98 protein-coding genes and 4 tRNA genes (2 of these 102 cut by a window edge) are annotated in these 115,343 nt (G+C 39.0%); 44 read left to right on the top strand and 58 right to left on the bottom strand.

All coding sequences use genetic code 11. The annotated features are described in order from the left end of the window. Together eptA and ACY2A0_RS04165 are read right to left on the bottom strand one after the other, a co-directional pair. Positions 1-1,060: the 5' portion of a phosphoethanolamine--lipid A transferase EptA gene (eptA, locus tag ACY2A0_RS04170; RefSeq protein WP_461791270.1), read on the bottom strand. 479 nt of this gene lie to the left of the window's left edge; only the first 1,060 of its 1,539 coding nucleotides appear in the window; its start codon is at positions 1,058-1,060; its stop codon lies off the left edge, out of view. Next, positions 1,029-1,991, bottom strand: a complete 963-nt coding sequence (locus ACY2A0_RS04165) for a phosphatase PAP2 family protein (protein WP_461788307.1) — start codon at positions 1,989-1,991, stop codon at positions 1,029-1,031. Before ACY2A0_RS04165 ends, eptA begins: the two co-directional genes overlap by 32 nt. A 120-nt stretch (positions 1,992-2,111) precedes the next feature. Between ACY2A0_RS04165 and lpxK the strand changes: the two genes are divergently transcribed. From lpxK to ACY2A0_RS04150, 3 genes are read left to right on the top strand one after another with little or no spacing between them, the layout of a single operon-like run. Next, positions 2,112-3,155 carry a tetraacyldisaccharide 4'-kinase gene (lpxK, locus tag ACY2A0_RS04160; protein WP_461788306.1) on the top strand — a complete coding sequence of 348 codons (1,044 nt, stop codon included), beginning with the start codon at positions 2,112-2,114 and terminating at the stop codon, positions 3,153-3,155. After that, positions 3,136-3,951, top strand: coding sequence for a purine-nucleoside phosphorylase (locus tag ACY2A0_RS04155; protein WP_461788305.1), 816 nt, complete (start codon positions 3,136-3,138; stop codon positions 3,949-3,951). The genes lpxK and ACY2A0_RS04155 overlap by 20 nt, the downstream gene beginning before the upstream one ends. Then, complete coding sequence (locus ACY2A0_RS04150; RefSeq protein WP_461788304.1) at positions 3,951-5,957, top strand: putative porin; 2,007 nt, start codon at positions 3,951-3,953, stop codon at positions 5,955-5,957. Before ACY2A0_RS04155 ends, ACY2A0_RS04150 begins: the two co-directional genes overlap by 1 nt. A 51-nt stretch (positions 5,958-6,008) precedes the next feature. Here ACY2A0_RS04150 and ACY2A0_RS04145 read toward each other — a convergent pair whose 3' ends face one another. From ACY2A0_RS04145 to ACY2A0_RS04125, 5 genes are all read right to left on the bottom strand, one after another. Beyond that, the gene (locus tag ACY2A0_RS04145; protein ID WP_461788303.1) at positions 6,009-6,410 is read right to left on the bottom strand and encodes a hypothetical protein; all 402 of its coding nucleotides are present in this window, start codon (positions 6,408-6,410) and stop codon (positions 6,009-6,011) included. A 15-nt stretch (positions 6,411-6,425) separates the two neighbouring features. Beyond that, positions 6,426-6,776, bottom strand: coding sequence for a DUF4180 domain-containing protein (locus tag ACY2A0_RS04140; protein ID WP_461788302.1), 351 nt, complete (start codon positions 6,774-6,776; stop codon positions 6,426-6,428). Between the two features lie 87 nt (positions 6,777-6,863). Then, positions 6,864-7,550, bottom strand: coding sequence for a porin family protein (locus ACY2A0_RS04135; protein ID WP_461788301.1), 687 nt, complete (start codon positions 7,548-7,550; stop codon positions 6,864-6,866). A gap of 184 nt (positions 7,551-7,734) precedes the next feature. Next, positions 7,735-8,133, bottom strand: a complete 399-nt coding sequence (locus ACY2A0_RS04130) for a hypothetical protein (protein ID WP_461788300.1) — start codon at positions 8,131-8,133, stop codon at positions 7,735-7,737. A gap of 1 nt (position 8,134) precedes the next feature. Next, positions 8,135-9,319: an asparagine synthetase B gene (locus ACY2A0_RS04125; protein ID WP_461791033.1), complete on the bottom strand. Its 1,185-nt coding sequence runs from the start codon at positions 9,317-9,319 to the stop codon at positions 8,135-8,137. Positions 9,320-9,862: 543 nt separating this feature from the next. Between ACY2A0_RS04125 and ACY2A0_RS04120 the strand changes: the two genes are divergently transcribed. Both ACY2A0_RS04120 and ACY2A0_RS04115 read left to right on the top strand, forming a co-directional pair. Next, positions 9,863-10,321: a peptidylprolyl isomerase gene (locus tag ACY2A0_RS04120; protein WP_461788299.1), complete on the top strand. Its 459-nt coding sequence runs from the start codon at positions 9,863-9,865 to the stop codon at positions 10,319-10,321. 78 nt (positions 10,322-10,399) lie between these two features. Further along, positions 10,400-10,936, top strand: a complete 537-nt coding sequence (locus tag ACY2A0_RS04115) for a DUF5606 family protein (protein WP_427532701.1) — start codon at positions 10,400-10,402, stop codon at positions 10,934-10,936. Positions 10,937-10,987: 51 nt separating this feature from the next. Here ACY2A0_RS04115 and ACY2A0_RS04110 read toward each other — a convergent pair whose 3' ends face one another. Then, positions 10,988-11,146: a hypothetical protein gene (locus tag ACY2A0_RS04110; protein WP_461788298.1), complete on the bottom strand. Its 159-nt coding sequence runs from the start codon at positions 11,144-11,146 to the stop codon at positions 10,988-10,990. Positions 11,147-11,248: 102 nt separating this feature from the next. Continuing rightward, positions 11,249-11,722, bottom strand: a complete 474-nt coding sequence (rlmH, locus tag ACY2A0_RS04105; RefSeq protein WP_461788297.1) for a 23S rRNA (pseudouridine(1915)-N(3))-methyltransferase RlmH — start codon at positions 11,720-11,722, stop codon at positions 11,249-11,251. Between the two features lie 46 nt (positions 11,723-11,768). On the opposite strand from rlmH, the gene ACY2A0_RS04100 reads away from it, so the two are divergent. From ACY2A0_RS04100 to ACY2A0_RS04085, 4 genes are all read left to right on the top strand, one after another. Further along, a complete protein-coding gene (locus ACY2A0_RS04100) occupies positions 11,769-13,577 on the top strand; it encodes a MutS-related protein (RefSeq protein WP_461788296.1) in 1,809 nt (602 codons plus the stop codon). A 183-nt stretch (positions 13,578-13,760) separates the two neighbouring features. Then, the gene (locus ACY2A0_RS04095) at positions 13,761-15,095 is read left to right on the top strand and encodes a GH1 family beta-glucosidase (protein WP_461788295.1); all 1,335 of its coding nucleotides are present in this window, start codon (positions 13,761-13,763) and stop codon (positions 15,093-15,095) included. 17 nt (positions 15,096-15,112) lie between these two features. Then, positions 15,113-15,535, top strand: coding sequence for a putative signal transducing protein (locus tag ACY2A0_RS04090; protein ID WP_461788294.1), 423 nt, complete (start codon positions 15,113-15,115; stop codon positions 15,533-15,535). A 2-nt stretch (positions 15,536-15,537) separates the two neighbouring features. Next, the gene (locus tag ACY2A0_RS04085; protein ID WP_461788293.1) at positions 15,538-15,771 is read left to right on the top strand and encodes a putative signal transducing protein; all 234 of its coding nucleotides are present in this window, start codon (positions 15,538-15,540) and stop codon (positions 15,769-15,771) included. Positions 15,772-15,920: 149 nt separating this feature from the next. On the opposite strand, the gene ACY2A0_RS04080 is transcribed toward ACY2A0_RS04085, so the two are convergent. From ACY2A0_RS04080 to ACY2A0_RS04070, 3 genes are all read right to left on the bottom strand, one after another. Further along, complete coding sequence (locus ACY2A0_RS04080) at positions 15,921-16,445, bottom strand: DUF3575 domain-containing protein (RefSeq protein ID WP_461788292.1); 525 nt, start codon at positions 16,443-16,445, stop codon at positions 15,921-15,923. A 337-nt stretch (positions 16,446-16,782) separates the two neighbouring features. Then, positions 16,783-19,065: an aconitate hydratase gene (locus ACY2A0_RS04075; RefSeq protein WP_461788291.1), complete on the bottom strand. Its 2,283-nt coding sequence runs from the start codon at positions 19,063-19,065 to the stop codon at positions 16,783-16,785. Between the two features lie 231 nt (positions 19,066-19,296). Continuing rightward, entirely contained in the window at positions 19,297-20,220 is a 924-nt protein-coding gene (locus ACY2A0_RS04070; RefSeq protein WP_461788290.1) for a hypothetical protein, read from the bottom strand. A gap of 313 nt (positions 20,221-20,533) precedes the next feature. Here ACY2A0_RS04070 and ACY2A0_RS04065 point away from each other — a divergent pair, with 313 nt between their 5' ends. Beyond that, entirely contained in the window at positions 20,534-21,160 is a 627-nt protein-coding gene (locus tag ACY2A0_RS04065) for a ribonuclease HII (protein WP_461788289.1), read from the top strand. Continuing rightward, positions 21,135-22,358 carry a glycosyltransferase family 4 protein gene (locus tag ACY2A0_RS04060; protein WP_461788288.1) on the top strand — a complete coding sequence of 408 codons (1,224 nt, stop codon included), beginning with the start codon at positions 21,135-21,137 and terminating at the stop codon, positions 22,356-22,358. Before ACY2A0_RS04065 ends, ACY2A0_RS04060 begins: the two co-directional genes overlap by 26 nt. Positions 22,359-22,416: 58 nt before the next feature. Here the strand turns inward: ACY2A0_RS04060 and ACY2A0_RS04055 are convergent, their stop codons facing one another. Then, positions 22,417-22,725, bottom strand: coding sequence for a carboxymuconolactone decarboxylase family protein (locus tag ACY2A0_RS04055; RefSeq protein WP_461791032.1), 309 nt, complete (start codon positions 22,723-22,725; stop codon positions 22,417-22,419). 307 nt (positions 22,726-23,032) lie between these two features. Beyond that, positions 23,033-23,611 carry a Crp/Fnr family transcriptional regulator gene (locus ACY2A0_RS04050; RefSeq protein ID WP_461788287.1) on the bottom strand — a complete coding sequence of 193 codons (579 nt, stop codon included), beginning with the start codon at positions 23,609-23,611 and terminating at the stop codon, positions 23,033-23,035. Positions 23,612-23,760: 149 nt separating this feature from the next. Here ACY2A0_RS04050 and ACY2A0_RS04045 point away from each other — a divergent pair, with 149 nt between their 5' ends. The 5 genes from ACY2A0_RS04045 to ACY2A0_RS04025 all read left to right on the top strand — a co-directional run bounded on the left by ACY2A0_RS04045 (position 23,761) and on the right by ACY2A0_RS04025 (position 31,700). Further along, positions 23,761-25,047 carry a DASH family cryptochrome gene (locus tag ACY2A0_RS04045; protein WP_461788286.1) on the top strand — a complete coding sequence of 429 codons (1,287 nt, stop codon included), beginning with the start codon at positions 23,761-23,763 and terminating at the stop codon, positions 25,045-25,047. A 115-nt stretch (positions 25,048-25,162) separates the two neighbouring features. Beyond that, positions 25,163-27,967, top strand: coding sequence for a 2-oxoglutarate dehydrogenase E1 component (locus ACY2A0_RS04040; protein ID WP_461788285.1), 2,805 nt, complete (start codon positions 25,163-25,165; stop codon positions 27,965-27,967). 60 nt (positions 27,968-28,027) lie between these two features. Continuing rightward, positions 28,028-29,260 carry a 2-oxoglutarate dehydrogenase complex dihydrolipoyllysine-residue succinyltransferase gene (odhB, locus tag ACY2A0_RS04035; RefSeq protein WP_461788284.1) on the top strand — a complete coding sequence of 411 codons (1,233 nt, stop codon included), beginning with the start codon at positions 28,028-28,030 and terminating at the stop codon, positions 29,258-29,260. 723 nt (positions 29,261-29,983) lie between these two features. Beyond that, a complete protein-coding gene (locus tag ACY2A0_RS04030; RefSeq protein ID WP_461788283.1) occupies positions 29,984-30,700 on the top strand; it encodes a DUF2490 domain-containing protein in 717 nt (238 codons plus the stop codon). A 109-nt stretch (positions 30,701-30,809) separates the two neighbouring features. Beyond that, positions 30,810-31,700, top strand: coding sequence for a hypothetical protein (locus ACY2A0_RS04025; RefSeq protein WP_461788282.1), 891 nt, complete (start codon positions 30,810-30,812; stop codon positions 31,698-31,700). A 169-nt stretch (positions 31,701-31,869) separates the two neighbouring features. Here ACY2A0_RS04025 and ACY2A0_RS04020 read toward each other — a convergent pair whose 3' ends face one another. The 6 genes from ACY2A0_RS04020 to ACY2A0_RS03995 form a co-directional block, all read right to left on the bottom strand. Then, the gene (locus ACY2A0_RS04020) at positions 31,870-32,622 is read right to left on the bottom strand and encodes a head GIN domain-containing protein (RefSeq protein WP_461788281.1); all 753 of its coding nucleotides are present in this window, start codon (positions 32,620-32,622) and stop codon (positions 31,870-31,872) included. Between the two features lie 66 nt (positions 32,623-32,688). After that, positions 32,689-34,344 (bottom strand): M1 family metallopeptidase, encoded by a 1,656-nt coding sequence (locus ACY2A0_RS04015; RefSeq protein ID WP_461788280.1) that lies wholly within the window; start codon positions 34,342-34,344, stop codon positions 32,689-32,691. Between the two features lie 118 nt (positions 34,345-34,462). Continuing rightward, positions 34,463-36,340, bottom strand: coding sequence for a CocE/NonD family hydrolase (locus tag ACY2A0_RS04010; protein ID WP_461788279.1), 1,878 nt, complete (start codon positions 36,338-36,340; stop codon positions 34,463-34,465). Between the two features lie 17 nt (positions 36,341-36,357). Beyond that, positions 36,358-36,540: a hypothetical protein gene (locus tag ACY2A0_RS04005; protein WP_461788278.1), complete on the bottom strand. Its 183-nt coding sequence runs from the start codon at positions 36,538-36,540 to the stop codon at positions 36,358-36,360. Continuing rightward, positions 36,534-36,851 (bottom strand): hypothetical protein, encoded by a 318-nt coding sequence (locus ACY2A0_RS04000; protein WP_461788277.1) that lies wholly within the window; start codon positions 36,849-36,851, stop codon positions 36,534-36,536. Before ACY2A0_RS04000 ends, ACY2A0_RS04005 begins: the two co-directional genes overlap by 7 nt. A 166-nt stretch (positions 36,852-37,017) precedes the next feature. Further along, positions 37,018-37,191 carry a hypothetical protein gene (locus ACY2A0_RS03995; protein WP_157960865.1) on the bottom strand — a complete coding sequence of 58 codons (174 nt, stop codon included), beginning with the start codon at positions 37,189-37,191 and terminating at the stop codon, positions 37,018-37,020. Between the two features lie 680 nt (positions 37,192-37,871). Here ACY2A0_RS03995 and lpdA point away from each other — a divergent pair. After that, entirely contained in the window at positions 37,872-39,278 is a 1,407-nt protein-coding gene (gene lpdA, locus ACY2A0_RS03990) for a dihydrolipoyl dehydrogenase (protein ID WP_461788276.1), read from the top strand. A 113-nt stretch (positions 39,279-39,391) separates the two neighbouring features. On the opposite strand, the gene ACY2A0_RS03985 is transcribed toward lpdA, so the two are convergent. Then, the gene (locus ACY2A0_RS03985; RefSeq protein WP_461791269.1) at positions 39,392-39,619 is read right to left on the bottom strand and encodes a hypothetical protein; all 228 of its coding nucleotides are present in this window, start codon (positions 39,617-39,619) and stop codon (positions 39,392-39,394) included. 236 nt (positions 39,620-39,855) lie between these two features. Here ACY2A0_RS03985 and ACY2A0_RS03980 point away from each other — a divergent pair, with 236 nt between their 5' ends. Together ACY2A0_RS03980 and ACY2A0_RS03975 are read left to right on the top strand one after the other, a co-directional pair. After that, positions 39,856-41,055, top strand: a complete 1,200-nt coding sequence (locus tag ACY2A0_RS03980) for a serine hydrolase domain-containing protein (RefSeq protein ID WP_461791031.1) — start codon at positions 39,856-39,858, stop codon at positions 41,053-41,055. A 128-nt stretch (positions 41,056-41,183) separates the two neighbouring features. Continuing rightward, on the top strand, positions 41,184-42,368 hold the full coding sequence (locus ACY2A0_RS03975) for an MFS transporter (RefSeq protein WP_461788274.1): 1,185 nt from the start codon (positions 41,184-41,186) through the stop codon (positions 42,366-42,368). 66 nt (positions 42,369-42,434) lie between these two features. On the opposite strand, the gene ACY2A0_RS03970 is transcribed toward ACY2A0_RS03975, so the two are convergent. From ACY2A0_RS03970 to ACY2A0_RS03935, 8 genes are all read right to left on the bottom strand, one after another. Then, positions 42,435-42,989: a hypothetical protein gene (locus tag ACY2A0_RS03970; RefSeq protein ID WP_461788273.1), complete on the bottom strand. Its 555-nt coding sequence runs from the start codon at positions 42,987-42,989 to the stop codon at positions 42,435-42,437. Further along, positions 42,976-43,458 carry an RNA polymerase sigma factor gene (locus ACY2A0_RS03965; protein ID WP_461788272.1) on the bottom strand — a complete coding sequence of 161 codons (483 nt, stop codon included), beginning with the start codon at positions 43,456-43,458 and terminating at the stop codon, positions 42,976-42,978. The genes ACY2A0_RS03970 and ACY2A0_RS03965 overlap by 14 nt, the downstream gene beginning before the upstream one ends. A gap of 7 nt (positions 43,459-43,465) precedes the next feature. Continuing rightward, a complete protein-coding gene (locus ACY2A0_RS03960; protein WP_461788271.1) occupies positions 43,466-43,666 on the bottom strand; it encodes a hypothetical protein in 201 nt (66 codons plus the stop codon). Between the two features lie 384 nt (positions 43,667-44,050). Then, the gene (locus tag ACY2A0_RS03955; RefSeq protein ID WP_461788270.1) at positions 44,051-44,356 is read right to left on the bottom strand and encodes a GIY-YIG nuclease family protein; all 306 of its coding nucleotides are present in this window, start codon (positions 44,354-44,356) and stop codon (positions 44,051-44,053) included. A 1,554-nt stretch (positions 44,357-45,910) separates the two neighbouring features. Then, positions 45,911-49,081, bottom strand: coding sequence for an efflux RND transporter permease subunit (locus ACY2A0_RS03950; RefSeq protein ID WP_461788269.1), 3,171 nt, complete (start codon positions 49,079-49,081; stop codon positions 45,911-45,913). An 86-nt stretch (positions 49,082-49,167) separates the two neighbouring features. After that, on the bottom strand, positions 49,168-50,232 hold the full coding sequence (locus ACY2A0_RS03945; RefSeq protein ID WP_461788268.1) for an efflux RND transporter periplasmic adaptor subunit: 1,065 nt from the start codon (positions 50,230-50,232) through the stop codon (positions 49,168-49,170). 29 nt (positions 50,233-50,261) lie between these two features. Further along, positions 50,262-51,602, bottom strand: a complete 1,341-nt coding sequence (locus ACY2A0_RS03940) for a TolC family protein (protein WP_461788267.1) — start codon at positions 51,600-51,602, stop codon at positions 50,262-50,264. Between the two features lie 6 nt (positions 51,603-51,608). After that, complete coding sequence (locus ACY2A0_RS03935; protein WP_461788266.1) at positions 51,609-52,250, bottom strand: TetR/AcrR family transcriptional regulator; 642 nt, start codon at positions 52,248-52,250, stop codon at positions 51,609-51,611. Between the two features lie 177 nt (positions 52,251-52,427). On the opposite strand from ACY2A0_RS03935, the gene murB reads away from it, so the two are divergent. The 4 genes from murB to ACY2A0_RS03915 all read left to right on the top strand — a co-directional run bounded on the left by murB (position 52,428) and on the right by ACY2A0_RS03915 (position 55,165). Continuing rightward, positions 52,428-53,459, top strand: a complete 1,032-nt coding sequence (gene murB / locus ACY2A0_RS03930) for a UDP-N-acetylmuramate dehydrogenase (protein WP_461791268.1) — start codon at positions 52,428-52,430, stop codon at positions 53,457-53,459. Between the two features lie 155 nt (positions 53,460-53,614). Continuing rightward, a complete protein-coding gene (locus ACY2A0_RS03925) occupies positions 53,615-54,130 on the top strand; it encodes an RNA polymerase sigma factor (protein WP_461788265.1) in 516 nt (171 codons plus the stop codon). A gap of 121 nt (positions 54,131-54,251) precedes the next feature. Beyond that, positions 54,252-54,932, top strand: coding sequence for a lycopene cyclase domain-containing protein (locus ACY2A0_RS03920; RefSeq protein ID WP_461788264.1), 681 nt, complete (start codon positions 54,252-54,254; stop codon positions 54,930-54,932). Further along, entirely contained in the window at positions 54,932-55,165 is a 234-nt protein-coding gene (locus ACY2A0_RS03915) for a cytochrome b5 domain-containing protein (protein WP_461788263.1), read from the top strand. Before ACY2A0_RS03920 ends, ACY2A0_RS03915 begins: the two co-directional genes overlap by 1 nt. 28 nt (positions 55,166-55,193) lie before the next feature. On the opposite strand, the gene ACY2A0_RS03910 is transcribed toward ACY2A0_RS03915, so the two are convergent. Both ACY2A0_RS03910 and ACY2A0_RS03905 read right to left on the bottom strand, forming a co-directional pair. After that, complete coding sequence (locus tag ACY2A0_RS03910; RefSeq protein WP_461788262.1) at positions 55,194-55,940, bottom strand: AAA family ATPase; 747 nt, start codon at positions 55,938-55,940, stop codon at positions 55,194-55,196. Between the two features lie 170 nt (positions 55,941-56,110). Continuing rightward, the gene (locus tag ACY2A0_RS03905) at positions 56,111-57,031 is read right to left on the bottom strand and encodes a PfkB family carbohydrate kinase (protein WP_461788261.1); all 921 of its coding nucleotides are present in this window, start codon (positions 57,029-57,031) and stop codon (positions 56,111-56,113) included. Between the two features lie 258 nt (positions 57,032-57,289). On the opposite strand from ACY2A0_RS03905, the gene ACY2A0_RS03900 reads away from it, so the two are divergent. The 3 genes from ACY2A0_RS03900 (at position 57,290) to ACY2A0_RS03890 (ending at position 58,296) form a co-directional block, all read left to right on the top strand. Continuing rightward, positions 57,290-57,363, top strand: a tRNA-Asn gene (locus ACY2A0_RS03900). A gap of 519 nt (positions 57,364-57,882) precedes the next feature. After that, a tRNA-Asn gene (locus ACY2A0_RS03895) sits at positions 57,883-57,956 on the top strand. Between the two features lie 34 nt (positions 57,957-57,990). Then, the gene (locus ACY2A0_RS03890; RefSeq protein WP_461788260.1) at positions 57,991-58,296 is read left to right on the top strand and encodes a GIY-YIG nuclease family protein; all 306 of its coding nucleotides are present in this window, start codon (positions 57,991-57,993) and stop codon (positions 58,294-58,296) included. Between the two features lie 176 nt (positions 58,297-58,472). On the opposite strand, the gene ACY2A0_RS03885 is transcribed toward ACY2A0_RS03890, so the two are convergent. The 12 genes from ACY2A0_RS03885 to ACY2A0_RS03830 all read right to left on the bottom strand — a co-directional run bounded on the left by ACY2A0_RS03885 (position 58,473) and on the right by ACY2A0_RS03830 (position 76,388). Next, positions 58,473-60,689, bottom strand: coding sequence for a xanthine dehydrogenase family protein molybdopterin-binding subunit (locus tag ACY2A0_RS03885; protein ID WP_461788259.1), 2,217 nt, complete (start codon positions 60,687-60,689; stop codon positions 58,473-58,475). 10 nt (positions 60,690-60,699) lie between these two features. Next, positions 60,700-61,677 carry an FAD binding domain-containing protein gene (locus ACY2A0_RS03880; protein WP_461788258.1) on the bottom strand — a complete coding sequence of 326 codons (978 nt, stop codon included), beginning with the start codon at positions 61,675-61,677 and terminating at the stop codon, positions 60,700-60,702. Further along, positions 61,674-62,267 carry a (2Fe-2S)-binding protein gene (locus tag ACY2A0_RS03875; protein ID WP_461788257.1) on the bottom strand — a complete coding sequence of 198 codons (594 nt, stop codon included), beginning with the start codon at positions 62,265-62,267 and terminating at the stop codon, positions 61,674-61,676. The genes ACY2A0_RS03880 and ACY2A0_RS03875 overlap by 4 nt, the downstream gene beginning before the upstream one ends. 547 nt (positions 62,268-62,814) lie before the next feature. Beyond that, positions 62,815-63,876: an NAD(P)-dependent alcohol dehydrogenase gene (locus ACY2A0_RS03870; protein WP_461791267.1), complete on the bottom strand. Its 1,062-nt coding sequence runs from the start codon at positions 63,874-63,876 to the stop codon at positions 62,815-62,817. A 123-nt stretch (positions 63,877-63,999) separates the two neighbouring features. Then, the gene (locus tag ACY2A0_RS03865; protein ID WP_461788255.1) at positions 64,000-65,193 is read right to left on the bottom strand and encodes an AGE family epimerase/isomerase; all 1,194 of its coding nucleotides are present in this window, start codon (positions 65,191-65,193) and stop codon (positions 64,000-64,002) included. Position 65,194: 1 nt separating this feature from the next. Beyond that, positions 65,195-66,415, bottom strand: coding sequence for a glycoside hydrolase family 130 protein (locus ACY2A0_RS03860; protein WP_461788254.1), 1,221 nt, complete (start codon positions 66,413-66,415; stop codon positions 65,195-65,197). A gap of 3 nt (positions 66,416-66,418) precedes the next feature. Further along, complete coding sequence (locus ACY2A0_RS03855) at positions 66,419-68,245, bottom strand: sodium:solute symporter family protein (protein ID WP_461788253.1); 1,827 nt, start codon at positions 68,243-68,245, stop codon at positions 66,419-66,421. Beyond that, complete coding sequence (locus tag ACY2A0_RS03850) at positions 68,242-69,366, bottom strand: glycoside hydrolase family 26 protein (RefSeq protein WP_461788252.1); 1,125 nt, start codon at positions 69,364-69,366, stop codon at positions 68,242-68,244. Before ACY2A0_RS03850 ends, ACY2A0_RS03855 begins: the two co-directional genes overlap by 4 nt. 11 nt (positions 69,367-69,377) lie before the next feature. Further along, complete coding sequence (locus ACY2A0_RS03845) at positions 69,378-70,388, bottom strand: phosphoglyceromutase (RefSeq protein ID WP_461788251.1); 1,011 nt, start codon at positions 70,386-70,388, stop codon at positions 69,378-69,380. Between the two features lie 106 nt (positions 70,389-70,494). Next, entirely contained in the window at positions 70,495-71,517 is a 1,023-nt protein-coding gene (locus ACY2A0_RS03840; protein WP_461788250.1) for an IPT/TIG domain-containing protein, read from the bottom strand. A 29-nt stretch (positions 71,518-71,546) separates the two neighbouring features. After that, positions 71,547-73,196 (bottom strand): RagB/SusD family nutrient uptake outer membrane protein, encoded by a 1,650-nt coding sequence (locus ACY2A0_RS03835; protein ID WP_461788249.1) that lies wholly within the window; start codon positions 73,194-73,196, stop codon positions 71,547-71,549. A gap of 18 nt (positions 73,197-73,214) precedes the next feature. Continuing rightward, positions 73,215-76,388 (bottom strand): SusC/RagA family TonB-linked outer membrane protein, encoded by a 3,174-nt coding sequence (locus tag ACY2A0_RS03830; protein ID WP_461788248.1) that lies wholly within the window; start codon positions 76,386-76,388, stop codon positions 73,215-73,217. Between the two features lie 225 nt (positions 76,389-76,613). Between ACY2A0_RS03830 and ACY2A0_RS03825 the strand changes: the two genes are divergently transcribed. The 4 genes from ACY2A0_RS03825 to ACY2A0_RS03810 all read left to right on the top strand — a co-directional run bounded on the left by ACY2A0_RS03825 (position 76,614) and on the right by ACY2A0_RS03810 (position 80,310). Continuing rightward, complete coding sequence (locus ACY2A0_RS03825) at positions 76,614-77,489, top strand: AraC family transcriptional regulator (protein ID WP_461788247.1); 876 nt, start codon at positions 76,614-76,616, stop codon at positions 77,487-77,489. A gap of 17 nt (positions 77,490-77,506) precedes the next feature. Further along, a complete protein-coding gene (locus ACY2A0_RS03820) occupies positions 77,507-78,577 on the top strand; it encodes an SGNH/GDSL hydrolase family protein (protein WP_461788246.1) in 1,071 nt (356 codons plus the stop codon). 115 nt (positions 78,578-78,692) lie between these two features. Next, positions 78,693-80,096, top strand: coding sequence for an MFS transporter (locus ACY2A0_RS03815; protein ID WP_461788245.1), 1,404 nt, complete (start codon positions 78,693-78,695; stop codon positions 80,094-80,096). A gap of 140 nt (positions 80,097-80,236) precedes the next feature. Next, positions 80,237-80,310, top strand: a tRNA-Met gene (locus ACY2A0_RS03810). Between the two features lie 217 nt (positions 80,311-80,527). Here ACY2A0_RS03810 and ACY2A0_RS03805 read toward each other — a convergent pair. The 3 genes from ACY2A0_RS03805 to ACY2A0_RS03795 all read right to left on the bottom strand — a co-directional run bounded on the left by ACY2A0_RS03805 (position 80,528) and on the right by ACY2A0_RS03795 (position 84,589). Next, entirely contained in the window at positions 80,528-82,240 is a 1,713-nt protein-coding gene (locus ACY2A0_RS03805) for a metallophosphoesterase family protein (protein WP_461788244.1), read from the bottom strand. Positions 82,241-82,344: 104 nt separating this feature from the next. Further along, positions 82,345-83,346 (bottom strand): hypothetical protein, encoded by a 1,002-nt coding sequence (locus ACY2A0_RS03800; RefSeq protein ID WP_461788243.1) that lies wholly within the window; start codon positions 83,344-83,346, stop codon positions 82,345-82,347. Beyond that, positions 83,333-84,589: a hypothetical protein gene (locus tag ACY2A0_RS03795; protein WP_461788242.1), complete on the bottom strand. Its 1,257-nt coding sequence runs from the start codon at positions 84,587-84,589 to the stop codon at positions 83,333-83,335. Before ACY2A0_RS03795 ends, ACY2A0_RS03800 begins: the two co-directional genes overlap by 14 nt. 376 nt (positions 84,590-84,965) lie before the next feature. Here ACY2A0_RS03795 and ACY2A0_RS03790 point away from each other — a divergent pair, with 376 nt between their 5' ends. From ACY2A0_RS03790 to ACY2A0_RS03780, 3 genes are all read left to right on the top strand, one after another. Next, positions 84,966-85,346: an START-like domain-containing protein gene (locus tag ACY2A0_RS03790; protein ID WP_113638689.1), complete on the top strand. Its 381-nt coding sequence runs from the start codon at positions 84,966-84,968 to the stop codon at positions 85,344-85,346. 115 nt (positions 85,347-85,461) lie between these two features. After that, positions 85,462-86,895, top strand: coding sequence for an LptF/LptG family permease (locus ACY2A0_RS03785; protein WP_461788241.1), 1,434 nt, complete (start codon positions 85,462-85,464; stop codon positions 86,893-86,895). A 158-nt stretch (positions 86,896-87,053) separates the two neighbouring features. Next, positions 87,054-88,265 carry a bifunctional 3,4-dihydroxy-2-butanone-4-phosphate synthase/GTP cyclohydrolase II gene (locus ACY2A0_RS03780; protein ID WP_461788240.1) on the top strand — a complete coding sequence of 404 codons (1,212 nt, stop codon included), beginning with the start codon at positions 87,054-87,056 and terminating at the stop codon, positions 88,263-88,265. 86 nt (positions 88,266-88,351) lie between these two features. On the opposite strand, the gene ACY2A0_RS03775 is transcribed toward ACY2A0_RS03780, so the two are convergent. Further along, complete coding sequence (locus ACY2A0_RS03775; RefSeq protein WP_461788239.1) at positions 88,352-92,752, bottom strand: translocation/assembly module TamB domain-containing protein; 4,401 nt, start codon at positions 92,750-92,752, stop codon at positions 88,352-88,354. A 77-nt stretch (positions 92,753-92,829) separates the two neighbouring features. On the opposite strand from ACY2A0_RS03775, the gene tsaD reads away from it, so the two are divergent. Then, a complete protein-coding gene (gene tsaD / locus ACY2A0_RS03770; RefSeq protein ID WP_461788238.1) occupies positions 92,830-93,831 on the top strand; it encodes a tRNA (adenosine(37)-N6)-threonylcarbamoyltransferase complex transferase subunit TsaD in 1,002 nt (333 codons plus the stop codon). Positions 93,832-93,842: 11 nt separating this feature from the next. Further along, positions 93,843-94,058, top strand: coding sequence for a hypothetical protein (locus ACY2A0_RS03765; protein WP_461788237.1), 216 nt, complete (start codon positions 93,843-93,845; stop codon positions 94,056-94,058). A gap of 112 nt (positions 94,059-94,170) precedes the next feature. On the opposite strand, the gene recA is transcribed toward ACY2A0_RS03765, so the two are convergent. Together recA and nth are read right to left on the bottom strand one after the other, a co-directional pair. Next, positions 94,171-95,181 carry a recombinase RecA gene (gene recA / locus ACY2A0_RS03760; RefSeq protein WP_461788236.1) on the bottom strand — a complete coding sequence of 337 codons (1,011 nt, stop codon included), beginning with the start codon at positions 95,179-95,181 and terminating at the stop codon, positions 94,171-94,173. A gap of 126 nt (positions 95,182-95,307) precedes the next feature. Beyond that, positions 95,308-95,976, bottom strand: a complete 669-nt coding sequence (gene nth, locus ACY2A0_RS03755) for an endonuclease III (protein ID WP_461788235.1) — start codon at positions 95,974-95,976, stop codon at positions 95,308-95,310. 1,014 nt (positions 95,977-96,990) lie between these two features. On the opposite strand from nth, the gene mtgA reads away from it, so the two are divergent. Continuing rightward, positions 96,991-97,713, top strand: coding sequence for a monofunctional biosynthetic peptidoglycan transglycosylase (gene mtgA, locus ACY2A0_RS03750; RefSeq protein WP_461788234.1), 723 nt, complete (start codon positions 96,991-96,993; stop codon positions 97,711-97,713). Positions 97,714-98,227: 514 nt separating this feature from the next. Here the strand turns inward: mtgA and ACY2A0_RS03745 are convergent. Together ACY2A0_RS03745 and ACY2A0_RS03740 are read right to left on the bottom strand one after the other, a co-directional pair. Continuing rightward, a complete protein-coding gene (locus ACY2A0_RS03745) occupies positions 98,228-100,669 on the bottom strand; it encodes an AsmA family protein (protein WP_461788233.1) in 2,442 nt (813 codons plus the stop codon). Between the two features lie 213 nt (positions 100,670-100,882). Next, the gene (locus ACY2A0_RS03740) at positions 100,883-101,371 is read right to left on the bottom strand and encodes an ABC transporter ATPase (protein WP_461788232.1); all 489 of its coding nucleotides are present in this window, start codon (positions 101,369-101,371) and stop codon (positions 100,883-100,885) included. A gap of 51 nt (positions 101,372-101,422) precedes the next feature. Here ACY2A0_RS03740 and ACY2A0_RS03735 point away from each other — a divergent pair, with 51 nt between their 5' ends. Beyond that, a complete protein-coding gene (locus tag ACY2A0_RS03735; protein WP_461788231.1) occupies positions 101,423-101,905 on the top strand; it encodes a hypothetical protein in 483 nt (160 codons plus the stop codon). A 256-nt stretch (positions 101,906-102,161) separates the two neighbouring features. On the opposite strand, the gene ACY2A0_RS03730 is transcribed toward ACY2A0_RS03735, so the two are convergent. Further along, on the bottom strand, positions 102,162-102,950 hold the full coding sequence (locus ACY2A0_RS03730) for a (Fe-S)-binding protein (protein WP_461788230.1): 789 nt from the start codon (positions 102,948-102,950) through the stop codon (positions 102,162-102,164). 121 nt (positions 102,951-103,071) lie between these two features. Then, positions 103,072-104,367, bottom strand: a complete 1,296-nt coding sequence (locus ACY2A0_RS03725; RefSeq protein ID WP_461788229.1) for a 4Fe-4S dicluster domain-containing protein — start codon at positions 104,365-104,367, stop codon at positions 103,072-103,074. 233 nt (positions 104,368-104,600) lie between these two features. Between ACY2A0_RS03725 and ACY2A0_RS03720 the strand changes: the two genes are divergently transcribed. From ACY2A0_RS03720 to ACY2A0_RS03705, 4 genes are all read left to right on the top strand, one after another. Further along, positions 104,601-104,673: transfer RNA gene (locus ACY2A0_RS03720), tRNA-Phe, on the top strand. A gap of 183 nt (positions 104,674-104,856) precedes the next feature. Beyond that, complete coding sequence (locus ACY2A0_RS03715) at positions 104,857-106,173, top strand: phage integrase SAM-like domain-containing protein (protein ID WP_461791266.1); 1,317 nt, start codon at positions 104,857-104,859, stop codon at positions 106,171-106,173. An 841-nt stretch (positions 106,174-107,014) separates the two neighbouring features. Beyond that, the gene (locus tag ACY2A0_RS03710) at positions 107,015-107,242 is read left to right on the top strand and encodes a hypothetical protein (protein ID WP_461791265.1); all 228 of its coding nucleotides are present in this window, start codon (positions 107,015-107,017) and stop codon (positions 107,240-107,242) included. Between the two features lie 30 nt (positions 107,243-107,272). Further along, positions 107,273-107,626, top strand: coding sequence for a hypothetical protein (locus ACY2A0_RS03705; RefSeq protein ID WP_461791264.1), 354 nt, complete (start codon positions 107,273-107,275; stop codon positions 107,624-107,626). A 227-nt stretch (positions 107,627-107,853) separates the two neighbouring features. On the opposite strand, the gene ACY2A0_RS03700 is transcribed toward ACY2A0_RS03705, so the two are convergent. The 3 genes from ACY2A0_RS03700 to ACY2A0_RS03690 all read right to left on the bottom strand — a co-directional run bounded on the left by ACY2A0_RS03700 (position 107,854) and on the right by ACY2A0_RS03690 (position 111,343). Then, positions 107,854-108,156 (bottom strand): hypothetical protein, encoded by a 303-nt coding sequence (locus ACY2A0_RS03700; RefSeq protein ID WP_461791263.1) that lies wholly within the window; start codon positions 108,154-108,156, stop codon positions 107,854-107,856. A gap of 755 nt (positions 108,157-108,911) precedes the next feature. After that, a complete protein-coding gene (locus tag ACY2A0_RS03695) occupies positions 108,912-109,403 on the bottom strand; it encodes a phosphatase PAP2 family protein (protein ID WP_461791262.1) in 492 nt (163 codons plus the stop codon). Between the two features lie 257 nt (positions 109,404-109,660). Then, positions 109,661-111,343, bottom strand: a complete 1,683-nt coding sequence (locus ACY2A0_RS03690) for an LTA synthase family protein (RefSeq protein ID WP_461791261.1) — start codon at positions 111,341-111,343, stop codon at positions 109,661-109,663. 85 nt (positions 111,344-111,428) lie between these two features. Here ACY2A0_RS03690 and ACY2A0_RS03685 point away from each other — a divergent pair, with 85 nt between their 5' ends. Next, on the top strand, positions 111,429-111,599 hold the full coding sequence (locus ACY2A0_RS03685) for a hypothetical protein (protein WP_461791260.1): 171 nt from the start codon (positions 111,429-111,431) through the stop codon (positions 111,597-111,599). Positions 111,600-111,660: 61 nt separating this feature from the next. On the opposite strand, the gene ACY2A0_RS03680 is transcribed toward ACY2A0_RS03685, so the two are convergent. Both ACY2A0_RS03680 and ACY2A0_RS03675 read right to left on the bottom strand, forming a co-directional pair. Further along, positions 111,661-111,837, bottom strand: a complete 177-nt coding sequence (locus ACY2A0_RS03680; protein ID WP_461791259.1) for a DUF2188 domain-containing protein — start codon at positions 111,835-111,837, stop codon at positions 111,661-111,663. A gap of 161 nt (positions 111,838-111,998) precedes the next feature. Further along, a complete protein-coding gene (locus ACY2A0_RS03675) occupies positions 111,999-112,322 on the bottom strand; it encodes a hypothetical protein (RefSeq protein WP_113663873.1) in 324 nt (107 codons plus the stop codon). 156 nt (positions 112,323-112,478) lie between these two features. Here ACY2A0_RS03675 and ACY2A0_RS03670 point away from each other — a divergent pair, with 156 nt between their 5' ends. After that, positions 112,479-112,811 carry a DUF6660 family protein gene (locus ACY2A0_RS03670; protein WP_461791258.1) on the top strand — a complete coding sequence of 111 codons (333 nt, stop codon included), beginning with the start codon at positions 112,479-112,481 and terminating at the stop codon, positions 112,809-112,811. Positions 112,812-112,949: 138 nt separating this feature from the next. Continuing rightward, on the top strand, positions 112,950-115,343 hold the 5' portion of the coding sequence (locus ACY2A0_RS03665) for a CusA/CzcA family heavy metal efflux RND transporter (protein ID WP_461791257.1). The gene runs 1,923 nt beyond the window's last position; only the first 2,394 of its 4,317 coding nucleotides appear in the window; its start codon is at positions 112,950-112,952; the stop codon falls past the right edge of the window.

Below are 115,343 nucleotides of genomic sequence, written 5' to 3'. Positions count from 1 at the left end.
TCGCTAAAATTTGTTGCTTTAAGTTTGTTATAAGCACCTCATCATAATTACAGCCATCACCTTTACAATCTTTATCTAACATTTCTTTGGTTTGATAATTTTTGATGTGCACAGGTGGTTCGCCCCAATTGGTTGTACGCCAAATTACGTCAACATTATTTCTATATAAGTAGTTGGGTAAAATTTCATACAAATCGCCGCTTTCGGTATGTTCCAAAATACATTTCACACCAGCTGTAGTATAAGTAGCGCATGATGTTGCTTTGAACGTATGTAAATTTTCCGTTGTAGAAAGGTAAGGATTGGTGTTTTTCTTATATCCGTAAAGGGAGAAATTTTCGCTTCTAGCTGACTCGCCAATTACCAAAACCACTACTGATTTTTCGTTATTTGTAATGGTGGCATTCGGCAGCAGAATTTCTTCTTTGTTCTCCTGAGCCTTGTGGATATAGAACCGGCACAGGTTTACTGTGTAAGACCAAGGCATGGCCAAGCCGCCTAATTGCTTCGAATATTTATCAATCCAAAGCCAATTACTTGCGTTGGCAAAAATGAAAACTGCAATAAATAATAGAGTTAATGATGCTTTGGTAAGGAATTTTTTGAGCGTGTCCTTTACAATCTGTGCTTTAATCACAAAAACAGAGGGCAGAATGCCGAAAAATACAATATATAAAATCAGCTTAAAGGAGAAAAAACTACTTGATTCCGCGTAGTTTGTGTTAAGCACATTGCCCACCATGCTTTCATCAATAATAACATTGTAGCTATTCACGAAATATACTGCAACCGAATTGACAAGGAAAAAAAGTACAGTTAAAAACTTGCCTGCTATGGTTGAAGCCGAATAAATCAAATAAAACACAAAAGCATTTAACACTAGCATCAATATTACTAATGAGGTAATGATACTAATGCCAGTGAAGCTTTTATAATCGAGGTTATTGAAAACGAAGGTAAAAAATGGAAGATGAAATAAAATAAAATTAAGGCCACTGATAACTAATACGAAATGGATTAATTTGATTTTATCTTTTGATACAAGCTTTTGTAAAAACATAGGAGGAAAAAGCTAAACTTACGATGGATAGGTAAAAAATAAAAAGATTATTACTGGTGATTTTTGTGATAAGTACAAAACAGCAAATCAAAAATAAACCAATGAAAAATGGGTAGTACTTTCTTTCGCATATCCAACCCCAAATATTGTATTTCTGGCATACTAAAATTCCTGTTATGCCGCAAATATAGCCAACAATACTACCAATAAGCACATCAAGTGGATAATGTGCACCCACAGCAACTCTGCTCAATGCAATGAAGAAGCCAGCTGTTACAATGAAAACGCACCATAAAATTCTGTTTTTTAAAGCTTTAGGCATAAAGCCAAACATTAAAACAGTGAGCGTGGTAAATATCGTGATAGTGTGTCCGGATGGGAGGCTATTATTGCAGGTGAGTGTATCTCCAATAATGGTAAAGCTGCTATTGTTAAAAGTAGCGGCAGGCCTGGGAACCAAAAAAAAGGTTTTCAATACAAAAGTAATCAGCAGCGATACCAGTGACGAAGTAATTAAGTGCTCCCAAATTTTAGGTCGGCGAATAATTAAAATGGTGAGAAACGAGAGCAGCACCAAAGCGTCCCCTAATTGCGTAAGATTAAACTCGAGGTTTGGAAATTGAGATAACTTTGCATTGATGTAATAAAAAGCACTTTTTTGTATTTGCCTATAAGAATCGATGTTTAGCGCATCTTCACTGTACAAAAAAAATGCAATGGCTATTAGCAAACCCACTGGTAATAGAAAGTAGGAAGGCTTAACTTTTGCAAAATTTTCAGCAGCAGCTTGGTTAAAGCATTTTGCTTCGGCGTTATGCATTATTAAATTAGATTTGTTCGGTTTATTAGTTTGGTTGTCGCCTTGTTGGTTCGCCTTAATTACTAACTTGTTAGGCATTTTTCTCAACAACTGCGTTGTAAATATAATCATACATTTCTTTTTACCAAACGGGTTTTTTTACCCTAATATTGTTTAGCATGGTTTTATCTAGATGATACGTTTGGTTTAGTTGAAGGTATTGCTGAATATTATAGCTATTTTTGAAGACTGATGCTAAAATACCTACGCCTTCTTTTATTGCCCTTTAACTTGGTATATGCCTTGGTGATTTTTGTACGCAATCAACTTTATGATTGGGGAGTCTTCAAATCAACAAGCTTCGATATGCCTATCATTTGCATCGGTAACTTGGCAGTAGGCGGATCTGGCAAAACTCCAACCACAGAATATTTAGTGAGATTGTTGCGAAATTATAAAGTGGCCATTTTAAGCAGAGGCTATGGTAGAGTAACTAAAGGTTTTATTTTGGCTGATGAGCATGCCAGCGCTGAAACCATCGGCGATGAACCTATGCAGTATTATCGAAAATTTAAAGATATTACGGTAGCAGTTTGCGAAGATAGAGTTACCGGAATTAAAAAGCTCAAAGACACGCATGAGGTAATTTTACTGGACGATGCCTACCAGCACCGCAAAGTAAAAGCTGGTTTCAATATTTTACTTTTTGAATTTGATAAATTGTGCAACTGGCAAATGTTGCTGCCTGCCGGAAATTTACGAGAAACTTTTTCCGGGGTCAATAGGGCTCAAACGGTACTCGTCACCAAATCGCCTAAAGTAATCGACGAAAACTCACTAAACAGGTTTTTAAAAAAATTGAAGTTGTCAGGAGATCAAAATTTAGCTTTTTCGCATATCGGCTATCAAAATTTGCAGGCGCTTTATAGTGAAAATCAGGTTGAACTTCAAAAAAAACAGGAAGTGTTTTTACTCACTGGTATTGCCAATCCTGTTCCGTTGTGCCAGTATCTCACTTCAAAGGAAGTTATATTACACCACTTCGAGTACCCAGATCATCATCGTTTCACTGAACAGGAAATAAAAGCGCTTATTAAAGCGTTTGAAGAGCATCCGGCAGGCCAAAAGATAATTGTGACCACCGAAAAAGATGGACAACGGTTATTAGATGCTAAATTAAAAGATTTACTGTTAAATTTGCCAGTATATTATTTGCCTATCAACATTGAAATTAACGCTGCTGAGCAGGCAAAGTTTGACCAAAAAATATTAGAATATGTTGCAAGCGCTAAATGAATCAATAAAGTATATTAAAAATAAAATAGGCGATTTTAAGCCAGAAGTGGGGATAGTTTTAGGTACTGGCTTGGGCGGACTAGTGAACGAGATTGAGATAGCTCACAACATCATGTATTCCAGTATCCCGAATTTTCCAATTTCTACCTTAGAGTTTCACTCGGGAAAGTTGATTTTCGGAACGTTGAAAGGGAAAAAAGTAGTTGCCATGCAGGGCCGTTTTCATTACTACGAAGGCTATAGCATGCAGCAAATTACTTTTCCGATTCGGGTAATGAAATTACTTGGTATCCAGTATCTTTTTGTTTCAAATGCTGCGGGATCTTTAAATCCATCGTTCAAAAAAGGCGATTTGATGATCATTACAGATCATATTAACTTACAGCCTGAAAGTCCGTTAAGGGGATTGAACAATGAAGATTTCGGTCCTCGTTTTCCAGATATGAGTCAGCCTTATCATAAGGAATTAACTGCGAAAGGACTACAAATTGCCGAAGAGCAGCAAATTACCTGTCATCAGGGCGTTTACGTATCTGTAACTGGGCCAAACTTGGAAACTAAAGCAGAATATAAATACTTACGAATTATAGGCGGTGATGCTGTAGGTATGAGTACCGTTCCGGAAGTGATTGTTGCTAACCACATGGGTATGCCTGTTTTTGCCATTTCTGTTTTAACGGACGAAGGTTTCCCTGAAGATTTGAAGCCGGTTAGTTTGGAAGAAATTATTGAAACTGCAGCTAAGGCAGAACCGAAAATGACGCAAATTTTAAGTCAGCTTATTTCCACGTTATAATGTATAAAATATTACTTGCCCTGCTTTGTTGTTATATTTTGTCGGTTGCTGATGCTTTTGGACAAGATTTAAAAACCTCTATAGCGGGTAATAAAGAGCTGGATTCGTTACGTAAAAAAGAGGAGCAAGGTCGCGACTCGGTGATTTTTACCTCTAAATATGTGCGCTATACTACCCGTAAATTAACGAAAGATAGCATACAAACTTTACCTATCGATACCACCTTAACTGGCATACAAAATTTTAGTCCAATTGCGCAGCCCCGTACTCCAACCGTTGGTACCGGACTAGTTGGCTTGGCTGCTGCTCCACTGCTTTTTACGCCGGTTAAAACAATTGGTTTTGATGCAGGATTTCACTCTCTGGATTATTATAGATTTACCCATGATGATACCAAGTTTTACAGGGCGAGATCCCCGTTTACGAGCTTGTCTTACATTAGTGCAGGTGATAATGTACAGTTGTTAAAAATCATCCACTCTCAAAACATCAAACCAAATTGGAACTTCGGCGCTAACTTTAATCGTATTGGGGCCAACGGATTTTATGCGCACCAACGCGGCGACGATTTGAATGGTGCATTATTTACCTGGTATCAAACTAAAAATAAGCGGTATAATATATGGGTAGATGCTGTTTTCAACACGCTTAAAGCTGAAGAAAATGGATCAATATTAAAGGATGATATTATTTTTACCCTACAGGGAGATAATTTAGTGACGAAAGAAGCTGAGCCAACGCGTTTTAGGACCGCTAGGCAGTTGTATCGTGATAACTCTATTATGATTAGGCAAAGTTATTTTGTCGGTCGCATCGATAGTACTGTAAATAGTGCTAATCAAAACATACTTCCTACTAATAAAGTTACCTACACTTTTGTTTACGATAACAGCTCATACAGCTTCAAGAAAAACGAAGAAGACGCTTACAATGTACTTCCAGTTCCTAAAGCAAGCTTAACTTTCACCAACGATACAACCAACGTAAAACACATACAGAACGAGTTTATCTACAGCTTTTTTTTAAGGGCTAAACAAAGTTCTTTTATTAAAAATGAGTTAAAGGTAGATGCGGGTGTAAGACACGATTTTTATAATTTTAGACAGCAAGTTCTTCAGGAAGACGGAAGTGCCTATTACAAACGAAACTTTTCAGCTCAAAATACAACCTTACTCGGGGTGTTAGGCTACAGATTTAGTAATAAGGTAGATGTAAATTTAAACGTACAGCAAATTTTTCAGGGTTTGAATGCTGGAGATTACCTTTATGAAGCCAACAGCAATTTTATGCTTAGTAGTAAAGCAGGTAAAATTGTGATGAGTGCTTATACGCAAAACAAATCACCTGAAGAAATCTACAATCGGTATTACGGCAACCACTATGATTGGGATAAACGTAGTGACTTATCAAGAACAAAAACTACCAATTTTACGTTTGCCTACCTTAACCAATTTTTAAAATTAGATGCAAGTGCTTCTTACTACCTCATTAGCAATTATTTATATTTCGTTAACTCTCCTAGTGTAGTAAACGCAATTGTGCCTACGCAATATGGCAGTGAAATTAGCTTGCTGCAAATTAAAGTTGGAAAGCAGTTCGATAAAGGTAGTTTCCATGCCAATGCTTACGGCGTTTACCAAAAAACTGATGCCAAAAATATTCTGCGTACGCCTGAAATTTATGTTTTTGCCAGTGTTTACAAGGATCAAACTTTTTTTAAAGCATTAAAAACACAGATCGGATTTGATGTTTTTTACAATGACACCTATTTAGCGAGGTCATATTCTCCGGCAGCTAGTCAGTTTTACAATGGAAGTGATGTTACTTTCGGCTCAAAACCAGTCGCCGATGTTTGGATAAAAGCCGGCTTACGTAGGGCAAATATTTTTGCGAAATACCAGTATGTTAACCAAGGTTTATTTAGTAGAGGATATTACACCGTTAACCGTTATCCAATGCCAGACAGGTTGCTTACCTTGGGTCTGACTTGGAATTTTTACGATTAAAAACGTAAAGATTTTTACCTAAGGGGTCTCTCTAGTGCACTGTTGATTAATTTATTCAGCAACTTTTCCAGCGAAATAAGCAACTGGAAGGTAGGCACCTAACAAATCAATTAATGTAAACCAAATTGGTGAAGGTAGTACAACCACCATCCAAATGCCACCACTTAGAAATACAATACCAATAATTATTGCGAAAAACAATTTTTTAGTGGCTATTCTGGCAGCCAGATAGGCTCCTACAAATGTACCCAGTGCATGTGCTAAAAACGGGAAGATAAAATGTTTAGGCTCAAGCAGGTGCATTCCAGCTTTCAAGCCTTCTTCGGTTGTCATGTCAACACCTGCCGGTGGTGTTATGAAATTTCCGCTCATTAAGATGATGCCCATATTTACAATGCTGCCAATTAGTAGCCCAGTAATAATAGCTAAAACGTTTCTTAAAATAATTTTCATAAGGTTTAGTTTGGTTTAACGATTTAAAGCACTAATTGCTTCTAAAGTTGAATTTACGAAATTAATTTGGCCCGCTTTATTGCTCTCGAAAATAAAGTCTTTCAAGCTATTGCTTTCAAATTTCTTAAGATCGCCTACTATAGCTAATTTAATTTGGTAGTTGGAGAATTTTTGCAATATCTCTCCAGCAAGTTTTGTACTTAGGTCAAAAAAGCGGGGAGTAAGTTGTTTCTCATCAATGATTAATTTGTTAACGCCTTGAAAGTATGCGTTGCCAACCAAATCTGTGCCGTCTTCCACACTATTGATTACGGCATCCGTTGAGATCAATTGTCCAATACCATTGTCTAAAGTAATAATTTCCATTTTCAAATTTAGTGGATTTAAGCGCATTAAAAAAGCCAGTCTCCCGAAGGAAACTGGCCATACGATGAGTTGTTTTTATGATAGACCTTAGAATGAATAACCTAAGCTAAATCCCCAAACTCGGTTGTTAGCTTTACCGTCATCGCTTCTAGCATTTTTTGGAAACATATTCGTTAAACCCATGCCGTAGTTTGCGCCTAGCATGAAGCCATTATTTAAGCGATAGCCTACGCCAAAGTTTGCTCCAAAATCGGTACTTGAGAAATCGTCGTCAGCTTTACTTCCAAATTTCAAGCTTTCCTCTGTAGTTCCTGTACTTGTACCATTGGTGATTTTGGTTTTGCTTTTTCCATCAACGTTAAAGCCAATGTAAGGTCCTGCACTAAGTTGAAATGCTCCCGACTGTCCCGTAGGAATTCTCAGTACAGCATTTACAGGCACCTCAATAGTCATAATATTAATCGTTTGCTCGCCAGTTATTCCGGCAAATGTTCCTTCAAACTTGGTACCTTTATTTTGTAGTGATACACCAGGTTGGATAAAGAAGTTGTTACCTACTCCAAAATCACCAAAAACGGTAAAATTATAACCCACATTTTGTTTGGTAGCATCATTCAAACTCTTGGCATCACCAAAATCGCTAAAATGCATGGTGCTTAAGTTTACTCCAGCTTTAATCCCAATACGAGCATCATTGCCGCTCATGGTAGTTTGAGCAAATAAAGCTGATGTTGACAATAATAGAGCGCTTCCTAATAATATGATCTTTTTCATGATTTTCTTATTTGCGTTGAAACCATTTTCAACACAAGTTTAAAACCAAAAGCTATGCCATTGCAAAATGCTGTTAGAGGAGCGTTTGAAATTATTTAACTGGTTATCAGTATCTTATTTTGTGTTTTAAGAAATTATAGCAGTAGATATGATTGTAACAGTGTGTTTACAAAAACATACAGTTTTAATTAGCGCTATGGTGATTTTCTGTAGTTACAGATTTAGAACGCAAATTTTGATGGCGATTGCTTAGGCTACTTGCGCAGCAAATGGTAAGTAGCACTATTGGGATGATGATAGTAAAAGCGGTATGTGTAGTGAATAAATAGACCCATTTCAGTCGCCATATTAAATACATTATCAAAAAAGCAATAGCAATACCAACCAAGCCAAAAATTACCGCAAATAAAACTGATGATGCATTAAACGTAATTGATTTCAATTCAAATACCAGCCAAATTACAGCAATAGCGGTTAGAAAATTAAAAAAAAACATTAAAAATTTAGGAGCTTTTATTTTTTGTCCATTCGTATTTGTTCCGAAAAAAATTAACCGCTCTCCCAATAAATCTAAAAAATCCATTTTATGTCTTTTGCGGTTTTTTCTTAGCTGCGGGGAACAATACATTGTTCAAAATCAATCTATATCCTGGAGATGTTGGATGTAAACTTAAGTCGGTAGGTGGGTCATTTACTTGGTGTTGATAATCTTCTGGATCATGGCCACCGTAAAAACTAAACTGGCCTTTGCCAATTTCTCCATGAAGATAGCGCACTTCGGCTCCTGCCTTATTTTCACCCAGCACCGTGATGCTTGGTTTTACTAAGCTTTTGCGGAATGCTGTAGTTTGTCCCATAAAACCCTTAATTACTTTTTCGTGGTTTTGGGTAAGCATGGTAGGCACTAGATCCCACTTGGCAGAGAAATCAAATAGAGTGAAATAGTCGTTGCTTTCGTTAAAATTGGTACGAGTTTGCGTAACATCAATATCAGAAAATTCGTAATTGTAAGGATTTAGATCCAGTTTGAAATTACTGAATGCTACTGCTTTTTGATAATCTAGTTTTGACTGTGCATTGGCGTCCATACCGTCACCGTCGAACATACTTTCTAAGATGTCTACACCTTCTGCAGCTAATGCAATATCGAAACTGTCCGTTCCGGAACACATGGCGAATAAAAATCCACCGCCAGTACAGAACTCCTTAATTCGCTTGGCTACAGCTAGTTTCATCTCAGAAACTTTTTTAAATCCATTTCGTTTTGCGGCGGCTTCTTGATACTTTACATCTTCTTGGTACCACGAGGCATTCCTGAATGAAGACCAAAACCGTCCATATTGCCCTGTAAAATCCTCGTGATGTAAATGAAGCCAATCATAAGTGGTTAACTTATCTTTTAATATTTCATCATCATAAATTACATCGTAAGGAATTTCTGCGTAAGTTAAAACTAGTGTAACGGCATCATCCCATGGTAACTTACTTTTTGGAGAATATACGGCTATTTTTGGCGCTTTTTCCAATTTTACCATTTCCATATTTACCGCTGGATCGCTAATTTCATTAAGGATATTGCTCACTTTCGCATCGGCAAGCACTTCGTAGGAAACGCCCCTAATTTTCAGTTCATCTTCTATTGCTTTCACTTGCTTTACTAGAAAACTTCCGCCGCGATAGTTCAACAACCAATCAACCTCCACTTGTTGTTTAATGCACCAATAGGCAATTCCGTACGCTTTTAAATGGTTTTTTTGACCTTCATCCATGTAAATTAGAATGGAAGCTGCCTTTGCTGCGATTTGAAACAACAGAAACAAAACCAGAAGGAAGTATTTTTTGCCTTGCATATACACGAAGTTAAAATTTAGCAGCTAAAAGAAGAACGTTAAGAAATAAAATGTTGTATGCCTGGATTTTTTTATTGTTTTAACGCAGAGAGAAAAAAGGCTTCGCAAAGAGCGCTAAGATATTTTTTGTTTAAATCTAGAGGTCTTCTTTGCGCTACTCTGTGTACTTTGCGGTTAATTTTTAACGCAGAGAGAAAAAAGGCTTCGCAAAGAGCGCTAAGATATTTTTTGTTGAAATCTAGAGGTCTTCTTTGCGCTACTCTGTGTACTTTGTGGTTAATTTTTAACGCAGAGAGAAAAAAGGTTTCGCAAAGAACGCAAAGACGCTCTGTGTACTTTTCGGTTATTATAGTAGATCCCTCGAAACTCGGGATGACAGGAGCTCTTAATATTTCATCATCCTGTTAACCATTATCACATTTCATTTATTTGTTTAAATTTGCACCTTTACAAAAATAGACAATGGGTAAAGCGATTATAAAAACGGTAAAAGGCGATATGACCGTGGAGTTCTATGAGAAAGATGCTCCAAAAGCCGTAGCTAACTTTAAAAAATTAGCTAAAGAAGGATTTTATGATGGAGTTACTTTTCACCGTGTGATTCCTAATTTCGTAGTTCAGGGCGGTTGTCCTAATTCAAAAGATGGTGCTGCAGGTATGCCAGGAACTGGCGGTCCGGGTTATAAAATTGATTGCGAATTAGACGGCGATAATCAATACCACGATAGAGGTGTGCTTTCAATGGCGCATGCTGGAAGAAATACTGGTGGTTCGCAGTTTTTCATCTGCCACAGTAGAGATAATACTGCTCATTTGGATCGTAACCACACTTGCTTTGGTAAAGTGGTAGAGAATGTGGATATTGTCGATGATATTCGTCAAGGTGATAAAATTTTGACAGTAGAAGTAATTGAAGATTAATTATAGTATAGAGTATTGCGTAGAGCGAGTTGAGTATGTCGCATTACGCAATACGCATTACTCAATACGCAAAAATATATGAACTTAAGAGGAATTGTATCTGTATCGGGCAGACCGGGCTTATTCAAACTAATTGGACAAAATAAGGCAGGTTATGTGCTAGAAAGTTTAGACGAGCAAAAGCTTAAAATTGTAGCTAATTTAACAAATACAAAATTGGCTTCGTTGGAAGATATTACTATTTACGGTGAAGACGAGGAGCTAAAATTAACTGATGTATTGGCTAATATTGCTGCTACAAAAACTGCTATTCCCGACGTAAAAGCTGATGGTAATACGTTAAGAAAGTTTTTTGAGGAAGTTGCCCCTAACCACGATCAGGAAAAAGTATATGCTTCGGACATGAAAAAGATTTTAACCTGGTACAACTTTTTAAAAGACATGCCATTGTTTACCGAAGCTGCTCCTGGTGCTGAAGAAGAAGCGCCAAAAGTAGAGGAAAAGGTAGAAGCTAAGCCAAAAGCGGCTCCAAAAGCAAAAGCGGCTAAAGCACCAACTGCAAAAACCGCTGCTCCAGCAAAGAAGGCAACGATGCCATCTAAAAGAGGTGCTTAATAAAAATAAGATTAAACTGGAAAACGCCAATCTGCAAAAGATTGGCGTTTTTTATTTGATGAAATATTTGTAGATATACCAAGCAATTACCGCAATGATTGATACGGTAATGATGGTGTTGATGTATTTTTTTTCTTTTGAGGTATCTGTTTTAAATCGGTAGTTTCTTTTATAATCGCTAGGTAATTTCATAATTCCTCCTTTTTTCAAATTGATGCTTTTAATTTACGGTTTCCATAAGTTTTAGCTACGGATACACAGATTTTGTATTTTCATAGCAATTTATATTATCAAAGTGTGTGAGGCCAATTTTCACTCATGATGATAAGGTTCGTTTTTTAATATGGTAAATGCTCTATAAAGTTGCTCTACAAAAAATAAGCGCACCATTTGGTGAGAGAACGTCATATCTGATAAAGAAACGCTAGAATTTGCCCTCTTATATACGCTGTCATCAAAACCGTAAGGCCCACCAATTACAAATACCAAATGCTGTACACTGCCAATCATTTGCTTATTGATGTACTGCGAAAATTGAACCGAAGTGTATTTTTTGCCTTTCTCATCTAATAACACCAGCACATCGCTATTGTTCAGTTGCTTCAAAATCAATTCAGCTTCTTTGCTTTTTTGTTGTGCTTCGGTAAGGTTCTTAGTGTTTTTCAATTCAGGAATGATGCTGATGTTAAATCCAATGTAGTGCTTTAACCTGTTCAGGTATTTTTCAATTCCTTCAATCAAATATTTATCTTCCGTTTTACCAACAGCAATCAAGCTAATCTTCATCTAATGGTTGTTTATTTTATCTTTACCGCTTAATTCCTCAAATATAATGTTAAATCCCGATTTAGATAGATTAAAGCAGTACGAGAATTCTGTTTCGCAACAGCAAAAACATATCGATGTGCTGAAAAAAAATATTGATCAGCTGTCAATATTTAGGCTTGTACTATTGTTGGTGGAAATTGGTTTTTTTGTGGGTTTGGTAAGCTCAACCGGAAGTTTTGCGAACGTGTTTTGGGCTGTGATGTTAGCATTGCCAATAGCCGTTTTTGTTGTGGTGGTTAAAAGACAAAATAAGTTGGAAAAACAACTCAAGTTCCATCAGAGTTTACTTTGGGTTTTTAACAATGAAGTGAATTTGATTAATGGCAAACCTAATGGCTATGATGACGGGACCCAATTTGAAAATGAAAGTCACGCCTACACTTCTGATTTGGATATTTTTGGCAGGTCATCATTATATGCGCTCATTAACAGAGGCGCCACCAAAATAGGATTGGATGAATTAGCCAAGCATTTAGCCACTCCAACAAGTACGGAGTTGGCTGCTGAGCGACAAATTGCAATTGCCGAGTTGAGGAATAGGGCAGAAGATACTTTTTCGTTTAGAGCTAATTTAAGAGGTGCTGAGTTGAATCGCATTGAAGAAATTAAAGGGAAATTAAGCAATCAGCTTTTGGCCCAGGTTAAATTTACCGATAACACTTTTTTAAGGGCCTATGTTAAGTTTATACCTTATTTAATGGTGCTGTTGTTTTTGGCTGGTTTGGTTTTCGGAGGTAACTTATGGAGCACTTTTGGCTTGGCTGCTTTTGCAAATGCTATGCTTACTTATTTTTATAGCAAACAAGTTAATGCTGTTTATTTTGGTTTTAGTGGAAGCTCCACCTTACTGAGCAACTATGCTGATGCTATTGCTTGGACAGAGCAGTATGATTGGCAAAGTGCTTATATTACGCAATTGTTTCAGTCGAAGGATAAAGTAAGCCATCAAATTAAGGCATTGTCGAAAATTATTACAGCTTTTGATGCCAGGTTGAATTTTCTCCTGTATGCGGTGTTAAATTTTTTCTTCCTTTGGGATTTAAGGTGTAGTGTTAAGTTGGGCGACTGGTGCAAAACTGCTAGTAATGAGGTTGCACAAGGTTTAGACAGGATTGGCTATTTTGAGGAACTGATTTCCTTTGCTACCTTAAGTTATAACCACCCGAATTGGGTTTTTCCAGAATTCAGTGATAGTTTTCATTTCAGTGCAAACGAACTTGGACATCCTTTGATAGCTGAAGGAAAATGCGTAGATAATACGTTTGTATTAAAAGAGCGCCCTACGGTTGATATTATTACTGGTTCAAATATGGCTGGTAAAAGTACATTCTTGCGTACGGTTGGTATTAATATGGTATTGGCTTATGCAGGAGCTCCTGTTTGTGCAAAAAATATGAGGTTGTCTAGTTTCCGTTTGCTCACTTATATGCGCATTAAGGATAACTTAATAGAAAGTACTTCTACATTTAAAGCCGAGTTGAATCGTTTAAAAATGATTTTAACAGAAGTTGAACAGCAGCCTAACACGTTTGTACTTATAGATGAAATGCTGCGTGGAACCAACAGTAAAGATAAATTCGACGGTTCTAAAGCCTTTATTGAAAAGTTGATTGCCTTGAAAACCCCAACGCTTTTTGCCACTCACGATTTGCAACTTTCTGAGTTGGAGCAGGTGCACCCGCAATCAGTGCGTAATTTCCATTTTGATATCCAACTGGTAGCTAATGAAATGGAATTCGATTATTTGATTAAACAAGGCCCTTGTACGAAGTTTAATGCAGCAATTTTATTAAAGCAGATTGGTTTGGGGTAGTTGCGCTCAAAGTCCGAAATTGTACCACGGTAGACACCTTAGAACAACTAAGTTTTGTTTGCATATCCTAGCGGTGTATAATTTGTTGTAAAGTGAGCTGAGGTCTGTTAGGTGTCAAATCAAAACAATAACTTAACTTTGATTTAATCCACGCGTTCAGATTATTCACTTTATTTGAATCAAATGCACAGTAGCGATTTCGGTAGCGATTTTTTATGGGGCGTTGCAACGGCAGCTGCGCAGATAGAAGGTGCTGCAAACGACTACGGCAAGGGGCCAAGCATTTGGGATACCTTTTCAAAAAGGACCGGTAAAATCAAAAAAGGGCACCAACCTACGCTAGCTTGTGATTTCTATCATCGTTACCTTGAGGATATTGCCTTAGTGAAAACCTTAGGCTTTACGGTTTTTCGGTTTTCCATTGCTTGGGCACGAATTTTTCCCTTAGGATACGGGGCCGTTAATCCGGAAGGTGTTGCTTTTTATCACCGTGTGATAGATGAATGCCTAAAGCAGAACTTGGTTCCAATGATTACCTTATACCACTGGGATTTACCGGAAGCATTGTCAAAAGAAGGAGGGTGGACGGCCTTTGGAATCAATAGCTGGTTTAATGAATATGTTGCATTTTGTGCAAAGGAGTACGGCGATAAGGTAAAACAATGGATTGTGATCAATGAACCATTTGGTTTCACTTCTTTGGGATACATGCTAGGTGTACATGCGCCCGGTCAAACTGGGGTGCACAATTTTTTTGATGCGGCGTTGCATACCGCTATTGCCCAAGCTGATGGAGCTAAGATTTTAAGAGCAGAAGTTTCGAGTGCAGTAATTGGTACGGCATTTTCCTGTTCTGAAGTTGTTCCCTATACGCAATCTGCGCAGGATATTTTAGCAGCAAAACGCACCGATGCTTTAATGAATAGGTTCTTTTTTGAACCTGTGTTGGGTTTAGGCTTTCCAACTGCTGATTGGGAAGTGCTGGAAAAATTTGCCATAAGCCATTCTACCTGGCGCCATCAGGAACGAATGAAGTTTGATTTCGATTTCATTGGGATACAAAATTACTTTCCCTTAGTGATTAGGTACAACGCTTTTATTCCGATACTACAAGCGTGGGAGGTGAAGGCAAAAAATAGAAAAGTTCCACACACGGCCGTGGGTTGGGAAATCAACGCCGATAGCTTTTATCGGATCATTAAGCAATTTGCAGCGTATCCCCAAGTGAAAGATATAATGGTAACTGAAAACGGTGCGGCTTTTCATGATAAAGTTACAGGTGGTAAAATCGATGACCAACAGCGAATAGCTTATTTTGAAGCGTATCTAGCCGCAGTGCTCAAAGCGAAGAATGAAGGAGTTAACGTCACGGGTTATCTAGCGTGGACATTAATGGATAACTTTGAATGGGCTGAAGGTTATCAAGCTCGATTTGGTTTAGTGCATAATGATTTTAAAACGCAACAGCGTACCATCAAACAGTCAGGATATTGGTGGCAAGATTTTTTATCGAAGTAAATTGCTAATTTAGGTGTATGGACGATAAAATTATTGTTTACCGCACTTTCTACAATCCTATTGAAGCTAACATTGTAAAAGCTAGATTGGAAGATGCTGAAATTCCCTGTTTTTTAACAGATGAAAATGTAGCAACCATACAACCGCTCTACAATCAGGCAATTGGTGGCGTAAAGCTTAATGTGTTTGAAAAAGATATGGAGCGCATTAACTTGATCCTGCAAGAAGCGGAAGAACTTGAGGTCCCGGAAATTGAAACTGAGCGAGCGGAAAATAAAATTACGTGTGAAAATTGTGGCTCAACCAACGTAAGCTACGGCATCGCCACTAAAAATAAGCATAGTTGGTGGGTGGCTACACTATCTATATTAATGGCGGTTTATCCTTTTAAAGCAAATCGTTGCTATCATTGTTATAAGTGTGGACATGAATTTAATTAAGTATGACAGATAAAATAGTAGTTTATAAAACCTTCGAAAATCCCATGGAGGCCAACATAGTGAAAGCACGCCTGTTAGATGCGGGATTTGAGTGCTTCCTCACGGGTGAAAATGCCGCATTGGTTTACCCGGTATTTGATGTTTCGATTAGCGGGGTACAATTGCATGTTTTTGAGAAAGACGTTCATGCCATTGATCAGTTTTTAACAGAAGACGAAGCACTAGAGGGATTGTAGCTGAGGCGACAGCTGGAGTTACCAAAACTATTTGATCAGCAATACTTTTCGGTTCTTGTTACGTTATCGCCAATGTGCGTAAAAGGAAAAATCCCAACTTGCTTTACACGAGTTGGGATTTTTATACGATTATTTTGAAGGCTTGGAAGTTAAAAACCGAAACCTAACGCTATACCTGTTCTAATGCCAATTCCATCTATGCCACCAGTAATGTCTGGTTCGCCGCCGCTTTTTACTTTAAGATTGCCGCTGTTAAAAGATGGTCCAATAAATAAATCTAGTACAAACCCACTACCGTATACCCATTGGCGACCTATCAATGCTCCTCCACCAAAAGAGGTATAAGTGGCTTCATCAGGTCCGCTTGTAACGTTGTAGTTTTGATATCTTAGGAACGGAGCAGCGTAAAGTCCACTAATTACTTTTTGTTTAAAATAGTACCTGTATTCTGGCGTTAAGGCTAAACCGCTGAACTTGGTGTCGTCTATTTTTAAGCCGGTATAGGCTACACCTAATTGTACTGAACTGTTCTCGTTTAGTTTTCTTTCGTAAAAAATTGAACCAATTCTTAGCAAAGCACTTAATGGGTTGATTTTGATAGTGTTTTGTGCATCTTGTGCCTTAGCGTTAGTTAAGATCAGGAATGAGAATGCGATTAAAAAGATTTTTTTCATTTGAAATAATTAGTTTGATTTAAAAAGTAAATATATGGAAGAATACGTAATTTAACTGGTAAACGCTACAACTTTTTATGTTGTATTGTAGTGATCAGTTTTTGAATATGGATACTAACTTAACTTAAATAGACTTGATGGAAATGGAAACCCCGCAGCCGAAGCGAAGCGTTAGGCGAGGAGTTGTAATGTACAGCGAGACTTTCGGGAAATAGTAGCAGAGTAATTGCTCTCTAATAAAAATGGCGGGGTTCGGTGTGTTTATAAATAAAAAATCCCAACTAGCGTTTAAACTAATTGGGATTTTTGTCTTCGGTATTTTCCGTCTAGCGGACTATTAACCTTGCGCAGCTTTAGCAGCAGCTTCTCTTCTGATGATATTTAATGCGCCACCAGCTTTGAACCACTCAATTTGTTGTTCATTGTAGCTATGGTTTACCTCGAATTGCTCCGAAGAACCATCAGCATGGTGCAATACCAAAGTTAACGGTTTGTTAGGAGCAAATTCTGTTAAGCCCAAGATATCGATGGTATCATCCTCTTGAATTTTGTTGTAATCATCTTTATCAGCAAATGTTAAACCTAACATTCCTTGTTTTTTCAAGTTAGTTTCGTGGATACGGGCAAAAGATTTTACCAATACAGCACGTACACCTAAGTGACGAGGCTCCATCGCAGCGTGCTCACGTGACGAACCTTCGCCATAGTTTTCATCGCCAACCACGATTGAACCAATTCCTTGCGCTTTGTAAGCACGTTGCGTAGCAGGAACAGGTCCGTACTCGCCAGTCAATTGATTTTTGATGTTGTCGGTGCTATCGTTAAAATAGTTTACCGCACCAATTAACATGTTGTTAGAGATGTTATCCAAGTGACCACGGAATTTTAACCATGGACCAGCCATCGAAATGTGGTCGGTAGTACATTTTCCTTTAGCTTTGATCAATAACTTCAAGCCTTTTAAGTCGGTACCTTCCCAAGCAGCAAAAGGATCAAGCAATTGTAAACGGTGTGAAGTTGGAGAAACAATTACTTCTACACCTGAGCCATCAGCGGCAGGTGCTTGGTAACCAGCATCTTCAACAGCATATCCTTTTTCTGGTAATTCCCATCCAGTAGGTTCATCAAGTTTCACTTGCTCACCTTTGTCGTTGGTTAATGTATCAGTTAGTGGATTAAAACTTAAATCGCCAGCAATAGCTAAAGCAGCTACAATTTCTGGAGAAGTTACAAAAGCGAAAGTATTAGGGTTACCATCAGCACGTTTAGCGAAGTTACGGTTAAACGAGTGTACGATAGTATTTTTTTCCTGTTTTTCGGCACCTGTTCTGTCCCACATACCAATACATGGTCCGCATGCATTAGTGAAAATAGTAGCATCTAAATCAGTGAAGGTGTCTAATAAACCATCACGATCAGCTGTATAGCGTACCTGCTCAGAACCTGGATTAATACCAAATTCAGCCTTTTTGCCTAAACCTTTAGCAATTGCTTGTTTAGCAACAGAAGCAGCACGAGATAAATCCTCGTAAGAAGAGTTGGTACAAGAACCGATTAATCCCCATTCTACTTTAGTTGGCCAGCCGTTAGCAGCAGCAACTTCTTTCATTTGAGAAATTGGAGTAGCCAAATCTGGTGTGAAAGGACCATTCAAATAAGGCTCTAATTCATCTAAATTAATTTCGATTAACTGATCGAAGTATTTTTCAGGTTGTGCGTAAACTTCAGCATCGCCAGTTAAGTGCTCTTTTACTGCATTTGCAGCATCGGCTACATCGGCACGGTTGGTAGCACGTAAATAGCGCTCCATGCTCTCGTCATAACCAAAGGTTGAAGTAGTAGCACCAATTTCTGCACCCATGTTACAGATGGTACCTTTACCAGTACAGCTTAGGTTGATCGCACCGTCACCAAAATATTCTACAATAGCACCAGTACCACCTTTTACAGTTAAAATACCAGCTACTTTTAAAATCACGTCTTTAGCCGAAGTCCAACCGTTTAATTTACCAGTTAGCTTCACACCAATTAATTTAGGGAATTTTAGTTCCCAAGGTAGGCCAGCCATTACATCACAAGCATCGGCACCGCCAACACCAATAGCTAACATTCCCAAGCCACCAGCATTTACGGTGTGGCTATCTGTACCAATCATCATACCGCCAGGGAAAGCATAGTTTTCCAAGATTACTTGGTGGATGATACCTGCACCTGGTTTCCAGAAACCAATGCCATATTTGTTTGAAACTGAAGAAAGGAAGTCGAAAACTTCGGCACTTTCAGTTTTTGCATGAGGTAAGTCAATTTCAGCACCTAATTTGGCAGTGATTAAGTGATCACAATGTACAGAAGAAGGTACCGCCACTTTTGGTCTGCCAGCTTGCATAAATTGCAATAAAGCCATTTGTGCTGTCGCATCTTGCATTGCCACTCTGTCTGGTGCAAAGTCTACATAATCCGTACCGCGGTTAAAAGCTTTTTTTGCTTTTCCGTCCCAAAGGTGTGCGTATAATATCTTTTCTGAAAGTGTTAAAGGTCTACCAACTAGTTCACGGGCAGCATCTACACGGCTACCAAAGTTTGCGTACACCTTTTTGATCATTTCTATATCAAAAGCCATTGATAATCTGTTTAAAAGGTTAAAAATCTTAAATCGAGCGAATTTACGAAAAAAACGGCTTTAACGGCATCATCCGTTTATCATTATATTATTTGGAAAAATTCTAAATAGTGCGCATTGCGAGTGTTTTTTCGTTATTACGAGGCATAGCCTGCTCCAATAGTTCGGAGAAGCAACTCAGCAACTATGGTTGGGGCAACAGAAAAAATACATCGTGAGACTTACTGAACACTATTTTTTATTCAGTGCTTTAAGTTCTTTTTTGCTCATTTCTTTTTGGATAATTTCTGCTGGAAGAATTGCAGTATAAAATTGTTGATTAGTTAGCTTACCATTGGCATTGGCCGTGGTGCAAAAATAAGGGTCGACAAACCCGTACAGGCTTTTTGATTCTTTCATGTTGCTTCTTGCGGTTGTAATATCTGCCGATTTTAAGTAGGTAATCATCAATGAAATGCCGTGTCTGTCATTAGACATTGAGTTTATCCCTAGTGCGGTGCCAGGAAAAACAGTTTGACCTTCTTTAACAAAAATTCCTTTTTTGAAACCTCTGTAAGTAGCAAGCGTTCCATCAGCATGTTCAATAATCATGCTATTTGTTTTACTGGTGTATCGTAAATCCTTCGCGTCTTCGTCATAAGCATCATTAATTTCTACAACCGTACCTTTTCTAACAGCAGTCACGGTGTCGGCTCCATCGCTATAAAAGTGGTACACCTTCCAGTCTTCCGGTGTTGTAGCGCCAAAATAAGTGGCATTCACAAACTTAGATTCAACGGGTCTGGTTTTTTTGCCCGCTTTATAAGGTAGTGCGTAAACAAAGAGTGGGTTAACTCTTGGGTTAAGCTCACCCCTTATGTAAGAATAGCTGTAGGAAAGTCCTATACCTTGGTCTTTATTAGAAGGATTTAACGTTAAGAAATTGTCGTTGTTATATTTTATTATAAAAGTAGAGTTGCCAAAGCCGTTTGCATTAGTCAATTGTTTAAAGTTTAAAACCAGCGTATAGGTGCCTTCCGGTTTTTTTTCAGCTGTAAATGTTACGCTTCTGTCAGGGTTACTTTTGCTAGTAACGGTAATAGTTTGGTCTTGAGCCTTTAAATTACTATAAACTAAAATTACAAGTAGCGATAAAATAGATTTTTTTAGTTTCATTTTGATGATTTATTTTAACGAAGATAACTTTTCCAAGGAATAGTGGCAAAAATAACGAACTCCGTTTAGTGCTAATTTTAGCTTATTTTTCCTTTAGGTAGCGCATGCATTTTAAAAAATTTTGCTTAAAGCCCAAGTTCGATTCATTGATAATTAGCTTTCAAAACTGATACCGATTCCGAATGTTCGGGATCAGTATCAGTTAGGTATAAAATATTTATATGTTATTGTAAATCAATTGAATAATTGTGAGGTTAAGGTTTAAATGAATTTAGTTTAGTGACTTAAAGTTTTGTATTGTTATTTTTGTAAGGTGCTGTTGAATTGTTATCAAATAGAACTTGTTGAGGCTGGCTGTGATGAAGCTGGTCGTGGCTGCTTAGCTGGACCAGTAGTAGCTGCTGCAGTTATTTTACCCAAAGATTTTTACCTTGAGGGCTTAACAGATTCAAAACAGTTGTCGCATAAGCAGAGAGATGAATTGCGACCAATTATCGAAGAAAAAGCCTTGGCCTGGGCAGTTGGCATGGTAGATCATGAGGAGATTGACAGAATTAATATTTTGAACGCTTCATTTTTGGCCATGCATAGAGCTTTGGATCAGCTTGTTTTGCGTCCAGAGTATTTGGTAATTGATGGGAACAGATTTAAGGCCTACCAAAATGTAAAGCATGCTTGTATCGTTAAAGGTGATGGGAAATATTTGAACATTGCAGCAGCATCCATTTTGGCTAAAACACACCGGGATGAGTATATGGCTACTTTGGATTTGGATTACCCACAATATGAGTGGAAAAAGAACAAAGGTTATCCTACCATCGCTCATCGTAACGCGGTCATCAACTTAGGCCCTTCGCCATTTCATCGCAAAACATTTAATGTTAGCAGTCCACAGCTTACTTTAACTTTTGATTTTGAAAGTACTTCTGTTGAGCCATAGCGTCCCATTTCCGCCAAATAGCGGTTACCCAATAGTGGTGTATAATACTGTTAAGGGTTTGCTTGGCTGTGGCGCTGAAATTACGTTGTTCAGTTTAAACAATTCAAAGCAATATGTGGATGTGGATGATATTTACGATCCACTGTTTGAAGCCATAGATTTTCATTCCTTTACCATCGATATTGAGGTAAATGTCTGGGATGCCTTCACAAATATTTTCTCCAACCAGTCTTATAACGTATCACGATACTTTGATTACGACGCAGAGAAAGTACTAGAAAACCTGCTGCGAGAACAAGAATTCGATATTGTTCAGTTTGAAGGACTTTTCGTTGTGCCATATTTAGATATTGTAAAGCAATACAGCAAGGCAAAGTTGATTTATCGAGCACACCATATAGAACATGACGTTTGGGAGCGCTTGGCACTGCGTGAACGTTTTACACCGAGGCGTACCTATTTGGAGTTTTTATCTCGCCGATTAAAAGCTTACGAAATGGAGCAGGTTAATCGTTTTCATGAAGTGTTTGCTATCAGTGAACCTGATCGGCAAAAGCTACTCTTGTTGGGTTGCCAAACTAGGTTAGAGGTTTTTCCTGTGGCGCTCGATTTCGAAAAATATCAAATAGATACTACAAAGACTAGTTTTCCTACGCTCTTTCATTTGGGAGCAATGGACTGGCGCCCGAATAAAGAAGGCTTGGAGTGGTTTTTGGATGAAATTTGGCCCGACATTGAAGAGCTGAGCGGCGAGTTAAGATTTTACATCGCTGGCAAAAATATGCAAAAGCAGTTTTTCAATTACGATTCGGATAACTTAATAGTGGAAGGTGAGGTATTTGATGCCGTCGATTTTATTAACAGTAAAGCGATTATGATCGTTCCATTATTGTCTGGAAGTGGAATGCGGGTGAAAATCATTGAAGGAATGGCAATGCAGAAATGTATCATCGCTACCACAATGGCCGCTGAGGGTATCGACTGCAAGCACGGTAGGGACATATTGATTGCGGATACTGCAGATGAATTTTATCGTTCTATTTTAAAGTGCATCACACAGCCTAACAAATGGAGGGAAATTGGCGAAAATGCTAGAAGGACAGCTGAAAAGCATCATGAAATTAATGGCAGCGCCAAAAGAATGTACAATATTTATCTAGAGTTGTTGGCTGCAAAGGAAGACCCATTGTCAGCATAAGCTTGTTATAATATTATTGCTTAAAACAAGCTTAGCTGAACAGGTTTAGGTACTTTTCTTACTTTGCAATTTCCTTGTTGGTGCTAATCGCAATTCTATTCCAGCTGTTAATGGCTACGCAAGCAATGATGATTTGCGCCACATAATTTTCGCCGAAAGTGGAGATGGCTTTACTGTAAAGCTCATCACTTACGCCACCTTTGTGTATTAGCGTGATTTGCTCCGTCAATTCTAAAATGATTCTTTCTTCCTCGGTAAACAAATCGGTTTCACGCCAGGCATTTAACAGAAAAATACGTTGTGGAGTTTCTCCAAATTTCATCGCATCTTTAGTGTGCATGTCCAAACAAAAAGCGCAGCCATTAATTTGGGACGCTCTGATTTTAATCAGTTCCTTGTGTGTTTTGTTAATGCGCCGCTTTGTACATAAGTTTCTAGAGGTACTAATGCTTTGTAAGCATTTGGTTCTACGCTGAACAAGTCTATTCTTTTCATCTTTAATCTTTTAATTGTGATTTGATAAAGCAAAGTTATTGACCGTTTTTTTCAGAAAACTTAAACCAGTTTAAGAAATTAGGTTGCGCTATTTTATGTTTTCGTCATGCTGAATTTATTTCATCATCGGTTTGGTTTAACTTACCCTGAAATGAATTCAGGGTGACGAGAAATGTGAGTTACTTTCCAAGATGTTTTTTCTTAATCTCACTTAAATATTCTGGTGTAAAACCGAGATAAGACGCCAACATATATTGTGGTACACGCTGTAAAAACGCAGGTTGAACTTTTGCAAAATAAAGGTAGATCTCTTCTCTTGAATAATCATTAATAAACTTGATTCGCATTTGCGATGCCGCAAAAGATTTTTCGTATACCTTTCTAAAATATCTTTCCATTTGCGGAAACTGGTTTAGCATTTTTTCCTGTGCATCGTAGCTGATGGCTAAAACCTCAGATGCTTCTATGGCTTGTATGGTAAAAGTGCTTTTTTCCTGTTGTAGAAATGCAAGATTGTCGGTGATCCACCAGTTTTCAATGGCAAATTGGGTAATTTGCTCAATGCCGTTTTCTCTTATGAAATACATTCGTAGGCATCCTTTTAGCACAAAGAAATTTTTTCTACAAAGTTGGCCTTCAATAAGCAAACGTTCTTTTTTCTTCACTTTAATAAGATCGAAATACTTAATTAATTCATCAAGTTCTACATCGTCAACATCAGTGAACTTTTTGATGTGGTGGAAAAATGACTCTAGCATGTTGTGCTAATATAAGCTTTAATATGGTTTCAAACATCTTTAAAAACAATCTATCATATGTTATAGATATGTAAAAATGAATTGCTTGTAGTAAGATTGACCTAATTTTTTCGCAAATTGCATCCCACTTTCGATGAATTGCTAAGGGTATGGGCAAAAAGATTTTAGTTTGGTTTAGAAATGATCTTCGCTTGCATGATAATGAAATGCTGGTGGAAGCTATTGCCAAAGCCGATGAAATTCTGCCCGTTTACATCTTCGATCCACGTCATTTCCAAAAAACAAATTACCATACCTACAAAACTGGAGCTACAAGAGCGCAATTCTTGTTGCAAAGTGTTGCTTCTTTACAGCAATCTCTACAAAATTTAGGCGGTGATTTGCTAGTCTTGAACGGTTATCCTGAAGAACTGTTGCCAGAATTGGTTGCTAAGTACGAGCTTTCTGAGGTATACCATCATCGTGAGGTGGCGGGAGAAGAAACTGCAGTTAGCGTAAGTGTTGAGGATGCCCTGTGGAAACTCAAAGTTAATTTGAAGCATTTTATTGGTCACACGCTTTATAACAAAGAGGATTTGCCTTTTCCTATTAAGGATATCCCTGATGTGTTTACGCAGTTCAAGAAAAAGACTGAAAGAGACGCTATCGTAAAGCCTTGTTTCGCAACGCCAACTACAATTTCATTTGTTAGTGCCGATGATTGGGGAGCTATTCCGGAGATTGATACACTTTTACAGGATGATGAAGCTAGTACGCTCATACTCAATTTGGAATTTGTTGGTGGTGAAAAAGAAGCATTGAGTCATTTGCATGATTACCTGCATGCGGGTGAGGGCATGATGTTGGCAAATGCATCTTTGAAAAAACATGAAATTGTATCTAAGCTATCTGCATGGCTTGCGTTAGGTTGCTTGTCACCTCGAGAGGTTTACTGGAAAATGCAAGATGCTGAGGCGATATACGGTGTGAAACCGTATTTCCATCAAATTATATTGGGCTTGCTTTGGAGGGATTATTTCCGTTTCATGTTCAAAAAATACGGAGGTACTTTTTTTAGTCAGCAGGGATTCAAGAAAGATGCTTTAGATTTGCCGCTCGAGGATAGTCAGCAACTGCGAAGTTGGAAGCTTGGACAAACCGGACAGCCGCTGGTAGATGCTTTTATGGAAGAGCTCAATACGAAAGGCTACATTAATCAAGTTGCTAGACAGTTGGTAGCCACGTATTTGGTAAAAGTGTTGGGGGTAAATTGGGTGTTGGGAGCAGCCTATTTCGAAGAGAAATTAATTGATTACTGCCCTGCAAGTAATTGGGGTAATTGGGCAACCGTGGCAGGTGTTGGTAATGATCAAAAACTATCTTCCAGCTTTGATTTTGAGAAGCTTTTAAAATTTTTAGATCCAAAAGGTGCATTCGCACAGGTCGTTCAAGCTTAAAAAAGCGTCTATACTTTAATTAAATTTTTATTGACATTTAAATGTGATTTTATTGCCCTATTTAAAGGTAAAATCCTAATTTTGCAATACTTATCGTAATAGTTATAATATACAAATGGATAATTTATCTTATCTCAACGGCAGCAATGCCGATTATGTGGATTCCCTATATCAGAGTTACAAAGAAGACCCTAGTTCTGTAGAGTTTGGATGGCAAAAGTTTTTTGAAGGTTTCGATTTTGGAAGAAACTCAGGCGGTGCTGCTGTAAGCGCAGATGAAGCTCCAGAGCAGTTTTTAAAAGAAATCAGCGTACTTAACTTGATCAATGGCTATCGTCAGCGTGGCCACCTTTTTACCAAAACAAATCCGGTTAGAGATCGCCGTAAACATTTACCTACCCTAGCAATTGAAAATTTTGGATTAAGCAATGCCGATTTAGATACGGTGTTTAATTCGAGTGTTGAGTTGGGCATTGGCCCTGCAAAACTTAAAGATATTGTTGCCTTTTTGGAGCAAACCTATTGCGGCCCAATTGGTGTAGAGTATAAATATGTGCGTACGCCTGAGGTGTTAAAATGGTTAGAAACCAAAATGGAAGGTGAGCGTAATACGCCAAAGCTATCTGCTGATGAAAAAATGCGTGTAGTTAAGAAGTTGAACGAAGCAGTAGTTTTCGAAAACTTCCTTGGTACCAAGTTCTTAGGTCAGAAACGTTTTTCTTTGGAAGGCGCAGAGGCTTTGATTCCAGCCTTAGATTCGGTAATTGAAAAAGGAGCTGAATTAGGTATTGAAGAATTTGTGGTTGGTATGGCGCACCGCGGTCGTTTGAACGTATTGGCCAATATCATGCAAAAAAGCTATAAAGATATTTTTACAGAATTTGAAGGCCGTAGCTATAATCCCGAAACGCCTTTCGGTGGCGACGTAAAGTATCACTTGGGTTATTCAACTGACGTGACTACTGCCAACGGAAAAAGTGTTCACTTAAGTCTTTGCCCTAACCCGTCGCACTTAGAAACTGTTGATGGTATCGTGGAAGGGATGAGCCGTTCGAAAATCGATTTCAAATACAATGGCGATAACGGTCGTTTAGCACCAATATTAATTCACGGTGATGCTTCTGTAGCAGGTCAAGGTATTGTATACGAAGTAATTCAAATGGCTGGTTTGGACGGTTACAAAACCGGCGGAACCATCCACTTGGTAATCAATAACCAAATTGGATTTACTACTAACTACAGAGATGCTCGTTCAAGTACTTATTGTACTGATATTGCAAAAGTGACCTTATCTCCAGTGTTTCACGTAAATGGTGATGACGCAGAGGCTTTGGTATATGCTATTAACTTGGCAATGGAATATCGCCAGAAATACAAAAATGATGTATTCATCGACATTCTTTGCTATCGCAGGTTTGGACACAACGAATCAGATGAGCCTAAATTTACACAACCTTTATTGTATAAGGCCATCGAAAAACATCCTAATCCTTTAAAAATCTATGTTGAAGAACTGATCAAAGAAGGAAAATTAGACGATGCTGCAGCTAAGAATATGGAGAAAGAGTTTAAAGCTCATCTTCAAACTTCATTAAACGAAGCGAAAGAATATAATGCAGCCTTAGCTGAAGTGAAATTTGGCGGTGCTTGGGCTGATATGCGTTTAGCTACAGAGAAAGATTTCGAGAAATCTCCGGAAACTGGCGTTAAAAAGAATACTTTGTTAGAAGTGGCTAAGCGTATTGCCACTTTACCAAAAGATAAAAAGTTCTTCAAAAAAATTGAGAAGTTATTTGAAGAGCGCTTAAAAATGGCTACTGATACGCATGTTTTCGATTGGGCAATGGGTGAGCAGTTAGCTTACGGTACTTTATTGGCCGAAGGTAAACGTGTTCGTTTAAGTGGTCAGGATGTGAAGCGTGGTACTTTCTCACATCGCCATGCGGTATTAACTTTAGAAGATTCGGAGGAAGAATATACTCCATTATTGAATATTTCAGAGCAACAGGCACAGTTTGATATCTATAACTCACACTTATCAGAGTATGGTGTTTTAGGTTTTGAATATGGTTATGCTATGGCAAACCCTAATGCATTAACTATTTGGGAAGCGCAATTTGGGGATTTCTTTAACGGAGCTCAAATTGTAATTGACCAGTACATCGCAAGTGCGGAAACGAAATGGCAAAGAGCTAACGGTTTGGTCATGTTATTGCCTCACGGTTATGAAGGTCAGGGGCCAGAGCACTCATCAGCACGTATTGAGCGGTTTATGGAACTTTGTGCAGAGTACAACATGCAGGTAACTAACTGTACTACTCCAGCGAACTTCTTCCACGCATTACGTCGTCAGTTTAAACGCGATTTCCGTAAACCTTTGGTGAACTTCAGTCCTAAAAGTTTATTGCGCCATCCGCTTTGCGTAAGTCCATTGGATGATTTTACTTCTGGAGGTTTCAAAGAGGTAATTGATGATGCTAACGTAAAAGTTGCTGATGTGAAACGAGTGGTTTTCTGTTCGGGTAAAATTTATTACGATTTACTTGATGCACAGAAAAACAATGATGATAAAGATGTAGCAGTAGTGCGTGTAGAACAGCTTTATCCAACTCCTGTGGATCAAATGGAAGCCATTGTTGCCAAGTATAAAAATGCAAAAGATGTAGTTTGGGTACAAGAGGAGCCAGAAAATCAAGGTGCTTGGCCATACATGTTGCGTCGTTTGAGAAAAACATCGTTAAACAATATCGATGTGATTTCTAGAAAAGAAAGCAGCAGCCCGGCAACAGGTTATATGAAACAACATACTAACCAACAAGCTTACATTGTGGCAAAAACTTTCGAAACTTCAGTTGCAGAAGTAGCGAAGAATTCGATTAAAGAAACATCGAAAAACGCAGTAAAAGATAAAGTAGATTAAATAGATTTGAGAACTGATCCCGATAGCTATCGGGATCAACCTTACAACATACATAAAAATATGAGTTTAGAAATCAAAGTTCCGCCGGTAGGCGAGTCGATTACCGAGGTAGTATTATCTCGTTGGGTTAAAAACGATGGTGATTTTGTAGAGATGGACGAAATTATTGCTGAACTGGAATCAGATAAAGCAACATTCGAACTTACTGCAGAGCAATCAGGAACTTTAAAGGTAGTAGCTGCTGAAGGCGATACCTTAGAAATTGGTGCTGTAGTTTGTACAATTGAGGCAGGCGGTGCAGCACCTGCAAAGGAAGCTAAAGAAGAAGCTCCAAAAGCTGAGAGCGCTCCGGCAGCGGATAAAACTGCGGCTCCAGTAGCTGAAAAAGAATCGAAAGACAGTTACGCGTCTGGAACACCATCACCTGCTGCTGGTAAAATTTTGGCAGAAAAGGGTATTGATGCAGGTAGCGTAAAAGGTACTGGCGTTGATGGTAGAATTACCAAAGAAGATGCGAATAATGCACAAGCTGCTAAGCCTGCCGCTAAAGCAGATGCACCAAAAGCTGCGGCTGCTCCTGTTGTTGCAGGTTCAAGAAATGAGCGTACTGAAAAAATGTCGCCATTGCGCAAAACTGTTGCCAAGCGTTTAGTAGCAGTAAAAAATGAAACAGCGATGTTAACTACGTTTAATGAGGTTAACATGAAGCCAATCATGGATTTGCGTGGTAAATATAAAGATCAATTTAAAGAAAAACATGGCGTAGGTTTAGGCTTCATGAGCTTCTTCACTAAAGCAGTTTGCGAAGCTTTAAAAGATTTCCCTGCAGTTAATGCTCGTATTGATGGCGAAAACATCATTTATAACGATTTTGTTGACGTGTCCATCGCGGTATCTGCTCCTAAAGGTTTGGTAGTGCCAATCATCAGAAATGCAGAAAGCATGAGCTTGGCTCAAATTGAGAAAACTGTAATTGAATTGGCTACAAAAGCTAGAGATAGCAAATTGACTATTGAGGAGATGACTGGCGGAACTTTTACCATCACCAATGGCGGGGTATTTGGATCAATGATGTCTACACCAATTATCAATGCACCTCAATCTGCAATTTTAGGTATGCACAACATTGTGGAGCGTCCAATTGCTGAAAATAAAGAAGTAGTGATTCGCCCGATGATGTATATTGCATTATCTTACGACCACAGAATCATTGACGGACGTGAGTCAGTTGGTTTCTTGGTAAGAGTTAAACAATTATTAGAAGATCCAGCAAGATTGCTTTTAGGAGTTTAAAATTCCTTGCACTGAGTTCTTTTCAGCCTAGGCATTTTGAATGGAACTAGTGCTGAACTAAGTTTAGCATCGATATTAAAGGTGAAAAGCCTTGTTCAAGAAATTGAGCAAGGCTTTTTTGTGTCGTTTATTATTGGTTAATAGTTTTAGGATTGCTTCGTTGTGCTTCCTCGCAATGACGACAAGGATAAAGAGAGATTGGGCAGGGCTTTTACGTATCTTTTCAGTCATTAATTCTCTTCGTCATTGCGAGGCACGAAGCAATCTTAAAGCTCAAGTTTAGCTGACCTAATTATAATTGTAAGACTGCTTCGTTACGCTTCCTCGCAATGACGACAAGGATAAAGAGAGATTGGGCAGGGCTTTTACGTATCTTTTCAGTCATTAATTCTCTTCGTCATTGCGAGGCACGAAGCAATCTTAAAGCTCAAGTTTAGCTGACCTAATTATAATTGTAAGATTGCTTCGTTGTGCTTCCTCGCAATGACGACAAGAATAAAGAAAAATTTTAGCGTCGCCCTGAATTTATTTCAGGGTCAGCGTTAAATTACATCAGTCAATCAAAAAGTTATTGGACTCGATTCCAAACTTTAATCTAGGATACTATTTAAATTTTGGATGACAGCCCCCCGAGGTTAAAAATCAATTTGTCTACTTTCTGTTACGAATACTTCCATTCTAACTTATTTTAATATTTTCGTTGATCACACTAATCAAAACCAAATGAGAAAAATATTGCTACTAACTATTTTGAGTTGTTCTGCTTTATTGTTGCAAGCGCAAACAGTAAGTCAAAATACAGGATGGTTGTTCTTTTTAAACAGCACCAAGTTTAACGATAAATGGGGTTTACATTTTGATTTCCAATTGCGTTCACAAAATAATTGGGATGGCGTAAGAAATGTACTCGTTCGTCCAGGTATCACCTATTATATCAATAAAAACTCAAATGCAACTTTAGGTTATTTGTACACGCCAACCTTTATACAGGATAATTTGATAGGAAGTAATTCATTCAAAAATACACTAACTGAGCATCGTATTTGGCAACAATATATCTACAGCCATCAACCTTGGAAAGGCGCAACTTTAAGTCACCGTTTTAGGTTAGAGCAGCGTTTTATCGAGCGCCAAACGGACGATCTGTTCGCTCAGCGTTTCCGGTACTTTTTTAGATTAATACAGCCGTTACAAAAGCAAGAAGGTGCATTTACTAAGGGAACTTTTGTTGCGTTGCAAAACGAATTGTTCTTTAATATACAGAACAAAGATCAGTTAAATGGAAGTTTATTTGATCAAAACCGAGCTTATTTGGCAATTGGTTATCGCGTTTCTAAAAGCTTTGATATTGAAGCTGGATATTTAAATCAAGCTGTAAAAGGGGCCAGTGCCAATACTGTAAATAATGTTGTTCAACTCGCATTGTATACGAGGTTTTAACGTCAATATCGATGTAGTTATTTAAGTATTTATCAAATCTTTAAGTCATACCTAAGTTAAAAGCGTATTTGTACTTAAAACTTTAGCGTATTTTGCGCAGTTTTGTAGTATGAAACGTACATCTATTCTAATTTTCGCTTTATTAATTGGTAGGAAGTCAAATGCTCAGGAAAACATTTCAAAGATGGCTCCGGCAATAGAGATTGGGAAAAGCATATTTTCAAATGCTAATAAAAGAGATTTCTCTCGAAAAGGCCAGGTTTATATCCATTGGGGATGGAATTTCTCCTGGTATGATAGGAGTGATATCACGTTCCAAGGACCAGGTTATGATTTTACTTTGAAAAACGTTACTGCGAAAGATCGACCATCTAAAATAAGTTTAGATTATATCAATCCAGCGCAGCTAACTACGCCGCAGTTTGATTTCCGGTTCGGATATTTCTTTAAAGATAATTACAGCGTTTCTATTGGATGGGATCACATGAAGTACGTGATGGATATTCCGCAGAAAGTGACTATCAACGGTTATATTAACCCATCGGTTTCTAACCCGGGCATTGCAACAGGAAGCTACGCTGGAGTTTATCAAAACCAACAACTAGAAGTGAAAGATGCTATGTTGACCTTTGAACATACCGATGGCTTAAATTATGTAAGTGCGGAGGTAGAGCGTTACGATGATATTTGGGTAGCTAAAAATAAAAAGCAAATGCTAACCATGGAGACTGGCGTAGGGGCAGGCTTTGTGATTCCTCGTTCTGATGTGAGGTTTTTTGGAGTTGGGGAAAATAACTTCTGGAACTTTGCAGGCTACGGCGTTTCAATCAAAGCAGGCTTGAAGTTTAACGTTACAAAGAAACTATACTTCCAAAATGTAACGAAAGCAGGATATATCGATATGGATAAAATTCACACCACTGGCAGGAACGATATTGATAAAGCAATGCAAACGATAAGGTTTTTGGAAAACTACACTGCTATAGGATATCAATTCTAAATTACCTGAAATTACGAAATCAGTAATCCAGAATTCATTCTTAGGTGTGCTAGGCCAAGATAAGAACCAAATTTACATTTCCACTTACAGCGTTAGTAAGTTAATTAGGCATAAAAAAAGGTGTTCCAACTTACTTGTCGGAACACCTCAAAAATAGTATGCTTATTAATTAACTTAGCTTTTTTACACCGCCAGAGCCTAAGATTTTTTTCTCGCTCACATTAGCATTGCCTGTATAATAAACCTTTCCAGAGCCACTAACTAAGGCATTAATGTCACCATTGGTATGTACATATACGCTGCCGGAGCCGCTAATAGTTGCCGAAAGGGAACCAGTTTTCAACGCTCCTTTTTTGGAAAGTACACCTGAACCGCTAATAACTGCGCTCATATGATCGGTTTCACCACTGATATTCAATTTGCCCGATCCAGTAATTACTCCGCTAAAATTGCCAGTAACGATATTGGCGTTAATTGCACCTGATCCACTCAAAGTAGCTACAAACGAATCTTGGCTAATTGTACCTTTTACGCTAATAGAACCATCACCGCTCATAGTTAGGCTTTTTAAACTTTTAGCATTTACGTAAGCCGTAATCTTCTTGTCTTTGTATTTATGAGCCCAGCTCGTCCAGCTTACTTGTGGCCTAATAATCAGTGCATTTCCTTTCACCTCAGCTACTAAAGTTGAAATCGCTTCGGCATCACCCTCAAACCTGAGTCCTTCGGTATTTCCAAGCGTAATAATTACCTCAATAGGTCCACCGGCGGCTACAGAAGTGAAGTTTTTTACTTCGATTTCTTTTGCTTTACTGCTGTTTTTAGCAACACCAATATTTATCGGTAATTCGGTTTGAATTGGGTTGGCGCTAGCTGTCGCTACAGCTAATAATAAGCCAATGGAGATATATTTTTTATTCATTTCAGTTTTGTTGTTATCTTATAGAAGACGGAATCATACTTAACAACGTTGCATCCAAAGCTAAAATTATTCAGCTTTTTTTACATCGATGTAAAAATTCCTATCTACTGAAAAATTATCGCTGTTAATCGAGCTATCAATTTTTACGGTTTGCCAATTGTTTGTTGGTTTAATTAAACTGTACTGTCCGGCTTTAAGCGTCACTTTTAACGGCATATCAAATCCTTTTACATCCGTTACCCAACGATATTGTAAATTACCATCAGTTATTTTATACTCCAATGTTGGGATCTTAGCCTTACGGAGATATTGATCGAAAACTTTATCCAGCTTTAATCCACTTTGTTGTGCAATGTACTGTTCCACCTGTGCAGATGTTACCGTTTGATGATAGAAAGTTTTATTTAAGCCTCTTAGGATTTGCCTAAACTTCTCATCATTATCAATTAGTTGCCTAATGGTGTGTATGAGGTTGGCACCTTTGTTATACATGTCGCCATCGCCTTCGGTGTTGGTATTGTAAACCCCAATTATCGGACTTTTGTTGCCTATGTTTCTTCGCTGGCCAATTACATAATCTTCACCAGCCTTTTTACCTTGCGTACTTTCAGTAAACAATGCTTCAGAATAAGTGGTAAAGCCTTCGTGAACCCACATGTCCGCAATGTCCTTAGTAGTGATGTTATTGCCAAACCACTCGTGTCCGGTTTCATGGATGGTAATGAAATCCCATTTTAAACCGTGGCCGGTTCCCGATAAATCATTGCCTAAATAACCTTTTCTAAACTGATTGCCATAGGCTACCGCACTCTGGTGTTCCATACCCAAATGAGGAGCTTGCACCAATTTATAACCATCTTTATACCAAGGATAAGGCCCAAACCAATATTCAAAAGATTTTAGCATCGGTTTTACATCGGCATCCCAATGCGGACGTGCTTTGGCGCTATCCTCTCTTAACGAATAAAAGTCTAAGCTCAATTTCCCATCTTCACCATCGTAAGTATCACTCCAGTGTGCATATTTTCCAATATAAAAAGCAACATCGTAGTTATTAATTGGGTTGCTTACAAACCAGTTGTGTTTGATATATCCATTATTTAAATCGGTTTCTCCGCGACTGCGGCCATTACCGATACAATCTAAGCCCTTTGGTGCGCTAATGCTAATGAGCATGCTATCCACTTCATCACTTTGATGATCTTTGTTAGGCCACCAAACACTTGCACCTAAACCTTGGCAGGCTACTGATACAAATGGATTGCCCGATTTATCTTTTTTAAAGATAAAGCCACCGTCCCAAGGGGCATTTTTGGCTACACGTGGATTGCCGCTGTAGTAAACGGTAAATTTATCTTTAGCACCTTTCTTGATTTTAGGGAACTTCACGAAAACAGCTGCAAACTCTCTAGTAAAAGGAAGTGATTTGCCTTTGTAAACTACCTTTTCTACTTTCAGATTTTCGAACAAATCGAATTGAAGCTGCTCAAAATCCTGTGTTGCCGTAAATGCAAATTCATTGCTGCCGCTTACTGAACGATTGTCGATATCTATCTTTACATCCAAGTGATAATAATTGATGTCGTAACAGGTTCGTAAATCTGTTAGCGCACCACGTAAGGATTTTGCACGGGCATTATTTTCGTTGCTGCTCAGCATATCCTGAGCGGACATAGTTAAAGAAGAACTTAGGATCGCAAGAGCGATAAATACTTTTTTCATTTTTATGAATATCTAGTTTTTATGGCCATCATTGCGAGGTACGAAGCAATCTTAAAGCGATAGTTAGTTGCGAATGTTGTAAGATTGCTTCGTACCTCGCAATGACGACTTTTGTATGTTATTGCTTTAGTACTGGTAAAGATAAAAACGAACTGTTAGCCATGTCGTGGTAAATTCGATGCGTAGCTTTCTTAAAATCTTTAGGTTCGGCTTCGTAAATATTCATGAATTGCTGCGGATTTCTGTCTGCTAGTGGAAACCAAGAGTGCTGTACCTGAACCATAATACGGTGCCCTTTTTTGAAAGTGTGGCCTACGTCTGGTAGTGCATATTTTACGTTGGTCACTTGGTTTGGCACAAACGCTTCGGGTTTTTCGAAACTATTACGGTATTTGCCTCTCAGAATTTCTCCTCGCACCAACATTTGGTAACCTGCCATCATTTTGTTTTTATCGGTAGGTGATAATTCTTTGGTATCTTCTGGATATACGTCAATCAGCTTCACAACATAATCTGCATCAGTGCCAGTAGTGCTTACCATTAAGTTGGCTAAAACTGGGCCAGTTATTGTGATATCTTCCGTTAACACATCAGTTTGATAGGTCTTTACGTCCGGTCGTCTCGAAGCGAAACGTTGATCGTCAACCATGTATTCTCTTGTGCGATTAGCTTGAACACCATCCTGATAAGGAACTGGCGCATTAGGATCGCTCATGTATTCATCGAAGCTGCTATCTCCGCTTGGTTTGTTGAAAGATAGCTTGCCGTTAGGCTGAAAGTAAAGTGATTTCAATGCAACGTCCTGAGGAGGCCACGTATCGAATTTCTTCCATTGGTTGCTACCAGTTAAGAAAATATTTGCCTCGGCAGCATCAAATTTTCCTTCGCCTTTAAGATAATATTTGAAGAATGGAAGTTCTAGGTTTTCTTGGTAATAAGTGCTTGTTGCGGTTCCGAAGTTAATGTCTCCGAAGCTGTCGCCTTTTCCACGTACCCAGCCACCATGAAACCAAGGTCCGGCAACTAAAATATTGTTCGCTTTTGGATTTTGTCGTTCAATGGCTTTGTAGGTTTCGAAAGCACCGTAAGCATCTTCGGCATCAAAAAAACCACCTACCACCATTACCGCTGGTTTTACATCGGTTAAATGTCTGGTAATTTGACGAGCTTGCCAAAACGTATCTAAGTTAGGGTGTTTAAAAAGGTTGTTCCAAAATTTGATGCTATCGCCCATGTATTTTTCTTTCAAATTCTTAACCGAACCTGCTTCTAAATAAAAACGGTAATTATCCTTAATTGGAAATTCAAATGGTTTTGGCCCTTGTTCTGGTGTAATTGGTTTCGGACGAGGAACGCCAAATGAAGTCATAAACTTAAAGGCATCCATCACAAACAATGCGCCGCCATGATGAAAATCATCGCCAATGAACCAATCGGTAACTGGTGCTTGCGGCGATACCGCTTTCAAAGCCGGATGTGATTTTACCAAGGAAGTAGTGGAATAAAAACCGGGGTAGGAAATGCCGTAAATTCCAGCTTTGCCATTGTTGTTTTTAATGTTTTTCACTAACCAATCGATGGTGTCGTAGGTATCGGTACTTTCATCAATATCCTTTTTGCCTTTGCCCAAGTTGGTTGGTCTGATATCTTCAAAGTTTCCTTCGCTCATCCAACGACCACGAACATCTTGGTATACGAAAATGAAGCCATCACGCATTACTGCTGGGTAGCCACCTAAACTGGTTTTGTATTCGTTTTCGCCATAAGGACGCACGGTGTAGGGAGTTCTATTAATTAAAAAAGGATATTTTTTTCCTGCCGAGATGTCTTTTGGGATGTAAATAGCCGTAAATAACTTGGTACCGTCACGCATGGGAACCAGCTTTTCGATTTTGGTGTAGTGGTTGCGTACGTAGGCTGAGTCTGTTTCCTGAGCAAAAGCATTGGATGCTAAAAAGCAGGAAGCTAGAAAAAGGAGTGTCAGTATTTTTTTCATTTTTAAGTATCTAAGTGTTAATCTATTCTTTTTAATAGTCGATAATAAACTACATTGCCATTGCCATCATCTAATGTCATCATAAGATTACCTTTTTTTAAGTAATCATTAATATCTATGGCAAACAGATTTACTCCCCAAGTTTCTTGGTAATCTTTTTTATGCTTATTGTCTATGGTAAGAAATTGGCCATCTAACATAAAATTAGGTGTTTGTTCAGGAGAAAGTAGATCAAAGAGTGTCTGTAAATCTTTTGCGGTATAGTTTCGTCGCTATCTTTCATCATAGAGTAAACTTTGCCATTATCGTAAAAAGCAAACCACTGAAATTTTTGAGGCCAAGGATTGACTTTATTGATATTCGGTTCTTGCGGCAAATTTACTTTTTTCCAAAAACCAACTAATTCTGCGAGTTTAGGAGGGCCACCAGCGGGAGATTGGTCCTTTTGTGCAAATGCGCTTGATGCTAAAAGACAGGAAGCTATAAGAAAGGTTAGGAGTAGTCGTTTCATTTTAAAGTTGGTTAGAGAGGGAAAAGTAGGCTAGTGATATATTGAGATTGCTTCGTCGTTCCTCCTCGCAAAGACGAAAGTAGTAGCGTCACTGCGAGTTTACGAAGCAGTCTCAGCTATTGCTTTAAAAAGAAAAGCTTCCCTTTTTGAGAAGCTTTCTTAAGTCTTAGTGTCCGCCGTCGGCAGTATCAACAGGTTTACGGAAAGCAAAGCCTAAAATAAAATAAATTAAGGCGATTACGTACCAAACCGTTGGGCAATCATTATTAAATACCAATAATCCAAAAAGGAGGGCGCCTAGGCCAACCACAAAAAATGGAATGTTTCTTAATCTAATCATATTCAAACTTAGATAAAGTTGGATAGATAAGCAATAATAATTTGCAGGAATTGGTGTGGAACTGCGATGTTATTATGCTTTGCACAGCCGTTTGTTATCTAAACGAGATTTCCTTGTGAATCGTTTTCGAAGATTGTGCCCTCAGGAGACTTCGTAAGTTTTCAAAACTTACGAAGTCTTACTTGTGTTCGTGAACAAAAATATCGCAAGGAACACGCAGGAATAAAACCGATGGGTTTTTAAAGCTGCTACTTTTTTCTTTTGTAAAAAAAAAACCTTCTTGTAACGTACAGGTAGATAGATTCCTCGTTCCTCGGAATGACAGATAGGCTAAAACAAAATATCGCTACGAATAGCCCAGAGATAAAATCCACAGGTTTTTTAAAGCTGCTACTTTTTTCTTTTGTAAAAAAGACCCTTCTTATAATGTACAGATAGTTAGATTCCTCGTTCCTCGAATAACAGGTTGGCTAAGACAAAAAGATTGTTGTGTAAAGTCTAACTTTCGGTTACAAATGAAATTCAGCTATTGCTTTACACATCTATTTTAAAACCCCAAACTTTACAACTTTAGAACATTTCAACTTTAGAACATTAGAACTTTACAACTTTACAACATTCCAACTTTTCAACAATAAAACAAATCACTAACTTAGCCGCACAAAAATTCTTAGAAGATCATGCAATACGATGTAGTTGTTATTGGCTCGGGTCCGGGCGGTTATGTAGGTGCCATCCGTTGTGCACAATTAGGTTTAAAAACAGCGGTAGTTGAAAAATATAAAACTTATGGCGGTACCTGCTTAAACGTAGGTTGTATCCCGTCAAAGGCATTATTAGATTCATCGGAACACTTCCATAATGCAGCCCATACGTTTACCACTCACGGTATCAATTTAAAAGATTTGAAAGTTGATATGAAGCAAATGATTGCTCGTAAGGATGACGTGGTGGCTCAAAACACTGCAGGTATTACTTATTTGTTCAAGAAAAATAAAATTGATGCCTACGAAGGTGTAGGTTCTTTCGAAGATAAAAATACAATTGTTGTCACTAAAGCTGATGGCAGTACCGAAAAGTTAACTGCAAAGAATGTAATTATTGCTACGGGATCTAAACCTACGGCTTTGCCATTTTTGCCAATCGATAAAAAACGTATCATCACTTCAACTGAGGCTTTAAACTTAAAAGAAGTGCCAAAAACCATGGTCGTTATTGGTGGCGGTGTGATTGGTTTGGAGTTAGGTTCAGTGTATGCTCGTTTAGGAACAAAAGTAACCGTGGTTGAATTTGCTCCTGCAATTATTAGCACTATGGATGCTGGTTTGGGTAAAGAATTACAGCGTGTGCTGAAAAAGCAACTAGGCATGGAGTTTTTAACTAACCACAAAGTGACTGGTGCAACGGTAAAAGGTAAAGTAGTTACAGTTATGGCTGATAATGCTAAAGGCGAAGCCGTTTCTTTGGAAGCTGATTACTGCATTGTTGCAGTTGGTAGAACCGCTTATACAGCTGGTTTAGGCTTAGAGAAAATTGGCATCACTCCTGAAGAAAGAGGAAACAAAATTCCAGTTAATGATCATTTAGAGACTTCGGTTGCTGGTGTATATGCCATTGGCGATGTGGTAAAAGGTGCGATGTTGGCTCACAAAGCAGAAGACGAAGGAATTTACGTAGCAGAGCGTATTGCCGGACAAAAACCACATATCAATTATAACTTAATCCCTGGTGTGGTTTACACTTGGCCAGAGGTTGCGTCTGTGGGTCAAACTGAAGAGCAGTTAAAAGCAGCTGGCGTGAAATACAAAGCAGGTTCTTTCCCATTCAAAGCGAGTGGCCGTGCTAAAGCTAGTATGGATACAGACGGTTTTGTGAAAGTATTGGCTGATGAAAAAACAGATGAAATTTTAGGAATCCACATGATTGGCCCACGTGCTGCTGATATGATTGCAGAAGCGGTGGTAGCTATGGAATTCCGTGCTTCGGCAGAAGACATTGCTAGAATTTGCCATGCACACCCAACTTATACTGAAGCTTTAAAAGAAGCTGCTTTAGCGGCTACTGAAAACAGAGCGATACATATTTAAGGGGCGGGGATCAGTTGACAGTGGTCAGTTAGTTACGACCTTATATCAATCCTGCGGTTAGTACCGTGGGATTTTTTATTGGTATGAAATTGCTGCTCCGAGTAGCAAATTGCTTATGCAAGAGTGGAAAGAGCTTCTCCTAGCGGGAACATTGGTTCTCTGAGCAGCAATTTGCTTTTGCTGGCAGGAAAAATAGCTTCTTCTATAAGCAACATTGCTTCACCTAGAGGGGAAATTGCTTCTCCAAGCAGCAATTTGCTTGTCCTAACAGAAAAAATTGCTTCTTTGAGTAGGGTCATCGATTCTTTGACTAGCATTGTTGTTTCTTTGAGTAGGGTCATAGATTCTTTGACTAGCATTGTTGCTTCTCTGAATAGGATTGTTGCTTCTCACAATAGCATTAATGCTTCTTTGACTAACATTATTGCTTCTCAGAATAGGATTGTTGCTTCTCTAATAAGGAAATTTGTTTCTTTGAGCACGAAATTCCCATCTCGGAGATGAAAATTGTTGCCTACAATAATGCTATCTCATTTCAGCTTCAAATTTGATAACTCTTTTAAAGTTTCAAGTTGTGATGTGTATTTTAGTGATGATGAAAAACGGCTTCTTTCTATTAGTTACCCTACTTCTTTTATCTGCCTGTGTACCATTGCGGTCAATCAAGTACTTGGTGCCCGATTTGAATGATAGTGCGAAGTTCAATAATGTGACGATTCAAAAATCGGCTACGCCGTTTTACTTTAAAAGTAATTTAAATAGTAAGACTTACGACTCTTTAAAAACTTATTTAGATACTGCATTAATTGGTACCAAAACAAATGCTTTCATTATCATCAAAAACGATAGTATCATTTATCAATACCTTTCAAGTGCAACCAATATCAATGCCAAGCAGCCCAGTTTTTCTGTAGCAAAATCGTTTATTGGTACTTTGGTTGGTATCGCGGTAGATAAAGGCGAAATTAAATCAACAGATGAACTAGTAATTAAATATTTGCCTGAATTGGCTACTAACGATGAGCGGTTTCAACGACTGACCATTCAGCATTTGCTGGATATGCGCAGTGGCTTCAAATACAATGAGCGTTCGTTCAATCCTTTTTCAAAAATTGTGCGCAGCTACTACGGTGCTGATTTAAAGAAGATGGTAGGTAAGCTCAAAATGAAAAATGAACCGGGAAAGGTTTTCGAATATCAAAGCATCAACACCCAAGTGATTGCTTTTATTTTGCAGAAAGCCACTGGTAAAAACATACAAACTTTAATGCAGGAACGTTTGTGGCAACCTTTGGGAGCCGAAAGTGACGCACTTTGGAGCTTAGATGATGGTGGCAACATCAAAGCGTTTTGCTGTATCAATGCTACCGCTTTAGACTTTGCAAAATTAGGCCGACTGTATCTTAACGGGGGAAATTGGAATGGTAAGCAGCTCATTTCAAAAGGATGGATTGATATCACTACAAATCCAGACACGCTGACAAAAAGTAGGTATAAAAATCAATTTTGGGCTACCCGGGATTTTAGTTTCTTTAAAGATTCGGTGAGTGCCGTAACAGCATTGGGCAAAGAGCGCTTGACCTATCCCGTAGAAAGAAATCCAGATGGACGATATTTTTACGCCAAGAAGGTGTACGATTATAAAGCACAAGGGATGTTTAACCAATCGGTTTATGTAAACCCCAAAAACAAAGTGATTATTGTGCGCTTAGGAGATAGACAGAAGAAAGTGAACTTTCATCGTTTTGTGCAAGATGTAGGACGAAGTATGAAGTAGTCGCTGCGTTAGGCTTTCAACTTATACAAAGTAATTTCAATGTTAAAAGTAGAAAGATTAAAGACCGCATAGACACATTGTCTTCGTTTTTGCTGACCTTTGCAAAAATTTAATTCCACCGTTCTTTCATGTCAACAATTGCAGACAGTTCAAGTATACCCCCAAAAGAAACCAGCAAGTATAGTAAGCAAGCTATTCGGCTAGCGGTATCTTTATTTTACTTTGGCCAAGGTTTGGTTTTCGCCAGTTGGGCAAGTCGTATACCCGATATCAAAACCGCACTTCATTTATCAGATGCCGCTTTAGGAAGTATTTTATTAGCACTTCCTGTTGGTCAGCTCATTACCATGCCGCTATCGGGACGGTTAGTCGCTATTTTTGGGAGCAAAAAGATACTGACCTTGGCAGCGCCTTTTTACGCACTTTGCTTAACTAATGTGGCTTTAGCTACCGAAGGATGGCACCTAGCGCTATGTCTATTGGCTTTCGGTGTTTCTGGAAATTTATGCAACATTGCTCTAAACACGCAAGCGGTAACCGCAGAAACACATTATGGAAAGCCTATCATGTCTTCATTCCATGGTTCGTGGAGTTTAGGACTGTTTACCGGAGCTTTGGTTGGTTTATTGATGATGAACTTGCACCTATCCACCAGCACCCATTTTTGGATTATCGCACCATTGGCTTGGCTACATATTTTTATCAATTATCGCTTTTTACTGATTGGGAAATCTACTCAAAAAGAGAAACCGAAATTTTTAATCAAGCCGCAAGGGGTATTGGTTCAGTTGGGCATTATTGCTTTTTGTAGCATGGCAACCGAAGGGGCATTAATGGATTGGAGTGGTGTTTATTTTAAGGAAATTGTAAAGGCTCCCGCTAAATGGGTGATTTTGGGCTATGCTTCTTATTCGGCTATGATGACGTTGGGCAGGTTCATTGGAGATAGATTTATTGCCACTTATGGACGGAAGAAACTACTGCAATTTTGCGGGTTGTTGGTTTCGTCCGGCATGTTAATTTCTGTGCTTTTTCCATACCTACTTACGGCTACCCTTGGTTTCATGATGGTTGGTATTGGTGTATCGGTTATTATCCCCATGATTTATTCTATTGCTGGTAACAACGATAAAATTCCTTCCAGTTTAGCAATAGCGATGGTTTCAAGTATTGGTTACTTTGGATTTTTGATGGGGCCGCCGCTTATTGGCTATATTTCTGAGCTATTCAATTTGCGTTATTCCTTTGCTTTTGTAGGTTGTTTTGGGGTGTTGATTAGCTTAATTGTCAGTAAAATTAGAGCGATAAGGTAGGAGTTAGGTATTAGGAGTTAGGGATTAGTGGTTAGGTGTCAGTGGTTAGGTATTAGGAGTTAGGGATTAGGTATTAGGACTTTTAAACTCTGCTAAAGTGGCCTCTAATTTATTTATTCTGTTAGACCAAAGTCGATGCAGCAACCACAGTTGTACGCTAAAAATCACGGAAATAGAAGCTAAAAGCCACCATTTGAGTTCGGAAAAGCTGATGTTGTAAGTGAAAAATGTTATCAAGCCAACAGCCAATAGCGCTCTTGCTAAAACAACTTGAAGCCGGTGAGATTTAAGTTGGTTAACAAAACTTTCTAAATCATCGTTTAAATTTGTGCGGCTCTTATAGCGGCTTTGCATTAAAAAACCTTTATAGCCATAAAATAATTGAAGGACTATCGCAGCAACTATCGTGAGGTTGATAGCTAGCGGTTTACTTGCGCCATCAAACATCGTGAAGTAGCAAAATAAAAATGCTGTAAAGCCCAAAGACTCAATGATAATTTGCTTTTTTATTGAGGCCAGGATAGGATGGCTATTTTTCTTTAGCAATAAACTTAGTTCCTCTTTGTTTTTCTGAGGTGTCGAAATGTCCTTCCAAATGGATTTTAAATTATCTGTTTCCACGATTTAAAATTTGATAAAGTTTGTTCTTAATGCGGTTAATTTTTACACCTACGTTGTTCTCAGTTATTCCAATAATCTCCGCAATTTCCTGATAGCTCATCTCTTCTAAATAAAGTGCTATTATTGCTCGTTCCGCTTCATTTAACCGTTTAATGGCCCAAAGCAGCTGTTGTTTTCGGTCATTTATCTCTGTTGACGACTCTGAAATTTGATCTGGTAAAACAGAGACTAGATCTATGGTTGGTTTTCTCTTTCTAAAGGAGCTAATAGCCGTATTTAAAGCGATACGGTACAGCCAAGTGCTGAATTTGGCCTCTCCTCTGAAATTCGGATAACCTTTCCAAGCGTAGTAAGTAATTTCCTGAAACAAATCTTCGTAGTCCTCTTGTTGATTGCAATAGATGCTGCAAACCTTACCAATAATACCTTGGTTTTGGGAGAGGAGTTGAAGAAATTCAATTTCGCTCATGTTAAAGTTATTGCTTTAATTTTAAAGCTTTGATTTCAGCGTTTAGCAGTCGTAAACTATCTAAAATATCGATTTGCTTTTGCTCAAGCTCATCTAGTCGTTGCGAAAGTGCGCTATCCCTAAGTTGTGCTCTGCCATCAGGCGATGAGTTTTTTCCGCAGCTGGTTATTCCTAATATAGTAATAAATATAAGTGCTCTTATTTTCATTTTATTGTTTTTGATATAAGTAGCGAATTAGCAGAAATACTTACACTTGTCGGTAAAAAAACTTTGATAGTAGCAAAGGCAAGTATTAAATAAACGGGATTGCAGCGGAAATGCTTTTTATAGATCCCTCCTAACGTCGGAATGAAAAGGCGGGTTAGCAGTTAATTAGAGGTGTTGTCATCCAGAGCGCAGCGAAGGAACTAGCTTAATTACTTGAAGGTTACTATTAGATCCCTCCAAAGTCGGGATGACAAGGCGGGTTAGCAAGTTAGGTGTACTGTCATCCAGAGCGAAGGAACTAGCTTAATTGCGAGAAGGTTACTATTAGATCCCTCCGAAGTCGGGATGAGAATAATATAAACAACGAGTAACCAATCTTACAACCTAGTCCCCTTTAATCTCATCATTCAAGAACTTCCACTCCTTGTTATCAGCCTCAATTAATGCATTTTTCTTTGCTCTAGACCATCCCTTAATTTCCTTCTCTCTGCCGATGGCATCGTTAACATATTGAAATCGCTCATAATAAATTAGATAATAACATTTGTACCTACAAGTAAATGAATTGACATTATTTCCCTCAATATGCTGTGCTATTCTTATTTCCAAATCATTTGTGACACCTACGTACAAAACTGTCTTATTGTAGTTGGTCAGGATGTATACGAAATAATTATGCTGTCTTGACATGATAGATAGATTTATTAAAGATAATTGATTAATATAAATAATGCAGGTAGGCATAAAATTTTTCCATACAGAACGCAGAAACCAAGCCTATTTATCAGAGGTTCGCTATTAGATTCCCCCTAACGTCGGGATGACAAAGTGGGTTCGCAATTAGGCATATTGTCATCCAGAGCGAAGGAACTAGCTTAATTACCGAAAGTTTCTTATTAGATCCCTCCAAAGTCGGGATGATAACGTGGGTTCGCAATTAGGCATATTGTCATCCAGAGCGCAGCGAAGGAACTAAAACTATTTACTAGAAGTTACCTGTTGAGATCCCTCCGAAGTCGGGATGACAAGGCGGGTTAGCAAGTTAGGCATACTGTCATCCAGAGCGCAGCGAAGGAACTAAAACTATTTACTAGAAGTTACGTGTTAGATCCCTCCAAAGTCGGGATGACAAGCCGGGCTAGCAGTTAGGCATATTGTCATCCAGAGCGCAGCGAAGGAACTAAAACTATTTACTAGAAGTTACCTGTTGGATCCCTCCAACGTCGGGATGACAACGTGGGTTAGCAAGTTAGGCGTATTGTCATCCAGAGCATAGCGAAGGAACTAACTTAATTACAGGAAGGTTGCTGTTAGATCCCTCCAAAGTCGGGATGACAACGTGGGCTCGCAATTAGGCATATTGTCATCCAGAGCGCAGCGAAGGAACTAAAACTATTTACTAGAAGTTACCTGTTGGATCCCTCCAAAGTCGGGATGACAACGTGGGTTAGCAAGTTAGGCGTATTGTCATCCAGAGTATAGCGAAGGAACTAGCTTAATTACCGGAAGTTTCTTATTAGATCCTCCAAAGTCGGGATGACAACGTGGGCTCGCAATTAGGCATATTGTCATCCAGAGCGCAGCGAAGGAACTAAAACTATTTACTAGAAGTTACCTGTTGGATCCCTCCAACGTCGGGATGACAACGTGGGTTAGCAAGTTAGGCGTATTGTCATCCAGAGCATAGCGAAGGAACTAGCTTAATTACCGGAAGTTTCTTATTAGATCCCTCCAAAGTCGGGATGACAACGTGGGTTCGCAATTAGGCATATTGTCATCCAGAGCGAAGGAACTAGCTTAATTACCGAAAGTTTCTTATTAGATCCCTCCAACGTCGGGATGACAACGTGGGTTCGCAATTAGGCATATTGTCATCCAGAGCGCAGCGAAGGAACTAAAACTATTTACTAGAAGTTACCTGTTGAGATCCCTCCAACGTCGGGATGACAACGTGGGTTAGCAAGTTAGGCGTATTGTCATCCAGAGCATAGCGAAGGAACTAGCTTAATTACCGGAAGTTTCTTATTAGATCCTCCAACGTCGGGATGACAACGTGGGTTAGCAAGTTAGGCGTATTGTCATCCAGAGCGCAGCGAAGGAACTAAAACTAGTTACTAGAAGTTACGTGTTAGACCCCCCAAAGTCGGTATTACACACGATTTATCAATGATTTTGGAGAACAAAAAATCCCGATAACATATTGCTATCGGGATTGGTTTTATTGTGTGTTGGGAAAAATTCTAGTTAGTGGTGTTGTTCCCACTCATTTACATCTTTGTGCTCATAAGGCTCTTCCATCATTTCTTCAATGGTTTTCCCTTTTTTGTTAAAGCCAAATTTATTCAAGATGTTATCGAAAATTTGATACATCACCGGTACTACCACCAGAGTTAGGAAGAGCGAACTCGTTAAACCTCCAATAATTACCCAGGCCAAACCATTTTTCCAGTCGGCACCAGCGCCGCTAGCCAAGGCAATAGGCAACATACCGATAACCATGGCAATGGTGGTCATTAAAATTGGGCGTAAACGAGCGTGGTTAGCTAAAATTAAAGCTTCGTGAGTGGTTTTGCCCTGCGCTTTCATTTGGTTGGTAAAATCCACCAAGATAATTGCGTTTTTAGCTACTAGACCCATTAACATAATGAAACCTAAAATGGTAAAGATACCCAAGGCATTGTTTGTTAACGCTAATGCAAGCAATGCACCAATTAATGCTAATGGTAGTGAGAACATTACTACAAATGGATATACAAAACTGTCGTACAGTGCCACCATAATTAAGTAAACCAAAATGATAGCAGCTAGTAATGCAATACCCAAAGTACCGAAACCTTCGCTTTGGTTTTCTGCATCTCCCGACCAGAAGAAGCTAATGCCGGCAGGTTTTTGCATTTTATCCAGTTCTGTTTGGAAATCCGCAACTACAGAACCCGTTGGTCTACCCACGGTTTGCGCTTGTACCGTTACTGAAGTAGATTTATTTAAGCGCTCTAGCAAACTTGGCCCGGAACCTTCTTTGATATCCGCAAATTGTGAAAGCTTGATTTGTTGACCAGCTTGGTTTACAAATAGAAGGTTTCGCACATCGTCAATATCTTTACGGTCGAAATCTTGGTATTGAATATTAATATCATATTCGTACTCGCCAGAACGGAATTTGCCATCAGTATTACCAGCAAAGGCTGTTTGCATCGTAGCACCAACTGTACCCAAGTTTAATCCCAAAGCCGACATTTTATCGCGGTCAACCTTTACATTAATTTCAGGTGTTCCTTTTTCTACCGATAGTTTCGTTTGGGTAGCACCAGGGATTTTAGCTAGAATTTTCTCTGCTCTTTCTGCAACAGAAAGTACAGTGTCTAACTCTGGGCCCATTACTACAAGCTGAATTGGAGCGTTATCAGCTGTACCCAAAATACCGATTGGAACAGTTTTAATTTTAGCACCTACAAGCACTTTTTCCAGCTGACGAGTGTAGGTAGTAGAAATGATGTCAGAAGAAACATTATTACGCTGCGGTTTATCTACCAATCTTACATTAATCTCAGATTTGTACGCTGTAGCGGTAGTAGCTCCCATGTTACCGCTGGATTGACCAACGGTGGTGATCATTTGAACTACTTCTTTTTGCTGACTTAAAAAGTTTTCTGCCTTTTGAGTATACAAGTTGGTTTGCTCCAAAGAAGCATCTTTAGGCATCTCTATTTGTAATAAGAATTCGCCTTTATCTGATTTAGGGAAAAACTCAAAACCAATATAACCTGCGCCTAGTAAACCGCAAGAAGAAAGAAACAGCACTACCATGGTAACCAAGGTGATCGCCTTGTGCGCTAGTGTCCATTCCAAAACTCGGGTTACCCAATTGGTGAATTTGCGTAGCTGTTTTTCAAACCAAAGAATAAACTTGCCGAAGAGGTTTTTACCTTCAATGCGCTCCAACTTACCAAAACGTGAGAAAATTAACGGCACAATGGTAAAGGAAGCTAATAATGATAATAGGGTAGAGATAATTACCACCACACAGAATTGGCGTAAAATGTTAGCCACCATACCGGTACTCACCGCAATAGGGAAAAACACCACCACAATTACAAAGGTGATAGACACTACCGTAAAACCAATTTCGCGAGTACCATCAATAGCAGCACGTACTTTGTTTTTGCCCATTTCCATGTGGCGTTGGATATTCTCCAATACTACAATGGCATCATCTACCAAAATACCTACTACCAAGGATAATCCAAGTAGCGACATTAAGTTTAAGGTATAGCCAAATAAGCCAATACCAATAAATGTGGCAATTAGTGATGCTGGAATAGATACCATTACGATGATAGCGTTACGTAAGCTGTGCAAGAAGAACAACATTACCACGGCCACAAGTACTACCGCTAACATTAAATCGTGAATTACCGCATCGGCAGATTGCAACGTATAGTCGGAACTATCATTCACAATTTTAATGTCCAAACCAATGTCTTTATAATCAGTTTTTAGTTTTTCGATAATTGCCTTGGTACCCTCACTCACTTTTACGGCATTGGCATCACTTTGTTTGATGATTTGTACCGCAATAGCGTTATTTCTGTTGATACGGGCAATCTTTTCGGTTTCCTTTTGAGTATCCTGTACATCGGCAATATCACCTAAACGAATTTGTGCACCATCTTTTGCAGTAGTTACTACCAAGTTGCGCATCTCATCAATGCTGGCATATTTACCTGATAAACGCACTAAAATGTCCTGCGATTTGGTTTTCACACTTCCAGTAGGGAAATCTAAGTTGGAATTCAAAATGGCTTGTTGTACCGTAGGCACCGCCAGTCCGTAACCTTGTATCTTTTTAGCATCAAGGGACACTTTAATTTCACGTTCTGAACCGCCAATTAAGTTCACCTGCGCAACACCAGTTACACGAGAAATAATTGGGGCAATCCGCTTGTCCATTAAATCATAAAATGAAATATCGTCCATTTTTGCTGATGCAGACATCGTGATTACCGGGAAATCATCTAACGAGAACTTACTTAGTGATGGTTGTTTTACATCATCAGGAAGTTCCGCTAAAATGGCATTCACTTTTCGCTGTGCATCGTTTAGCGCAATGTCAATCTGTGCTTTATCCGTTAACGTAATTACTACAACAGATAAACTTTCGTAAGAACTAGCGTTGATTTTTTTGATGTTTTCCATCGAGGATACGGCATCCTCAATTTTTTTGGTTACCGTACTTTCTACCTCGTTTGGAGAAGCACCCGGATAAATAGTTGAGATAGATACCACGTTGGAAGTGAACTTAGGTAAAAGCTCATATCCTAAGGAGAAATAACTCAACAGACCCATCAAGGTTAATGCAGTAAATACCACAATTACCAATGATGGTCTTTTTATAGATATGTCAGTGATTTTCATGTTTTTTTCAGTATTGCGTATTGCGTGTGGAGTATTGAGTTTTAGAACGGTCTCTAAACTCACATCTCCATACTCATATCTTTTGTTTATTTTATAATGGTAACAGCAGTACCGTTAGTCAAGTTAATTTGTCCGCTAGTAATTACGGTTTCACCTTCTTTCAAGCCGTCTAAAATTTCTACGCTATCACCCAAGATGCGACCTGATACCACTTTACGAGTCTCAGCTACATTTTTCTCTTTGTTGAAAACATATACTTCGTTGCTGCTTACGCTGCCAACAAATGAGGTGCGAGGCACCAAGATAGCTGGAGCTTGTTTAGGAAATTTAAACGTTGCAGTGCCATACATTCCCGCTTTAAGGCTGTTTTTTGTGTTGTTAGCCACTTCAACTTCAATAGGGAAGTTCAAAGTTTGATCTGCTTTTGCAGCAATAAAGCTCACCTTACCTGAGAATTTCTCATCAGGGAATACCGAAGATTGAATATCCACTTTATCACCAATTTTTAAATTAGCTACCTGACCTTCGTTAACGTTTACTTTTAGTTTCAATTTAGAAACATCCACAATTTCAAATAATTGAGTGCCTGGCGCAACTACAGCACCAACTTCAATCATTTTTTTGTTTACGATACCGTTGATAGAAGATCTGATGTTAGCATCGTTTAGTTTCTTTTGTTGTTGTTGCAAACGAAGTTTAGCATTTTGTGCATTTAAACGAGCTTGATCCAATTGCTGTTGCGTTACACCACCAGTAGCAAATGAGCTTTCGTAGCGTTGCAAATCTCTCACAGCATTCTGATAGGTAGCTTCTGCAGTTTCTCTGTCTGTATTTAAAATTTCAGCATCAATTCTGGCTAAAATGGTGCCTTTGCTCACTCTGCTACCTTCTTCCACAAAAATTTTGCTTACACGGCCTGAGTTTTCAGCACTGAAATTTAATTCCTGATTGGCAATGAAGTTACCGTTTGCAGTAAAATCTAAATTAATTTCCTTGCGTTCAACGTTAGCAACTTTTACCGCAACAGCACCACTACCTTTGTTAATAAAATCGGTAGTTGCTTTTGCCTTTTGTTTATTGTTATTTAACACGTAGCCAATTGCCACTAATACTAAGGCTACTACTACAATTATGGTAATTACTCTTTTCATTATCTTAATGTTATTTCTTCTATTTTGGTTTATTGAGCTAAGGTTTTAATATCTCCTTTTGATTTGATAAGCTGTATTTCAGCTACCTTGTAATTTAACAAAGCTTGTGTATAGCTATTTTGAGCTTGGGTTAATGCGTTTTCCGTATCTAATAAATCAGTTAAAGAAGCCAAGCCGTTATTGTAGTTGTTTTGTGTGCTCTGATAAATTTCCTGTGCCAACTCTGCATTTTTCTTTTGAGCAACTATCGTATTAATGCTGTTTCTCAATTGGATTTTTGCATTTTCGTAAGCCATGTTTAAAGCATTGGTCATCTCTTTACGGTCAAACTCATATTGCTTAATCTCAACATCAGCCTGACGAACCTTTGAGCGAGTTAAGAATCCGTTGAAAATAGGGATGCGTAAAGTTAAGCCTATTGCCGAAGCATCGAAGCCAATTGCTCTGGAGTTGGATTTAAGAAAATCGAAGCCGTTAGCCTGACTGCTATAGTTGTAATTTGCATTGAGCGCCAAGGTAGGATAGTATTCCGATATGTAGGCTTTGCGCTGTAGGTCAAGCAATTTCTTTTGAACATCCATCAATTTGATCTCTGTGCGGTTAGCCAAGCTAATCGTATCCGCCAATATTGGATTTTGATTAACATCTGTCAACTCAGTAGGAGGTAGGGTGATCGGTGTATTGATCGGCATACCCATTGATAGCTTCAGCATGTTTTCCAACATAGTGATGGCATTGGCGGCTTGTTCCCTTTGCGTATTTAAGTTCGTTAAATTAACGTTGATACGATCTACATCTATCTTTTTAGCTAAACCATTTTTATACTGATTAGCAATAATGCGCTCCACTACTTTCACGTTTTTAATGTTAGTGTCGATCACGTTCAGCTGTTGTCTGTTTACCAATACTTGATAGTAATTATTAGCAACTTGCTCAATTACCTGCTCTTGCGTTAGCTGTGCATTTAACCTGTAATAAGCTTCGCTAGATCTGGCCGCTTGCAAACCAGTAAACACCTGTTGGTTAAATAACTGTTGTGATAATTGTACGCCAGCGTTGGAGTTCCAAGTTTGGCCGAAGCGCAACGTTTGCAGCTGTCCGCCGAAATCTACTACTTGTTGACCGATGATGGCATTGTAAGTTAAGCCCACTGTTCCGTTAAGTTGCGGTAATGCCTGTGCCCTAACTTCTTGCGTTTTGAACTTTCCCTTGTCCATCTCAAGCACGGCTTTTTTAGCATTTGTATTATTTTCCAACGCATATTTTAAAGCCTCCTTTAGCGTGATAGGTTGTTGAGCGAAGGTTAGGCTTGGCAAACTGACGCTAACAATTAGCAGAAATACCAGTTTTGCCGTCTTTATTCTAAACATAGTTGATTAATTATTATTTTTTGGGTGATTTTCTTGTTCTTTTAATTCTTGATCGTATTTATGGATGAGTTTTAGCCCTTCATTGTTACATATTCCAAACAAAAAATGTCGAGTAATTTCCACCATGATATTAGCTAAGCTGTATTTAGTGGTGTCGTACAAATTATTTTGGGTGAAAATGGTATCTATTTGATTCAGCCTCATCCTAGTTATAATCTCCACATTAAGTTCTTCCCTGTAAAAACCTTCAGCAATGCCACGTTGTAGGTTTTGAGCCACCGTTTTACCAATTTCTTTTTCCTTAAAGGCAATGAAGTTTAACCAAGCTTCCTGATGATACTTTTGTAAATCGTAAAATAGCATGGGGTTCATTGTTGCCAAAAAGAAATCCATATCCTGCATGCCAATAAAAACTTCTTGCACTGCATTCTCGGATTCCACCACGCACTTGTTCATTTGCAAGTCTTGATTCACAATCCTGTCACGAATCAAGATGTTGATCAACTCGTTTTTATCTTTAAAATTTTGGTAAATGGTTTTCTTAGATACGCCCAGGTTCTTCGCAATATCATCCATCGTCACACTTTTAAAACCATATTGGCAAAAAAGTTTGTCCGCCCCGTCTATGATATAATCTTTAATTTCCAATTCTTACTCCTTTTCAAAATTCGCTACAAAACTATGGAAACTTTTTTTAATCAAAAAGTTTCCATGACTAAATTTTTTCATTTCAAGGTAAATTACATTTTACAGACAAAATAGTTTTATTAGCTTTTGACATCATAATGGATTCATCCAAATTAATGTGGTAAATCATTGTTACATTTGCAGAAAACAGATATTATGTCGTTCACCACAAACCAGTCGTTAAAAGATTTAAATACTTTTCGGATAGATGTTAATGCAAAATATTTTGCTGAAGTTTTTGCTGAAGAAGATTTACAAACACTTTTTAGTGATCCGATAATAAAGGAAAACAAGTTGTTAGTGCTTGGCGGTGGCAGTAATATGCTGTTTGTGAAAGATTACGAGGGCTTGGTACTTAAGGTTAGTATCAAAGGAATTAATGTAGAAGAACAAGGCGACGATGTTTTGGTTACAGCCGGAGCTGGTGAGGTTTGGGACGTGCTGGTAAAATACTGCGTAGCCAAGGGTTATGCTGGTATGGAAAACTTAACGCTAATTCCTGGTACTGTTGGCGCTTCGCCCATCCAAAATATTGGGGCCTATGGGGTAGAAGTTAAGGATATTTTTGAAAGTTGCACTGCATTTGAAATAGCAAGCGGTGAGATTAGAACTTTCACTAAAGCTGATTGCGAGTTCGCTTACAGGGAGAGTATCTTTAAAGGAAAACTCAAAGGAAAGTTCATTATTACATCCGTTACTTATCGCTTGTCCAAAAAACCTAAGGTACAAACACATTATGGTGCAATTAACGCCGAGTTGGAGAAAAGAGGAATAACTTCACCTACAATCGCTGATATTTCTGAGGTAGTTGCCGCCATAAGGGTAAGCAAGCTTCCCGATCCAAGTACAATTGGTAACGCAGGAAGTTTCTTTAAGAATCCCATCATCGACCAACCAGTTTTTGAACATTTGTTGTCGCAATTTCCAGACATGCCGCATTATCCAGCTCCCGATGGCCGAATAAAGTTGGCGGCCGGTTGGCTGATAGAAGCCTGTGGTTTTAAGGGAATGGTGGAAGGCAACACTGGCACTTGGAAAAATCAGGCTTTGGTTTTGGTAAATCATGGTGGTGCAACAGGACAGGAGGTGTACAGATTTTCGGAAACTATCATTAATACAGTACAACAAAAATTTGGTGTTTTGCTAGAGCGAGAAGTTAATATTGTTTGATTATAGCTGTAGGAAGTACTTTTTAATCCTTAAATACAAATAGGTTTTATAAATTCTGGGTTTTGGTATCATAGTTGTGATGTGTTACATAACTATGACAGTTGCCGCCCATCTAGCATCTGTTCTTTTATTAACTAAAAACTAAGAATAAGAATATGACACAGCTGCAATTTAACGAACAACTTAACGATTATTCTACCTCATTGAAATCATTTGCCTTAAATTTTACTAAAGATATGGAGGATGCGAATGATTTGGTGCAGGATACCATGCTCAAGGCCGTAACATATTATAGTAAATTCAAAGAAGGTACAAATTTAAAAGGATGGTTGTTTACCATCATGCGTAACACGTTTATTAACAACTACAGAAGGCTAGTTAAAACTAATGCTTTAATTACGCAGAGCGAAGACATTACCTATGCTAATTTGCACTACAGCGCTACAAACAACGCCGTTGAAAGCAAATTTGTGCTAAAAGATATTAACAAAGCGCTTGAATCACTTGCTCCAGAGTATTACATTCCATTTATCAAATATTTTGAGGGCTTTAAGTACCACGAAATTGCTGAAGAATTAAATATTCCAATTGGTACGGTTAAAACACGTATTCACGTAGCTAGAGGTCAACTGAAAAAATACCTTAAAAACTACGGTGCCGACAGAGGATAAGTTTAAATTTCTAATATATATAGTGAAGCCCCTACCAAAAGTTGGGGCTTTTACTTTGTCAATAACTTTAAATAGATTGAAATTAATAAATGATACTTTTGTGCATTAACTCATTAGTATCATGAAATTTTTGTTTCTGGCATTATCGCTAGCTTTTTTACTGAAGCCTTTAGGATTACAGGTTGTTAAAAAGATCTTTAACAATGCTAATTTAAAGCCCGCGTTAGGAGCAAGCTTAATTGCCACCATATTATTTTCGGCTACCGCGGCAATATTGAGTATGATTGGCGTAGTCCTTTTTGATGTGAATAGAACTGTTGGCGTTTTAATCAATGAGCTGCCTATTGAGCAGTACCTGCTTAATTTTAGTTTAAGTTTCGGAGGAATTGCGGTTTATCTTTACCTCAACGAAGTTTTTCCAAAAAATGATTTGCAGAAATATAGTTTAGCGCTAAGTAACTTGCTTATCGGATTGAGCATCGCTTTTTTATTTTTCGCTTATCCTAAATGGTTTACCATGGTTACGTTTGCTATGTTAGTATTAGCATTGTTATTAATCGAATATGTTGGCAAAATTAGGTTAATGTATTGGGCTTATCGGGCTTTTGTAGTAATGTTAATTCCTTTGCTAGTGATATACGGTATTCTATTTAATAACGGTACTATCAAAATTGCCACCAACCAATTATCTGGCATGTATTTATTTAAAACTCCAATAGAGCAATGTTTTATGTTTTTAGCGATGTTCTTAGTGAGTGTATATATGTTCGAATTTTTTAAGGCAGGGGCTGCTAAGCGATAATGGAACTTCCAATTTATACCAAATCGCAGTTAGCTTTACGTAACGGTGAGGATAAGCCCCAAATTTGGATAGCTTATAAAGGGATGATTTATGATGTTACTGACAGCAGGTTGTGGCGAAATGGAAAGCATTATGAGCATTGGGCTGGTCAGGATTTAACCGAAGAGTTAGCTGATGCGCCCCACACCGAAATGGTTTTTGAGAAATTTGAAGTTGTAGGAATTTTGAAGTAACAAGTTTCTTAATTACGCTAGTGTTAATTTAATCTTCTTTAAATAGATGCCTAAAATAAACCTGTGGATTTTCCAAAAAATTTTTGGTTAATTGGTAGTGCTCAGTTTCTGTATATTTTACTTTTTTGATGCCTTGTTCATCAAAATTGAATATGGTGGCTTTAGGGTAGCAGAGTAGCATTGGAGAATGGGTAGCGATAATGAATTGCGCCCTTCCGCTTTGTTCCAACTGATGGATCATACTCATGAAACTTAAAATTCTTGCAGGGGATAATGCAGCTTCTGGCTCATCGAGGATATAAATGCCAGCTTGGAACTGGTTGTTGAATAAAGCTAAAAACGACTCGCCATGAGATTGATGATGCAAAGACTTGCCACCATAAGCTTCGTAAAATTCATTTGGTTTAGGATCATTTTTTGCAATTTCATCAATGTAACTTGCGAAATTAAAAAAGCTTTCGGCTCGCATAAAAAAACCTTTGTTGATGATGCGTGGCGTCCAAGTCAATTGGATATATTGTGTTAATGCATTTTGGTTGCCATTAATGCCTACACCGGTGTTTAAGTTGTGATTTCTATTGCCGCCCTCCAAATTAAAGCCTATTTTTTCTGCTATGGATTCTAACAACGTTGATTTTCCCGAGCCATTTTCGCCAACAAAGAACGTAACGTTACTTGGTAAAGATAACTTAATACCATTTTTAAAAGATGGGACGTTGAATGGATAAAAATTCCCACTTGGCATAGCGCAGTTGATATTGCTTAGAAAAGGCATGCTTAAATATAACAATAACTTCTGTGGTAAGCCGGATAACAGCTGGATGTTTTTTTGCAATGACCATACAAAAATAGCCCCGGTTGTAGCGAGCATCCCGATTTTACATCGGGATAAAGCGTAAAACGGGACTATCCTTATATCGTAGCAGAATTACTGCGCTTCAAAAATTATTGGGCAATCTCGAAGCTGCTTAAATTCACAAATTGTTGTAATCGGTTATTAATTTCTTCTTGACTAAGTTCCAATAAGCGCTCTGTTCCAAATTTTTCAACGCAGAACGATGCCAATGCAGAACCGTATATTAAGGCATTTTTCATGTTGTTAAAATTGATGGTGCCAACTTTAGCTAGGTAACCAATAAATCCACCAGCGAAAGTATCGCCAGCACCAGTCGGATCAAAAACATCTGCCAGAGGGAGAGCAGGCGCAGAAAAGATTTTCTCCTCATGGAATAATAACGCACCGTGTTCACCTTTCTTGATGATCAAGTATTTTGGACCCATGGTTAAAATTTTATTAGCTGCTTTTACAAGCGAGTACTCGCCAGAAAGTTGACGGGCTTCAGAATCGTTAATGGTTAGCACATCTACCATTTTGATGGTTTCTAGCAAATCGTCCATCATAATGTCCATCCAAAAATTCATGGTGTCCATTACAATTAGCTTCGGCCTATTTTTAAGGCGTTTAATTACGGTTTGTTGGATGGCAGGGGTTAAGTTGCCTAACATTAAGTATTCGCAATCTTGGTAGCTGTCAGGAATAATAGGATCAAAGTTCTCCAATACGTTCAATTCCGTAATTAGCGTATCGCGACTATTCATGTCGTTGTGGTATTTGCCGCTCCAGAAGAAAGATTTTTCTCCTTCTTTAACTTGTAAACCTTCGGTGTCTACACCGTGCTGGTTAAGTTTTTGAATGTCTTCTTTTTTGAAATCATCGCCCACAACGGCAACAATTTTTGTTTTGTTGTACAGGTAAGAAGCTGCTAAACTAGCAAATGTAGCTGCGCCACCTACAATTTTATCTGTTTTTCCAAAAGGGGTTTCAATGGCGTCGAAAGCCACAGTACCTATGATTATCAGGCTCATATGTAATTTGTTGTATTTTTTATCTTTTTTTTCGCTACAAATATTGCATAAATAATTTAAAAGCCCTAATATTGCATTCCCAAAACGAACAAGGGTGTTCTAGTTAAAACTAACATTTGCCGCGTTTAGGGAAAGCCAGCACTCCTTCTTAGCTCAGCTGGTTAGAGTCCCGTACTTACGGGATTAATCAGAGGGTGCTAAGAGAGCGATCCAAAGGATTTTGGTGCAAAGTTTAGTGATAACCATTTAAAAAAATATTCCCGAATAGCTCAGCTGGTTAGAGCATCTGACTGTTAATCAGAGGGTCGCTGGTTCGAGCCCAGCTTCGGGAGCAAAGCCTTACATGTTAGTAAGGCTTTTTATTTGAAAAGTTAATAGCCGAAAATATTTCCGTTAAAGGAAAATTCCCGAATAGCTCAGCTGGTTAGAGTCCCGTATGTACGGGATTAATCAGAAGGTACAAAGGTATTGAGCCAAAGGATTTTTGGTTTAAGGTTTATTGATAATAAAAAATATTCCCGAATAGCTCAGCTGGTTAGAGTCCCGTATGTACGGGATTAATCAGAAGGTACAAAGGTATTGAGCCAAAGGATTTTTGGTTTAAGGTTTATTGATAATAAAAAAAATATTCCCGAATAGCTCAGCTGGTTAGAGTCCCGTATGTACGGGATTAATCAGAGGGTACAAAGGGATTGAGCCAAAGGATTTTTGGTTTAAGGTTTATTGATAATAAAAAATATTCCCGAATAGCTCAGCTGGTTAGAGTCCCGTATGTACGGGATTAATCAGAGTGTACAGAGGGATTGAGCCAAAGGATTTTTGGTTTAAGGTTTATTGATAATAAAAAATATTCCCGAATAGCTCAGCTGGTTAGAGCATCTGACTGTTAATCAGAGGGTCGCTGGTTCGAGCCCAGCTTCGGGAGCAAAGCCTCACAGTCCGTGGGGCTTTTTTGTTTGATGACATTCTACATCTACATACTTTGGTCAGAGGTTTCCGATATCTATTACGTAGGCTACACGTCCGACTATAAAAAGAGGTTGTTGGAACACAACACTAGCATTTACCATACTTTTACTTCCAAGCATAGACCGTGGTTGCTTAAGGCTGTGTTTAGCTGTGGCGATAATAAGTCGGAAGCTTTGCGCATTGAGCGTTTCATTAAACGGCAAAAGAGCAGAAAGCTGATCGAGAAATTAATTGTAGACGATGATTTTAGCGGTGAGCTAGCTCAGTTGGTTAGAGTTCCGTATCTACGGGATTAATCAGAGGGTCGCTGGGAAGTATGATTCCGATTATTCGGAAAGCCCAGCTTCGGGAGCAAAAGCCTCACAGTCCGTGAGGCTTTTTTGTTTGATGAAATTCCACATCTACATCGCTTCTTAGCAGATAGCTTTTTGAGAAACTTCCGAAATCTACGCAACTTCGTAAGTTTTGTATTTTAACCTAATAGCACCTTGTCAGGTGTAATAGGCAAATCTCTCAATCGTTTTCCTGTAGCATTGTAAATGGCATTGGCAATTGCTGCGGCTGTACCGATGATACCTACTTCTCCCAATCCTTTTGAACCTTGGGGGTTGATATTTGGATCGGGCTTATTGATAAAAGCGACCTCGATAATTGGCGCATCTGCATTTACGGGAAAGTGATAACCCGCAAAATCATTGGCAACTAAACTGGCTAGTTTTTCATCAACAAGCTGCTCCTCCATTAAAGCCATGCCAATACCGCCAACTGCTGCTCCCGACATTTGGTTGGCCGCAGCTTTTTCGCTGATGATTTTGCCGCCATCTGCAACCGTTACCATTCGTTCCAGTTTTACTTTTCCGGTTTTGACATTCACTCTCAATTTGCAAAAGTGAGCTGCTGAGGAACAAAAAGCATATTTCTGTCTTTCAGCACCCGGACCAGAACTTGCTTCTACCTCTAAAATATCTAACTTATTCTTGTCCCAGATTGAGGCATAAGATATAAATAGATTATTGGCATTTTTAAGCGAGATGCCTGTATCTGATAGTAAAATATCATTTACAGCAGCACCTTTGTAGGCATCATTTTGTGAGGCTGCATACTCAGCCAATTTTGATTTTAGCATGTCTGTAGCGGATACGACAGCGCCGCCGATAGAGGATAATCCGTTACTGCCGCCCTGACTAGGAGCAGGGGGTAGGTTTGAATTTCCCAGTTCAATTTTTATTTTGTTTTTAGCAATTCCAGTGCGCTCATGAGCTATATTTTGCATGGATATTCCTGTACCGGTACCAATATCAGTCATAGCCGTTTGTACTGTGATGGAACCATCTTTTTGCATTTGTATAGCAGCACTGGCGGTGCCTCTTCCAGCATTCCAAGCGCCAACAGCCATGCCATAACCAACACTCCAGTCGCCTTCTTTTAACTGCGATGGTGTTGATTTTCTATTGCTCCAATTAATCATTGAAGCACCTTTTTCTATACACTCATTGATGTAGTTGGTCGACCAAGGTAAACCACTTTCAGGATTTTTATCCAAGGCTAAATTTTTGATTCTTAGTGCTACAGGGTCGATATTCAGTTTGTAGCTCAACTCGTCAATAGCACTTTCTATGGCAAAATCGCCAGTACAATCCCCTGGGCCTCGCATCCAAGTAGGAGTCGATAAATTTAAAGGTACGGTGGCAGCTTCTGTTTTGAGATTGTCGAAGTTGTAAATCAGACGAGCTACACGAGTAATTCCTTCGTTGAAATTCTCGTAAACAGAAGTCCCATTTTTAGCCTGATGATGCATTCCAATGAACTTTCCATCTGCATTAGCGGCAAGTTTGATTTTTTGCCAAGCGGCAGGTCGGTAACCCACCGAATAGAACATTTGTGGTCTGGTTAACATCAGTTTTACTGGTCTGTTAAGCTGTTTAGCGGCCATTATGCATGCCAAAGTATGCGGCCAAACTCTTAATCCCGATCCAAATCCTCCGCCAACAAACTCACTGATGACTTCAATATTATCTACAGGGATAGCAAACAATTTCGAAAAAGTACGCTGCACATTATTAACTCCCTGGTTTTTATCAAATAGTTTCAACTTATCTGGCGCTTTCCACTCAGCAATAGTGGCATGCATTTCCATTGGGTTGTGCACTTCTGCTTTAACGTTATACTCTTGCTCTACAACTTGCGCTGCGCTATCCAAAGCATTCAAATTTCCACGATCTTTACCGGCAGAAGTTAAAGGTATAGCTTTGCTTGCTTCTTTAAAGTCGACCTTCGCTTCGGTTTTTTCGTAAGTGGCAGTAATTAAGGACGCCGCATAAGTTGCGTCTTCAAAAGTTTCTGCTACCACCAAAGCAATGGGCTGCCCCTTGAAATAAATCTTGTCAGTGTGGAAAACGGCAAAACCCAAGCGAGCTTCCTTTATTTTGGCCTCATCTGCCAAGCCTGGCACCAAAGGTTTATTTAAATGGGTAATGATATCAATTACACCGGCAACTTGCTTTGCGTTAGCTACATTAATATTTTTTATGGTCCCTGCGGCAATGGTACTGCCTACCAGTACAGCATGACAAAGTCCTTCGACTTTATATTCTGCCGAATACTTGCCAGCGCCAGTTACTTTTGCAACGCCTTCTACTCTACCTTCGGCTACGGTATTGAAATCAAATGGTTCGTCAAAAAATCCCATCACTTTTGTATTATGGATTTAAACATTGTTTTAATGCGGTTTCAATTGCTCCTTTTAACATCGGGATTTTGAAAGCATTGTGAGTTTGTGGTTTCAAGCCTTTAGTGGCGATATTTGCTGCGGCCTCAAAGTTTGCAGTAGTCGCTTCTTTCCCTTTTAAAAATTGCTCCGCTTCTAGCCAGCGCCAAGGTTTGTGTGCTACCCCTCCTGAGGCTAGTCGAGCTTCAACAATCCTATTCCCGTTGAGGTTTAAAGCTGCCGCTACTGAAATTAGTGCGAAAGCATAACTGTCTCTGTCGCGAAGCTTTATATAGCTGCAATTTTTTGCGAAATTATTATTGCTTAAAGCTATGGAGTGGATCAAAGCATCCGCTGGTAAGTTATTGTCTCTTTCGGGATTATTATCAGGCAGGCGATGAAAATCCTTGAAAGCAATACTTTGCGTTTTATTGGATTTGTCCGTTACTTTTACCGTTGCATCCAAAGCGGCTAATGCTACACATAAATCTGATGGATGAACAGCGATACATTGCTGACTGTACCCAACTACAGCACTCATTCTATTTTCGCCGCTTATTGCACTGCAGCCAGAACCGGGTTGACGCTTGTTGCAGTGAGTAGTGATATCGTAAAAATAAGGACATCGTGTACGCTGAAGTAGGTTGCCTCCCATCGACGCCATGTTACGTATTTGCGGAGATGCTCCGGCTAAAATAGCTTTTGAGACTAGCGGAAATTTAGCTAAAATGGTGGTGTCGGTTGCGGTAGCACTATTGCGCATCATAGCGCCAATGCTTATGCCGTTTGCCGTGTTTTCTACTTTATTGGGCAAAGCCGATGAAATATCTACCACGCTATCGGGATTTGTGATATGCTTTTTCATCAAGTCGACCAAGTTGGTGCCACCCGCAATAAACTGGGTATTACTTTTTTTCTTCGCTATGGCTTGATTTGCCGCAGTTGATTTGGAAAATAAAAATGGTCTCATTGCGCAGCTACTTTTTGAATAGATTCTACAATTCCGTTATATGCACCGCAGCGACATAAATTGCCGCTCATAAATTCTTTAATTTCAGCTACAGATTTGGTATGTCCTTCGTTTACGCAAGCTACTGCCGACATGATTTGCCCCGGTGTGCAGTAACCACATTGAAATCCATCGCATTGGATAAATGCTTCCTGCATTGGATGCAACTGGTCACCGTTGGCTAAGCCCTCAATGGTGGTAACTTCTTTTCCGGGTAGGGTAGCGGCTAAGGTTAAGCAGCTTAATACACGCTGTCCATCTACATGAACGGTACATGCACCACATTGACCATGATCGCAGCCTTTTTTTGCCCCGGTTAGGTTTAAATCTTCACGAAGCAGATCCAGTAGGGTAGTACGTGTATCCGCCTTGATGGCGTAGCTTTTTTTATTAATGGAAACCTTTAAAGGGATTTGTTCTTTTTTTGGAACGATGAAGTTTTTGACATCTTCGTAAAATGCTTTAACTCCTTTAGGAATAAAAGCTAGTGCTCCAAGTGCCGACGAGGTTTTCAGAAAAAACCTACGTGAAAAATTGTACTCCTGCTTCATAAATGACGGTTATCGTTTAAGGCAACGGATTAAATAGTGAAATTGTTTCGTTTGTTGAGGCAAAGCGTTGCGCTATCCCCAAATAAAAGTAAGAAAAATAAGTTAACAACCTTTGATTCTGTTTGTGTAATTAAACGGATACAGATAAGGGTTACAATTGCTGTTGGTTAATTTATTTGGCTAAAGCCTTTTTCTGGGCGTTTATTTTACCCTCGGCTGAAGCCGAGGGCTAGAATGGATTTTTTGCTTTACCAAAGCGGATGCAGACAAAGGGCACAATTGTTATCTATTTCGGCTAAAGCCCTTTTTCTGGGCGTTTATTTTTACCCTCGGCTAAAGCCGAGGGCTAAAAATTAGTTTTTGATTAGATAAAACCTGTAGGTTTCTTTTGATTTTTAGCCGCACTAGAGATTTTTTGCAATCCATTTTGTTGCCGTCGGTTTTAACCTTTGATTAGGTTTAGATCTAAGGAGTTCTTTTGAGCGCACAGGGGTTTTGCACAATCCATTTTATTGCCGTCGGTTTTAACCGACGGCAATAAAATAAACTAGCTGTTTTTTAAAGATGCCATATCAATCACAAAGCGGTAGCGCACATCGCTTTTAAGCATGCGCTGGTATGCCGTATTGATATCCTGCATTTTAATAATTTCGATTTCAGAAACGATTCCTTTTTCGCCGCAGAAATCTAACATCTCTTGTGTTTCGGCTATGCCACCAATTACTGAACCAGCAACAGATTTGCGACCCAAGATCATAGGAACAGTATTTAGCATATTTTCCAATGCGCCTAAATAACCTACTAAAACCAAAGTTCCACTGATATTTAATGTAGATACGTAAGGGTTTACATCGTGGTCATAAGGTACAGTATCTATGATTAGATCAAACTGACCAGCTACGGCTTTCATTTGCGCTTTGTCGGTAGAGATTACTACATGATCTGCACCTAGTGCTTTTGCATCTTCAGCTTTGTCGGGTGTCCTAGAAAACAAAGTAACATCGGCACCTAAACCTTTCGCTAATTTAATAGCCATGTGGCCTAAACCACCCAAACCAATTACGGCAACTTTGCTGCCTTCTTTTACGTTCCAATGCTTTAACGGCGACCAAGTAGTAACACCTGCACAAAGCAATGGAGCGACAGCGGCTAAATCTAAATTTTGGGGAACTGATAGTACATAATGCTCATCTACTACTACTTTCTCGGAATAACCGCCAAAAGTTTGCCCACCTAAGTGCAAATCCTGGCCATTATAAGTGCCAGTAAATCCATTCAAGCAATATTGTTCCAAATCCTGCTTACAGCTGTTGCATGTTCTGCAAGAATCAACAATACAGCCAACTGCTGCTAAATCGCCTACTTTAAATTTAGTAACATCGCTACCTACTGCGGTTACTTTACCTACAATTTCATGGCCTGGTACTGCTGGATAAACAGAGCCTCCCCAGTCGTTTCTTGCCGTATGTAAATCAGAGTGGCAAACTCCGCAGTACAAAATGTCTATTTCTACATCTTTTGGCAAAACCGCCCTTCGGTTGATGCTTATTGGAGCTAAATCCGCTTCCGGTGATGGTGTGCCGAAAGCTTTAACGGTTGTTGTTTGCATAATTATTATTTTTGTTTTGGTACAACAAAGTAAAATGTTAGATGTTGTTGCCAAAGCAAAAATTGGGTCATTTTTTTGAAAGATTTAAGGGAGCTGAGGCGATGTAGATGCGAAAAGAAATTGTTAGCTAAGCTGCTGTATCCTCTTGATCAATTCAATACAAGCTCTGCCATTGTGATAGGGACACTTCCAAAAGCCGGCTTTGTCTTCGTTGTCCATTACGTCTAGATTCTTGTCAACTCCCCAAAACCATTCGCCATTTTTAGAATCCTTAATATGGTTTTTAATGAATGCCCAAAGGTTTAATACCTTTTGTAATGTGTACTGATCTTTATTTATTTGCCAAGCGTTAAAGAAACCAACCATTGCTTCCGCCTGAGGCCACCAATGGTATTCTTCAATTAAATGATTGGTTGAGGTATCAAGTTCATAAATTAAACCTCCGTTTTTTTGTATGCCGCGAGCTGCGGCGTTAGCCATTGTCAAAGCCAAAGATCGAAATGTTTCTATTTCGTGTTCATCTCCAATTACTTCGGCTGCTTCTAGCAATAGCCAAGCTGCTTCAATATCATGGCCATAAGAAATTAGGGAAGATTTTACTTTCCAATCCATATCAAAAAATAGCTGCAAGTGGCCAGTTTCTCGACAAATGATGTGTTTTTTAAAATTGAAAAGTAATTTTTTGATGGCTGGTTTTACTGTTGCGTTCGCCGAAACGATGTAGAGATTGGCATAAGCTTCAATAACATGCAAATGCGTGTTCATCGATTTTTTATCGTTCTGGTCTTTTTCGCTCAGTCTTAAATCATCAATAGTTTGCCAATTCCTATTATGAGCCTCAATATACCCTGTGAAAATTTCATCGTAACTATGAAGCTCCAGTAAAAGATAAGTTTGTTCTGCTAATTGTAGCGCCGCAATATGCGAGCTTGCCTTGTAAAATTCCGTCAAGGCATAAATGCAAAATGCTTGTCCATACACCTGTTTCTTGGTTTCTTGAGGTTTGCCTTCTGGCGTTAACGACCAATAAAATCCGCCAAAATCCTTATCATGAAAAAAATCTACCAGATAATGATAAGCTCTTTTTGCTATAGCCAAATACTTTGGTTGATGATTCAATAAATAGGCCGAAGAGAAAGTATAAAGAATTCTGGCATTTAAAACCAGTCCTTTTGGTGCTTCAAAAGCTTCATTTTGGTTGTCGACTTTTCCGTAAAAGCCACCTAATTGGTGGTCAACGGTATGGGCTGACCACCAATCCAGTACGGAGTTAAGTTCTGTTGTTAATTCAGATTGAAGTTTATGAAGCTCCTGCATCTTAATAAGGCACCGAATGGCCGTTCAAATGTACTGTCTTATTTTGTTCTGCCAATTTTTTATTGTTATCGATGATACTGATAATCGTATCGACAGTTTTTGCTGAGCGTAACCCATCAGCTGGATTGTGCAAAACATAGTCGAGCAATTGCTCAATAGAACTTGTTGCCACGTGTATACGCGTATCTGAGGATGCATAGTAAATGTACACCGTTCCATCTTCATCAGCAATCCATCCATTGCTAAATACCACGTTGGATACATCACCAATTCTTTCGTCACCTTCTGGTGCAATAAAATAACCAGCGGGTTTATGGGTTACTTTGGTTAAATCATTCAAGTCAGTTAAAAACATGTAAAGCACATAACGTAATCCAGCTGCAGTATTTCTAACACCGTGGGCCAAATGTAACCAGCCTTTATCGGTTTTAATAGGAGCAGGGCCTTGGCCATTTTTAGCTTCGTAAACCGTGTGGTAAAGTTTTTTATCTATCACTAACTCTTCATTTACCTCGGCATTTTCGATAGTGTCCGATAAACCAAAACCAATGCCTCCGCCTTTGCCAGCTTCAATGAAACTATCTTGCGGACGAGTGTAAAATGCGTACTTGCCGTTTGCAAATTCAGGATGCAGCACTACGTTGCGTTGTTGAGGAGAGTTGGTTTTCAAATCAGCTAGGCGCTCCCAGTGGAGCAAATCCTTAGTGCGGGCAATACCACATTGCGCAATTGCTGCAGATTGGTCGCCTTCGCTAGCGCTGGGATCTCTTCTTTCAGTGCAAAATAAACCGTAAATCCATCCGTCTTCATGCGCTACCAACCTGATGTCGTAAACATTAGTATCAGGTACATCGGTTTCTGGCATTACCACAGGATAATCCCAAAACTTGAAGTTGTCGATGCCGTTTGGACTTTCTGCTATGGCGAAGAATGATTTGCGATCTATTCCTTCCACTCTGGCCATTAAAATGTATTTTCCGTTCCATTTAATTGCACCCGGGTTAAGAATAGCGTTGATGCCAAATCTCTCAATAAGATACGGATTGCTCGCCGGATTAAAATCGTAGCGCCAATTTAAAGGAATATGTTTTGCCGTTAATACGGGATTTTTGTAGCGATGATACACCCCGTTAGTTTCATCTAAAGGCGTGTTGGTTGTTGTTTGTAGTTCCTCTTGTGCTTTAAGCATTGCAGAGATGCGTTGTTTGAAATTTACTGTCATAATCTAATCTTCTAATCTATTCCACCAGGTTCTTTTTAAAATAGTCACAATAACGGCTAGGATAAGTAGTGTAAGCCATAAAGGCGAGTACATACCTGTAATTAGGTACATGGGTAGTATGGTTAAGCACAACTGTGCGATAATGCCAAGTGCCACGTTGAACATATCCAGTTTAAAGTTTTTGTTTGCTTTAAATGATGGATTTTCTTTTGCAACTAGTTGATGTATCGGTTGCCAAAATCCCCAAGGTTTTACTGTGGCATAAAATGATTTAAGCACTGCGGTATCGGTTGCCGGAGCGGTATAGGTGCCAATTAAGCAGCCCGCTAATGATAAAGCAAAAAGTAGGGGCCACCAATACAAAGGAAGCCCTGTGGTAACATAAGGCATTAACAATGCTGCGCCAACGCCAACCGTCATTCCCCAGAAAAATCCATTGGCGTTAAAGCGCCACCAATACCATTTTAAGCAGTTTGCAGCTACATAACCGCCATAAAGTCCACCCACAATCCATTGCAAAATGTTGTTGACATCCTTAGTTAAAAAACCAAATCCTATGCCTGCGGCTACTACCACCACACCAACAATGTAATTCATGGAAATGATTTTTTTAGTGGGAGCTTCGGGGTTGATGTATTTAAGATAAATATCATTAACGATATAGGCTTGAGCAGCATTTAAAGTGCCGCTGAAAGTTCCCATAAAAGCACCTAGCAAGCCAGTAAGTACCAACCCCAATACACCAATTGGTAAAAAGTTATTGATGGTAGCTGGCAATATGCGTTCAAAATCCGTCACGCCATCAGGGCCTTTTAAATAGAGCTGATTGTAGTAGAGCAAGGCCAATACGGTTAGTCCAGTTACCATAGAGTAGCGGATGGGCAACAGCACAATGCTTACGAAACCAGTCATTTTACTTGCTTCTTTCGGACTGCGAGTGCTCAATATTTTTTGCATATCGTAATTTGGGGCCGGACCTGCAAGTGAAGCAAAAACACCTTTCAGCAACATCATCATAAAAAACACTCCGAAAAGACTGAACCCATCCTCGGCTATTTTTTTATTAGCATCAGCAGCAATGGCGCTCCAATCTAAATCTAATTTCCAGCTAAAGAATGGGTTGTACCAGCCTTTTGGAACGTTGAGGGTTTGCGTTTGCAAATGCTGTACTGCAATTACGCCAATGGCAATGCAGGCCAAAGTCATGATGGCGTATTTGATTACATCGCCCAAAACTATGCTGTGCATGCCGCCAATAATAGAATAAAACATGGCGAATAACGTAAATATGATGCCGTAGAAATGGGGCACATACTTAGTGGGTACATCAAATGGAATATAGGCCTTCACATGATCCCAAGGCACAAAAACTTCAATAAATTTTCCCAAGCCAATAAATCCGTAGGCCAAAAATCCTAGGCAGCTAATTAAGGCAAATGCAATAACGATGGCATGAGAGCCATTTACACCTTTGCCGCTAAGCCCAAACCTGGTTTTGAGCCACTCGGCACCTGTAGTTGCATTGGATCTTCGTAACCACTTGGAAAGGAACATCATCATAAAAACCTGATTAAACACAGGCCACAGCCAAGGAATCCAAATGCTTTTGAAACCGTAAACGAAGCATAAGGCTACCATCCACATGGTGCCGCTGATATCGAACATGTCACTGGCATCGCTTAAACCAAGCATATACCACGGTAACTTTTTGCCACCCATGAGGTAGCTTTCTTTGTCTTGCTTGGCCTTATTTTTCATGTAAAAACCAATCATTACCATGGTAAAGAGGTACATGACCAAAATGGCGATATCTAAAAAGTGTAAGTTCATTTAGTTTGGTATATTTTTTTGCTACTTAAGCTTTTTTCAAATACTATTTTTTTGTTTTGGTAGAATTTTACAAAATCCTTTTCAGAGGCTTGACCGTTGTGTGGAGCATAATAGTGCATTTTTTGGGTTGATGGCATGTAGCCAGCATTGCGCCAAACTAATACGTAAGACAATGGGTAATCTTTGATTGCAGGCCACAAGGTTCCAGTCCACCAATCAGGGTCGGGTAGGTTTTCGAAGCCTGTTTCGGCAAAAGCTGCTAATTTTTTCTTCTCGGCAGCAAGCTTGGTTACAATGCTCGATTGGCGTTTAATCTCGTTGATAAAATCCTGCTTTTTGGCTAAGTCGAATTGATAGGTGTCAAAGCTAAGCACATCAACATAATCATCTCCGGGATAGCTTCGTAAAAAATCAGCTTCTGTTTTAAAGTCGTTGGTATTATACACCAAAATTAGCTGATTTAATTTTTTAGTCTTCCTCAGATAATCGGCGGTAAATTGCCAAATTTGCTTCATTTGCTCAGGTGTGGTAGCATGACTTCCCCACCAAAACCAGTTGCCGGTAAGTTCGTGGAAAGGCCTAAATAAAATAGGAATGACTTCACCTTTACTGCCTTTTAAGCTGTGAAGAAAAACTGCAGCTCTATCCAACCACGTTTTAAAAAGTGCATGTTTTTCGCCGCCAGGCAAAATAGATTTAACTGTATTGCGGGTAGTATCCCAAGATGAGCCGCCTGTTAGCGGATTATCAAAATGCCAGCTGATGGTAATTACAGCACCACGTTGATAGCCATCAATAATATATCTGCGCATTTTGTTAAATGGAACGCCATCGATGTTGTTGGCAGCATTGTGCTCAATTTTACTGATATCCCATCCATAAACTGCGGGATAATCATTTACCACATCTTTAATATCGCTTTTATTTGGAATGTATTTCCAACCTACGCCGTAAGCTAAATCATCCTGATGCCCAAAAAGCGTATAATTTTTGCTAAGCTGATGCAAGTTTTGATACAGCGCTTTGGTTAAGACGGTAGCATTAGGGTTGCTGAGCTGTTGTGCGTCAACTTTTAGAATAAATAAACTAAAGACGAAGGAAAGAGATAAGAGATGCTTCATAAAGTTTCGGCTTAAGGCTTGAATAGGATGGAGTTGATTGGCTTGCCAATAGTATGGCCATTTTCAAATTTAACACCTAAAAAAGCTGCTATGGTTTGCGCTAGCTGGTTTTGATACAATTGACCTTTGGTTTTGATTTCGCCCATTGCGTGGGTATCTGGCCCCATCACGGCAAGGAAAATTTCGTTAGAATGCGGTACGGTGTAGTAATGGTGTTGCCAACTGTCTTCGTTTCCTCTACCATGATCTTCCGTGATGATAAAGGTAGTTTGATCTTTATAAAATGGATCTTTCTGCATGTAATTCCACAAATCGGCAATCATCCTATCGTTGTAATTGGCCGCATCTAAATAAAAATCATATTTGCCCGAGTGTGCTAAAGCATCTGTTTCAATAAAGCTAATTTGCAATACTCGTGGATGGTGTAACTTCACATGCTCCTTAGCCAGTGCATAAGTGATCGCATCGTGTCTTTCGCCCATTCCGTAATCCTTAGGAAGCCACCACTGAAGGTCATTAAGCATTTGCTGTAAATCGCTAAGCTGCTCGCCTTTTACATTGGTGTATCCGGCATTAACGGGAAATCCCGCTCGTTCTTGATTAAGGATTTTGCTAAAAGTATCCCATGAAGTATATGTAGCTATCTTCCCTTTGAAAGCGGGCAATTGGTGTAAAAACTCCAACACATTGACATTGTGGTTGGCCGGATGTGAATTGGAATTGATTAACGTATCCGGGTAACCGGTAAATATTTCGTTGTAGCCCGGGTAGGAGAACCAAAATTTGTTGGTCACATCAACTTGGTTGCCATAGTTCCTGTTTCCATAAATCTGTCCTTTACTGGCAATCGTATTCCAGAAAAATGGCATCAGCTTAGCTCGCCTTTCTTCCGCAGTTTTTGCCCAGTATTTTTTTACTCTCCAAGTGGAGTCTTGAGAGGTGAATTTTTTACCAAAAAGGTAACTTGAATCTGCGCCATTGAACAGTTCTTTCCAGCGGTAACCATCAAATGTAATGATCACTACATTCTTAGTTTTCTGGCCAAAACTTTGGGTAATGGCCAGAAACAAAACAAGTAAACTAAGATTTATAAACCGATTAAAATTCACGAATTACTCAATTTGGTTATTAATAGAATCCAACATCGTCGATAAATATTTGCGATGCAAAACCACTAAATTCTTGGAAAGTAAGGTACTCGATTGTCGCAGGATTTCCGATGTTGATGAATGGAACTTGATAATCGGTCCATTTGCCTTCGTTCAGTACCAAATCGTACGTTCCTGCTGTTGGCGTAACGGATATTCTCACTTTCTTGCCCTGTGTACCTGGGCCTCCAAACATCGAAATTTTTACCATGCTATAACCTGCGGTAGCAAATTTGGCTACTAACCTAAATCGCACTGCGGAGAAAGCTTTATGTACAACGTTAATGGCAGTTGTGCCTCGGCGTGCATTTGTTGTGCTGGCTAAATCTAAAGAAGTAAATGAATAAGAAGTGTTTGTCCACGAATTTCTCAACGCGTCATCAAATATGGTATGTTTTAAGCCGAAAGTTTTAGTAGCTGTTACCGAACCTACTGGGGTAGTAATTACCACTTGTCCGTAAGTTCCCCCTGCAGGCACTTTTATTTTAACTTGCGTTTGAGTGCTAGATACAATGGTAGCTGCAACGCCGTTTATGGTAACACCAGTAATGCCCTTAAAGTAATTGCCATCAATGGTAATTTCGTCATCAACGTTACCTGCGCCTGGACTAAAATCAGTGATTTGCGGTCCCGGCTGTTTGATCTGGAAATTCAAAGTAGCTGTGCCATACTTAGTTGTCACCGTGATCGGGTTGTTGATCGGATCGATAAGGTTAGCAGGTATTTTCACCGTAATGCTGTTATCTTCAGCATAGGTAAGTGAATCAGCAGCTAAAGTACCGTTAAAATCCACCTTTGAGGTCGTACTCAAATTGGTTCCTTTGATGATGATCCACTCGCCATAACCGATGGATTGCAGCGGTGTCCCTCTTTCGTTGAGTGTAGTTACTGCACTTAAGGTAGGCGGAGCGGTGTTTTCCGAGCTATCTTTTTTGCAAGCTCCGAGAATCAATGTCGCTAGCATAACTAAGCCAACTCCAATGTTTTTGTTTATCATTCTCATATCAATCAATATTTAAATGTTTGATGAAATTACCAACCAAAGTTGTTGCCTTTGATGGCGGTATTTGAATTCAGTTCGTTTAATGGAATAGGAAGTAATAAATTCTTCTGCTGACGTACTTTGGAAATGTTGTTTTGTCCAGTGCCAATTTTATTCATTACTTGAAGATAAATTCCCCAACGCATTAAATCAAAGCGTCTAACTCCTTCCAAGTTAAATTCTCTGGCTCTTTCCGCTAGTACATAGCTACGGAACTGCTCGGGCGTCATGCCAGCTGGAGCATAAGCCTCAGGAACAGGTGCTGCTGGAGTTCCAGTAGTTGGAAATGAACGGAATCTTACTGTGTTCAGTGCATTATAAGCTGCGGTGGTAGGCCCATTAACTTCGTTTTCTGCTTCTGCATACATTAAAAATAGTTCCGCATAGCGAAGCATAGGATAAAACGCATCGCTATTAGCTACTGATGGATCAGAAACTCCACTAAATTTAATGGTGTAGGCTCTTTCGGCAGTAGTGCTTCCCGTGTTGTTGTAAGTAATGCCGCCTACCACTTTATATTGCGCCGATTGCCATGATGGATAAAAGATGTACGTGCCTTGTAAAGTTTGGTAGTTGTGCGTAATGCCATCCAGCACACGCTTGTCCTGTACATCGTAATCGTTGTAGTGGTTGTTGGTTGTCCATACTGCACCCTGTCCAAAGGTAGAGCGAGCTGAAAAATATACGCCTAAGTTGTTGATGAAAGCACTTCCAGCAAGCGATTGCAGTTGCCACATGTGCTCTTTAGAATTTCTGCCGGCAATACTCCATAAGTCTTTCCAGTTAGCAGTTAATGCGTAAAGGTTGTCGCTGATTACTTCGCCCGCTTTGTCTCTAGCTAAAGTGTAATACGCCTTGGCGTCTAATCCTTCTAATCCTTTCACCACATCTTTGGTATAAGTGTAGTAGCCATTATCGGTTCCGCCACGTACAGTTACATTACCTGTAGATGCGCCCGAAGCCATAGTTAAATAAGTTTTAGCCAAAAATGCTTTAGCTACACCTTGGTTTACCCTTCCAGGTTCTCCAGCTTTAGCATTGCCATAAGGGAGCAGGTTTTGCTCTGCAGCTTTAAAATCTGCGATTACTACATCGTAAGTTTCTTTTACTGTAGCTCTCGGTATATTTGTTTCGGGGTTGTTTGCAGATAACGATTTAAGTTTAATTGGTACGCCGCCATAAAGTTGCACCAATTGAAAGTAGGCCCAGCCACGTAAAAAATAAGCTTCACCTAATATCCTTTTCTTGATATCTGGATCAATAGCTGTAATGTTTACTACATTTTCCAGTACGGTGTTTGCTCTGGCAATGATAGTATAGCAGCCTACCCAAGGACCATCGATACCCCAATAGCCCTGCGGGTTACCTGCACCAGTGGTTCCTAAAAACCAGTCGGCGCCGGATACATGGTCATCATCTAGCATGGTGATGTTCCAAAATGGTTGTAAGTATAAATCGTAAGTGTAAAGCTCGGCATATACCCCATTAATTGCCGCTTTCGCATCACTTTCATTTCTATAGAAATTTTCAGGTGAGTAAAAAGAAAATGGTTTTTCATCGAGCGCTTTTTTGCAAGAACTAGTGCTTAATAAAGCCAGTCCTACAATTGAAGCCATAAAATATGTTGAAATTGCTTTCATGAGATTACTTTATTAAAGTTAAAAATTGCAACGTAGCGATAAATTATACGTTCTTGAATTTGGATAGCCTCCTAAATCTACCCCGAATAGGGCAGGATTGTCGCCATAGCTATTAATTTCGGGATCGTATCCAGTGTATTTAGTGAAGGTTAGTAAGTTGTTTGCACCAACGGATACCCTCAAGTTGGAAATGGTTTTTGATTTAAGTGGAACGTTGTAGCCAAGCGTTACATTTTTTACTCTTACAAAACTGCCATCTTCGATAAATCTCCTAGAAAATAATAAGTTTCTAAAGAACTGACGCATAATTTTTGGGCCTGTAGCGTTAGTGTTGTCCTGTCCCTGTGCCCAAGCGCCATCTGCCATTTCTTGCGTAATATTTTTATTGGTACCTAGGTTGGCGTTAAATCGGGTATTCATGTTAATGATATCGTTGCCCTGTACGCCGTTTACAAAAATGCTCAAATCAAAACGTTTATATTTGAAGTTGTTGGTAAACCCAAAGGTGTAATCAGGGTTAACATCACCGATGAACGTTCTATCGCCTTGGCCAATCGTAGTAGGGTCGTTGTCCAGGTTTTTGTACTTAATTTCACCAATGGTACGCAAGATAATCGCATTGCCTTGGTTAGTGTACTGAGGATCGTTGCGTACTTCGGCCTCATTATCATAATAACCATTTTCAATGTAGCCATACAAAGCACCAATTGGCTTGCCTACCGTTTGTATAAAAGGAGCATCCCCGGTAGAGATATTACGACCGTACTGTTCCGTGACATTTGGTCCTAAGCTCAAAATCTTATTTCGGTTAAAGGCAATGTTGAAATTGGAAGTCCATTCAAAGTCTTTAGCTTTCAACACCGTTCCGTTTAAAGTTACTTCTAATCCTTTGTTTTGGATTGAGCCAGAGTTTACCAGCTGCGTTCTAAATCCTGTTGATGACGGGATGATCAAATTCTGTAAAAGGTCATCGGTGATCTTTTTGTAAAGCTCCACATGCAAGTTTAGTCTGTTTTTGAACATGCCCAAGTCTAAACCTAAGTTATAGGCGCTTGTGGTTTCCCATTTCAACTTTTCGTTTGCAGGACCTGCAAATAAATCGTTAGCTAAACCAGTTTGTACTGCACCACCAAAAACATAATTGTAAACGCTCAGTTTTGCTAACGATGCGTAGGAGCCAATACCTTGGTTACCTGTTTTACCATAGCTAAAGCGTAATTTCAAATCGCTGATAGCTTTCGTGTTCTTCATGAAATCTTCGTTGGAGATTTTCCAGGCAACCGCTGCTGAAGGGAATCCCGCCCATTTATTGTCTTTACCGAACTTGCTTGAACCGTCTTGACGGAACGATACGGTAAGTAAATAGCGTTCATCGAAATTATAGTTTACCCTTGCCAAAAACGACATTAAGGTAGATTGGTAGCGATTGGTTACCACTGGCATAATTACCTCGCCAGCGGCCAAGTTTTCGTTTTGCAACGCATCGTTAGGAAAGGTTTTCGCTTCAGCTCTTTTGCTTTGTCCGTTGGTGCGCTCATAAGTTCCGGCTGCAAAGGCATTGATGTTATGCCTGTCAAATTTCTTGGTATAGCTTAAAATGCTTTCGGAAGTCGCATTGCTCCAGATGTTATCTGCTTTTAATCCCCATCCTTTCATTGCAAAACCTTCGTACACACTACGAGGATAGTATTGGTCTCTTGCACTGTTGGAGTAGTTAAAGCCAATATTTTGTCTGAATTTGAAATCTTTTAAAAAGGTAGCTTCAACATAGTTGGATGAAAAAATATTCAGTCCTTTTACTTTGTTTAAAACATCATTTACATAGATGTAAGGGTTGGTGATAAATGCATCACCCACACCGTCATAAGCAATTGGATCAGAAATGGTAGAAGGGAAGGTAATTGCCGAACGGATAATTCCCGCACTTGCAGCATCTGATTTGTCGGTTCCTGTTTTTACGCCATCGGTATTGGTGCTAGCAAATGAGGTACTGGTACCAACTTTAAAAGTTTTACTTACATTTCTTGACAAGTTAAGCCCTAGCCCAAACCTATTGTAGGCGGAGTTCATTACCGTTCCTTGCTGATCTAAATAGTTGAATGAGATGCTGTGGTTGCCAGCGTCGCTCCCTCCTGATATGTTAAGCGAATAGTTTTGGTACAAGCCAGTGCGGAAAATTCTGTCTTGCCAATTGTTGGTGTCGCCAATGAAATCTTGCGGACTTTTATTGTAGTACGTTTGTCCGGGCCTATCCGGATCTGGAATGGTTTCACCGCGGTAAGGCAACGTGTAGTTTGTTCCAGTGTAGATGTTCGAATTACGGTAAGCTAAATTTTGGTAAGCAGCATATTCCGATGGGTCAAGCACATCTATTCTTTTGGAAACCTGCGCTGATCCAACATTTAAATTAGCTTCGATTTTATCTTTGCCACTTCGTCCTTTTCTGGTTGTTATTAACACTACCCCGTTAGCGCCGCGTGAGCCGTAGATGGCTGTCGCCGAAGCATCTTTTAAAATGTCAATGCTTTCAATATCATTAGGGTTGATGAACGACATGGCGTTTAACGTCTGTTTTTCGTCTTCGCCAATTGACATAGGTGTAGAGCCAGTGCTAGAGTTGTTGAATGGAATACCATCAATAACGTAAAGGGGCTCGGTGCCACCTAAAAAGGAGTTGGAACCCCTAACGCGGATACTTAGTCCGGCTCCGGGAGCACCATCGTTTTGAGTAACGTTAACGCCTGCAATTTTACCTTGCATAGCTTGCAGGATGTTGGTAGGTGCATCTCTTGTAAATTCCTCACGTTCAATTCTGGCTACTGATCCAGTCAAGTCGCTCTTTTTTATGGTGCCATAACCTACAATCACCACATCTGATAATGTAGTTGCATTTGGTCTTAACCTCACGTTGAAAATAGTTTGCGTGCCAATGGCAAATTCTTGTGGCTCCATACCTAAAAATGAAAATACAATCACCTTTGCATTTGCCGGCACGGTAATAGTAAAGTTTCCATTCTGATCGGTAATGGCTGAGGGCTTAGCATTTTTAACGCTAACGGAAGCGCCAGCTAAAGGGCTTCCGCTCTCGTTTACTATTTTGCCTGATAGCTTTTTTTCTTGGGCAAAACATAGCGTGGTAGCGAATGTCCATACAAGTACTGCCAATAAAATACAGTTTAGTTTATTAAGCATATTGAGTTATTTGGTTGATGTCAAAAGTAGTGTCTCTTTGTTCTCTTAAAGTAATACTATTTTATCTTTTTGTTGTATTTTTAATTCAATAAAGTTGGTCTGTTTGCTTTAATGTAAAGTTAAGTAGTTGTAAATGGCTTTTTTATTGGGATATGGCATTGGTATGTTTTATATTTGCTGATGGTACTATTTTATCAAAAATGTTGATATTATATTGTTAACGCTATGCATTTGAATATTATTAAAGAAATTACCCCCCTTACTAATGGCGATTGCTTCACCATTTTTGAGCGTAGAAAAAAAGACTTTGATTTTCCCCTGCACTACCACGAAGAGATGGAACTGAACTTCATCTCTAACGCTGCGGGTGCACGTAGAGTAGTTGGCGATCATATCGAGGAAATAGGGGATACGGAGTTGGTGCTTATTGGATCAAACCTACCGCATGTTTGGGAAACTCACAAGCTTAATGGAAAGGAAATTCATGAAGTGACGATTCAGTTTCACAAAGATCTTTTCGATGAAAAATTTTTAAAACGAAACCAATTGAGGTTGGTTAGAGAAATGTTTGAAAAGGCGAAGTGCGGCATTTTATTTTCTAGCGATACGGCAAAAGTGATTGGGCCAAGATTGGTAAGCTTAAATAAGCAGCACGGTTTTGACTCTGTGCTGGAGCTCATGTCTATTCTGCATGACCTGTCCACTTCACGTCAAATGCGTACGCTTTCTGATTCAACTTTTAGTCAGGCGGAATTTTCCTACACAAGCAGGCGTGTTGAAAAGGTAATGGAATACATTAACCTTAACTTTGATAAGCAGGTATCTCTCTCGGAGGTTGCCCGTATTGCCAACATGACAGAGGTGTCTTTCAGTAGATTCTTTAAAACCAGAACCGGCGTGAGCTTTATAGATAGCTTAATAGAAATTCGCCTTGGGCATGCTTCACGTAAGCTTATCGATACCAATGAAACGGTGTCGGAAGTAGCTTACAACTGTGGTTTCAATAACATCTCCAATTTCAACAGAATCTTCAAAAAGAAAAAAGGCTGTACCCCTAAAGAATTCAGGGAGAATCTTTCCGGTCATCGTGTATTTGTCTAAATCAACCAAAACAACAAATGAAAAAATTATTGCTTCTAATTTTAGTGTCGAGTCTGGCCTCATCTTGCTTTGCTAAAGTCAACCAATTTTTTAAGGCCAACCATCCTTTTATCCAATATACTGGTAGGGTTGATTTCTCTAATAATTTAAAACCTAAGTTTTGGGCCTCAGGTGCTTATGTTGAAATTAAATTTAAAGGGAGCTATTTTGCTCTGAAAATCAACGATGAAATGCTGTGGGGCAATATTCTTAACTATTTAGAAATCAAAATCGATGATCAGCCAGCTTACAGGATCAGACTTTCGGGCAAGGAAAATGAAGTAGTGCTTGGTAAAAATCTATCGAATGGGGTGCATCGTGTACTAATTTGCAAGAATTCAGAAGCCGAGAATGGTTATGTGGAGATTGTAGGTTTTACATGTGCTGCATTGCTTAAGCCAGACCCAAAGCCAGTGAGAAAAATGGAGTTCATTGGTGATTCCATCACTTGTGGTGCGGGTAGCGATGAAAGTGAAGTGAAATGTGGAGCGCCCGTTTCGTCTTGGCACGATCAGCACAACGCCTATTTCGCCTATGGTCCCACAACGGCACGCAGTTTAAACGCACAATGGTATCTTACTTCGGTTTCTGGTATTGGGTTAATGCACAGCTGTTGCGAAAAAAAGATTGTGATGCCGCAAGTTTTCGCTAAAACCAACTTTGCAAAAGATACTATTGCTTGGGATTTTAAACGGTACCAACCTGATGTGGTGACGGTTTGCTTGGGGCAAAATGATGGCGTTCAAGATTCTGTGAAGTTTACCGATGCTTATGTAAAATTTGCGAAAGAACTGCGCCTGCACTACCCTAAAGCGAAGTTGGTTTTATTAAGCAGTCCAATGGCCAATGCGAAATTGAAAGGCGTGCTGATTAATTACATTAGCGCAGTCATCGGTCGTCTTAAAGCTCAAGGAGATACAAATATTGGTAGTTATTTCTTTACTCAGCAAGCACGTAGTGGCTGCGGTAGTCACCCTTCGTTGGCAGAGCATCAGCAAATTGCAGCGGAATTAACGGCTTACTTGAGGAAGGAAATGAATTGGAAGTAGATTTTGACTTTACTTTTTTCTAGTAAGTATGAGGTCAAAAATAGCAAACAACTTGGTTTATAAGCGGTTTAAATATTAGCTTTGAAAGTAGCTAGATCAACTGAAGTTTAAGCGTATGGAGCAATTATCCGAGCAAGGTAAGGTATCGACTAAGAAAATATTGCCAATTATTTTAGCGACTGCAATTTTTATGCAGATGTTAGATTCTACGGTGTTAAATACCTCGCTGCCTACTATTGCTAGAGATTTAAAGGAATCGCCGCTGAACATGCAAAATGCCATCATTAGTTACGTGCTAACATTAGCGCTTTTTATGCCTGTTAGCGGGTTTTTGGCAGATAAGTTCGGTACAAAGAAAATATTCATTTTTGCGCAGATCTTGTTTATTGTTGGATCTTTGTTTTGTTCCTTATCGCATAATTTGACGGAATTAGTTATCGCTCGAATAATTCAAGGGGTAGGCGGTAGTTTACTTACGCCGGTTGGCAAGTTGGCCTTAATTAAAACTTTCCCGAAAAACGAGCTGCTCAAAGCAATGAATTTTGCCATTGTTCCCGCTTTAATTGGCCCGGTATTGGGGCCGCTGGTTGGTGGTTACATGGTAGATTATCTTTCTTGGCATTGGATTTTCCTGATCAATATTCCGATTGGTGCATTGGGTATTTTGCTAAGTTTAAAGTACATGCCCGATTTCAAATCGAAAATTATTGATTTTGATCTAAAGGGATTTCTAATTTTTGCTGCGGCTTCACTTTTGTTATCTATTGCATTGGAGCTTTTTGGTAACACCGTTCACATTAGTCCAGTGCTATTTACGCTAATGTCTGGGTTTTTGATGATGTACTTTTATTATCGACATGCCACCAAAGATAACAATCCGATTTTCCCGTTGAACTTATTTCAAGTGCGAACCTTCAGGGTGGGTATTGTAGGTAATTTGGCTACTAGATTGGGGATCAGTTCGGTGCCGTTGTTGTTGCCAATGATGATACAGATAGCTTACGGTCAGTCGGCGGTAGTTTCAGGTTGGATTGTTGCGCCTATGGCATTAACAGCGATGTTCGCCAAGTCTGCCGTAATCAGGATATTAGATGTGTTTGGTTACCGCCGCACGTTGATGGTGAATACCTTCATGATTGGGATTCTCATTTGCTGCATGGCAATTCCAACGGTTAGCACTTCAATTTATTGGTACATGCCAATTATTGCCGCATTGGGATTTTTCAACTCCATACAGTTCACCTCTATGAACTCCATCTCCATTGCCGATTTGCGCCAATATCATACTTCCAGTGGTAACTCTTTGGCTTCTGTTAATCAGCAGTTAGCTATTGGATTTGGCGTAGCTTTCGGTTTAATTGTGCTAAAAATTTTTCAGGGCGATGTAAAGTTGATTCATAATGAAATACACAACGCTTTTCGTTACACTTTTTTGGTAATAGGCGGGTTAACGATTCTTTCTGGATTTGTTTTCAGGCGCTTACATTTTAAAGATGGAGAGAATATGCGATCAGCTTGACATTTTTCATATCAATTAATTTTTCAACTAGCGCATTATTAAATAGCTCAAAAATAGCAACTTGGTAAATGAGCAGAAGGATATTTAAATATTTTTCTTGTTTATTGGATTAAATCCTATATTTGCAGCTCGAAAAATTCGGCGGGGTAGCTCAGATGGTTAGAGCGCAGGATTCATAACCCTGAGGTCGGCAGTTCGATCCTGCTCCCCGCTACTAGGTAAAAGCTCAACGAAAGTTGGGCTTTTTTTTATTAACGGTTCACTTTTCTACGTCTAAACTATGAGAATTTAGCGCTTGGATACTCATAACATTTTAAGAAGTGAGGGGTTTATTGTAAAGAATTTTCTTTAAATATGGCAAAATAAACTTTATAGATTGTTAAATAAGGTGTATAAAGTTTGAAAAATAACTGCTTAAAAATATTTGCTATTTAATCGGTGACTGTCTCGTAAAACATATGAACGCAGTTAAGATCGTCCCGAAAAATTAGGCATTCTGTTCGATAGTCTGAACCATAAGGGCATTTTTCAACTTTAATATGCTTAACCGCATAGAATTCTATATTGTTGATTTTATAATCTTTGTTTTTGTCTTCAGGTTTTTCTATTTTGTCGTAATTAAGAATATTACTGTCGATTTTTCTATCGCCGGTATAAAAAAGAGAAACGACACTGATTTGTTCGGTATTTTTGAAAAACTCCTCCATGTGTTCATGAGCAAATTTTCGGATAGTCCTGCCGTCATTAACGACATCTGTGACGATTAGGATTTTTTTGTACTTTTTTTCGTGGTTTTCATGATTAAATACATCTTCAAAGCGGATTATTTTCTTTTCTCGATAGGAGTAGGCAAAATAGGTATGATCAATATTGTATTTAATGGCTGGTTTAGTGGAAAGAATATTTCCCTCATAACCTAAGCCAATAATTAGGTCGCAATCGTGATGAAGTCCAAAAGTTTCGATAACGTCGATAATTGCTTTTTGAGCGGTAAGAAGGTTTTTATTCTTTTCCAAAAGCTTTGATACATCAATCCAATTATGTGCCCTAGAAGTCTCACTCCAATGAAAATGCCCTGAATGGAAAAGTTTTTCGGTCTTGATTACTTGATAGATTTCTTCTGATAGAGGAGAAGATTTGTAATAGTTACGTTTGGTAAGATCTAATTGTACCATTTCTTTAGGCGGTTCTTCAGATTGATCGGAAGTAGAGCCTATCGGAATGATATCTTCGACATCAGGTAAGATTTCTGTTTTGGAATCAGATAGGAGGAACTTTTCTTTTTGTCCAGCATCTGTACATTTGCTATTTGTCCAATAATAAGGCTTATTGTTATCATTAGTTCTGAGTAGCGAGTATATCCTGTTTTCTAAATAAATTTCATTTTTAGAATGAACCAAATAGGCTTTAAAACTATTTTGATGTCTTAAAGAAGAAAATATACCGCAATCGCTTGTGTCTATAATTTCATTGATGTTTCGCGTATTTGAGGTGTGCTCATTTCCAGTTAAGATAAGCTTGATTTTTTGAAGTTCTAGATGTCCTATCAAAGCTTGTCGGTTAGGTTTTTCCCATTGTCCAGTATTACTATCCTCAAATCCAGAAGTAATATTATGATGCCAACAAGGTATTAGTTTTAGATCAGAACTTTTCCCTAGCTTTAGTCTTTCTAGTTCATCACTGAACTTTTCAATATCAATTGCCCCCAGTCCACCATTTTCGTTAATCTTAAAGTTAGAATTTGCTCCAACTATAATGATATTTTCATTAAGCTTTAAAGTGTCAACAATTGCGTTACCGAAAGCAAATGTTTTTTTGGTGAGCTTTTCGTAAAAATCACTAAAGTTTTTGAATTTAACATCATTTAAAAGATGAACGTCTTTTGTAGGAGTATCATTTAAAAAGGTATTAAGACTTAATCTATGTACATCATGATCTCCAGGTAGAATCAGAAGATCTGCAATGTCAATGTGGAGGTCTGTTAAAATTTTATTGATGAACTTAAGTGCATATTCATATTCAGTTTTGTCACCAGAGTCTGCAATATCGCCAGTGATCAATAGCTTGAAGTTAGCTTTTGGGAACTCATTTTTAACACATTGCGCAAACGAGTCCAAATATTGGTTCGATTGATCAGTATCCATGTTTGTGGTGAGAAATGAGTTTATCTTGAGATTTACCTCTTGATTAGGTAGGATGTGCCTAGTGACGTGTAGATCCGAAAGATGAAGTATGATAGTTTCCATTTTTAGTTTGCCAGGTCAGTTGAGATGTTATAATTCAGTTCGACGTTGTTGCTACGTTTGATTGAAAAAATCGCGGTAGTAGCGTCTTTGCTTTTGATATGTTTATTGGATAGTGTTTCGACTTTGATAATAGCTACATTGCCCATATATTTTCCGCCGAGGAATTGGATTAGGTTTTTAGCGCTTTTCACTTCTGTCCCTAAACAGACTAATTCCGATACAATAATATAGGATCGATCTTCCTCGATACTCTTATCAAGTCTATTGTATAATTTGTTCTTTGGACCATTTTTATCAATGATCAATATATCTAGAGAAAGCAAATTAGAAAGAACTGAAATAATATAGGCGCTGTTTAAGCTTTGACAAACTAATACCTGTTCGCTTTCTTTTTCTAGTTGGAACTTTCTTCTCATCCTTAAAGCAAGTCGGTATAATGAAAAGAGAATGAAGCCTTTATCTAAAGCAAAAAACTTTCGTATATCTACAAAGGATTTGAGGTAGACGAATGAAGAATTGTGTGGTTGATCGTAATCGGGAATGATATAATTTTTTAATCTGGTTTTAAATTCATCCTCAAATAATTCTTGGATATCAAGTTTCACAGAGACTAATGGGTTTTCAGGCTCATTTTCAAAGAAGAAAAACTTGTCGAATTGCTCTCCAGCTTCAACATTGTCGAAATTGCTGATTGCTCTAACATATAGGTCATCAGCTAACTTACACCCAAGATTGATAAACAGGATTTTGAAACCATTATTTTTGAGCTCAAACAGTAATTTGTTAAGGTTAGGCTGTACACCTTTAATGTGCTTAAAGTCTAATATAAGATTTTTGATCTGCTCTAAAGATAGAGCATCCTTTATACGTTGTAGTGTATTAATATGTAATCTCTCGGTGTAAATACCTATGTTGTTGTCCTCAATAAACGTGGACGATATCACCTCCTCCGCATGGAGATTAATGTATATGAAGTGTTGGGTAAGGATCTTAGATGCTATCATTTTCGTTTAGATTAGGTATTTCAACTTCAATATGTACGCCTCTAAATCTGATTTTGTAAAATCTTACAGATGAAAATCTGATATCCTCTTGATATTTTTCGGTAATCTTTTTGTAAAATAGAACAAACTTTTCAAACATGGCTTTCGAAAGTTTCAATAGCTGATGTTTATAGGTTTCCTCCGGTAGTATGCTTAATTGCGATAGATTGTGGAGTTCATAGATACTGTCTCTTACCTCCATTAGGTCAATAACTTCATCCTGCATGCTTGGTGAGATAATAATTTGGCAATTATCATTGTGGATTCTAAGATAACCTAGACTTTCCACAACAACGTTAGTCATGAGATCAAATAGACCTTTTCTATCTTTTAAAGAGGAATAGAACAACGTTTCCAGAATAACGCTAAGATTTTCTTGGAAAGTGAGATGGATATCAGACAGGCCATTTGAGCTTTTCAACAAAGCATCTTTTAAAGCAAATGGTTTATAATAATAGTTTTCTTTCTTATTTGAAAGCGTAGCCTTGAAGCCAACTCCATTATCTGAGATTGAAAATTTGGTTTTATACCTATCCGAAAACATTAACACATAAGCGTTAGAGTCCGAATAAAGTACTGCATTGGTAATCAGTTCGGATATGATATCGAGATAGGAGTTTTTTGCATCTGCCGTGAGTGGATTTTCATAGAGCAAATCATAAAAATGTTCTTGAGCTTTATAAGTATAATGCGATAGTAGATAATCTCTTTTATCTTCTTCTTTGGTATAGCCAATTAAAGATGTCCTAAGGTTATCATCGTTGATGGAATAAGAATGGATGCGATGTTCTTTTCTAATGGGCTTCGATCCAAATGGCCTTGTGTGTTCCTGTTTATATTCTAAAATATTTCGACCTATCGGATAATTGGGATTTTGATTATCTCCAATAACGTGAAAGAAATCACAATTAACCAAAAACTCCAGTATATTCTGAGTGGAACCATTATTATATAACTTAAGATCTAGCTTTTCACCGTGAAATAATCTCAATTGTTCGATCAAGCTAAGTAAAAGGGGCAAAACGATAGGGTCAATACTATATTTCGCCGTCAGATCTTCGTCGCCGAATTCAAAAAGTACAAAAGAAATTTTATCGTCCGTTTTTTGCCGGTAGAAATTTGCAACGTCATCTAAAAACTCTGTATAGAATTTGAAGGGAGTTAACCGGATATTATTTCGAATGATGGGTACACTATATGCCATATACGTTCAATTATGCAAGCAACATGTCTGCTTATAAAGGTTAGTTCAATCTAAAATGATAAAGGATTAAGAGCTTATATCTTAGTAAATTATAAACTTTCTCGAATTAATGCAAAATTTTTCTTAGTCATTTAACTTTTTATTAAAATTAGTCGATGGAGACCTTTCAAAAAAAGAAATTAATGCTCCCGGCTACTAGGTAAAAGCTCACAGCAATGTGGGCTTTTTTTATTGCAAAATACACCTTCACTAAGCAAATACGATACTTCAAATCCTAGAGCTGTAAATAAAAAAATACTTATCTTTCAAAACTTTGCATTTATAAAAGAATTTACTTTTCTTTAGAAAAAATAGAAAAGCCTAAACCAAAGCAAGGATGTCAGAAAAGAAGAAATTTACATTAGAATACGCTATAAGATCATCTCCACGTATACTATATAGTTTTATTAGTGAGCCAAACGGTTTGGCGCAATGGTTTGCTGATGATGTAATTTTCAGAGACCAAACTTATACCTTCACCTGGGACGATGAAGTACAGAAAGCGAAGCTAATTAGCGCTAAAGAGAATAAGTTGGTGAAATTCAAATGGATTGACGACGAGCCTTATTGCTATACGGAAATGGAAATTATCCAAGATGAATTAACTAATGATGTGGCGCTTGCTATTACCGATTTTGCCACAGAAGATACTTTACAGGAAAGAAAACAAATTTGGGATAACCAAATTGATTATCTGTTAGGCGTTTTAGGGGCATAATCCTTAAAATTAATCTCCATACAACACGTTCTGCTAATTGCCATTGCAGTTCATTTCCATAATTTAGCTGTTAGTTAAATTCCACTTTTAATTGGCTTTGCCTATCTTTGCCTAATTGAAAAAGATCCATTTATTGCTGATAAAGGCGTTCATTAGGCCATTTGCCGTCACATTTTTTATTGTGATGTTTATTTTATTGATGTTCTTTTTGTTTAAGTACGTCGATGATCTAATTGGTAAAGGGTTTGAATGGTACGTTATTGCCGAACTGATGATGTATGCATCGGCTTCCAATGTGGCAATGGCTTTGCCGTTGGCTATCTTGCTATCGTCAATTATGACATTTGGTAATCTTGGCGAAAACTACGAATTAGTAGCAATAAAATCGGCAGGCGTTTCTTTGCGTAAGGCCATGCAGCCGCTTTTTGTGCTTATTGTTGCATTGGCGTTAGCTTCTTTCTTTTTTTCTGACTACATGCTGCCCAAGGCCAACCTAAAGTACGGTTCATTGCTTTACGATGTGCGTAATAAAAAGCTATCGTTTTTGATTAAGCCTGGGGTTTTCAATAACAGCATACCGGGTTACTCTATGCGTGTTGAACGCAAGGGCGAAGGAGCAATTGATTCGCTCTATGGCATCATGATCTATGATCACAGCACAGGCAGTGGCGTTCCGCAAATCATCATGGCTGAAAAAGGTAAGATGTCTAAAACGTCTGACGGCAACTACATGGTGCTAAATTTGGTCAACGGTGTGCGATATCAAGAGTCTGCCTCCAATAACGGCGCTTATAATCCACGTCAGTCATTTACCCGTATGCGTTTCAAGCAAACTGAAGTTAAATTTGATTTCAGTAGTTTTAAAGACATGGCACGTACCAACGAGCAGAGTTTTAAGAACAATGCTCCCATGCTTAATCGAAAGGAACTGATACAGAGACAGGATTCTTTGGTTAAAAATCTGGATAGCTTAGGCAAGGCACTTAAAGCTAATGCTCAATATTATTTTAAACAAAATAACTACGTCAAAGGCTATACAAAAACTAAAGTTTCAGCGCAGAACATCAAGGGAAATATCATTAACTATATCCCAAAGGCGCAACGAGTGCAAGCGTTACAAATTGCCTATGACCAGGTTGATGCATTAAAGCAAACCATTAATGGTCAACTTACAGATTACGATTTCAAATCCAAAGAGGTACTGAGGGCACAAATTGAATATCAACGAAAATACACGCTGGCCGTGTCGTGCCTACTGCTTTTCTTTATTGGAGCACCGCTCGGTGCAATCATCCGTAAAGGTGGTTTGGGACTTCCGGTGGTTATCGCCGTAATTTTCTTTCTGTTTTACCACATCATTTCTACCGTTGCTGAAAAGTCGGCCAAAGAAGGTTCTCTTGATCCGGTGGCCGGAATTTGGATGGCCGTAATTGTACTTACACCAGTGGGTATCTTTCTTACTTACAAAGCTACTGTCGATTCGGCGTTGTTTGATGTCGACTATTACAAACAGCTATTCTTAGGGCTTTTTAAGCGTAAGAAAAAGTAACAACTTCGTCTGCAGTTTTTACAATATAAAGGCATCCCGTTGTTGTACAGAAACTTACTTGGCAATGATAATTACCTGTCATATTTGCTGATAAAGGTTGTACATTTGCATTGAAAATGTTGAGGTAAACTTGCCTTATTAAGTTGTTTTTTGCCAAAATGGAGATTAAACTAAATACCATAGAAGAAGCACTAGCTGATGTAAGAGCTGGTAAAATCATTATTGTAGTGGATGATGAAGATAGGGAAAACGAAGGCGATTTTTTAACCGCTGCCCGTAATGTAACTCCAGAAATCATCAACTTCATGTCAAAGTATGGCAGAGGATTGATTTGCGCACCTTTAATTGAGGAGCTTTGCGATAAGTTGGAGTTAAATTTGATGGTGCAAAACAATACCGTACTTCACCAAACCCCTTTTACAGTTTCTGTTGATTTAATCGGTCAGGGTTGTACAACTGGTATCTCTGCACACGATCGTGCTAAAACGGTGCAGGCTTTAATAAATCCATCTACTAAACCTGAAGACCTAGGGCGCCCGGGCCATATCTTTCCGCTACGAGCTCGTAGAGAAGGGGTTTTGCGTCGTACCGGACACACCGAAGCGACAATAGATATTGCTAGATTAGCAGGTTTCGAGCCCGCCGGAGTACTTGTTGAAATCATGAATGAGGATGGTACTATGGCCCGCTTACCTGATTTAATGTTAATCGCTAAACAGCACGATTTAAAAATTATCTCCATCAAAGATTTGATTAGCTATCGCTTAGCTGTTGAGAGTTCGATTAAAGAAGAAGTAACGGTTAATTTGCCTACCCAATGGGGAGATTTTAAAATGACTGCCTACACTCAAATGAGTAACGGTGCTACACATTTGGCATTATCAAAAGGAGAGTGGACGGAGGATGAACCAGTGTTAACCCGCATCCATAGCTCATGCGTAACAGGTGATATATTCGGATCATGCCGTTGTGATTGCGGTCCTCAGCTGCATAAAGCTATGGAGATGATTGAAAAAGAAGGGAAAGGGCTTATTGTTTATATGAACCAAGAGGGCAGAGGAATTGGATTGGTAAATAAACTGCATGCTTATAATTTGCAAGATGCCGGGCTGGACACCGTAGAAGCTAATATTCAGTTAGGCTTTAAAGGTGATGAAAGAGACTATGGAGTAGGCGCACAAATTTTAAGGGCAAGTGGTATCACGAAAATGAAATTAATGTCTAACAATCCTACCAAGCGAGCAGGTTTAGTAGGTTATGGCTTAGAGATTGTAGAGAATATTCCGATTGAAATTGCTAGCAATAAACACAATGAATCTTATTTGATTACTAAACGTGATAAAATGGGACATCAGATTCTTAAGGGATAAGCAACAAAATTCTTAAGATTATATAGCTAAAGCCGTGACTTGTCTCGGCTTTTTTGTTGCCCCAAGTTTCAAAGTTCATTGGCGTCTTACCGTCGCTGCGTTTTTTTACTTTCGTTAATAATTGCTTCTTTGCTGATGCGTTGCTTTTCTTTTTCCGCTTCTTTTCTCTTTTGTTCTTTGCGGTATTTACCCGATATTTTTTGAAGCCACTCGGAAAAAGTGTCAAATTGCTGATTGTAAATTAGGCCCAGGGAAGTAATATTTTGATAAGGATTGATCCCTGGGTTAGCAAATATACTTTGTATCGTTGGTGGTTTGTTCGCAATTTTTCCAACCAAACTACCATCTTTTTTGATCAATCCAAGTATTTCAACCTCTCTACCTATTTCATTTCTAAAACCAATGGTATTATCAATAGAGCTTTTGCTGATATCGGTAATTCCAGCGTTAACAATAATTCTGTCGTTAAAGAATTTGAACGATGCACTTGCCTCATTGAACGAACGGATATTGATATCTACGAAATTGAGGTTTAAGCTGGATAATACATTGTTCAGCTGGTTGAAAATTAAATCGGTAGCTGTACCTGTACCAACAGAGCCTAACTGCTGACTTAAGTTTTCAGCACCTGTTCCGGGTGCAAATCTTCTTTGAATAATCAAACTTAAAGCCTGTGTATTAAGGTTGTTTCCATCATTAAAATAAGACTGTAGCTCATCTTTAATTGCAGGGTTAGCCGGGAAGAAGATATCCAACTTGATGTCTGGCTTCATCAGTAAGCCAGTTAAGCCCATCTCTACTTCTGTTTGCGCAGTTAGATTCGTGTTACTGCTAGCATCGCGGTTAGCAGCCCTATACAGATCGCCCAGCGCCGCACGTAACGTATAGATCGCTTTTAGGTTAATCTGTGCATTTACCGGATTTCCTGTCCACCTAATTGATCCACCCTGTCTGATATCGAAACGCTTATTGATCACCTCTCTTGCGGTAAAGTCGAAAACACCACTTTCAATAATGTAGTCGCCTTTCATTTCAAAGTCACCCACTTTGCTGATGTTGAGTTCTAGATCCGCATTTCCCGTGCCGCTAAGTTTACCTAAAACGGTGTAAATATTTACCGTAGTATTTGGATCAACCGAAAGCTTAAAATTCATGCTGAGTCCTTGAAAGCTATTTAGTTTTTTTACGACCTTGGTAGTATCTTTACTCACAAAAGTGATAAAATCCTTGTCGGTAACTGTCTCAGAGCTATTAAGTGGCAAATTGAATATGGTTCCTTTTTCGGTTTTAGCGTCAATGTCGATAAACATGTCATTAGTTGGGCCTTTGAATACGAATTTTCCGGTTCCATAGGCCTTTCCGAAGTAAATAGCATTATCTTTTGAGGTGGTGTTTAATGCCATTAACCCCTTAGCCTCCAATTGTACTTGGATATTGGGGTTATTGATATTTTTTAAATCTACAGTTCCGTTAGCTGTACCGCTGTGTCCTTCTAGGTCTTTTAGCACTAAGTTGGTGAGTACAATTGCGCTATTATCAACATTAACTTCATCATCAATGATATACGTTGTTTTGAGGTAGTTAACGGTTAGCTGCGCTTTATCAAGGGTAATATCGCCATTAATTAGTGGTTGATCAAAACTTCCCTTTACGGTGAGGTCAGCGGAAACTTTTCCTTTTAGGTTAGAAACAATTTTATTTAAAAATGGGGTTAAGATTGCCAATTCGCTCTGGTCAAGATTTACCTTCAGATCAATCTGTTTTTGACCGGCATCCAGATTTCCTGTGATATTAAAGGTTTCTCTGTCGAGTGCCGTAATCTTCGTATGTACATTCGCTATTTTGCTAGCGCTGCTAAACGACGAGGTATCAACTAAGCTCCCGATGTAGGTTCCATTGAAGCCCAATGAATCTATCCTTAAACTATCCGAGATTTTGGGAGATTTCAATAAGCCATTAATCTTTGTCTTTCCATTGGCAGTGCCCGCAAATTTAATTCCTAGATTTTTAACAAACGGATTTATGGTTTTAAGCTTGAAATTTTCGAAGGCAACTAGCAGTACATCGGTAGGATCATCGGAAATAATGCCGTCAATTTTAAGTTCTTGCTGTCCGTTGCTTAAAGAAAAATTCTCCACTTTGGTTTTGCCTTTGTTTAAGCCAATCTGAACTTTGTCTTCAATTGTCCAATCTTCGAAATTAATTTTAAGATTGGAAGGTAAAATACTGATTTTGGCCGTATCTGGTAAAAACTCGATAAGCCCGTTTAAATCCAGTTGATTGGCATCGTCAGCATTTGATAATTTGACGTTGAGTGCCAAGCTGTCGTTGCGAAGGATGTTAGAGATGTTGACATTTTTGATGTACAAGCTATCATTGAGGTCTACTCTATCCGATGATATAATTGCAGTAAGCTGTCTGGTCGAAGTACTTTCGTCTATAATGACATTGTTTGCAATAATGCCCTTGTACTTAAGTCTCTTGATAATACCTCCAAGAGTGGCCGTGTTATTTTTAGAGTCAAAAGATCCTACTAAGAGCGATTGGTCGTCGATTTCTAGCCCTGGAGAAATAAGCTCAGCAATTGGTTCAAAATCTTTTATCTTAAGCCTGAAATCAAAAACCTGTGTTTTAAACTTCACGATATCAGTTTTAAGCGATGGGATGTAAGTTTTTGCAATAGTTTTAAAATACGACACGATAGTATTTAGGTCGTACTGGCCTTTAATGCCCGCATCTAAAATATCCGAATTTACCGTAAGGCTTCGATCCATTCCAATGCCTCTGGCGTTCAGCAAAACCGAATCAACCTTGTAAACGCCTCGCAAGTTATTTAGCGTTATTTGCTGTAAAAGCAAGCTGCCTTGCAAGTTATCTAAGTTGGTTCCTGAAAAATTAGTGCTGAAAACAGCATCTACTTTTAAAGAGTCTTTATAAAGCTTCAAGGTCTTTAAACGGGCATTTCTAATGTTTGCTTTGAAGTTGAAAACTGGTAGGGCAGGGTTTAGGTTAACGCCGCCATCAAAATCAAGCTGTACATTTTTATCGTTGATTTTCAAACTTCCATCAAAAAATTTCTTGTCAAAAGTACCGTTGATATTGATGTTTCTATAGCGATAGCCCTTGAAATCTAAATAGCTGATCTTTCCTTTTAGCTCTTCTTTTAATTCCTTTACCTCAGTACCTCTTCCCTTAATGTTTAGCTCGGAAGTTATGCGTCCTAAAAGTTGCTCGTTAAGTAAATCTCCAATATTAAAATCGTAGGTCTTAACATTGCCACTGTACGAAGGCGTGCCTTTTTTGTCAATTTTCATATTGACATCTGAACGAAGTCTTCCAAGCTTAGTTTTGAATTCACCGTAGGCGATAAAATCATTTTGAAAGCCAGTGAAATAGCCATTGAAATTGATATTGCCAAACTTGTTGACAATTTCGGGGATGGATTTTACTTTTTTACCGGTAAGGTCGGTCAATATTTCATCTAAATCTGTTTTATTGGTGCCGGCCAATTCTATCTTCATGTCCATAAAGGTTTCTTCCCAGTTGGGTAAACCTTTCATAGAGAAATCGCCTTTGATATAAGTGGCTCTACCAGCCTTCAGAGATAATTTTTTAGCCCTCAAATCATTAACTAAGCCATTAATCTGTCCGTCAATGTCAATGTCTAGTTTCATTTTCTGCAAAGCAGGAGCAAAGTATGCCACGTCACTGGACGACAAGTGACTGTTTTTAAAATTGGCTCTCATCCTCACCTTGTTTTCATAATCTTTGAAATCCCTATAGGTCTTGAATTTCATTTGATAATAATCAGTAAGGCGGGTTTTATTGGTAACCAGTAATAGTTTTTTTAACTCGATAGCGTTGGAGTCAACTGTAGTTAATGCTGAAAGATTTTTAAGATAAAAGCCACTTTTTTCTTTTAAGGTTAAGTTTTTGATATTAGCTTGAATCAAGTGGTCTTTAGTATTTAAGTCCTCGAAAATGCCGTTCATCTCTTTAACGTCAATATCTTCGAAATTTACAGCATTAGGGCTTGGTGTGTTGTATTTTAAATTTTTATACTTGAAATGTAAGTTGTTAATGATGATTCTGTCGAACAAAAACTCAAACTTTTTTTTCTTCTTTTTTGGTTTTGGAGATGGACTATCAAAATAATCGATGATAAAATCTAGATTAGAGTTTCCATCTTTCTGATCCTTCAAAAAGAAAGTACCATCATTAATTTGAACGGTGTTAACGTCAAGTATGCGCTGTTTGAGCGAAAACTGATTGATATCTACTAAAAACTTCGGAAAGTGCGCCAGTGTATCCTTTTGCAAGTCTAACACTAGTAAATCTTCAAGCACAACAGATTTAAATGGGACAACATAAAGACCGCCAACACGTACAGTTGTTTTTAATTCCTTTGAAAGATACGCTGCTGCTTTTTGCGCTACATAGGTTTGGACTGGCTTAAATTGTAGTGAAAATAGTACGCCCGCAATCAATAAAATAATTGAAGCGATAATCCAAAGAAGTATTTTTAATAGTTTTTTAATAATTTTGTAGCTTAAATATCTTTTCCGTGCCTATCATATTAGCTATAGAATCATCCTGCGACGAAACTTCGGTTGCCATTTGTGATAACGGCAAAATTACTGCCAATGTTATTGCAAACCAAACAATTCATGAAAATTATGGAGGTGTAATTCCTGAACTGGCTTCTAGGGTTCACCAGCAGAATATTGTACCTGCTGTGCAACAGGCTTTGGCCATTGCAGGAGTGGATAAAAAGCAGCTTCAGGGCGTGGCATTTACCCGAGGTCCTGGACTGTTGGGCTCTTTGTTAGTAGGAGTTTCTTTTGCGAAATCTTTTGCTTTGGCACTTGATCTTCCGCTGATTTCTGTAAACCATATGCAGGCTCATATTTTGGCGCATTTTATCGACGATCCGCATCCAAAATTTCCGTTTTTGTGCCTTACCGTTTCCGGTGGACATACGCAAATTGTACTGGTTAAAGATTATTTCGATATGGAAATTGTTGGCGAAACATTAGACGATGCAGCTGGAGAAGCATTTGATAAAACTGCAAAGATTTTAAACCTGCCTTATCCTGGCGGTCCGTTGATTGATAAATATGCTAAAGAAGGTAATCCACATGCTTACCAATTTCCAGAACCACAAATACAAGGTTTAAATTATAGTTTCAGCGGCTTTAAAACGGCCATATTATACTTCATTAGAGATAACCAAAAAAATAACCCCAATTTTGTAGAGGAAAATTTGGCTGATATCTGTGCGTCTGTACAGTATAGCATCGTTAACATTCTTTTAAACAAGCTAAAGAAAGCAGCAAAGCAATACAATTGTAAGCAAATTGCCATAGCTGGAGGAGTTTCCGCCAATTCTGGATTGAGAAATACCTTGCTTGCACAGCAAGAAATTTTGGGTTGGGAGGTGTTTATTCCTAAATTTGAATATTGTACTGATAACGCGGCTATGATTGCTATAGCTGGTTATCATAAGTTCTTAAACAAGCAATTTGTAGGGCAGGAGGTAGCGCCAATGGCTCGTATGATTTTTTAAACGTTGATTTTATGCAAACAAGCGGTTTTATATTTTTTGGGTTACTTGCCATTCCTTTAATAGCTTTTTTATTTTGGGTGATTAAAAAAGATAAGAAAAAGAATTACTTGGGTTTGGTGTTACTTTTGGTTGGTGCAATAATAGCAGCTTATACTATTGTTAGGCTAGATTCTTCCTTTGTTAAGGAAAAAATTCCAACAGCACCTAAGGCATCTAGCTTTAGGTAGTTTATTAATAAAATGTAGTTAGGTCTTATACGTTCTCTTTAAAAGTCCATAATAAAACAGCGCCTGTTTTTAAAACAGGCGCTGTTACTATATCTATCTCAGTAAATAAATACTAATTTTCTTCTAAGTGTTCGCCAGTTACTTCTTCTCTAATCTGCGATTCTATTTGTTCTGCCAATTCAGGATTATCTAAAAGCAATTGCTTAACTGCATCTCTACCTTGCCCTAATTTAGTATCGCCATAAGAGAACCATGATCCAGCTTTTTTAATGATACCGAAATCTACACCTAAGTCAATGATTTCACCCACTTTAGATATACCCTCGCCAAACATAATGTCAAACTCAGCTAAACGGAAAGGAGGGGCAACTTTATTTTTTACGATTTTAACTTTAACACGGTTACCTGATACCTCGTCAGAATCTTTAATCTGCGAAGTACGGCGAATATCTAAACGAACAGATGCGTAAAATTTAAGTGCATTACCACCAGTCGTAGTTTCAGGGTTACCAAACATTACACCAATTTTTTCACGTAACTGGTTAATAAAAATACAGCAACATCCGGTTTTCGAAATGGTTCCAGTTAACTTACGTAATGCCTGACTCATCAAACGAGCTTGCAATCCCATTCTGCTATCACCCATTTCGCCTTCAATTTCAGCCTTTGGTACCAAAGCAGCAACAGAGTCAATTACAATTACATCAATAGCGCCAGAGCGGATTAAATTATCGGCAATCTCCAAGGCCTGCTCACCATTATCAGGTTGAGAAATCAATAAATTATCGGTATCAACACCTAATTTTTTTGCATAAAATTTATCAAAAGCATGCTCCGCATCAATTATTGCAGCTATGCCGCCTTTCTTTTGAGCTTCTGCAATAATGTGTGTCGCTAAAGTTGTTTTACCAGATGATTCTGGACCATAAATTTCAATGATACGGCCTTTTGGTACGCCACCAACACCTAAAGCAATATCTAAGCTAATAGATCCCGTTGAAATTGCTTCCATGCTTTCCACAGCTTGGTCGCCAAGTTTCATGATAGAACCTTTACCGTATGATTTTTCAAGTTTATCTAGAGTAAGCTGTAAAGCTTTTAATTTGTCTGCGTTTGGATTCATGTTTTTTAAGTTTCAGGGAATAAATATAACAATACGTTTCGGCAAATAATAAATTATGTTTAACTAATAATTTTAGCAAACATATTAAATTGTTTATAATAAATGCAAATAATTTTAGAATTTTTTTTAAAGCGCTAAATTTTTGCCCATGTTTTTAGCTTTCTGTAGCTTTTCGAAGTATTGGCAAAAATAGGTGAGTTCGCATATTTCACACTTTGGACTGCGGGCTACACATATATATCTACCATGTAAAATTAGCCAATGATGTGCCGTGGCTATGGTATGTTCAGGTAAATTTTTTACCAAATCTTTTTCCACCGCCAAGGGTGTTTTGCCTTTAGTTAGCCCCAGTCTGTTAGCTACCCTAAAAACGTGAGTATCCACCGCCATTGCAGGTTCATTATACACTACAGAAGCAATTACGTTTGCCGTTTTTCTGCCGACACCCGGCATTTTTTGCAGCTCTTTCACATCTGATGGTACCTCGTTGTTAAATTGATGAAGCAACATGTTAGCCATGCCAACCAAATGTTTAGCCTTGTTGTTGGGGTAGCTTACACTTTTGATGTAGTCAAAAACAATATCTGGTGTAGTTTCAGCAAGCGCTTTGGCGTTAGGGAAACGATTAAAAAGTGCCGGAGTTACTTGGTTAATGCGCTTATCCGTACACTGGGCAGATAAAATTACCGCTACCAGCAATTGGAATGGATTGTTGTAATGTAGTTCGGTTTCAGCGTGTGGCTGTTTGGTAGAAAAATGCTCTACAAAACAACGGTAACGTTCTTTTTTTAGCATAGGCGAAATTACGATTATTAGTGCATTGGTTCAATAGTTCATTTGTTCACTAGTCGATTTGTTTTCCGTTCAGCGTTTTTATTTTGAAAATGTTAGTTCAGTATTTCATTGCAATTGTAGTCCCGCTTTTTGCTACAAGTCCCGCTTTGCAATCGGGAGCTTTTCGCGTCAATCGGGTTTAATGAACAATGTATTTGCAGAAGAGGGCAGCTTTGTCAGTCTTCTTTGCAACTGTCTAGTAAGATTGACAAAGCTATTGGATCAACTTCGCGGAAACTTTTTTGCTTTGCGGTTAAGATAATAATAACGCAAAGGAAAATTAAGTTGCGCAGAGATCGCAAAGCTATTGGTGATATAGTAAGATTGACAAAGCTATCGGCAGTAAACTTTGCAGAGACTTCTTTGCTTTGCAGTTAAATAATGAAGTTTATAAAAGTAAAGCTTCAAGCATCTGTATTATGGGCAGCTTTGTCAATCTTCTTTGCAACTGTCTATTAAGATTGACAAAGCTATTGGCAATAAACTTTGCGGAAACTTCTTTGCGGTTAAATAATAGAGTGTATAAAAGTAGCGCTTCAAGCACTTGTATGATGAGAGCTTTGTCAATCTTCTTTGCAACTGCCTATTAAGATTGACAAAGCTATTGGTAATAAACTTCGCGGAAACTTTTTCGCTTTGCGATTAAAATAATAATACCGCAAAGGAGAATTAAGTTGTGCAGAGGTCGCAAAGCTATTGGTGATATAGTAAGCTTGACAAAGCTACCAACACTGAAATTGCCAATATAAACCCGATTGAAGTGTAAATACTTTTTGTCGCACACCCAGAATTAAACTTACGAAGTTTCTAAAACTTCGTAAGTTTTGAATGCCTTACACAAAAAGATTGAAACGAAAAGCGGGACTGATTTTAACTAGCACCACTACTTTTGCTTTTCAGAAAGAATCAAACCTAGCCAGTTCGCCTTGATGCCTCAACTTTTTGCCTTTAGCTAAAAATTTTACCTTTGTGGTAATGGCTCTAAAATCAAACACTAAAAAATCTTTATTTAAACGAGTTGCTTTTGCAGCTGGTAAAATCTTCTTGTGGTTTTTTGTGTTCTCGCTTATTTGGGTCTTAGCTTATCGTTTTATCAATCCGCCAATAACTTTTTTAATGGTGCAGCGCAAATGGGAGCGTAAAGCGGATGATCAGCACGCAAAAATTAGAAGCAAGTGGGTGAAGTTTGAAGATATTTCGGACAATATGAAACGTGCGGCAGTGAGTGCGGAAGATCAGCTGTTCCTAAAACACATGGGTTTTGATTTGAACGCCATTGAAAAAGCTTACAAAGCCAACGAAAAGAAAGGCAAGAAGAAGAAAAAAATCAGGGGCGGCAGCACGATTTCGCAGCAAACAGCAAAGAATGTGTTTTTGTGGCCTGGTCGCTCCTACGTTCGCAAGGCATTTGAAGCTTACTTTACTTTGCTAATTGAGGTGCTATGGAGCAAGGAGCGAATATTGGAGGTGTATTTAAACGTCATAGAAATGGGCGACGAAATTTACGGGGCTGAAGCAGCTTCCCAAGCTTATTACGGACATTCGTGCACTAAGATGAGTAGACAAGAGGCAGCGCTGCTGGCAGCCTGTTTTCCTAATCCTATCCGTTGGAATCCCAACAAAGCTACGAGGTTTATTAAGCACAGACAGTATTTAATTATGAGAAACATGCGGAGGTTGGGCCCGCTTGATTTTTAGGTGTTGCTCTTGTCCGTGAATATGAAATTAAGAAGTTTTATTTTAGGAACTTCTATATCTTCTGAGCAATATAAATTGAAAGGCTAAAAACAAATTAATAAGAGAGTAAAAGAGTAAATTTGCCAGTATCTCGTTAACAAATAATTCATAGTCAATTCCATATTTGTAACACAATACCGTTTCTGTTAAATAATTACTTACAAATATGGCAATGAATGAAGTGACTATGGTGTACAAAACTTTTTCAGCAACAATCATTGCGTTAATTTGTAATAGGTAAATAAAACAAAGTGTCATTACTAATACAAGCGCTGAAACGAGATATTGTTGAGTTACACCGCCTTTTCTAAACGGAGAATCTATGAAAAAGGATAGTATGATGATAAGTAGCGATGAACTTAAGAAAATTGTTTTAAGTTTCATTAACTGGTAATTTGTAACTAATTAATTTTACTGTTTGTAGAAAGGGAAGCGTATTTAGCGCTAACATTGATACAATTTAGTAATAAAATAATTAATTCGGCTCCCTGTCCTTCTTCTTATTCCACTTAATCTTAATTTCTCCATCTTCGTCAACCGCCTTTAAGTGCAATACAATGCCTTTCATACGGGCTAGTTCACGTTCTTGTTTGTCAATGATATCTGCGCTTTTTTTAGGGTCGCGTAAGGGAATGTCTAATGCAATATTTGTTCCTTTGTTGAAGCCGTAAACGCCTTGTACATCAAAATTTAACGCAGTGGAATTTACTTTCATAGGGCTAATATCAACGGTTTCGCCACGTAATGTAAGTACGCCATTCAGTTTTTCTAGTTGCACATTAGATAAGTTTCTGCTTCGGAAAACAAACTTTCCAATTTTCTCCAGCGGCTCAAACCCTACCAGCGCAGCCTTGTCCAAAGTAAAATTCACCTTACCGAACATGGATTTGGGAATGATATTTCCTTTTGAACTGATGCTCCCTTGCGCATTTACTTTAGCAGATAAGAACCCTTTCAAGTTTCTATTGGTGATAGATTTTTGTCCGAAATTATCGAAGGCGTAGAAAAACTCTTTGATACTAACTTTCGCGATATTGGCATTGAGCTGCAATTTGTTTACAGCACCAAGCTGCTCTATTTTTCCGTTGAAATTGATTTGTCCGCCAGCATGCTGTACGCTCATGTTTTTGAAATAAACACCGTTGCCAATTAGGGAAATATTCGAATTAAGGTGATAAGCTACAAATTTTTGATAGGTTGCTTTATCTACGTTTACCTGTAAATTTACCCTAGAAGCTTCCAGCGCATCTCGTAATTGTTCAGATGCTTCCTTAATGGCATTTCTAGTTGAGGTTTTTTTACGACGTGCTTGGCGTGGCCCCAAAAATGGCATGAACTCGCTTAAATTCAAGTTCGGGCTTTTAAGTTTAACGTTGATTTCTATTTTCTCTGGATCGGTATAGTAGAAATTTAAAAAGTTCTGCATGTCGCAAGTCATTTGCACAACACTGCGCCCTAGCTGAAATCTGCTATTGGTAATGTGTAAATCTTTCTGACTAAAATTTAAGTCAAGTGAGCTGTTGACAATTTTCATATTACGTGGTAGATAGGTGATGTCCGCATTTTTAATTGCTACCTTTCCGTGGATGACTGGTTTGGTGAACAAGAAATTATCGATGTCTGCTTGGCAATACAAGCGCAAATCGGCAGTACCTTTTCCAAACCTAAAAGTTTCGTCTTCAAATGAACTATTTAGTCTTTCTAGGTCGAATTTTGAGATGACTAACCCTTGTGCTAATGGTTTTTCCAAATTGGCTACGGTAAATGTATCTACCTTAATTGGCGCATTGTAATAGTTGCCGGTTAATCCGAAGAAACGAATTACGGAGTTAGCGTCGCCAATTGGTCGGGTAGTGGTATCTTGATTTGAAAAATAACCAGTAAAAGAGCAGTCGGTTAATTCACCCGATGGAATTGAAATATTATTGTTTTTTACGCTCATTTTAACGTTGATCAAAGGGTCAGCATGACTTTTATCTCCATCATCAATGATACTGGCGGTAACATCTACAGGTTTTTCGATGCCAAACTTGAAGAGTTTTTCGGAGATGTTTGGCGCTAAAATAGAGGCAATGTTTTTGTACAATAGCTGGTCGGCTTTAATGGCTATCGAAAAAGCCGACTTATTCTCCGCAATGTTAATGTTAGCACCAATTTGGTAAGTGTCGTTTCCGATTTTTAGAGGCTTTTGATCTATCATGATTACTTCGGCATCGCCATCGTAATGTGCAGTGAGGTTACCAGATAAGGTTTTATCTTTAAGGAAACTGCCTTTTCTGGTATTAAAAGCAAAACTGTTGATTTTGGTTTTCAGTTTAAATTCGCCGTCCCAACGACCAATGGGATATTTCACTTTTCCTTTCAATTCATCTACATAAAAACTGAAAAGTTTGAATTTTTTTTGATTGTCAACTACCAAGTTTACATTGTTCAAATCAATTAACCTTACTTGTAAATCCGTTGAGCCGCCATCTTCTTCTACAGATTTATTTTGATCCTTTTTGCGGAACATGCTGGTGTTGCTGTAGCCGCTGCTATCGGTATACAGGTAAATGCTAGCGTTATTAATGGAGACCTTGCGAATATTGATGGTGCCTAGAAAAAGGGAAAGTGCATTTAAACTTACATCAATATCTTTTGCGGAAACTAATTCTTTATGGTGCTTGCCGTAAAGACTATCTCGCAGGGAAACATTTTTGAGCGATACTGCTACACCAGGAAATCCTTTGAGTAAGGTGGTTTCCATATGTGATACCTTTACCGAGCCGTTAACTTTTGCGTTAATTTGATTTAGGATTTTGGCTAAAATAGCCTTGTTATTATGATTAATGTAGTAGGCGGCACCTAACCAAATTACTACCAACAAAAGCACTAAAGCGCCAATAATTTTTAAAGATATTTTGAGCCAACGTAACATAAACGGTATCTGTAAGTTATCATAACAAACAAGTACGTCAGTTGTTTCGGGTTGTTAGGGGGTAGGGATTAGGGGTTAGGGATTAGGGATTAGGTATTAGTGGTTAGGGACTAGATGTCAGGGATTAGTAGTTGGAGATTAGTTGAGAGTTAAACAATTAACCAATTAAACAGTTAACGTACTAAACGATTAACCAGTCAAACAATTAACTAATTAACTAGCCGCCAATTGTTCTGCAAAAACATTTTTATGCCAGCTATCTTTTAATGGCACTTCCCATTTTTGCTCAAATTCTTCGAGGTTTTGTACTAGGTTGTTAAAAACAATCGTGTCCAGCCCAATTTTTTTAATGCTGATTAATGTCTCAAAATCTTCTTTTGTAACCACGTTTACGTCGCCATCAACTTTGTAGGCCATATTGAAACGGTCAAATAAATCAAGCCCAAATCTTGTTTCAATATCTTTAATAACCCTAACGGAAGCATCGATAGAGCAGCCCGTAGCGTTAGCCACTTCTTGATCAACTGTAAGCACAATAAAGTAATCGTGAAAAATTTCCGCCTTAGCTTTAAGTTGGTGCCCATGAGCTGTCCACTGTGCTACAAAGTTGTTTAATGTTTCTTGTATGCTAGCAGTTTCTTGTGCTGTAAACTTCCTGTTGCTTTGGTAAATCCAAACTTTTGATTGTGGAGAAAAAATCATATTCCAAATTTATCAAAATAATTAACTTTCAGAAGTTAAAACGGGACTCTCATGCAAAAGTTTACATTGGACTTAAAAAAGTTTGTTTTTTTAGGATTTGGACTAGCTTTCTTGGTCTCTTCTGGATTTGTTTTTCCAGAAGATAGCCGTGTTTTTATTCACGAATTGCTAAATAAGTACTACGATAAGGATGGTCAACAAGAGCTCTTAAAGCGCTATGAGTTGAATGTTACTAACACAGGTTTTTGCAGGTATAGGAAAATTTACGCCAGTGGGAAGGAAGAGTTTTTTTCATTCAATTTGTCGCGGTTTAAATCGATGGATTACTATGGTGACATTAAAAGTGGGCAGCTTTGGTTGCATACTAAAAACGATGATGTAATTGTACAAACCCGAAAAGATAAGAACGGAGACATTGATTCAATGGCTACTTACCTAGTGATTCCCCTAAAAAGTATTGACGAAGAAAAGTTAAACGAACTAGCTGATCGATTTAGACAATTAAGCCAAATTCAGTTGAATGTAAATAAATAGCGATGCTATACCATCATCTCATTGTATCGTGAAAGAACTAGCTAAGGCGCATTAACATCCCGAAATGATTAAAGATAAGGTGATTGGTGATCACGGTCCTATCTCGTCATTCTGGCGAATGCGGAAATCGTAAAACGATACGGGGCACAACGCATTAGGATCCCAAAATTCGGGATGACGTATTATTAAACTTGTAGCTGCAACGAATTAAAGAAGTAACATTTACTCCAAGTAATAAAATACTATCGAATGTCTATTACAAGCCGTTTGCCCTAGCGGTAATCTCAGCGATATCTAATACTTTAACTTCTTGCTCCTTGTCTTTCAGTTTCACGCCGTCGTTAAGCATGGTCATACAAAATGGGCAGCCAGCAGCAATAAATTGAGGTTCGGTGCTTAAAGCTTCTTCAATTCGCTCAATGTTGATGTCTTTTTTGCCCTTTTCTGGTTCCTTGAACATCTGTGCGCCGCCGGCACCACAGCAAAGTCCGTTAGCTTTGCAGCGTTTCATTTCAACCAGTTGCGCATCTAAAACCTCCAGCGCTTTACGAGGGGCTTCATAAACTCCATTGGCACGGCCAAGGTAACACGGGTCGTGGTAGGTAATTTTCTTGCCTTTGAAACTTTCGCCGCCTTCGGCTTTTAATTTACCTTCGTTAATTAAGTCTTGGATCAATTGAGTATGGTGGATCACTTCGTAGGTTCCGCCTAATTCCGGATACTCATTTTTTATCGTATTAAAACAGTGTGGGCAACCAGTTACAATCTTTTTGATGTTGTAAGCGTTCAGCACTTCAATGTTAGCCATAGCCTGCATTTGGAATAAAAACTCATTTCCGGCACGCTTTGCAGGGTCACCAGTACAACTTTCCTCGGTTCCCAAAACAGCGTATTTCATTCCAACATGATGAAGTATCTTGCAGATATCACGGGTGATTTTCTGTGCTCGTTCGTCGTAACTTCCAGCACAGCCTACCCAAAATAAAATTTCTGGTTCTTCTCCTGCGGCCATCATTTCGGCCATTGTTGGTACTTTAAATTCCATTTTTTTAGTATTTGGTATTTAGATGCCAGCGCACTGAATACTTATTTTACTCAACTTTATCTTTACTTGTAATTTGAGAAGCTTATATTATTCCCAATTTCAGCTTCTTGTTTTCAGTGTCTTAATTTCCTTCGCTCCAATTAAATCTGTCTGAAGGCGAATACTTCCACGGCGCACCATTGTTTTCTACATTGCCTAGCATGGCGTTGATACTGGCTGGCACTACGGATTCTTCCATCACCGTATATCTTCTTAATTCTGTAATGATGGCCAAAGGATCAATATTTACCGGACAAGCTTCCACACAGGCGTTACAACTAGTACAGGCCCAAATTTCTTCTCTGGTAATATAATCATCCAATAACGCTTTTCCGTCTTGGTGCTCAGCGCCATGTTTATCGATATTTTTTCCTACTTCTTCCATGCGGTCGCGGGTATCCATCATAATTTTACGTGGCGACAGCAACTTGCCGGTTATATTTGCAGGACAAACAGAGGTGCATCTTCCGCATTCGGTACAGGTGTAAGCATTCAATAAATTTACCCAGCTAAGATCCTGGATATCCTTCGCTCCAAATCTTCCCGGAGCAGCATCTGCTGGCACAAAAGATGGATCAAGCATAGCTTTAACCTCATTGGTAACGCTATCCATATTACTAAACTGTCCTTTTGGTTTCAAGTTGGAGAAGTAAGTATTTGGAAATGCCAATATGATGTGGAAATGTTTAGAGTAGGGTAGGTAGTTAAGGAAAGCAAAAATGCCTGCAATGTGAAACCACCAACAAAAACGCTCTATAAAAATCAAGGTGTCAATTTGGTTTGGCAATAGGTTTTGTAGCCATGCACTTACAGGGAAAGCACCAGCAGCGGTGTAATGTGAAGCACCAAGCGATTGCAGTTTGGCATCTGCAGCATTCATCAGCAAAAAGGCGCTCATCAATAAGATCTCTGTAATTAAGATGTAGTTGGCATCTGATTTTGGCCAGGTTTTCATCTCTACCCCCGAAAAGCGTTTAAGCTTTAAAACGTTTCTTCTAATTAAAAATACAACGCAGGCCAACCAAACCCCAGCCGCTAATAGCTCGAAGCTGCCGATTAAGAAATTATACAATCCACCTAGTCCGGAGAAAACACGGTGAGTGCCAAATATGCCATCAATTACAATTTCCAGTACTTCGATGTTGATGATTACAAAGCCTAAGTAAACTACCAAGTGCAATAAAAACGGCACAGGGCGCACTGCCATTTTGGTTTGACCAAAAGCTACCTTGAGCATCACCATCCAACGTTCCTGAGGCTTGTCGCAGCGATTGGCGCTTTTGCCTAACTTGATATTGCGGATAACCTTTTGAGCGTTGAAAGCAAAAAGCCCAACGCCAACTATGGTTAAAATGACGAATATTATTTGAGAAACCATAAATGATGTATTGTTATACTAACAACGAAGTTAAAATATTTAGGTTTAAAATATTTACTATGCAAGCATAATTTTTAAAATTTAGAATGATTATGGATTAATTCCTTTTTTTTGTAAAAATTAATTGGTTGATTTAGAGAGGAAAGGGGTGTTTTGTGGATGCTGATTGATATTTTTTTGCAAAATAATTTTGTGTTTCAAAAAAAGGAACTACATTTGCATTCCCAAACGGAGGTGCCTTAGCTCAGTTGGTAGAGCAAAGGACTGAAAATCCTTGTGTCGCTGGTTCGATCCCAGCAGGCACCACTTCCAAAAAAAGCCTTGTTTTCATAACGAAAACGAGGCTTTTCGCATTTATAACCCTTTATTTTCGTTTATTGTTAGTATCAGCTACGTTCATTTCTGCATGGTTTTTTGTTAAACTGACCGTGAATGTTTTAAAAATGTTTTAAAATTTAAAGAAACAAAAGCGGTCATAATTTAAATTTTATGGCAACTGTAAGAGAAGTGGTTCTTCCCCACACACAAAAGAAGGATGGTACCTGGAATGTCAAGATTAGAGTTAGTTTCAAAAGAAGGTCTTCCTATATAGACACACAGCACTATATCGGACAAAAGCAACTACGAAAGGATTTTACGATCAAGGATGAATTTATATTAACCATATTGAATCCAGTGGTAGATTCCTTCAGAAAACGTATATCGGAGCTAGGTGAAAGTCTAGAACTATATACTTCAAAAAGTCTCGTCGCATATCTAACCATGTGTGAGGAAACCGCAGAAACTATTAATATCATAGCATTCGGTGAAGAGCAGATCAGATTGCTGGACCAACAGAACAGAACTGGAAGCAGGAACGACATGAAGAAGGTCGTCAACAGTCTTCGGGATTATTTTAAGGCAGAGTTTATACCTATAACTGAAATAAGGTCAAAAATGCTCGAAAATTATGAAAGATATCTTCGCTCGGAAAGAACAATGTTCAGGCCCGACCAGTTTGGAAATCTTGTGGAGAGAAGGTCCAAAGGATTGACCGATGTAGGACTCCATAATCATATGAGGGACCTCAGAATACTATTCAACGCGGCGGTCAAAAAATTTAACGATCCGGAGCTAGGCGTTACCCTTATCAAGCATTACCCATTTGAGAAATATAAGATCGTATCACCGCCTGATACAAATAAGAGGAAACTGTCAATAGAAGATATCGAAAGGATTAGTAAAATCGAGCTCCCCGCGAATTCCCGTGCTGAGATGGCCAGAGACCTGTTTATGCTGAGTTTCTACCTTTGCGGCATGAATCCTGTAGATCTCTATAGATTACCGGAAGAGATGGATATTGAAGAAGGGAGGTTAGAATATAACCGCTCCAAAACAAAGGATAGAAGAAAAGATAAGGCCTTTATGAGTTTAAGGATACCTGATGTTGCTAAGCCGCTACTTATAAAATATATCAGAACCTTGAAAACTAGATATGCCTCACATGAGAATCTGGACAGTGCGCTGAGTTTCGGTATGAGAAAGATTGGAGCTGCCCTAGAGATCAAGAAACTACAATTCTATGATGCAAGGCATGCCTTTGCCGATCTTGCGCGTAATAAATGTGGATTTCAAAAAGACGATGTAGCAATGGCACTAAATCATAAAGACAGCAGCAATTCTGTTACGGATGTTTACTTGAGCAAAGACTGGGCGATTGTTGACAGACTTCAGAAGAGTGTCCTGTCACTATTTGATCCACCCGCAAAACTTGGATTCTGCAACTTAACAACATTTTATATCAGCTCTAAGAGCTGCACTTCTTAATCTTGGATATATTCTGATTGTTAAAAAAAATATTAATTTAAGTAGCATGAAAAATTTAATTCTATTTTTTCTGACTTGCATTATTGCGACAGGTGCATTTTTGTCAGGTCTAAATATGAAAAACCCATTTCTGGGATTTGTTGTGGGTTTTGGCGTTTGGATACTTTTTATTTACAGGATGTCCCGTAAATAGACTTCTTGTTGCCTTGGCGTTTTATGTCTCCCCAAGTGAAGAATAATCAAAAATTGGCATTTTTTTTAAAGTGCCAATTTTTGTGTAAGTGTTCATGTCATTTAGGTGTAAAGTGTTCGTTTTATGATTTTGAGGGGCTAAGGTGTGTGGCCTAGTTTGATAATTCCTCTTTTTAGTAATTCAAATCTTTTGCCTAAAGCTAAAATAACCCTGACTGCATGAGAAAAGAGCTGTTTTTTTGAATTGGTACTTGCATTATAAGTAATATGAGTTCGATATCAACCTTTGTTTAGCAAAAGAAAGGCTTGATAGCTCGTTAATATCAAACTACGCAAAGTTTAATTTCAAAAAATTGGGAAGATGGGTCAGTATTAAGCACACTATGGGAATTGTTGTGTTTGAAAGGAATTAGATTGGCTACTATCGTCGGAATGCACATCAATACCGCAGCATAATAACTTTATTGAAGCAAAAACATTTGAAACGGGATTGACACAACTGCATTACGAGAAGGAAAATAAACAACAACAAACATAAAAGGCCACTAAATAAGTAAATGTTAAAAGTCATAAAAAAATATTAGACAAATCACTGCAAAAGACCTTACACGCAAGACGAGTTAAAGCACTTAAAATTTCACTTGAACCAATGGACAATGTACTTCTGAACTTAATGACTTATGGACAACAAGAAAAACGAACCGCTAACAAAGTATTGCCAAAAGTGGGGATGAATGGCTTCGATTGGACGTTTGTACAAGGTTCAAGTTTCGTCCTTCAATTGAACTTTTGTGCTGAAAATCCCGCTTTCGGGAATATCAATCCCGTTAACGGCCAGGCAAAGAACTGCACTGCCAGCATCGAGCAACAAGGATAAAAATGAACAAAACCAAAAGTAATTGACAAAATGATTTTGATTATTCAACTGATTTACATTATTGACGGACAAGAAAAAGTTTTTGAGGAGTTTGAAAGTATTGCTATTCCCATAATTTTAAAACATAGCGGGAGACTTTTGTTGCGGATTAGACCGACAGAAGACAGCGTTATAGAAAGCCATATTGATAAACCTTATGAAATTCATCTCGTAGAATTTCAAACGCCAAAAGATTTTGACTGCTTTGTGAAAGATGAGGAGCGAAAGAAATTTTTACATTTGAAAGAAAAATCTGTCAAGGATACAATTTTAATTCAAGAGGTGAACTATGACAACAAATTTCCGAAGAGGCTACGGACGGCAGACAAAAAATACACAGATTAATAAAGCAGTTTTTTAAAGAAATATTTTAACATGGTCATCACTGTAGATTTCGGTAATAGTAGTCAACCCATTTCGTTCCAAACTATCCATACAGACTAACAGTTTCTCTCCCGATCATAATATGCTCTTTTAGCTAACCATTCTATTTCCCGGTGTCTCGTCCTGAAATTACTTGTAGTTTTTTTTTGATTGATAATGCTAGAATTATGTTTCCAGTGCAACATTCTTCAGTTGGGCATCCGCAAGCGCCTTGGTAGTTCTTCGATCTTTTTCTTAAGTAGCTTCGAGTCTTTGGATTCATTCATGACTAAAAGCCCACCTTGAGTTTTCGGGCTTAGCAAGTTAACTAAATTATGCTTGTCACGCCACTTGCCTATGGTGCTCTTTGGCAGGCCGTATTTCCATCCAGCGCCACGTTCGCCCAGCAGCCCGTTATTGACTTCACTAACAATCTTGATCTTGGTTTCCTCGTCCAATCTGCCCCAAGGCTTTCGGGAGAGAATGGTAGGTTTAATAGTTTTTGCTTTCATTTTTTGCTTGCATTAGTGACAAGCTATTTTAGGACAAGACAAGCTGCGCGATCCGGACCTTTTCCTTTGCCTTCTCGCGGATGCGCGCAACTACCTTTCTTAATATCAGGGCAATGATGCCCGCGATCGCCAACCGGTAACGGATCTTCCGCGAGGTACCTACACGATTATACTTTCTTCGGTAGGAAGAAGCAGTGTCCATAAGCTGATCAAGCTGTAAAGGACAGTAATTAAAATACGAATTCCCATGCACAATGTGCATGGGAATTTTCTAATAACCGTAATCCTGCTAAACTCTGAACTCCTTTTTTAGAGGCAGATCGCAGTACTCATCGGGAATGCTTTCGTCCCATGTCATCATCGCTATGCTCGACCATCGACCTATTAATCTCTACCTAAGATTTCTTCTAAGTTAACTGAAGATTAAGCATAGGGCTGAATCCAGTGCCCTCCGATAAAAGGTTAGGTATATTGGCCCATCTGGCTAATGTATGTGGAAGAGCTGTCTGATTTTGAGGTACATTGTAAATAGCATGACCAATATTCCCAATGTCCGCAACAAAATCTTCGCCCTGAAAGTTAGATAGCGGTCGTTTCTGTTGCGCCTATTTTCTGTGAGATAGGGCTTGCGGTCCCTACGTTTCTTGCTGACTGGCATTGTTTACGTTATGATCTGGTTTAATGTGGTATCTTGGTAGGCGTGGCTACATGGATGGGCGCAGGAACTATATGCCAAAGTGGAAAAGAATGTAAGGTCAAAAGGTATGGCTTAAAGTCGCCGAAATGCCCCCGTTGCTATAGTATGGCATCACAACTGGGCCTTTTCCGTTTTTGGAAAATATACCCTTGATCTTTGGATATAGCCAATAGGCTGCCTGGGTGGAGAGTATCCCAACACCTGCCCCGGCAACTACATCGCTGAACCAATGCTTGTTGTTGTACATTCTGAAAAGACCTACAGAACTTGCCACGGTATAACTGGTAATCGTATACCAAACGGATCTGTCACCGTATTCGCGCCTCATGAATTCAGCAGATGCAAAGGCCTCGGCGGCATGTCCAGATGGAAAGGCATTGGAGGTCCCGTCCGGTCTGGTGATATCTGTGGCATTCTTTACTCCTTGGGTAAACGAGTTGAGTATGATATTCGAAACCAGGTATATTCCCGCCTGGTCAATGGTTTTGTTCCTGCCCTTCACTCCTGAAATACTAAGGCCAAGGGTAACGGCACCAGGGGCAAACTGCATGTAATCGTCTATCCTGATCCTCTCGTGGGGATGCTCGAGAAAGAACTCGTGCCGTCCGGCTTCATCGAGGTTCCTTAAAGGGGTAGCCCCCAGTGTTGCAAATCCGTAGGCCAAAGCGGCAGCGGGAATGATGGAGGACCTCCATTTGAAGCGTCCTTCTTTTGACGGTCCGACCGCGGATGCTGTATCGGTGTTCTTCGCCAACTGAGCCTGCGAGCTGAAATAGAAAAGGCAGATAATGATAATCAATGTATTTTTCATTGGTTTTTTTGTTTTTTTAGTTTCAGTCCCTCGTTCTTGTATAGATAGAATGCCGATTGATAGTAGGCGATGGCACGTTCTATAGCTGATTTTGGCAGCTTTTTGGGAGACTGTTCGTTTGTAATTGGGTTATAGATAAATGTTTCTGGATTCTTTTTGGGACTGAGGATGACCAGCGAGTCCCTTTGCAGAAGTGCGAGCTTTTGGTAGGTTCCAAGCAGGGCCCTTGGGCTATAGTTTATGTCAAGAACGTTCATGCCGTAAGTATTGTCAACGTAGCTCCAGCCCAATTTAGGAAATAGAGTGGGATAGAGGTCGACCTGGGAGCATAATGGCGTGATCACTTCCGGATTGGTTTCCCTAAGGTTGTAGATCATCGCTGGTATCCTGTACTTGGCGATATCTATCTCGTTTTTTCCCGCGCTGGAAGCACAGTGGTCGGCAATGAAGATAAATATCGTGTTGGCAAACCAAGCTTTCTTTCTAGCTTCACCTAGAAATTTTCCGATGGCATAGTCGGTATATTTCACCGCTCCATCACGGCCCGTGCCCGAAGGAATATCTATGCCGCCAGCGGGATAGGTGAAGGGGCGATGGTTTGAAGTAGTCATCACGAAGTGATAAAAAGGTTTGCCCTTGACGGCCATGATGTCCGAATTACGGATGACCGAACGATAAAGGTCTTCGTCACTGATGCCCCAGGCATTTTCAAAATTGACTTCACCGTCGGGTATCCTGCTCCTTTTTCCCATATAGGAATCTCCCACCGTAAATTTCCTTCCCCGATCTATAATGTCAAAACCATTACTGCCAAAGTATTGGTTCATGTTGTCGAAATACCCATCACCGCCATAGAAAAAGGTCGTTTGGTATCCCTTATCTCGAAAAATACTACCGATGGTCGTCAGGCCAGCATTGTCCTTTCGTCTCACAATGCTATTACCTGGGGTTGGAGGGATTGCCAGGGTAAGGGCTTCCATTCCCCTGACAGTCCGCGTTCCGGTCGCATACATATTACGAAAGAGTAGGCTGCGCGAGGCGATCGAATCCAGATTAGGCGTCAGGCCCTTGTCATTTCCGAACGTGCCCATAAAATCTGCGCTGAAACTTTCCAGTACCACCATGATCACATTTGGACGTTCTTCATTCCGGTCACTCGAAATATTCCTTTCTATAGAGCTCCAGTGTTCCCTAAATTCGGCTTTAGGCCCCTTCAGCTGTTGTCGAATGATTGCCATCGATTTTTTCTCAGTGATGAGGGGATAAAATTGGTTGTAGTTCAGTTCGTTGCTCCTGAATGCTGCCACGAAGGAGTATATGCCCGCCTTGGATAGTTCGTTCTGGTAACGATTGGAACTGCTTTCAGACCAGGTATTGCTGGTAGACCACAAGAGTAAAGAACAAACGAAAATGATTGAAAGGGTCATTGTCAGCCTGAAAGCCAGCACAGCCCTGCTTCTGATGCTCTTGGAAATGGCTCTGGAATGAAGTATGGTGATGACCGATGCGGCAAGTGTGACACAGCCAAGTAGTATTGGCAACGGATAGGATTGATTGATATTGGCAACCACTTCGTAGGTGTAGATCAGATAGTCTACCGCAATAAAATTGAAGCGGCTCTCGAATTCCGACCAGAACGTATATTCTGCAAAGAAAGAGAACACGGCAATGAACGACATCAGAAATATAATAAGGTAGCTCATGGCCTTTCCGACCCGAGAACCTAGTACCTTATTTCCAAACAATAGCCAAACAGCATAGGGTATGGTAAAGCAGATAGCGACGGTAAGGTCGTATACTGCCCCCTTTGTCAACGTGACCAAAACTTGGGTTAAGCTCAGTCCCGAATCGGTGGATGAAATGGCCATCAATAGAATCCGTAGACCTAGGGAGGCAATCACGAAAAATAATATGAACAGCCTTAGTGCACTGTAACGTGCCAGGCTATTTGATCTGTTGTGGTAAATCATAATCAAGCGATCGAAATTGGGATAGATTAGCCTTCAAGGTTTAAAAACCACTCCTCGGCCTGGGCAATGGCCTGGCGGATCAGATGAGGGTCGGACTGTCTTCCATCACTTATTAATTTGTTGGCTATCTCGATAGCCTTTTGCCTGACCTGTGGCTGCAGGTCGTCCATTTCCAATGGGAAATATTCCATTGTCCATTCCATAGAAATATATAGAGGTTTTGTCCACTAAGGGTACAGATAAAAAGAAGCCTTTTACCATTCTCGGTTATGCTCCCTAAATTGGGCAGACACAACTGGCATGGTACAGGGATTGACTAAATAGCAGCTACCGATTGTAAAAAACAATAGCAATAAAATTCAGCCTACAGCTTGGGGGGCTGCCAAATGCCGATACTTGCCTGTAACGTGGGATCACAGGTTTGCTCGTTATGGAATGTATTTTGATCAGTAATAATCAAGGGGGCGTTCAGCGTAGTAAAATACGTCAGGGAAGGTGTGGAACAGCAGGCACATTGGCAGAATGGACTGCATTCGTCAAATTTTACGAATCCCTCATCGGCAGATGAAGATGCCATCAGCGATTGGCTGTCCATCGGATAGTCCGGCTCGGCCGCAAGCAGATCCTGGCACGGCCAGGATAACTGTAGCAACAAGATGGAAAGAAATAGCAAAACGGCGGCCTTCATATCGGTACAAAAGTATAAATATTTATAGTATCATTCCCATCTACAAATCGTTCATGTTAACGCCAAAACGCACAATTTATTTTTTATGACATTTTAAAGATGTACGATTTTATAAAAATATTTGGTTTTTTAAAATAATGTTTAGATTTGTGCCATATGAAATATATCGCATTCATAATGGTAATCTATCTGGCGGGCATGATGATGCTTCCGTGCAGTGATGCCTATAATGAATGTAAGTCAGCACAACAGAGGCAAACAAGGGTTGAAATTGCCGATGACCATAGTCATAGGTCAGATGTAAATGATAATTGTAGCCCCTTCTGTAACTGTAGCTGTTGTCATACGACTATCGATAGCAAATTCCTAGCAAATAAAGAGGAAGATCCCAAACCTGTATACGAGGAACTGAAATTCCTTTTCACAGATCAACGTTTTGTTTCCAATTATTATGGAAGCATCTGGCAGCCGCCCAAGGTTAATAGCTAATTATTACTTTTTTCGGAAATGAAGTCCGCATATGCCACTTTCTGTGGCTATTTCTGCGCATGCTTTATTTTTCGACCGCATCCATTCATTATTTATTTGGATTGCGGGAAGTCCTATTAGTTATTAATCAGAACAATAATGTTAGATAAGATCATTTATTTCAGTATAAAGAACAAGATCATTATCGGTCTAATGACCTTGGTTCTTATAATTTGGGGCGGTTGGAGTGCAACCAAACTGCCGATAGATGCCGTACCGGACATCACCAACAATCAGGTACAGATATTTACCACCTGTCCAACGCTGGCAGGCCAGGAAGTGGAACAACTTGTGACCTTTCCAATAGAACAGAGTATTGCCAATGTACCTAGAATTGAAGAGATACGTAGTATTTCGCGTTTCGGTCTTTCGGTGATCACTGTGGTCTTCGACGAGAAGACAGACATCTATTTTGCCCGTCAGCTCATCAATGAGCGATTGAAAGAGGCCGTAGATAAAATCCCACAGGGAGTGGGCACACCAGAAATGGCACCAGTGAGCACGGGTTTGGGAGAAGTATACCAGTACATCATACATCCCAAAAAGGGAAGTGAAAAGAAATATAATGCCAAGGATCTGCGTACAATGCAGGACTGGATCGTAGCCAGACAACTATATGGAACCCCAGGTATTGCCGAGGTGAATAGTTTCGGCGGACAGTTGAAACAGTATGAGGTGGGCGTTAATCCGGACAGGCTCAGGGCTATGGGGGTAAGTATCCCAGAAATCTTTACCGCACTGGAAAAGAATAACCAGAACACTGGTGGCGCCTATATCGATAAAAAACCGAATGCCTATTTTATCAGGGGTATCGGTCTGGTAAATTCACTGGATGATGTGAAAAAGATTGTGGTCAAAAACTCGGGAACCGTTCCTATCTATATCAATGATGTAGCTGATGTAAGGTTCGGAAGTGCTGTGAGGTACGGTGCCCTCACCTATAATGGGGAGGTGGATGCCGTAGGTGGCGTTGTGATGATGCTCAAGGGGGAGAACAGTAACGAAGTTGTAAAGAGGATCAAACAAAAATTGCCGACCATACAAGCTTCCCTGCCCGATGATGTGGTTATCGAACCATATTTAGATCGTACCGATCTGGTGGGAAGGGCTATAGCTACTGTTGAGAAAAACCTGATCGAGGGGGCATTGATCGTGATCTTCGTGTTGGTGATCTTCCTTGGTAACCTGAGGGCTGGTCTGATCGTTGCCTCGGCGATTCCTTTGGCATTACTTTTTGCCTTGGGCATGATGAACGTATTTGGGGTAAGCGCCAATCTGATGAGTTTGGGTGCCATCGATTTCGGTCTTATTGTCGATGGGGCGGTAATTGTTGTGGAAGCAACGATGCACCATTTGGGACTGCGAAAATCTATGAACAAGCTGACCCAGGGTGAGATGGATGAAGAGGTGTTTACCTCGGCCTCAAAAATCCGTACCAGTGCAGCATTTGGAGAGATCATTATCCTGATCGTGTATATCCCGATCCTAACATTGGTTGGTGTGGAAGGTAAGATGTTCGGACCAATGGCACAAACAGTAGGTTTCGCTATTTTTGGTGCGCTTATCCTTTCGTTGACCTATATTCCTATGATGTGTGCACTTTTCCTTTCGAAAAAGCCAAGCCATAAAAAGAATTTCAGTGATAAGATGATGGAGAAACTCCAAGCGGTCTACAGACCGATGCTGGAGAAGGTAATCAAGATCAAATATTACGTAGTTGGGGCGACAGTGGTGCTGTTTGCTGTTTCCATATTCTTCTTCAGCCGAATGGGCGGCGAGTTCATTCCGCAGTTACAGGAGGGGGATTTTGCATTTCATTGTATCCTGCCACAGGGAAGTTCCCTGAACCAGAGTATCGAGACCTCGATGCAGGCCTCACGGATCATCAAGCAATTTGACGAGGTGAAAATGGTAGTTGGAAAGACCGGTGCCGCAGAAGTGCCTACCGATCCTATGCCGCCGGAGGCTACCGATCTGATGGTGGTGCTCAAACCAATGAAAGAATGGAAAACGGAAAGGAGCTATGAAGAACTGGCTGAGGCCATCATGGAGAAACTCGAAGTGATACCGGGCGTTTTCTTTGAGAAGAACCAGCCGATACAGATGCGTTTCAACGAACTGATGACTGGTATCAGACAGGATGTGGCAGTGAAGATCTTCGGTGAGAACATCGATACGCTCGCAAGTTACGCCAAGGAGGTAAGCGAAGTAATCCAGAGCGTACCGGGGGCAACCTCTCCGCAAGTAGAACGTGTGGGCGGTCTTCCGCAGATCAATATTGAGTATGATCGTGCCCGTATCGCCAATTACGGACTTGCTATTCAGGATGTCAATGACGTAGTTAGTACGGCCTTTGCCGGAAAAAGTACTGGGCAGGTTTATGAAAATGAAAGACGTTTTGACCTGGTAGTGCGTTTGGACAGTGCACACAGGAGTGGTATAGAAGATGTGAGCAACCTAATGATCCCTACCAGTAAGGGGCTTCAGATCCCT

The sequence above is a fragment of the Pedobacter sp. genome, from assembly GCF_965249885.1.
Lineage (GTDB): Bacteria > Bacteroidota > Bacteroidia > Sphingobacteriales > Sphingobacteriaceae > Pedobacter.
This window is presented reverse-complemented; position numbering and strand designations above follow the sequence as displayed.

What these genes read in the sequence shown, in the direction of transcription:
- ACY2A0_RS04165 (WP_461788307.1), bottom strand. Translation starts at nt 1,991, where the DNA reads ATGATTATATTTACAACGCAGTTGTTGAGAAAAATGCCTAACAAGTTA.
- lpxK (WP_461788306.1), top strand. Translation starts at nt 2,112, where the DNA reads ATGCTAAAATACCTACGCCTTCTTTTATTGCCCTTTAACTTGGTATAT.
- ACY2A0_RS04155 (WP_461788305.1), top strand. Translation starts at nt 3,136, where the DNA reads ATGTTGCAAGCGCTAAATGAATCAATAAAGTATATTAAAAATAAAATA.
- ACY2A0_RS04150 (WP_461788304.1), top strand. Translation starts at nt 3,951, where the DNA reads ATGTATAAAATATTACTTGCCCTGCTTTGTTGTTATATTTTGTCGGTT.
- ACY2A0_RS04145 (WP_461788303.1), bottom strand. Translation starts at nt 6,410, where the DNA reads ATGAAAATTATTTTAAGAAACGTTTTAGCTATTATTACTGGGCTACTA.
- ACY2A0_RS04140 (WP_461788302.1), bottom strand. Translation starts at nt 6,776, where the DNA reads ATGGAAATTATTACTTTAGACAATGGTATTGGACAATTGATCTCAACG.
- ACY2A0_RS04135 (WP_461788301.1), bottom strand. Translation starts at nt 7,550, where the DNA reads ATGAAAAAGATCATATTATTAGGAAGCGCTCTATTATTGTCAACATCA.
- ACY2A0_RS04130 (WP_461788300.1), bottom strand. Translation starts at nt 8,133, where the DNA reads ATGGATTTTTTAGATTTATTGGGAGAGCGGTTAATTTTTTTCGGAACA.
- ACY2A0_RS04125 (WP_461791033.1), bottom strand. Translation starts at nt 9,319, where the DNA reads ATGGATGAAGGTCAAAAAAACCATTTAAAAGCGTACGGAATTGCCTAT.
- ACY2A0_RS04120 (WP_461788299.1), top strand. Translation starts at nt 9,863, where the DNA reads ATGGGTAAAGCGATTATAAAAACGGTAAAAGGCGATATGACCGTGGAG.
- ACY2A0_RS04115 (WP_427532701.1), top strand. Translation starts at nt 10,400, where the DNA reads ATGAACTTAAGAGGAATTGTATCTGTATCGGGCAGACCGGGCTTATTC.
- rlmH (WP_461788297.1), bottom strand. Translation starts at nt 11,722, where the DNA reads ATGAAGATTAGCTTGATTGCTGTTGGTAAAACGGAAGATAAATATTTG.
- ACY2A0_RS04100 (WP_461788296.1), top strand. Translation starts at nt 11,769, where the DNA reads ATGTTAAATCCCGATTTAGATAGATTAAAGCAGTACGAGAATTCTGTT.
- ACY2A0_RS04095 (WP_461788295.1), top strand. Translation starts at nt 13,761, where the DNA reads ATGCACAGTAGCGATTTCGGTAGCGATTTTTTATGGGGCGTTGCAACG.
- ACY2A0_RS04090 (WP_461788294.1), top strand. Translation starts at nt 15,113, where the DNA reads ATGGACGATAAAATTATTGTTTACCGCACTTTCTACAATCCTATTGAA.
- ACY2A0_RS04085 (WP_461788293.1), top strand. Translation starts at nt 15,538, where the DNA reads ATGACAGATAAAATAGTAGTTTATAAAACCTTCGAAAATCCCATGGAG.
- ACY2A0_RS04080 (WP_461788292.1), bottom strand. Translation starts at nt 16,445, where the DNA reads ATGAAAAAAATCTTTTTAATCGCATTCTCATTCCTGATCTTAACTAAC.
- ACY2A0_RS04075 (WP_461788291.1), bottom strand. Translation starts at nt 19,065, where the DNA reads ATGGCTTTTGATATAGAAATGATCAAAAAGGTGTACGCAAACTTTGGT.
- ACY2A0_RS04070 (WP_461788290.1), bottom strand. Translation starts at nt 20,220, where the DNA reads ATGAAACTAAAAAAATCTATTTTATCGCTACTTGTAATTTTAGTTTAT.
- ACY2A0_RS04050 (WP_461788287.1), bottom strand. Translation starts at nt 23,611, where the DNA reads ATGCTAGAGTCATTTTTCCACCACATCAAAAAGTTCACTGATGTTGAC.
- ACY2A0_RS04045 (WP_461788286.1), top strand. Translation starts at nt 23,761, where the DNA reads ATGGGCAAAAAGATTTTAGTTTGGTTTAGAAATGATCTTCGCTTGCAT.
- ACY2A0_RS04040 (WP_461788285.1), top strand. Translation starts at nt 25,163, where the DNA reads ATGGATAATTTATCTTATCTCAACGGCAGCAATGCCGATTATGTGGAT.
- odhB (WP_461788284.1), top strand. Translation starts at nt 28,028, where the DNA reads ATGAGTTTAGAAATCAAAGTTCCGCCGGTAGGCGAGTCGATTACCGAG.
- ACY2A0_RS04030 (WP_461788283.1), top strand. Translation starts at nt 29,984, where the DNA reads ATGAGAAAAATATTGCTACTAACTATTTTGAGTTGTTCTGCTTTATTG.
- ACY2A0_RS04025 (WP_461788282.1), top strand. Translation starts at nt 30,810, where the DNA reads ATGAAACGTACATCTATTCTAATTTTCGCTTTATTAATTGGTAGGAAG.
- ACY2A0_RS04020 (WP_461788281.1), bottom strand. Translation starts at nt 32,622, where the DNA reads ATGAATAAAAAATATATCTCCATTGGCTTATTATTAGCTGTAGCGACA.
- ACY2A0_RS04015 (WP_461788280.1), bottom strand. Translation starts at nt 34,344, where the DNA reads ATGAAAAAAGTATTTATCGCTCTTGCGATCCTAAGTTCTTCTTTAACT.
- ACY2A0_RS04010 (WP_461788279.1), bottom strand. Translation starts at nt 36,340, where the DNA reads ATGAAAAAAATACTGACACTCCTTTTTCTAGCTTCCTGCTTTTTAGCA.
- ACY2A0_RS04005 (WP_461788278.1), bottom strand. Translation starts at nt 36,540, where the DNA reads ATGTTAGATGGCCAATTTCTTACCATAGACAATAAGCATAAAAAAGAT.
- ACY2A0_RS04000 (WP_461788277.1), bottom strand. Translation starts at nt 36,851, where the DNA reads ATGAAACGACTACTCCTAACCTTTCTTATAGCTTCCTGTCTTTTAGCA.
- ACY2A0_RS03995 (WP_157960865.1), bottom strand. Translation starts at nt 37,191, where the DNA reads ATGATTAGATTAAGAAACATTCCATTTTTTGTGGTTGGCCTAGGCGCC.
- lpdA (WP_461788276.1), top strand. Translation starts at nt 37,872, where the DNA reads ATGCAATACGATGTAGTTGTTATTGGCTCGGGTCCGGGCGGTTATGTA.
- ACY2A0_RS03985 (WP_461791269.1), bottom strand. Translation starts at nt 39,619, where the DNA reads ATGACCCTACTCAAAGAAACAACAATGCTAGTCAAAGAATCGATGACC.
- ACY2A0_RS03980 (WP_461791031.1), top strand. Translation starts at nt 39,856, where the DNA reads ATGTGTATTTTAGTGATGATGAAAAACGGCTTCTTTCTATTAGTTACC.
- ACY2A0_RS03975 (WP_461788274.1), top strand. Translation starts at nt 41,184, where the DNA reads ATGTCAACAATTGCAGACAGTTCAAGTATACCCCCAAAAGAAACCAGC.
- ACY2A0_RS03965 (WP_461788272.1), bottom strand. Translation starts at nt 43,458, where the DNA reads ATGAGCGAAATTGAATTTCTTCAACTCCTCTCCCAAAACCAAGGTATT.
- ACY2A0_RS03960 (WP_461788271.1), bottom strand. Translation starts at nt 43,666, where the DNA reads ATGAAAATAAGAGCACTTATATTTATTACTATATTAGGAATAACCAGC.
- ACY2A0_RS03955 (WP_461788270.1), bottom strand. Translation starts at nt 44,356, where the DNA reads ATGTCAAGACAGCATAATTATTTCGTATACATCCTGACCAACTACAAT.
- ACY2A0_RS03950 (WP_461788269.1), bottom strand. Translation starts at nt 49,081, where the DNA reads ATGAAAATCACTGACATATCTATAAAAAGACCATCATTGGTAATTGTG.
- ACY2A0_RS03945 (WP_461788268.1), bottom strand. Translation starts at nt 50,232, where the DNA reads ATGAAAAGAGTAATTACCATAATTGTAGTAGTAGCCTTAGTATTAGTG.
- ACY2A0_RS03940 (WP_461788267.1), bottom strand. Translation starts at nt 51,602, where the DNA reads ATGTTTAGAATAAAGACGGCAAAACTGGTATTTCTGCTAATTGTTAGC.
- ACY2A0_RS03925 (WP_461788265.1), top strand. Translation starts at nt 53,615, where the DNA reads ATGACACAGCTGCAATTTAACGAACAACTTAACGATTATTCTACCTCA.
- ACY2A0_RS03920 (WP_461788264.1), top strand. Translation starts at nt 54,252, where the DNA reads ATGAAATTTTTGTTTCTGGCATTATCGCTAGCTTTTTTACTGAAGCCT.
- ACY2A0_RS03915 (WP_461788263.1), top strand. Translation starts at nt 54,932, where the DNA reads ATGGAACTTCCAATTTATACCAAATCGCAGTTAGCTTTACGTAACGGT.
- ACY2A0_RS03910 (WP_461788262.1), bottom strand. Translation starts at nt 55,940, where the DNA reads ATGCCTTTTCTAAGCAATATCAACTGCGCTATGCCAAGTGGGAATTTT.
- ACY2A0_RS03905 (WP_461788261.1), bottom strand. Translation starts at nt 57,031, where the DNA reads ATGAGCCTGATAATCATAGGTACTGTGGCTTTCGACGCCATTGAAACC.
- ACY2A0_RS03890 (WP_461788260.1), top strand. Translation starts at nt 57,991, where the DNA reads ATGACATTCTACATCTACATACTTTGGTCAGAGGTTTCCGATATCTAT.
- ACY2A0_RS03885 (WP_461788259.1), bottom strand. Translation starts at nt 60,689, where the DNA reads ATGGGATTTTTTGACGAACCATTTGATTTCAATACCGTAGCCGAAGGT.
- ACY2A0_RS03880 (WP_461788258.1), bottom strand. Translation starts at nt 61,677, where the DNA reads ATGAGACCATTTTTATTTTCCAAATCAACTGCGGCAAATCAAGCCATA.
- ACY2A0_RS03875 (WP_461788257.1), bottom strand. Translation starts at nt 62,267, where the DNA reads ATGAAGCAGGAGTACAATTTTTCACGTAGGTTTTTTCTGAAAACCTCG.
- ACY2A0_RS03870 (WP_461791267.1), bottom strand. Translation starts at nt 63,876, where the DNA reads ATGCAAACAACAACCGTTAAAGCTTTCGGCACACCATCACCGGAAGCG.
- ACY2A0_RS03865 (WP_461788255.1), bottom strand. Translation starts at nt 65,193, where the DNA reads ATGCAGGAGCTTCATAAACTTCAATCTGAATTAACAACAGAACTTAAC.
- ACY2A0_RS03860 (WP_461788254.1), bottom strand. Translation starts at nt 66,415, where the DNA reads ATGACAGTAAATTTCAAACAACGCATCTCTGCAATGCTTAAAGCACAA.
- ACY2A0_RS03855 (WP_461788253.1), bottom strand. Translation starts at nt 68,245, where the DNA reads ATGAACTTACACTTTTTAGATATCGCCATTTTGGTCATGTACCTCTTT.
- ACY2A0_RS03850 (WP_461788252.1), bottom strand. Translation starts at nt 69,366, where the DNA reads ATGAAGCATCTCTTATCTCTTTCCTTCGTCTTTAGTTTATTTATTCTA.
- ACY2A0_RS03840 (WP_461788250.1), bottom strand. Translation starts at nt 71,517, where the DNA reads ATGAGAATGATAAACAAAAACATTGGAGTTGGCTTAGTTATGCTAGCG.
- ACY2A0_RS03835 (WP_461788249.1), bottom strand. Translation starts at nt 73,196, where the DNA reads ATGAAAGCAATTTCAACATATTTTATGGCTTCAATTGTAGGACTGGCT.
- ACY2A0_RS03830 (WP_461788248.1), bottom strand. Translation starts at nt 76,388, where the DNA reads ATGCTTAATAAACTAAACTGTATTTTATTGGCAGTACTTGTATGGACA.
- ACY2A0_RS03825 (WP_461788247.1), top strand. Translation starts at nt 76,614, where the DNA reads ATGCATTTGAATATTATTAAAGAAATTACCCCCCTTACTAATGGCGAT.
- ACY2A0_RS03820 (WP_461788246.1), top strand. Translation starts at nt 77,507, where the DNA reads ATGAAAAAATTATTGCTTCTAATTTTAGTGTCGAGTCTGGCCTCATCT.
- ACY2A0_RS03815 (WP_461788245.1), top strand. Translation starts at nt 78,693, where the DNA reads ATGGAGCAATTATCCGAGCAAGGTAAGGTATCGACTAAGAAAATATTG.
- ACY2A0_RS03805 (WP_461788244.1), bottom strand. Translation starts at nt 82,240, where the DNA reads ATGGATACTGATCAATCGAACCAATATTTGGACTCGTTTGCGCAATGT.
- ACY2A0_RS03800 (WP_461788243.1), bottom strand. Translation starts at nt 83,346, where the DNA reads ATGATAGCATCTAAGATCCTTACCCAACACTTCATATACATTAATCTC.
- ACY2A0_RS03795 (WP_461788242.1), bottom strand. Translation starts at nt 84,589, where the DNA reads ATGGCATATAGTGTACCCATCATTCGAAATAATATCCGGTTAACTCCC.
- ACY2A0_RS03790 (WP_113638689.1), top strand. Translation starts at nt 84,966, where the DNA reads ATGTCAGAAAAGAAGAAATTTACATTAGAATACGCTATAAGATCATCT.
- ACY2A0_RS03780 (WP_461788240.1), top strand. Translation starts at nt 87,054, where the DNA reads ATGGAGATTAAACTAAATACCATAGAAGAAGCACTAGCTGATGTAAGA.
- ACY2A0_RS03765 (WP_461788237.1), top strand. Translation starts at nt 93,843, where the DNA reads ATGCAAACAAGCGGTTTTATATTTTTTGGGTTACTTGCCATTCCTTTA.
- recA (WP_461788236.1), bottom strand. Translation starts at nt 95,181, where the DNA reads ATGAATCCAAACGCAGACAAATTAAAAGCTTTACAGCTTACTCTAGAT.
- nth (WP_461788235.1), bottom strand. Translation starts at nt 95,976, where the DNA reads ATGCTAAAAAAAGAACGTTACCGTTGTTTTGTAGAGCATTTTTCTACC.
- mtgA (WP_461788234.1), top strand. Translation starts at nt 96,991, where the DNA reads ATGGCTCTAAAATCAAACACTAAAAAATCTTTATTTAAACGAGTTGCT.
- ACY2A0_RS03745 (WP_461788233.1), bottom strand. Translation starts at nt 100,669, where the DNA reads ATGTTACGTTGGCTCAAAATATCTTTAAAAATTATTGGCGCTTTAGTG.
- ACY2A0_RS03740 (WP_461788232.1), bottom strand. Translation starts at nt 101,371, where the DNA reads ATGATTTTTTCTCCACAATCAAAAGTTTGGATTTACCAAAGCAACAGG.
- ACY2A0_RS03735 (WP_461788231.1), top strand. Translation starts at nt 101,423, where the DNA reads ATGCAAAAGTTTACATTGGACTTAAAAAAGTTTGTTTTTTTAGGATTT.
- ACY2A0_RS03730 (WP_461788230.1), bottom strand. Translation starts at nt 102,950, where the DNA reads ATGGAATTTAAAGTACCAACAATGGCCGAAATGATGGCCGCAGGAGAA.
- ACY2A0_RS03725 (WP_461788229.1), bottom strand. Translation starts at nt 104,367, where the DNA reads ATGGTTTCTCAAATAATATTCGTCATTTTAACCATAGTTGGCGTTGGG.
- ACY2A0_RS03715 (WP_461791266.1), top strand. Translation starts at nt 104,857, where the DNA reads ATGGCAACTGTAAGAGAAGTGGTTCTTCCCCACACACAAAAGAAGGAT.
- ACY2A0_RS03710 (WP_461791265.1), top strand. Translation starts at nt 107,015, where the DNA reads ATGGACAATGTACTTCTGAACTTAATGACTTATGGACAACAAGAAAAA.
- ACY2A0_RS03705 (WP_461791264.1), top strand. Translation starts at nt 107,273, where the DNA reads ATGATTTTGATTATTCAACTGATTTACATTATTGACGGACAAGAAAAA.
- ACY2A0_RS03700 (WP_461791263.1), bottom strand. Translation starts at nt 108,156, where the DNA reads ATGAAAGCAAAAACTATTAAACCTACCATTCTCTCCCGAAAGCCTTGG.
- ACY2A0_RS03695 (WP_461791262.1), bottom strand. Translation starts at nt 109,403, where the DNA reads ATGCAGTTTGCCCCTGGTGCCGTTACCCTTGGCCTTAGTATTTCAGGA.
- ACY2A0_RS03690 (WP_461791261.1), bottom strand. Translation starts at nt 111,343, where the DNA reads ATGTCGTTCATTGCCGTGTTCTCTTTCTTTGCAGAATATACGTTCTGG.
- ACY2A0_RS03685 (WP_461791260.1), top strand. Translation starts at nt 111,429, where the DNA reads ATGGTAAAGCAGATAGCGACGGTAAGGTCGTATACTGCCCCCTTTGTC.
- ACY2A0_RS03680 (WP_461791259.1), bottom strand. Translation starts at nt 111,837, where the DNA reads ATGGAATGGACAATGGAATATTTCCCATTGGAAATGGACGACCTGCAG.
- ACY2A0_RS03675 (WP_113663873.1), bottom strand. Translation starts at nt 112,322, where the DNA reads ATGAAGGCCGCCGTTTTGCTATTTCTTTCCATCTTGTTGCTACAGTTA.
- ACY2A0_RS03670 (WP_461791258.1), top strand. Translation starts at nt 112,479, where the DNA reads ATGAAATATATCGCATTCATAATGGTAATCTATCTGGCGGGCATGATG.